This is a genomic window from Micromonospora reichwaldensis (assembly GCF_031845925.1).
Classification (GTDB): domain Bacteria; phylum Actinomycetota; class Actinomycetes; order Mycobacteriales; family Micromonosporaceae; genus Micromonospora; species Micromonospora reichwaldensis.
The window spans coordinates 57,380-141,281 of record NZ_JAVRFL010000018.1; the positions used below are offsets into that span (position 1 = coordinate 57,380).

Here is an 83,902-nt window from a genome sequence, read left to right on the forward strand (position 1 = left end):
GGCCAGCGGCGGGTGGTGGGTTCCTCGCCGATCAACGTGTCGATCAGTTCGTCGGCACGTTCGCGCCGATAATCGGCCGGATAGGCCCGCAGCAGCATGCGGTAGCGCTTCTCCAGAACATCAGAACTCATGCTGGTCTGATCCTCGCGATAGAAGGTTGATGGGTGCTTCCCTGCGGGAGGCCCTGGTGCGGCAGGCGATCCGTGACCACCCGGGCGGCCCGGGCGAGCCGGTCGGCTTCCTCGGCGAGTACGCGGTAGCCCTCGTCCGTGAGCCGGTAGTAGCGGCGGGCACGCCCGTTGACGATCTCTTCACCATCGGCGGTGATGAGTCCCTCGCCGAGCAGCCGGTCGATCACCGAGTACAGCGAGCCGGCAGCGAGGGTCACCCGTTCATCGGACAGCTCAGTCACCCGCTTGATCACGGCATACCCGTGGAGAGGGCCACCGAGTAGGGCAGCAAGGACGAAGTACGACGGTTCCCGCAACGCGGGACGCGAAGTCGATCGCATGAGGTGAATATACAAGTCACTTGAATATCTAGGCAAGATGACCGTACATCCTGGCCGACTCACCTGAACGTCCCCACTGGACGGCGCACGCCGGGGCGTCTGGGGCCGGCTCGGCAGCTGCCGCGAAAGCGCCCTGGGCGGACGACGATCGGCATCCCGCCGGCCGGCGCCTTGCCGCCCGTCGCGCCGATCGCATCACCGAGCATCAGCCCGAGCGCGCAGCCCCGAGCGGTTGCGAGCTGCTCTGCCGTCACCTTGGTCACCCGGGGAGGCATGGGAGCGGATGGCACGCGGGCGTTGCGGGGTCGGCGGGCTGACGACCGGGCGGAGGCCGGCGAGCTGGACGTAGATCTCGCGCTTGTCGGTCGCCTCGCCGCGCCGGTTTAGGATGTACCCGGTCAGCCAGATCCAGCCGGCGTACGTCGGTTGGTCGCAGACCGAGACGACGCGGAAGGTCAGGGCGCGGTCCCCGGCGAACTGCACCGAGGCACGGCCGTCGACGATCAGCAGGTCGCCGGGGGAGGGGCGCGCGGTCACCAGTGACCGGAGTTGCGGTGGTGCTCCTCCGGCGGCCGGCACTCCCGCGCGTGCAGGGTCTGCCAGTCGCGCAGTGCCCGCCTGATCCGGTCGTTCTCCTGGCTGAGCAGCCGTACCGTCTCGTTGAGCATTGTCAGCTCGTCGGCCACCCGGGCCTGGAACTCGCGTACCTCCACCTGGTCGACGCCGCGCCGGCGCGCGGCGAACTCGCGGGTCCGCACCTCGTGTGGCGTCAATCGGCCCGGGTAGCCGGCGGGATGGGGCTGAGCACCTCGAAACACCTGGGCCACGACGATCCTCTCCAGGGCAGGCGGGAGCGCGCAGGCTCCGCGCGGTGGGGTCTGGAAGGGCGGGTCGTCCGCGAGGGGGCCTCGGACGACCCGCCCGCTCGGCCGCCGCAGCCCGATTCGGCGGTACGACGGCAGAGCAGCCGGACGAGGCCGGAACGGGCACGGACGCCGGCCCCGACCAGGGGAACGCCTCTGCTCCTTGTTGCCACGCAAGGGGAGAGGCGGATTTCAACTTAGCTGTCCCAGTCACCTGAGTCAAACGATGAGTTGTTGCAAGGTGTCGTTGCGTGATCGAATTGGCGTGCCACGCAGGGGGAGTCATGCCAATCACCGCCGACTACATCCGTATCGCTGACGAGATCGTCGCCGACATCAGAGCGAAGAAGCTCACGCCGGGGGACAAGCTGCCGTCAATCACGCAGCTTGCTGCGACGTACAGGGTCAGCCCGTCCACCGTCAAGCAGGTCTACGTGCGGCTCGAAGCGCTGCGAGTGATCTGGCGGCACCAGGGCAAAGGCGTCTTCGTGAACGACCCGAAGCTCTGGATGCGGGAGCCGTAGGTAGCGGGTCGAAGAGTCGGCTTGCCGTCGGCTGGCACCCTCCAGCTATGGCAAGCATCGTCGCGCAGTTGCCCGCCCTCATCGGCGTGCTGGTCGGCACCGTCGGCACGATCGTCGCCACCTCCCTCGCCGACCGCGGCCGGTGGAAGCGGAACCAATCCGTTCGTTGGGACGACCGGAGGTTCGACGCGTATGTCGAGTTCGCGCGGGTGATCAAGGAGATCCACGCTGTCGCGGTGCGCATGCTCGTGGATGAGCGACCCCACTCGCGCGGGCACCGGATGGACCGGGAGGAAGGCCTCCCCCGACTGTCCGATGCGGATGTCCGGCACACGTTGGCCTGGGAGAGCGTCCTGCTACTCGGAGACGCCTCGACCGTGTCGGCGGCCCGTGAGTGGCGTGACGCCGTGTGGGAGATCGAGCGGGTGGCCCGTGGGCTCACTCGGGGGAACGACAACGACCTCGACGACCTGCTGCACCGGGCCAACGAGGCGCGGGACACCTTCTACCGGGTGGCCCGTGGCGGCCTCAGCGTCCGTGGCGGCTCGGTCGCCCAGGCCGAGGTGCTCGGAGCGAGGCTGGACGAGATCCGGGCGAGCAGGGCGTCACGGCAGACGCCGTAGACAGGTAGAAAGACAGATGGGCTGTGCCACCTGTGGAGGCGTCGGCTGTTCGGGGGGTAGCGCGGAGATCGACGTGACGGCACGCTTGTCAGCGTGAAGGCCTTCGTGGGGGTCACGGACGAGAAGTGGTACCGCTTCCTGGCCGCCCGTCCCGAGCTGAACGAGGTCAACTTCTGGCGGCCTTCGGGCGGCGGTTTCCGCGCGCTCACAGCAGGCGAGCCGTTCTTCTTCAAAGCACACCATCCTCTGAACCGCGTCATCGGTGGTGGCTTCTTCAGCGGCTTCACTCAGCTGCGAATCTCGGAGGCATGGGAGCTTTTCGGGGAGGCCAACGGCGCGGCGAGCATCGACGAGATGCGCCGCAGCGTCGGCCGCTACCGCAGGCAGCCGATCGCACCCGACGAGGATCCCGTCATCGGCTGCATCTTCGTGCGTGACGCCAACTTCTTCCCGGACGAGTCCACCGTCGGCCCACCGCCGGAGTTCAAGTCGAACGTGGTGCAGGGCAAGACGTACGACCTTGCGGACGCCGCCTGGGGCGACTACTTCGAACTGCTGATCCATCGCCTGATCGGCACGACTGTCGAACTCGACCTGAGTGAACCCTGGCATCGGCCCGGCCCGGTCTACGGAGATCCACGGCTGGTGCCACAGCGGCTGGGCCAGCAGTCGTTCAAGGCCGTGGTGCTCGGGGCGTACGGCCGACGCTGCGCGATCACCGGCAACAGGGTCCAGCCGGTGTTGCAGGCCGCGCACATCCGACCGTTGCCGAAGGGTGGTGAGCATCGCCTGGACAATGGCCTGCTCCTCAAGTCGGACGTGCACATCCTCTTCGACAAGGGCTACCTGGGCGTGGATCCCAAGTACCGACTCGTGGTCAGCCCTCGGCTTCGCAGCGAGTTCGGCAACGGTGACCAGTTCTATGCCAAGGCGGGCGAGCAGATAGCTGTTCCAGATCGCCGGCCTGACCGACCGAACGCGGAGTTCCTGGAATGGCACCTCGACACCGTCTACAAGGCGGCCTGACCCGTAGCCGGGGTTGAGCGTCAGTCGACGAGGCTGACGTTGTCAGTTCGGGTGGGGTGGTTCGTCGAGGATGGCGCTGAAGCGCTCCTCGGCGAGGTCGAGCTGGCCGAGGATGTGCTCCTTCACCGGCGCCGACAGGGGAGTGTCCGGCCGGGTGACGAGGTCCCGGTAGACCGGCACGAGCGGCCGGTACTTGCGGGCCGACGAGGTCACCTTCGGGCCGACGGTGTGGATGACGCCCACCCCGTTGTCCGTGAAGTCGGAGATCTTGATGACCCGCGCCCACGGCTCCCGGTCCAGGCTGGCCGCCACGTGCTCCCGGTACTGGACGTGCTTGTCGCGCCCCGGGTCGTACGCCGGATTGGTGACCGCGCCGACCAGGCGGGCCACCCGCGGCCCGAACCGCTCCGCGAGCACCGCCAGAGCGGCGGCGGTGGCGTCCTCGCCGTCGTGCGCCCCGGCACGTTCGCCGCCGGACGCGGCGGCCAGCTCGTCGGGGTGGTCCTCCACCGCGTCGTGCAGCAGGCCGGCGACGATCACGTCGACGTCGCGGACCTGGTAGTGGTGCATCATCCGGATCGCCACCCGCAACAGGTGGTTCAGGTAGGGCTCGCGTACCCGCCGGTCGTCGCGGTGCAGCTCGGCGGCCAGGTCCAGGGCCGCGGTGAGTCGTTCCCGGGCGGCCTCGTCGAACGCGCGCAGCTCCAGCCGGAACCGGGCCAGCAGGCCGGGCTCGCCGTGGATCTCGGTGATCGCGTGCATCGGCATGGTGGCCAGGTAGGCGGGAAACTCCATCCGCCACTTATAGCCGATCTTCACCCTTCCGGGGGTCCCTGCCGTCGGCCACCCGACGCCAGCACCCCGGCCGAACGCCACCGCGGCGTCCGGTCAGGGGCAGCCCGTCAGGTGCCCGAGACGCGCTTGACCAGGCGTACGGTGGTGCCGTCGGCGCTGCCGGCGACGGTGGCCTCGTCCATCAACCGGGTCATGATCAGCCTGCCACGGCCGCGCTCGCTGTCGTCGGGACTCGCGTCCCGCCACCCGCCGGTGTCGCTGACCACCATCTCCAGCCGGTCGGCGCGCAGCCGCCCCCGGACGGTGACGGACGCGTCCGGGGCGAAGCGGTAGCCGTGCTCGATGGCGTTGGCGCACGCCTCGCCGGCCGCGATCAGCACCGCGTCGACGTCGGCCTGGCCGATGCCGAGGCCGGTCAGCCACTCCCGCAGCGCCTCCCGCGTCGGCGCTAGCTGCTCCGCGTCGGCGGTCAGCGCCGCGGCGAAGACCGCCGGCTCCCGATGCCGGTAGACCAGCACCGCCACGTCGTCGTTGCGGGTGTCGGGCAGCAGGTCCCGGACCATCCGGTCGGCCAGTGCGCCCTCGGGCAGTTCGCGGCCCTGGGTGAGCGCGGCGACCGCCCGGGAGATGCCGGCGTCGATCAGTTCCCGGCGTCGCTCGATCAGCCCGTCGGTGTAGAGCAGCAGCGTCGAACCGGATCGCAGCCGCGCCCCGGCCTCCGGCCGGCGGGGCACCGCGACGCTGGCCAGCGGCACCGAACCGGCGTGGGTCAGCAGGTCGGCGGAGCCGTCCGGGTGCACCAGGATGCCCGGCGGATGGCCGGCGGAGGAGTAGCGGAGCACGCCCAGCGAGCGGTCGATGATGGCGCAGAAGACGGTGGTGCAGGCGCCGCCGGGCACCATCCGGGCGAAGTCGTCCAGTGCGGACAGCACCTCGGCGGGGCTCTTGGCCTGCAGGAGCAGGGCGCGCGACGCGCTGCGCAGCTGCCCCATCACGGTGGCGGCGGGCAGGCCCCGCCCCACCACGTCGCCCACCACGACGCCGACGAGGTCGCCGGGAAGCTGGACCACGTCGTACCAGTCGCCGCCCACCTCGAGCGGCGCCACCGCCGGCTGGTAGCGGGTCGCGAACCCGGCCGGCAGGTCGACCGGGCCGAGCATCGCCCGCTGCATGGCCAGGGCCACCGTCCGCTGCGTCTCGAAGGCCCGCGCGCGGACCAGCGCCTGGGCCAGCGCCGCGCAGAGCTGTCGTACGAGCGGGAGGTCCACCGTCTGCACCGACCGGGGCGGGTCCAGCTCCAGCCATACCCCGCCGGGTGCCCCGCCCGGCTCGACGCGTGCCCCGAGCGCGGTCACCCGGCCCGCGTCGTCGACGACCAGCTGCGGCTCGCCCTCGGTGGGCAGCCCGTCGAGCGCCCGCTGCACCTGCCCGGTCAGCGTCAGGCCCTGGCTCACCGCCAACGGCGTGCCGGCGGCGTCGGCGCAGACGGCCAGGCCGCGGGCGCCGTCCAGCAGGGTGCACAGCTCGGACAGGCCGGCGTCGAGCACCTCGGCCACGTCGGTGGCGCGGGCGAGCCGGCCGGAGAGCGCGGCCAGGGCGGACTGCCGGGCGGCGGCACGGACGTCGGCGGTCACGTCGCGCAGGGTGGCGACCCAGAGGCGGCGGCCGGTCCGCGGCTCCCGCAGCGAGTTGTAGACCGCCTCGGCCCAGATCCGGTGCCCGTCGGCGTGCCGCAGCGGCAGGGTGACCCGGCCCCGGCCGGAGCCCCGCGCGGTGCGCAGCACGTCGATCAGCAGGCGCCGGTCGGCGGGCGCGGCGTCGGCCTCCGGCCACCACGGGTGCGGCGGCGCGACCGGCGCCGCCAGCGGGGCGGTGCCGACCAGGCGGCAGAACGCCTCGTTCGCCTCGACCAGCGCGCCGTCGGCGTCGACCACGGCGAACGCGTCCTGCAACGACTCGATCAGGGCCGCCCGCCAGGTCGCCTCCTCGTTGCGCAACCGGGACAGCTCCAGGTGCGCGCCCACCCGGGCCAGCAGTTCCTCCGAGGAGAAGGGCTTGGCCAGGTAGTCGTCGGCTCCGGTCCGCAACCCCTCCACCGCGGCCTCCCCGCCGGCGCGCGCGGAGAGCACGATGATCGGCAGCCCGGCGGTACGCCGGTCGGCGCGCAGCGCCCGGACCAGCCCGAAGCCGTCCAGGCGGGGCATCATCACGTCGGTCAGCACCAGATCGGGCACCCGCTCGGCGATCCGGTCGAGCGCCTCCCGGCCGTCGGCCGCGACGACCACCCGGTGGTGGGGTGCGAGCAGGCTCGCGAGGAACGCGCGCAGGTCGGCGTTGTCGTCCACCACCAGCACCGTCGCGGCGTCCCGGGCCTCGTCGTCGGTCGCGTCCGCCTGGGCGGGCGCGGCCTCCGGCAGCCAGTGCAGGGCCTCGGCGACGTACGTCTCGTGGGCCCGCTCGCGGGGAGTGGCCGTGGCGGTGGGCCGGCCGTAGGGCAGGCGGACGGTGAACGTCGAGCCCTCGCCCTCGACCGAGCGCACGCTGACCTCGCCGCCGTGCAGGTGGACCATCTCCTGCACCAGCGCCAACCCGATGCCGGTGCCCTCGTGCGACCGGCCGCCGGCGCCGCGTACGCGGTGGAAGCGGTGGAACAGCAGCGGCTGCTGGTCGGCGGGGACGCCGACGCCGGTGTCGTCGACGGTCAGCGTGACGTGCGCGTCGTCGCCCCGCAGCCGCAGCCGCACCGCGCCGGCCAGGGTGTACTTCAGGGCGTTGGAGAGCAGGTTGACGACCACCTTCTCCCACATGTCGCGGTCCACGTACGCGGTGCGCGGCAGTGCCTCGACGTCGACGCGGTAGGTCAGCTCGGCCTGGCGCATCGCGTACGCGAACGACTCGGCGACCCCGGCGGTGAGCGCCGGCAGGTCGGTCTCCACCCGGTCGGGGTCCAGCCGGCCGCCCTCGAGGCGGGCGAAGTCGAGCATGTCGTCGACCAGCTTGCGCAGCCGGCCGGTGTTGCGGTGCACCAGCTCCAGGCGTTCGCGCTGGCCTGCGGGGAGCGGCTCGCGCCGGTCGGTGAGGCTCTCCCGGACCGGTCCGGCGATCAGCGTCAGCGGGGTGCGCAGCTCGTGGCTGACGTCGGTGAAGAACTCCGTCTTCGCCGCGTCCAGCTCGGCCAGCGCGGCGGCGCGACGCCGCTGTGCCTCGTACGCCAGCACGTCGCCCAGCGCCGTCGAGACCCGGTTGGCCACCAGGTCGAGGAAGCCCCGGTACGCCTCGTCCAGCTCGCGGAAGGGGCTGATGCCGACGACCAGCACGCCGGCCGGGTGGGTCTGTCCGGTGGCCAGCAGGGGCAGCACCACCACGTCGTCCACCGGCACGCCGACGACCGCCCCGGCCCCGGCGCGGGGGTCGCCGGGCAGGGCCACTCCCCGGACCCGCGCGGGGCGGCCGGTGCGCGCCACCTCGCCGATCTGCGGCAGCCACCCGGGACCCGCGGCGGCGTCGTCCTCGGTCACGCCGACCGAGGCGGCCAGGACCAGGTCGTCCGCGTCGGACCCTCGGCTGCCGTCCGGCCCGAAGCCGGTGAGGTAGCTGCCGTCGTCCGGCGTCACGCCCCCGGGACGTAGGTAGATCATCGCGGCGGGCAGGTCGGCCGGGCTGCCGGTGAGGACCCGGACCGCCGCCCGGACGGCGTCGCGGGTGGTGTCCGCCGCCGCGATCGAGATCGAGCCCAGCTCGCGCAGCGTCTCCAGCCGCCGGTCACCGAGCACCCGGGCCGTGACGTCCGTGGTGGCCACGAAGACGCCGGGGACCCGGCCGTGCCCGGCGCGTACGGGGCTGTAGGAGAAGGTCCAGTACGTCTCCTCGAGGTAGCCATGCCGGTTGAGCAGGAGCAGTTGGTTCTGCGCGTAGGTGGCGCCGCGGCCGGCGAGCACGTGGTCGGTGAGCGGGCCCAGTTCGTCCCAGACCTCCGCCCAGCACCGCGCGCCCGGCTGACCGATCGCGGCTGGGTACTTGTCGCCGAGCACCGGGGTGTACGCGTGGTTGAAGATCTGCACCAGCTCGGTGCCCCACCACAGCAGCATCGGGATCTTCGACGGCAACACCGTGCGCACCGCCGCGCACAGCTCCGGCGGCCAGGTCTCCACCGGGCCCAGGGCGGTGGCGGCCCAGTCGGTGGCCCGGTGCGCGGCGCTGGTCGGGTCGTCGCCGGCGAAGAGGTCGTCGACGGCCGCCTCGGCGCCCGCCGGTCCGACGCGCTGCTTCGAATCCACGTCCCGGCCCCCTGTCCCCGCGCTGGTCCCCGGGTCGCAAGCAGCCGCCGTGCCCTGCCCCTCATCGTCCCGCCGGGGTCACTTTCCCCAACCGGCCACGCCCGAACCGTCCATCGACGTGACCCGACCCGCACCCCGACCCGCACTCCGACCCGCACTCCGACCGGCGGCCCGCCGTGCGACTCCCCGCCCGATCCCCGGCCGTCCCCGCCACTCCCCGCCGTCGCCCCGCCACCCCCCGCCGTCGCCCCCGCCACCCCCCGACGTCGCCCCCGTCGCCCGACGTCGCCCCGCCCGCCTCATCGTCGATCATGCAGTCGTGGTGCCCCACGAATGCCGCACAGCACCCACATCGCCCACCAGAACTGCATGATCGACGGCAGCGGCAGCGGGGGCGGGGTCAGGTGGTCAGCCAGGTGGTGGCGCGGGTGCGGATGGGGGCAGGGATCTCGTGGGCGCCGGGGAACTCGTCGTAGGTGACGTCGTAGCCGAGCGAGCGCAGGCGGGGGACCAGGCGACGGCTGCACACGTCCACCGGCAGGACGGGGTCCCGCGTGCCGTGCGAGACGTAGACCCGGGGCCGGCCGTGGGTCACCAGCGGCGCGGCGAAGCCGGGGGAGAAGGCCAGCACCGCGTCGACCAGGTCGCCGTTGGTCAGGCCGAGGGAGAGGGCGTACGAGGCGCCGTCGGAGAACCCGCCGAACGCCACCCGGGCCACGGGGTAGCCGGCGAAGGTGGTGGCCAGCAGGTCGTCGATGCGCCGTACGTCCGTCCCGAAGCCCTCGCCGCCGATCAGGTCCCAACTGCTCGCCACCGCCTGCGGGGCGACCAGCAGCAGCCGGTGCGCGTCGGCGACCGGCAGCAGCAGGTCCAGCCCCTGCCGGGCCGAGCCGCCGGCCCCGTGCAGGAGCAGCACCAGCCGGTACGGCGGCCCGTCGACCGGCTCCGGGGCGTACACCATCGCCGGCGCGGCACCCCGCGGGTCGGTCAGCGACGCCAGCCCGGCGGCGGCCAGGGCGGTCGGCGGCGCCGGACGCGCGGCGAGTCGGCCGTGCCGGGCGTTCTCCGCCGGCTGCCGGTGCGGCGGCGCGGGCTCGGTCACCGGATCACCGCTCCTCGTCCTGGGCGGGCATGCGCCGGCGGTTACCCGCCAACCCGACCCGCAATCCCACCGACGCGATCCGCCACGCGCGTGATCAGCGAGGCCCCGCGGCCCGCCACCCGGCTCGCCACGGCGCGGTCGGCGAGCGGCGCGGCCTGCCACCGGGCGGTCGGCGAGGGGCGCGGTCGTCCACCGGCGGGTCCCGCCGGCGCGGCTGCGGCCGGGCCGGCTCATCCGCTCACGCGGCGGACCAGCCGGGACGGGAACATCGTCGCCGGCGGCACCGGTCGCCTGTCCAGCACGGCCGTCGCCGCCGCCGTGGCGATCTGCGTCACCGGATGCGTCGCCGTGGTCAGCGCGGGGGTGGTCATCGCGGCGAGCGGGATGTCGTCGAAGCCGGTGACCGCGACGTCCCCGGGCACCTGGACGCCGTCGCCGCGCAGCAGGTCGATCACCCCGAGCGCGGTCGCGTCGCTGCTGCCGACGATCGCGTCCGTGTCCGGCCAGCGCTCCAGCACCTCCCGGGCCGCCGCCCGGCCGCGGTCCGCGCTGAAATCGCCCGGCACCAGCCGCTCCGGCAGGGCGGCGTCGCGCACGATCCGCCGGTACGCGCCGACCGACCGGCCGGCGCAGGACAGCCAGCGAGGCCCGGTCACCATGGCGATGCGGCGGCGCCCGGTGGCGTACAGGTGCCGGACCACGGCCTCGGTGCCGCCGCCGTTGTCCACGTCGAAGGCGGGAACGAGGGCGGAGCCGATGCCGATCGAGGCCACCCGACCGCGCAGCCTCGCCGGGATCGCGTCCAGCACCCCCTCGGTGGTGTTGATCAGGACGACCCCGCCGACGCTGCGGTCCGCGGCCAGCCGGCGCACCTCGCCCGGCGACCGGGTGGGCAGCCAGTGCAGCGCCACCCCGAGCCCGTGTGGCGCGCAGACCCGGGCGCACGCGCCGAGCACCCGGTGGACGTACGGGTCGTCGAGGACCGTCGCGGCGGTGCCGGTCACCGCCACCACCAGCCGGAACCCGGTGCCCTGGACGAGCGCGCGGGCGGCCGGGTTCGGCGCGTAGCCGAGCCGGTCGGCGGCGACGTTCACCCGCTCGCGGGCGGCGGGGGAGGCGTAGCCGGTGCCGGCGAGCACCCGCGAGGCGGTGGCCCGGGAGACGCCCGCCGCCAGGGCGACGTCCTCCAGGGTCGGTGGTCGGTGTGTCGTCGCCATTCCGGTCCTCCCCGTCGTCGGCCGTCGCGGAGTGGACGGTCGACCGAATCATCCCCCTCCGGCGTGCTGACGGTAAGGGGTGGGACCGGGTTGTCCTGAGAGCGCTCTCAGGTGTGGGATCGGGCGGTAGACCACCCGAGGCGAGAGGACCGCCACCGTGAGCCGCACCGTCGCCCCGCCCGCCGCGCCGCGCCCGGTCGTGCCCCGGGCGGTGCTGGCCGCCCGTACCGGCGTGGCCGTGGTCTTCGCGCTCAACGGCCTGGCCGTGGCCACCTGGTTCTCCCGGGTGCCCGCCGCCCGGGACGCGCTCGGGCTCAGCGCGGGTCGGCTCGGGCTGCTGCTGCTGGCCATGTCCGTCGGCGCGCTGCTCGCGATGCCCACCGCCGGCCTGGTGGCCCAGCGGCTCGGGGCGGCCCGCACGGTCGCGCTCTCCACCCTGCTCCTCGCGGCCGGGCTGACGGTGACCGGGGTCGCCGCCGTGGCCGGCTCCCTGGCCGGGGTCGCGGTGGGGCTGTGCGCCGTCGGCTACGGCTCCGGCCTCTGCGACGTGGCGATGAACGTCGAGGGCGCGGCGGTCGAGCGGCGGCTGGGGCGCACGGTCATGCCCCGCTTCCACGCGGCGTGGAGCCTCGGGTCCGTGGCCGGGGCCGGGCTCGGCGCCGGGGCGGCCCGCCTTGGCGTGCCGGTCGCCGCGCACCTCGCCGCGCTGGCCGCGGTGGTGCTGCTCGGCACGCTGCTGGCCGTCCGGTCGTTCCTGCCGGTGGCCGAGAGCGGCACCGCCTCCGCGTCGGCCGCTCCGGCCGAGCGCCGCCGTGAACTGCTCGCCGCCTGGCGGGAGCCCCGCACCCTGCTCGTCGGCCTGCTGGTGCTGGTGTCGGCGTTCGCCGAGGGCAGCGCCAGCGACTGGCTGGCGGTCGCCTTCATCGACGGCCACGGCCTCAGTGAGGCGGCCGGGGCCGCGGTCTTCGGCGTCTTCGTCGTCGGCATGACCCTGGGCCGCACGGCAGGCACCGTCGCGCTGGACCGGTGGGGCCGGGTGCCCGTCCTGTCCACCACGATCCTGCTCGCCACGCTCGGCGCGGGCGTCGCGGTACTCGCCGACTCCGGGCCGGTGGCGATCGCCGGCGTCGCGCTCTGGGGGCTCGGCGCGTCGCTGGGCTTCCCGGTGGGGATGAGCGCGGCTGCCGACGACGAGCGGCGGGCGCCGGCCCGGGTCAGCGTGGTCGCCGTGATCGGCTACACGGCGTTCCTCGCCGGCCCCCCGCTGCTCGGCCTGCTCGGCGACCGGGTCGGCACCCTGCGGGCCCTGCTCGTGGTGCCACTGTTGCTGCTGCCCACCCTCGCCCTGGTGCCGGCCACCCGCCCGCCGGCCCGCTGAGCGGTCACCCGGCCCGTCGCCCCGCCGGGAGCGGGCCCGCGCGGCGACGACCGGCCGCGCGGCGACGACCGGCCGCGCGGCGACGACCGGCCGCGCGGCGACGACCGGCCGCGCGGCGACGACCGGCCGCGCGGCGACGAGCGGCGCGCGCAGGGGGCTCCCAGGCGCGGCGCAGGGGATTGCCAGGTGGCGGTGCTGCACTTGGGGAGACGCCGAGGAGAGGAGCCGGGCATGGGCTGGTTCAACCGGCGGCCGCGCGCCGCCGACGCGACCCCGACGAAGCTCGACCGCGAGGCGACCCGGGAGGACCTGGCCGCGCTGGAGGCGTTCGTGGCCAGCCGCCGGGGCGTGGAGTTCTATCTGGAACCGGAGACCACGGCGACCGACACCACCGTGGTCGCCATCGCCCACGACGGCGAGTGGATCCGCCGTCGCACCGGCTCGCCGCGCGCCGCCGGCTCCATCGCCCGCAAGCACGCGGTGCCGCTGTACGAGGCTGCCCGCACCGGCTACCCGGAGCGGATGCGGGCGTGGAACCGGGCCCACCCGGAGCGCCACGCCCGCTGAACCGCCCGCTGGACCGCCAGCGGAACCGCCCGTTCAGCCGGCGACGGCCCGGGCCAGGGCGAAGCCGACGGTGGCGGCGCCGAGGCCGGCGGCCACGCTGGACAGCACGTTGACCAGCGCGAGAAACCGCCGGCCCCGGCGCGCCAGCCGCAGCGTCTCGTACCCGAACGTGGAGTACGTGGTCAGCGCGCCGCAGAAGCCGGTGCCGAGCAGGGCGCCGGCGGTCGGGCCGACGGGCAGCCCGGCCAGGAGACCGAGCAGCAGCGACCCGGTCACGTTGACGGTCAGCGTGCCCCACGGGTAGGCGCTGCCGAGCCGGGCCTGCACCGCCCGGTCGGTCAGGTAGCGCAGGGGCGCGCCGACGGCCGCGCCGAGCGCGATCAGCAGGACGGTCACCGGCCGGCCCCGCGCTGCCGCCGGCCGTGGCGCGCGGCGTCGAGCAGCCGGCCGGCAACGGCGTCGCCGAGCCAGACCGCGGCCAGCGCCCCGAGCAGGGTGGCGGCCAGGTAGCCCAGGGCGACCTCCGGGGCGCCGGCGTCGAGCGCCAGGCGGACGTCCACGGCGTACGTGGCGAAGGTGGTGTAGCCGCCGAGGACGCCCACGCCGAGGAACGGGCGCAGCAGCGGTCGGCGGCCACCGGAGCGCTCCAGCGCCGCCATCAGGACGCCGATCAGCAGGCATCCGGTCAGGTTGACGGCGAAGGTCGCCCACGGGAAGCCCGTCGGGCCGTGCGGGACGGCGTGCTGGAGGCCGGCCCTGGCCAGGGCGCCGAGCGCGCCGCCGGCCGCGACGGACCCGAGCACCGCGCCGGGGCGGGTGGCCAGCTCGCCCCGGTCGGCGGGTACGCGCAGGTCGACGTCGGGGTCGACCCGCGGATCCGGCCCGGTCACCTCGCCCTCCCCGCCGGTGCCACGGGTGTGACCTCGGCGCGCCCGCCAGCCTAGCGTCCGGCGCGGCGGTCGTCGGGGCGTCGTCCCGGGCGCGTCAGCGCAGGACTGCGGCGGTCGGGGCCGCCCCGCCCGGTCCCACCACTGCGACCAGGACAGCGCGGCGCGACCCGGACCCGGAGGGCCCGTGCCGGGTGCGTTGGTCCCGGGCACGCGGGCCGGCGTACGGTACCGGGACCGGCGGTCGAGGGGGCCGCCCCGGGCGGGCGTGGAGCGGTCGATGGGCGGGACGGGGCGATCGTCGAGCGACGGCGGGACGGCTGAGGTGGCCGGGCGCGACGCCGCGTACGCCATGTTCGCCGCCGACGTCGCCAGCCGGGGGCTCGGCATCGAGTTGGTCGAGGCCGCCGGCGGCGCGGCGGTGGCCCGGATGCGGGTGACCGGCGCGATGGTCAACGGCCACGCCATCGCCCACGGCGGGTTCGTGTTCCTGCTCGCCGACACCGCCTTCGCGCTGGCCTGCAACAGCCACGGCCCGGCCACCGTCGCCGCCGGCGGCGAGATCAGCTTCGTGCGTCCCGCCCACGAGGGTGACCTGCTGACGGCGCACGCCACCGAGCGCACCCGGTACGGCCGCAGCGGCATCTACGACGTCACCGTCACCCGGGACGACGGCGCGGTGGTGGCCGAGTTCCGGGGCCGCAGTCGCACCCTGCCCCCGACCGCCGGCTGACCCCGCCGCCGTCCGGGCCGCTTCGTCCGGTGCCCCCACGACGGGCTCGGGCGCGGCTAGCATCGGCGCGGTGCGAGTACTGGTGGTCTCCGCGCCGTTGATCGGGCACGTCGCTCCGCTGCTGCCGCTGGCCGCCGCACTGCGCGACGCCGGGCACGAGGTGCTCGTCGCCACCGCCGCCGACGGGCTGCGGGCGGTGCGCCCCGGGCTGCCGGCGCGCGACGTCGCGCCCGCGTTCGACTTCGGCCGCATCGCCCGCCGCGTGCTGCTGCGCCACCCGCTGACCGCGCGGGCAGAACTGGCCGGCACCGCCGGCACCCGGGGCGCCGGGCTGCTCTTCGGCGCCGTCAACGACCAGCTCGCCGACGGGGTGGTCGCCCTCGCCGGGCAGTGGCGGCCCGACCTGGTGGTCCACGAGCCGTTCGCGGTGGCCGGCGCCCTCGCCGCCGCGACGCTCGGCGTGCCCGCCGTACGCCAGGAGAACGCCCTCTTCGACGGCCGCGAGCTGGCCCGGGCGACCCTGGCGCGGCTGGGGCCGGCGCTGCGCCGGCACGGCCTGACCGAGCTGCCGCCGCCGGCCGCCGCGATCGCCGTCGCCCCGCCCAGCGTGCTGCGTCAGGACGGCTGGCCGATGCGCTACGCCACCGAGGCGGGCGGCGAGTTGCCGGACTGGCTGCGCGAGCCGGGGGAGCGGCCACGGGTGCTGGTCAGCCGCAGCACCGTCGCCGGCCCCGGCAGCGCCGGACCGATGCCGGCCGTGGTCGCCGTCGCCGACCGGGTCGACGCCGAGTTCGTGCTGGTCCGCCCGGAGGCGCGGCTGGCCCGCCGGGCGCTGCCCGGCAACGTGCGTACGGTCGACTGGATCCCGGTCCCCGCGGCCCTGCCGGCGAGCGCGGCGCTGGTCCACCACGGCGGCGCGGGCAGCGTCCTGAGCGGGCTGATCGCCGGGGTGCCGCAGCTGGCCACCGTCGGGGCGGGCGACCGGCGGCACAACGCCGAGCTGGTGGCCGCGCGCGGGGCCGGCATCGCCGCCCGCACCCGCGACATCACCGCCGACACCCTGACCCGGCTCGTCACCGACACCGCGCTGCGCGACGCGGCGCGGCAGGTCAGCGCCGAGATCGCCGCGATGCCGGCGCCGGGCGAGCTGGTGCGGCGCCTGGAATCGCTGGGCTGACCCGGCGCCGGCGTCGGCGGCGGGTCAGCGCGGCGGCCCGGCCCTGTCGCATTCGTCAGACAGAATGTCCCGATGGGACACGTCGTGCTGTTTCATTCCGCCTACGGGCTGCGACCCGCCGTGTTGGTGGCCGCCGACCGGCTGCGCGCCGCCGGCCACCACGTCGTCACCCCCGACCTCTACGGCGCGCCGGCCGTCGACACGATCGAGGCGGGCTTCGCCCTGCTCGAGGAGGTGGGCGAGGTGGCCGTGATGGGCCGGGCCAGGGCGGCGCTGCACGAGGCGCCGCCCGACGCGGTGCTGGCGGGGTTCTCCATGGGGGCCGCGGTGGCCGGCGCGCTGCTGGCCGAGCGCCCCACCGCCGCCGCGCTGCTGCTGTTGCACGGCGCCGGCGGTGTGCCGGAGGCGGTCCGACCGGGCCTGCCGGTGCAGCTGCACATGGCCGACCCGGACGAATACCCCCCGGAGCCCGAGCTCGGCCGGTGGCAGCGGGCGATCACCGGCGCGGGCGCGGAGCTGAGCGTCCACCGCTATCCCGGCGTCGGCCACCTCTACACCGATCCCGACCTGCCCGACCACGACCCGGCGGCCGCCAGTCGGACGTGGGAGCGGGCGGTCGCCTTCCTCGACGGTCGCTGACGCGCCACCACGCCGCGCGGGCGGGGCGCCCGCGGTCAGCGGAGGCGGGCCAGGTCCTCGGGGGTGAGCCGGATCGCCCCGGCCGCCACGTTCTGCGCCAGGTGCGCCGGGTCGCCGTTCGACGGGGCGGCCGGCACCCTTGCCAGCCCGCTCACGCCGCGATCGGCGTGCCGCGCGGCAGGACCCATCTCGGCCGCTGCCCGCGCCCCTGCCGCCGCGCCGACCCGCCCGCCCCGAGGGCTGACGTCGGACCTTGGCCGGTCGAGCGGTCGAGGGCGGCCGTCGGATCGGGGTCGGCCGAGGGGACGCGACCGCGGGCGGCGGTCCATCCGCGCAGTTCCACCACCCGGCCGTCCCCGACACGTTCCGAGGGGACGGCGACCAGCGGACCGGGCACGGGACGCGCCCCCGGCACCACCGCGACCCGGGGCACGTCGGCGACTCGGGGCAGGGTCGCGACCTGGGGCGAGGTCACGACCTGAGGCGTGGTGGCGGGCCGGGGCGTGGCGGAGAAACGGGGCGCGGCGGCGGGCCGGCGCAGTGGTGCCGGGTGCGACCCGCGGGCGTTCCGGGCCGCCGGGCGGTCGGCGTCGACGCGCGCCGGCCGCACGTCGGCGGTGGGGGCGTGCACGACGACGGGCACCGACGGGGCGTCCGACTCCGCCGGCCGCCCGGCCCGGCGGGCGAACGCGGCCCGCGCCGCCCTCGGCAGCCGGGCGTACGCGACCTCGCGGACCACCGCGTCGGCGACGGCGTACCGGCCGTCGGGGCGGGTGACCAGCAGACCCGTCGCGGCCAGGGCGCGCAGCACCGGGGCGGCCCGCCCGGGGGCCCAGTCGAGCAGGCGCGCCACCGTCGCGGCGGTGATCCCCGCGCCGACGGTCGCGACGGCCATCAGCGCGGCCCGCCGCGCCCCGTCCAGGCGGTCCAGCCGGGCGTCGACCTCCCGGCGCACCGCCTCCGGCACGGACCGCGCCGCGTCCGGCGACGCCACGTACGCGACGGCCCGCCCCGGATTGCCGCCGACCAGCGGCAGCAGCCGAACGATCGCCGCCGTCGGCCGGTCCGCCCGGCCGAGCAGGTGGCGCAGCAGCCGTCCGGTCTCGACCGGGCGCAGCGGCGGCACCGCCAACCGGTGTTGCCGGTCCCGCGGGCAGGGCAGCACACCCGTCCCTTCCGGACGGTGCAGGGTCACCACCACCAGCGGCAGCGACCGCGCAGTGGCCGCCGCGAAGAGCCGGCGCAGGAAGCGGTGCAGCGGCGCGGTGCCCCGGTCGAGATCGTCCACCGCCACCATCACCGGCTGCCGGGCGGCGAGCCCCAGCAGCGCCTCCCGCGCCACCTCGGCGCCCCGCGCCGCGTCGCCGGAGCCGTCCGGCGTGCCCAGCAGCGCCTCCAGCGCGTACACCGCCTCGGACAGGCCGGCGGGCGGCACCAGGTCCGTGAGGGCGGCGGTGAGGCGTCGCCGTACCGTCGCGGGCGGCTCACCGGCGCGGAGGCCGGCGAGCCCGCGCACCAGGTCCGCGACGGGCGCCAGGGGCTCCGGGTACGGCGGGCAGTGCGCGACGCACCAGCGCACCGGCACCCCGTCCACGGTCCGTACCGCCCGGGTCAGCTCGTGCAGCAGTCGGCTGCGCCCGCTGCCGGCGGGACCGACCAGCGACAGCCAGCGCGGGTCGCGGCCCCGCACGGCCCGGACGATCAGGTCCCGGGCGGCGGCCAGTTCCCGTCGCCGCCCGACCAGTGGCCCCTCGTGCCGGGCCGGGGCCGGTCGGATGGTGCCGGTGGCGTGCCACACGTCGACCGGCAGCGCCTTGCCGGCCAGGGCCACCGGCGGTACGCGGCGTTGGTCGACCAGCCCCACGGTGGCGCGGTGGGTGGCCGCGCAGAGCGCCACCCCGCCCGGCGGGGCGTACTCCTGCAACCGCGCGGCGGTGGTGATCACCGCGCCGCTGGCCACGCCGTGCCCGCCGTCGCGCGCCGCGGCGAGGTCCACCAGCGCCTCACCGGTGGCCACCCCGGCGCGGACCCGGAGGTGCGGCGCGCCGGGCGGCGGTCGCCGGTCGAGGGCCCCCTGGATCTCCAGCGCCGCCCGCACCGCCCGGTACGCGTCGAACCCGTCGGACCGGCGGGCCCCGAACAGGGCCATCACCGCGTCGCCGACGTACTTCTCGACCACCCCGTGCCACCGGCGCAGCACCCCGCCCACGGTGTCGAAGTACGCCCGTTGCAGAATCCGCACGTCCTCGGGGTCGAGCCGGTCGACGAGCGCGGTCGACCCGACGATGTCGACGAACAGCACCGTGACGAGGCGTTTCTCCTCCGGTACCGGCCAGCCTGCCGAGGTGGACCGCTGCGAACCGGCGACGATGGTGGCCATGGGCATCGCACCCGCCTTCCCCACGGTGCTGACGACGCCTCGGACACTGTCACCGATGGGCCGACGGGGGATCTGCCGAACGACGTATGTCCACCCTGCGCAACCGTCGGTCGCGATCTCGACGCGAGGAGTACCGCAGGCGCGAAAGACCCGTAGAACGGTGCGGGGGCACTTGACTAGGCTGCGTGCCATGGCCAGCGACGTGGACACCGCACCACTCGTCGGCCGGGCCGACCTGGTGACGACCGTACGATCCGTGCTGCTCGACGACGTCACGCAGGGAAACACCGCCGCCGTCTTCCTCACCGGCGAGAGCGGCGTCGGCAAGACCCGGCTGCTGCGCGAGGTGGGCGCCCGGCTGCGCGACGCCGGGGCCCTGGTGCTCACCGGCTCCTGTCTGGACATCGGCGACGCGTCGCCCCTGCACCCGCTGCTCCAGGCGCTGCGCCGCCTCGACGCCGAACTGACCGGCGCCCAGGCCCGGACCTCCTCGGCGGTCCGTGACCTCCTGGGGGTGTTCGCCGAGGAGACCGCCGGCCCGGACGGCGCCGGGGCGCTGCTGGAGCGGGTCTCGCGGGGGCTGCACCTGATCGCCGAGGGGCGGCCGCTGGTGCTTGTCCTGGACGACCTCCAGTGGGTCGACCGCAGCACCCGCCAGCTGCTGCTCTACCTGCTGGCCGGGTTGGGCGACCTCCAGTTGTCGGTGCTCGCGGCGGTACGGGCGGAGTCGTTGCAGGGCGCGCACCCGCTGCGCCGGGTGCTCACCGAGCTGCGCCGGCTGCGTACGGTGCGGGTGCTCGACCTGGCCCCGCTGGACCGGGCCGGCACCGACCGGCTCGCCACCGCCGTGGTCGGCCGGGCGCTCACCCCGGAGGCGGCGGAGCTGGTGTGGCGGCGCAGCGGCGGCAACCCGTTCGTGGTGGAGGAGCTGGCCCGCGACCTGCGCGACGGCCGGGACGAGCTCTCCGACACGCTGCGCGAGATCTTCCTGGCCCGGGTGGACGCGCTGCCGCAGCACGCGCACGCCGTGGTGCACGCGGTGGCGGCCGGCGTCGAGCCGGTGGCGCACTGGCTGCTGGCCCGGGTGGTGCGGCTGCCCGAGGACGAGCTGATCGTGGCGGCCCGGGCGGCGGTCGCCCACCGGCTGCTGGTGAGCGCGGACGACGGCTACCGGCTGCGACACCGACTGGTCGCCGAGGTGCTGGAGCACGAGCTGCTGCCGGCCGAGCGGGCCGCCCTGCACCGCCGCTACGCCGAGGCGCTCACCGCGGCCCCGGCGGAGCTGCACCAGGCGCGCCTGGCGCACCACTGGCGGCTGGCCGGCGAGCCGGCGCGGGCGTTGCCGGCGGCGACGGCCGCGGCCCGGGAGGCCGAGCGGCTGCACGGCTGGGCCGAGGCGCACCGGCACTGGTCGGTCGCGTTGCAGCTGGCCGCCGCGCCGGGCGTCGCACCGCCGGACGTGGGCCGGGTCACGCTGCTCAGGCACGCCGCCGAGGCCGCCCACCACTGCGGCGAGCACGCCCGGGCGCTGACGCTGATCGAGGAACTGGCCGCCGCCGACCCCGACCCGTCGGCCTGCGCGCTGCGCATCCGCCGGGCCCGCTACCTGGCCGCCGCCGGCCGCTCGGCGCCGGCCGAGGCGGAGTACCGGCTGGCCCTGGAGGCCGCCGACTGCACGCCCCGGGAGCGGGCCACGGCCGCGGCACACCTGGCCGAGCTGCTGCTGCACCTCGGCCGGTACGCCGACGCGGGCCGGCGGGCCCGGGAGGCGCTGGAGCTGGCCGCCGAGGTGCCGGGCTCCACGTCGGAGGTGGTGCTGGCCAGCGCCGCGCTCGGCTTCTCGGAGGCGTACCTGGAGGACCCGGACGCCGGGCTGGCGGTGATGCGCCGCGCGCTGGAGACCGCCGAGCGCTCCGGCCGCCCGGAGGACGTGGCGTGCGCGTACCTGCACCTGGCGGAGCTGCTGACCGGCCCGCTCAACGTGCTGGAGGAGGGCGTCGTGGTGGCCCGCCGGGGCGCCGAGCGGATGGCCGAGCTCGGCCTGGGCCGCACGTACGAGACCCGGCTGCTGGCCATCGCCACCAACGGGCTGTTCCGCGTCGGGCAGTGGGCCGAGGCGGAGAAGGTCGTCGCGGCGGCGTTGCGGCACCGCCCCTCCGGCGCGGACGCGGTGGAGCTGCTGCTGGCGCGCTGCCGGCTGTCGGTGGGCTACGGCGACGTCGAGGCCGCCGACCGCGACCTGGACGCGGTGGCCACGATGCTCGCCGGCGGCGGGGCGCGGCACGTGATCCCGCTGCTCACCCTGCGGGCGGGGCTGGCCATGTGGCAGGGCCGGCACGACCTGGCCCGGCAGGCGGTGCAGCGCGGCCTGACCGAGAGCCGCTCCGACGACGTGGGCATCCTCGCCGCGCTGGTGTGGCACGGCCTGCGGGCCGAGGCCGAGGCGCACGCCGGCCGCGCCGTGGCCGTCGACCCGACGGCGGTGCGGCGGCTGCGGGAGGTGGCCGACCGGGTCGCCCGCAAGAGCGAGCACGCCGCCCGCCCGGTGCGCGACGTGGTGGACGGCTTCCTGGCGCTGTGCGCCGCCGAGGTGAGCCGCCTCGACAGCAGCGACCCGGAGCTGTGGGCCCGCTCGGTGGCGCAGTGGGACCGCCGTCACCACCCCTACCCGGCGGCCTACTCGCGGCTGCGGCAGGCCGAGGCGCTGCTGGCCCGGCGCAGCCGCAGCGCCACGGCGGCCAAGCTGCTGCGCCAGGCGTACGAGGTGGCACAGGGGCTCGGCGCGGTGCCGCTGACCTTGGAGATCCGTACCCTCGCCGGCCGGGCCCGGGTGTCGCTGGAGGAGCGTCCGGCCACCGGCGCTCCGGCCGCCGGGGTGGACGGCGACGAGCTGGCGGCGCTGACGGCCCGGGAGCGGGAGGTGCTCGCCGCCGTCGCCGAGGGGCTCACCAACCGGGAGATCGGCCAGCGGCTGTTCATCAGCGAGCGCACCATCGGCGTGCACGTCTCGCACATCTTCGACAAGCTCCAGGTCCGCACCCGGGTGCAGGCCAGCGCGATCTTCCTACGCAACCGGCCCGGCTGACGCGCGGCGCGGATACGTCGTTCTACTGATCCGGCCGGCCGTCGCCGACTGGCAGGCTGTGCTGCGTCGCCGACGGCACGGGGGTGCCGGGAACCACTGTGGAGGAGAGATGACGGAACCGGTGTGGGGGCCCGTGCATCGGGACATCGTCGATCTGCTCGCCGACCATCCGGCCGACGTGCCGGCGGTGGTCGACCACCTCACCAAGCTCCAGGACATGCTGGTCCGGCTGCCTCCGCTGGAGGCGAGCTGCCCGCTGGCCGACTTCAACCGGCTGTACCTGACGATCACCGAGAGCGTGCTGAACGGGCTCTACGACGACCGGTTCGCCGACCCGGTGTTCCTGTCCCGGCTCGACGTGGAGTTCGCGGCCCGCTACTTCGACGCGATGCGGCTGTGGACCGACTCCAGCCCGGGTACGCCGAAGGCCTGGGCCTGCCTGTTCCAGCGGATGCGCGGGCCGGACGCCCGCCCGCTGCCGTCGGCGGCCGCCGGGGTGAACGCGCACATCAACTTCGACCTGCCGTTCGCGCTGGTGACCACGTTCGACAGCCTGGAGTCGGAGCCGGTGGACGGCACCGACCAGCACCGCGACTACCTGGAGATCAACAACATCTTCGCGGACAAGATCCCCGGTCTGCGGCGCGGCTACCTGGAGCGGTGGCAGCTGCTCATCGACATGCTCAACGGCGACATCGACGACTGGTACCAGGGGGAACTGGTCGAGTACACCCGCGACGTCGCCTGGCGCAACGCGCAGAAGATCTGGCGGTGCCGGCACGACCCGGCCGCCCACGAGTGCGAGCGCGCGCGGCTGGACGACACCGCCGCGGCGCTCGGTCGGTTGCTGCTCTCGCCCCTCGGGGCGTTCCTGCAGTAGCCGTGACGGGGGGTCCCCGCGCTCCGCACCCGGCACCCGGCGGAGCGCGGGGACGCGTCCCCGCCGGACCAGGGCTCGTTCGTCGGGGGCGACGGGCCCGGGTCGGGGAACGGTCCGCGCGGCCCGGGGGGTCCGCGCGGCCCGGGACGGGACGAGGGGTTCGCGGGTCGGCCGGCCCGGGGGGTGTCGGCCGGCCCGCACCGGGTACGCCCGCGCCATGAGTCACCCGGCCCGTCGGCCCGCCGCCCGACCCCGTCCCCGGCCCGTCGCCCCGCCCCGTCCCGCCCGACCGGGCGACGCCCGACCCACCGCCCGGGGCGGCGCGCGATGACCGGCGAGGCGCACCGGTTCGCGTTCCGCTTCGACCCGGTCTTCCGGCCGGCGCTCGCGCTGGTGGGCGTCCGGCCGGCGACCGCCTGGGTCGGCGTCGACCGGGCCGAGCTGGTGGTCCGGTTCGGCCCGTGGCAGCTGCGCACCGCCCGGGACAACGTCGTCGGCGTCGCGCCCACCGGGCCGTACCGCTGGTGGCGGGGGATCGGCGTGCGCCTCTCGCTGGCCGACGCCGGCGTCACCTTCGCCAGCAGCACCGCCGCCGGGCTCTGCCTGCGCTTCGCCGAGCCGGTGCCCGCCCTGCTGCCCGGCGGGTGGCTGCGGCACCCCGGGGCGACGGTCACCGTGACCGATCCCGACGCCCTGGCCCGGGTGCTGACCGCCCGCGACGGCGACTGAGCCGTCCCGGCTTCACCGTTCGGGCGGGCGGCCGGCCGGCGACCGCCTACGGTCGGGTCAGGACGGCCGAGGGTGGGGAGGGGGCATGCGTGACGAGCACGGGCCGAGGTCGCGGCGCACGCGTGGTCGCCGGCCGCCGCCCGCCGGCCCGCCACGGGACCTGCGCGCCGCCCGGGACCCCACCCGGCCCGGCGACCGCGCCGGGCACCCGGTCGCCGTCCCCGAGGCGCAGGCCAGCCCCGCCCGGCCCGCCGCGCCGCTGAGCCCGCTGCGCCGGTGGCTGTTCGCGCACCAGGTGCAGCCGGTCGGCCCCGAGGCGGCGGAGGGGCAGGCCCGCTCGCGGCCGTGGTGGCAGGTCATGTGCCTCACCGGGGTGGACTACTTCTCCACCCTGTCGTACCTGCCCGGGATCGCGGCCGTGGCCGCCGGGGCGCTCTCCCCGCTGGCCACCCTGCTCATCGTCGCGCTGACGCTGTTCGGCATGCTGCCCATGTACCGCAGGGTGGCCCGGGAGAGCCCGCACGGGCAGGGCTCGGTGGCGATGCTGGAGCGGCTGCTGCCGTTCTGGCGCGGCAAGATCTTCGTGCTGGTCCTGCTCGGCTTCGTGGCCACCTCCTGGATCATCACGATCACCCTCTCCTCGGCCGACGCGACCGTGCACCTGCTGGAGAACCCGCACCTGCCCGAGAGCGTCGGCGGCACCGGCGTGGCCGTCGGCGTCACCGTCGTACTGCTGCTCGTCCTCGGCGGGGTGTTCCTGCTCGGCTTCCGGGAGGCGGTCGCGGTGGCCGTCCCGCTGGTCGCGGTCTTCCTGGTCCTGAACGCGCTGATCGTGGCGGACGGGCTGGCCGGGATCGCGGCGGACCCGCGACCGCTGTCGGACTGGACCGCCGCGCTGAGCGTCGGTGGTGGCCCCGGGGAGGTGGCGGTGACCGCCGTGCTGGCGTTCCCGCTGCTGGTGCTGGGGCTCTCCGGCTTCGAGACGGGGGTGAGCATGATGCCGCTGGTGGCGGGCGGGGGCGCGGACCGCGAGGCCCGGCTGGCGGCGCGGATCCGCAACACCCGCCGGCTGCTCACCACCGCCGCGCTGGTCATGTCGGTGTACCTGGTCTCCACCACCCTTGTGACCACCGTGCTGATCCCCGCCCGGGAGTTCGGGCCGGGCGGGGCCGCGAACGGCCGGGCGCTGGCGTACCTCGCCCACGAGCGCCTCGGGGAGGCGTTCGGCACCGTCTACGACGTCAGCAGCGTGCTGATCCTCTGGTTCGCCGGCGCCTCCGCGATGGCCGGCCTGATCAACATCGTGCCCCGCTACCTGCCCACCTACGGGATGGCGCCGGAGTGGGCCCGGGCCGTGCGGCCCGTCGTGATCGTCTACACCGTGGTCAGCGTCGCGATCACCCTGATCTTCCGGGCCGACGTCAACGACCAGGCCGGGGCGTACGCCACCGGCATCCTCGCGATGATGGTCTCCGCCGCCGTGGCGGTCACGATCTCCGCGGCCCGCCGCCGGGAACGCGTCGCGGCCGGCGGCTTCGCCGTGCTCACCCTGGTCCTGCTGTACGCCCTCGCCGAGAACGTCGTCGCGAAGCCGGACGGCATCGCCATCTCCGCGCTGTTCGTCTTCGGCATCGTGGTCGTCTCGCTGGTCTCGCGGGTGACCCGGACCACCGAGCTGCGTACGGACCGCATCGAGTTCGACGAGCCGGCCCGCCGGTTCATCGCCGAGTCGGTGGCGCACGACGGCCGGCTGCACCTCATCGCGCACAAGCGGGCGGGCGGCGCGGTCAAGGAGTACACGGTCAAGGAACGGGCGCAGCGGTCGATGAATCCCGTGCCCGGCGAGGGCGACATCCTCTTCCTGGAGATCGACGTGGTCGACCCGTCGGACTTCAGCCAGGTGCTGCGGGTGCGCGGCGTGGAGGTGGGTGGCTTCCGGGTGCTGCGGGCCGGCAGCCCGGCCGTCCCCAACGCCATCGCGGCGATCCTGCTGGCGCTGCGCGACGCCACCGGCGTACGCCCGCACGCCCACTTCGAGTGGTCGGAGGGGAACCCGCTCGCGCACCTGCTGCGCTACCTGATCCTCGGCCGCGGCGACACCCCGCCCGTCGTGCGGGAGATCATCCGCAAGTCCGAGCCGGACCCCGCCCGCCGGCCCGGTATCCACGTCGGCGGCTGACCGCGCGGCGCTCCTCGCCCCGGTCGAGGTGAATAGTTCGCTTATTCACGTTTGACGGACCTGCCCCGTTCTCGTCCGTATCGTGACCTCCGGTGGCTGTCGCGACGTCAGCCGCCCCGCGTCCCGTTCGACGCGGCCGTGTCACGCACGCACGAGAGGCAGGAAAGCCTGATGACGACGTATCAAGGGGGCCGGCGGGCGGCACCACTCAGGCGGCGGTCGAGGTGGTTCTTAGCCGGCGGCCTCGTGGCGGGCAGCCTGGTGGCGGGGGCGGCCGGGCTCACGGACGGCGCCGCCTTCGCCGCCGACCGGGACATGCCGACCGCCTCGCCGTCGCCGTCGCCGTCGCAATGGGCCGGCGACCACTCCGGTGGGCCCCGCGGCGACGCCGTCGAGGACCGTGACCAGGCGCGCGAGGAACGGCGCGGCGGGCAGCCGCACGACCGCCCCGGACGGCCGGGCCAGGGGAACCGCGCGGAGGTCGCGGTGCCGTGCGACTCGACGAAGCTGATCTCGGCGCTGGTCCGGGCCAACGCCGAGGGCGGCGCCGACCTGCGGCTGGCGTCGAAGTGCACGTACGAGCTGACCCACGCCTTCCAGCAGCCCGACGACTACGACGGCGGGATCCGCGACGCCCGGGAGGCCGCCGACAGCGCCGAGAACCCCGGCGACGCCGAGGCGCCCCCGCGCAACCCGCAGCACGACCGGGCCGGGCTGCCCGTCATCTACCACCCGATCTCCGTCCGGGGCGAGGGGGCCACCATCGTCCGGAACGGGCACGCCGAGGCGTTCCGGTTCTTCACCGTCCGCGACGGCGGGGAGCTGACGCTCTCCGACGTCGTGCTCCGCAACGGCCTCTCCGCCGCCGAGGGTGGCAGCATCCACGTCGTGCACGGCGCGTCCGCCGTGGTCGAGCGCACCACGATCGTCGACAGCACCTCCCTCTCGGCGGAGGGGGGCGGGGGCGGGATCTTCAACGACGGGCACCTGGTGGTCAGCGGGAGCACGTTCGTCGACAACCACGCCGCCGGCACCGCGGGCAAGGGCGGGGGCCTGCTCAACGGTGGCGTGCTGAGCCTGGAGAACTCGCAGTTCCGGGGCAACAGCGCCGTCGCGTACGGCGGCGGCTTCGCCAACTACCGGGGCGCGGCAGAGGTGCACTCGAGCACCTTCGCGCGCAACAACGCGGCGCAGGGCGGCGGCGTCGCCAGCTTCTCGGCCCGTACCCGGGTCGCCGACACGAAGGTGGTGGGCAACACCGCCCGGACCGGCGGCGGCATCGCCAACTCGGACGCGCTGATCTTCCTGCGCGGCCTGGAGGTGCGCGACAACACCGCCACGGGCAACGGCGGCGGCATCTCCACGTTCCAGGGCCTGGTCCCGCTCGACGACAGCGTCGTGTCGGGCAACACGGCGCGCGGCTCCGGCGGCGGCATCCACGCCCAGAAGTCGAACCTCCTGCTGCGCCGCAGCGAGATCGACCGCAACCACGCCGTCGGCGCGGCGTCGACGGGCGGCGGCGTCTTCGCGTCGCTGGGCCAGGTCTCCCTCTACGCCAGCCGGATCAGCGGCAACGTCGCCATCGTGAAGCCGGGCGGCCTCTTCGTCGACAAGGCCCGCGTCAAGGTCGACGACGAGACCGACATCATCGACAACGAGCCGACCAACTGCGAGGGCAGCCGGGTGCCGGTCGCGAACTGCTTCCGCTGACCCGTCGCGGGCCGTCCCGGCCGGGACGGCCCGCCCCACCCGGGGCGTGTCCGGCCCCGCCGGCGATCATCGCGATCGCGGCGGACGGCGCCGGACGCGCCCCGCGTGGCGGACGGCTCAGCCGAGGGCGCGCAGCCGGGCGGCGAGGTCGCCGGCGAAGAAGTCGAGGAAGCCGTCCGGGTCGGGGCCGGCGTTCTGCAGCACGACGTGGTCGTAGCCGGCCTCGACGTACGGGCGGACGGCCGCCACGTGCGCCTCCGGGTCCGGCCCGACGGAGAACAGCTCCCGGACGTGCCGCTCCTCGACGTACGCGCTGGCGGCGTCGAAGTTGACCGGGTTCGGCAGCTCGCTCATCACCTTCCAGCCGGTCACCATCCACCGGCTGGTCTCCAGTACCGCCCGTACGGCCTGCTGGTCGTCGGTGGCCCAGGCCATCGGCACCTCGGCGTAGCGGGGACCGTCGCCACCGGCCTGCCGGTAGTGCTCGACGATCGACGCCTTCGGCTCGGTGACGAACAGGCCGTCGCCGAGTTCCGCCGCCATCGTGGCCGAGGACCGGCCGCTCGCGGCGACCGCGATCACCGGTGGGGTCTCCGGCAGGTCGAAGATCCGGGCGTCCTCCAGGTGCAGGTGCTTGCCCTCGAATGAGTGGTAGCCGCCCTGCCAGAGCAGCCGGATGATCTCCAGCGCCTCGCGGAGCCGCTCGTGTCGGCCCCGTACGCTGGGAAAGCCCTGCCCCACGACGTGCTCGTTGAGCCGTTCCCCGGCCCCGACGCCGAGGGTGAACCGGCCGTCGGAGATCAGCGCCAGGGTCGCCGCGGCCTGCGCGATGATCGCCGGGTGGTACCGGACGGTCGGGCAGGTCACCCCGGTGGCGAGGCCGATCCGTTCGGTCTTCGCCGCGACCGCCCCGAGCACGCTCCAGGTGAACGACGAGTGCCCCTGCGTGTCGAGCCACGGGTGGAAGTGGTCGCTCATCTCGACGAAGTCGAAACCAGCCTCCTCGGCCCGGACGGCCTGGCGGATGATCTCCTGCGGTCCGTACCCCTCCGAGGCGAGCTTGTAGCCGATCCTCATGCCGGTGCTCCCGTCCCGTGCGGCGCTGGTGGCGCAAGGCCGGTTCCCATGGCGGGCGTCGACAAACGTCGGGCCGCACGGGCGCCGCCGGCACCGATGACCCAGCCTCCTAGGACGCCCTACGCGGTGTGGCCGGCGTCGGCAGGAGGGACGGAGCCGGGGAGCCGGCGTGGCGTACCCCGGACACGGCTCGGCCCGCGCCCCGGAGTGGGCGCGGGCCGGAGGAGTGCGTCCTACTTGGACGGCTGGGGCAGTTCGCAGTCGACCTTCGGGTTGGCCCCGATGTAGTTCAGCGGCCCGGCCACGATGGTCACCAGGATCGTGCCGGCCTCGGCGCAGTTCGTGTCGTCGCCGCTGTAGTAGCCGCGCTGCCCGGCGGCGACCGCGCCGATGATCAGCCAGATGACGACCAGGACTCCGAATATCGACGTGCCGCGCATCGCTGCCTCCGCAAAGGTGTGGTGGATCGAGGTGCTGGGCGTTGTACCCAATCGCGATGAACGGCTAACGGTGCCGCCGCCGAGGAACCTGCGCGGCGGACGGCCGACAGTGGGCGGACGGCCCCGAACGCCGACACCGCGGCGCCCCGTGGTCGGGGCGCCGCGATGTCGGCGACGGCGGATCAGTCGTGCGGCGGCACCCGATCCGTCCGGGTGCCGCCGTCCGGCACCGACGGGGGACGCGGCAGCCGGGGCGGGACCGGTCAGGCGTCCGCGCCGCCCACCGGGGTCGGCAGGGCGGCAGCCGCCTCCTGCGGGGCGCCGGCGAGCACCTTCGCCTGCTGCGGCCAGGTCGCCAGGCTCGGCGCGGCCCGCAGCCCGGCCGCCCGGATCGTCTCCCGCAGGGCGGCCTCGTCGAGCTCCGCCAACTGCCGGTACGTCCGGATGCCGGCCGCCTGCAACGCCGCGGCCATCTTCGGGCCCACGCCCTGGATCCGGCGGAAGTCGTCGGCGGCGTCGGAGTCGGTCGCGGCCGGGGCGTCCACCTCGCCGCGGGGCGCCGGCACGACCACCGGCACGGCCGGCGTCGACTCGGGCTCGTCGGGTGCGTCGGCGGCCGTGGCCGGCTCGACCGCGGTGGTGGCGGCCGTGGCGGGCTCGACCGGCGTGGGCTCGACCGTGTTGGCGGCGGCCGGGGCCGGCTCGACCGGCGCGGCGCGGGTCGGCTCCGGCTCAGCGGGTGCGTCGGCCGGCTCCGGCTCGACGGCGGAGGCGGCCACGGCAGCGGGCTCAGCAACGGGCTCGGCCGGGCCGGCTGCGGTGGGGACGGCTGCGGTTTCCGGCTCGGCCGGGGTCACGCTCGTCGGCGCCGAGGTGGCGGCGGCCGGGACGGGCTCCGCGTCGGCGGCGGGAAGGGCTTCCGTCGCGGCGGCCGGGACGGGCTCCGCGTCGGCGCTCGGGGCGGGCTCCTCCGCCGGGCGACGGTCGACGGGGCCGGTCACCTCGGCGGCCACCGGCAGCACGACCTCGTGCCCCGGCCGTACGTCGGTGGTGGTGCCGGACGGCACGGGGTCGGCGTCGGGCGCCGGCACCGGGTCGCCGGTCAGCGCCATGTCGGCCGGGTCGACGTCGTCGGCCCGGGACGCGTCGGCTGCGAGGACCGTGGCCCTCGGGGCGTCGGTGCTGCCCGGTTCGGCGTCGGTCGGGGCGTCGACTCCGGGCGTCGCGGGGACGCGGTCGGCGACCGCGTCCGGCGCGGGGTCCACGATCACCTCGGGGCGTGCTTCGTCCAGGGTGGCGACGGGCGGCGGGTCGACCACCACGGCGGTCATGCCGGCGACCGGGTCACCGTCCACCATGGGCGAGCCGTGGGTGGCGACCGCCGCGTCCCGCCGGCCGCGCCCGAACCAGCCGCCCGCCAGACCCACCAACAGAGCCACGATCAGTATCAGCCAGTGCCCGAAAGACCACGCCACGGCAAACCTCCCTATCGTTCACGTCCGGAAACCCGCGAGAAAAACTCGCCGCAGCTTCGCACACGCCCGACGGCGCCGACAGGCAGGACCGGGTGCCCGCCGTGGCGGCGGGACGGGTCGCGACGGGCGGTGTCCGCCGGGGCGACGGAGGGTCGCCGCGTCCGCGTCGGGGGCGGGCGGTGGGCGGTGGGCGGTGGGCGGGCAGGCGGGCAGGCGGGGACCCCGGCGCCCACTGGCGGCGCCGGGGTCCCGGTCGGACGGTCAGTCCTCCTCGCCCCGGTAGCTGTAGAAGTCGTCGACGAACCGGCGCGCCAGCCGGGGCACCCGGCTGGTGACGCCGAAGTAGCCCCGCGCGCCGAGCAGCGCGAGCCGGCCGACGACCGGCTTGTACATCCGGTCGTCCCCGCTGGTGCCGCTGCGGTTGAGCGAGTCGGCGACCCGGGCGAACCCGTACGGCACCATCGCGGCCTCGTAGTCGGCCACCGCCTGGAGCAGCGTCTTGTCTCCGGTGGCGGCCAGCCGCAGCTGGCGGCAGAGCAGGGCGGCGTCGCGCAGGGCCGTGTTGGCGCCCACCCCGCGTCCCGGCGTCATCGTGTGGATGGCGTCGCCGAGCAGGGTGACGGTGCTGCTCTTCCAGGGCGGCACCGGCTCGCTGGTGGACACCTTGATGGGCAGGGCGCTGCCCGGGTCGCTGCGGGCGAGCAGTTCGCGCAGGTGGGGGTGCCAGTTTCGGGTGAGTCGCAGGGCGAGCAGGACCAGGTCCTCGCCGCGCAGCTGCATGACGTCGGTCGGGAAGCGGCGGGCCGTGCTCCAGACCACCAGGTTGATGTTGTCGCGGGTGTTGTCGTGGCGTAGCCCCGGCCAGCCGCGCAGCAGCTCGGCGTCGGCGGGATCGACGCCGGGCTTGAGCGCGCCGTCGCGGTCCCACTTGAACTCCATCACGTGCAGCACGCCCATCATCCCGCCGGTGCCGAAGATCAGCGAGATGCCCTGTTCGATCCGCTCGGGCAGCAGCCCCCGGGTGTGCGGGGTCAGGGGGATGCGGGTGGCGATGTTGATGGTGCCGGCGTCGCGGGTGACCGCGTGCGGCAGGTACTGGCGGCGTACCGCCGAGTGCGTGCCGTCCGCGGCGACCAGCAGGTCGCCGGTGGCGGTGCTGCCGTCGGCGAAGTGCGCGGTCACGGTCCCGTCGTCGCGTTGGTCGTACCGGGTGAAGGCCTTGTCGAAGTGGACGACGTCCTCCATGCCCGTGAGCAGGACCTGGCGCAGGGTCATCCGGGCGACGGACCGTTCGGTGTTCACCGGGTCGCTGTCCGGCCGGAGCGTGAACGAGGCCGTGCGCCGCAGGCCCTGGGTGATGACGTTGAAGTAGCGGGGGGAACGGGCGCAGGTGGCGAGGTAGACGTCGAACAGGGCGGGCGGCAGGCACTCGCGCAGCGCGCGGCTGCCGGTCGGTCCGATGCCGACCCGGTAGCCGAGCAGCCCTTCGCCGCGGGTGCGGTACCGCTCGTAGACGGCGACGCTGATGCCGGCACGACGCAGGCCGTGCGCCAGGCACAGCCCGCCCGTGCCGGCCCCGATGATCAGAACGTGGGGTGGTCTGGACGACATGGCGACCGCCCCCGTTCAGCCGGCCGGGTGCGACGACGCCGCCGCGTCCGCGGCGTCCCACCGGTAGAAGCAGCCCGCGATCGCGTCGCGCGGCGAGCGCCAGGTCGGCAGGTACGGCGTGGTGTGCGCGGAGAGCCGTTCGTTGACCTGGCGGTAGAGCGGGTGGTTGCGGGCCTCGGCCAACGCGTCCGGGGCCACGTCGGCAGTCTCCATCAGGTGTACGCACAGGTCGTGCAGGCAGTACAGGGACCGGTGACGGACCCCGGTGAGGGCGGGTAGTTCGGTCGCGTCGGACTCGGCGAAGATCTGCGCCACCCGCCCCTCCGCGCCCGGGATGATCCTGCTGACGATCAGTAGACGGCTCATGGGACCCCTCTCGCCGGTGGCGCTCCGCGACCGTGTCGCAGACCACGGAATGTTGTGCGGCCACCGTGCCCCGGCGACTGTCACCTGTCCGTCACTCGCCCCGCCGCGCCGGTGACGCCGCCTCAGCGCGCGCGGGGCGCGATCCGGGTGGACGGCGGCCGGCGGGGCCCGGCCGGGGCGGTACGGGTGGCGTCGCGGATCGGCGCGAGGGTCTCGTCGAGCAGTGCGGTCATCGCCGCCGAGGGCTCCAGCCGGAGTTCCCGCAGCAGCAGGTCGCGGTAGACGTAGAAGGCGTGCACGGCCTCGAAGGCGTTGCCCTCGGCGAGGTGGATGCGGACCACCAGGCGGTGCGGCGTCTCGCGCAGGGGTTCGGCGGCCATCGCCTCCAACGCGGCTTCCAGCGCCGCGCCGTGGCGGCCCGCCGACAGGTGCTGACCGGCAAGTTCCTCCAGCATGTGCAGGCGCAGCTGGCGCAGCCGCTCCCGGTCGGCCAGCACCCAGTCGTCGTACCAGCCGGGGAGCAGGTCGTGGCGGCCGGCGGCGAGCGCGGCGGCGGCGCAGGGGTCGTCGCCGTCGCGTACCCGCGCGGCCGTGCCGACGAGCGCGTCGACGTCGACCCGGACGGCCGGGCCGAGGGCGACCGTGTCGCCGGAGGTGGTGATCGGGCAGCAGGGGTCCTGGCGCAGCCGCCACAGCGCGGTCCGCAGCGACGACAGCGCGCGGTCCTCGGGCGCGTCCGGCCAGAGCAGGCCGGCCAGGTTGCTGCGGGTGGCGCCGGGGCGCAACCCGATCAGCGCGATGACGCGTTGCAGGCCGCGCGGCACCACGACCGCGGCGTCGCCGTGCAGCAGCCGGAACCCGCCGAGCAGGTGCAGTGAGATCTCGGCGTCGGCACGGCAAACGGTGGTCGGCGTCGATCGATCAGCGGCCACGGCGGCACCCCCTGCGGAACGCTCGTCCCGACTCGTCTGCTGTCCCCGGCGCGGCTGCCCATGACCCCACTGTCGGATCGCTCCGCCGCGGCACGGCGTCGCACACCGCGGCCGCCGGGCTGACCGTGACGAAGATTATCAATAGTGGTCACTCTCGGTCAATGTCTTGTCCGGGATGGCGCTTGCCTGTCGGCGTCCACGAGAACCCTTCCGAACTGCGGAGAGTCCACACCGGATGATCGGTGCCGCACAGCGGGTACACAGCTGGCGTCAACGCAGCGTCACGGAAGCTGCGTCGCCGTCCGGCGGTCGCCGGTGACGCCGCCGTGACGCCCGGGGCCGGATCGTGTCGCCAGTCGTCCGGCTAGGCCGGTGCCGTCGTCACCGACGCCCGATGCCGTGGAGGGAGGCCCGTCCATGGACCGTTCGCTGATCGTCGCGAAGGTGGTGCCGAGCGCCGAGGCGCGCGTCGCCGAGATCTTCGCCGACTCCGACGCGACCGAACTGCCGCGCCTGGTCGGGGTCCGGCACCGGTCGCTCTACCGGCTCGGTGACCTGTACGTGCACCTGCTGGAGACGGAGTCGCCGGGCGGGGAGGCGGTCGAGGCGGCCCGGGGACACCCCGAGTTCGCCAGGGTGAGTGCCCGGCTGCAGCCGTACGTGTCGCCGTACCTGCCGACGTGGCGGGAGCCGCGCGACGCGATGGCCCGCTGCTTCTACCGCTTCGACGCCGCGCCCGTCGGGCGGTCGTCGTGACCGCCACCGCGCCCCGCGAGGGACAGCTCTGGTCCCGCTGCGGTGGCTGCGCCACCCTGCTCTACCGCAAGCGGCTGCGGCGCAACCTCGATGTCTGCCCCGAGTGCGGGGCGCACGCCCGGGTCGCCGCGCCCGAGCGGCTGCTCCAGATCGTCGACCCGGGGTCGTTCACCGCCCTGCCGGAGCGGCCGGCCGAGGTCGACCCGATCGGCTTCGTCGACCTGCTGCCGTACCCGCACCGGCTCACCGCGGCGCGGGCCGGCACCGGGCTGCCCGAGGCGGTCGTCTGCGGTACCGCCGCCGTCGGGCGGCAGCCGTGCGTGCTCGCCGTGATGGACTTCCGGTTCCTCGGGGGCAGCCTGGGTTGCGTCGTGGGGGAGCTGATCACCCTGGCGGCCGAGCGGGCCCTCGCCGACGAGGTCCCGCTGGTCCTCGTCACCGCCTCCGGTGGGGCGCGGATGCAGGAGGGCGCCCTGTCGCTGATGCAGATGGCCACGGTCAGCCAGGCGATCGCCGCGCTGCGGGAGGCCGGCCTGCTCACCGTCAGCGTGCTCACCGACCCGACGTACGGGGGCGTGGCCGCCTCGTTCGCCACCAACACCGACGTGGTGCTCGCCGAGAGCGGCGCACGGATGGGCTTCGCCGGCCCCCGGGTGATCCGGCAGGTCACCGGCCGGGACCTGCCGGAGGGCTTCCAGACCGCCGACTTCCTGCTGCGGCACGGCCAGGTCGACATGGTGGTGCCCCGGCACGCCCTGCGGGGCCGGCTGGTGGCGCTGCTCGCCGCCGCGCGGGCCGGGCGGCGGCCGGCGTCGCGTCCCGGCGTACCCCGGCAGGAGCCGTCGCCGCTGGTGGCGCGCCCGGCCGGCGGCGCCGCCGCGACGACGGCGCCGGGCCCGGGCGGCGACGCCTGGGAGACGGTACGGTTGGCCCGGCACCCGGGTCGTCCGACCACGCTGGACTACCTGGAGACGGCGTTCGACGGTTTCGTCGAGCTGCACGGCGACCGGCTCGGCGCGGACTGCCCGGCCGTGGTGGGCGGGCTGGCCCGGCTCGACGGGCGGCCTGTCATGGTCATCGGCCACCAGAAGGGGCACACCACCGCCGAGCTGGTCGGGCGCAACTTCGGCATGGCCAGTCCGGCGGGGCACCGCAAGGCGCTGCGGCTGATGCGTCTCGCCGCCCGCCTCGGCCTGCCGGTGGTCACCCTGGTCGACACCCCCGGGGCGGATCCCGGTGTGCGGGCCGAGGAACAGGGCCAGGCGGCGGCCATCGCGGAGAGCATCCTCGCCCTGACCGTGCTGCCCACCCCCGTCGTCGCCGTGATCACCGGCGAGGGCGGCAGCGGTGGTGCGCTGGCGCTCGCGGTGGCCGACCGGGTGCTCATGCTCCAGCACGCCGTCTACTCCGTGATCAGCCCCGAGGGCTGCGCGGCGATCCTCTGGCCGGACCGGGGCGCCGCGCCGCAGGCGGCCCGCGCGCTGCGGCTGACCGCCCCCGACCTGTGCCGGCTGGGGATCGTCGACGACCTCGTTCCCGAGCCGACCCCGGCCGCCCACCACGACCCGCAGGCCGCCGCGAGGGCGCTGCGCGAGGCGGTGCTGGCGCACCTGCTGCCGCTGCTCGACGTGCCGCCCGCGACGCTGGTCCGCCGCCGTCGGCAGCGCTTCCGGCGCTTCGGCGCCGCCCGCCTCGGCGCCCGGGCGGGTGCCCGGTGAGCGCCGGCGTGATCCGGGCCGCCGTGCCGCCGGCATCCGGCCCGGCGGCGGTCGTCGCGGTGCCGGCACCCGGCACCCGGACGGCCCCCGACGCCCACCCGACCCCGCAGGCGCACCCCGCGCCCGGCCCGCGTCCCACGCCCGACGCGGGCCGCTCGCCCGGCGCGGCGCGGTCGTCCGACGCGGCGCGGTCGCCCGACGTCGAGCGGGCCGTCGGCCCGGTGCCGGCACCTCCTTCGCAGCCGTCGACCGGCGTCGGGCGGGCGTCCGGCGTGGAGCCGGCGTCGGAGGTGGGGCCGCAGGTGGAGAGCGTGCTCGCCGGGCTGCGGCGGCACGCCCGGCACCTGGTGGCCGAGCTGCCCGGCCCGCTGCGGCGGATCAGGCTGCGCGGCGGCGACACGGTGCTGGAGGTGGAGTGGCACGCCGCCCCGGCCGGGACCGCCCCCGCCGCCACGGCGAGCCCGGCACCCCCGCCGACCGCCGCGCCGCCGCAGGGGTACGCCGTGCGGTCGCCCATCGTCGGCACGTTCTACCGCGCGCCGGAGCCGGGCGTCGCGCCCTTCGTCGCCGTCGGCGACCTGGTCCGTCCCGGGCAGGTCGTCGGCATCGTCGAGGCGATGAAGCTGATGAACGAGGTGACCGCCGACCGGGGTGGCCGGGTCGTCGAGGTCCTCGCCGCCGACGGCGACCCGGTCGAGTACGACCAGCCGCTGGTCGCGCTGGACCCGGCGTGAGAGGCAGGACGCGATGTTCGAGACGGTCCTGATCGCCAACCGGGGGGAGATCGCCCTGCGGGTGCTGCGCGCCTGCCGCGAGCTGGGCGTGCGTACGGCGGTGGTCTACTCCACCGCGGACGCCGACTCCGCCGCCGTGCGCCTGGCCGACGAGGCCGTGCGGATCGGGCCGGCCGCCAGCCGGCGCAGCTACCTCAACGCCGCCGCGATCGTGGAGGCGGCCCGGCAGGTGGGGGCGCAGGCGGTGCACCCCGGCTACGGGTTCCTCTCCGAGGACGCCGACTTCGCGGAGATCTGCGCCGACAACGGCCTGGTCTTCATCGGCCCGCCGCCGGAGGTGATGTCCGTGCTGGCCGACAAGTCCTCGGCGCGGGCGCTGATGCGCCGGGCCGGGCTGCCCCTGCCGCCGGGCAGCGTCGCGCCGGTGCCCACCGCCGCCGCGGCGGCGGAGGTGGCCGCCGAGGTCGGCTACCCGGTGATCGTCAAGGCGGCGGCCGGCGGCGGGGGCCGGGGCATGACGGTGGTCGCCACCCCGGCCGAACTGCCCCAGGCGTACGCGCGGACCCGGGCCGCCGCCCAGGCGGCCTTCGGCGACGACCGGGTGTACGTCGAGCGGTACCTGACCGGTGCCCGGCACGTCGAGGTGCAGCTGCTGTGCGACTCCCACGGCAACGGCGTGCACCTGGGCACCCGGGACTGTTCGGTGCAGCGCCGCCACCAGAAGCTGGTGGAGGAGGCGCCCGCCCCGGCGCTGTCGGCCGGCACCGGGGAGGCCATCGCGGAGTGCGCCCTGCGCGGCGCCCTGCACGCCGGCTTCACCGGCGCCGGCACCGTGGAGTTCCTCGTCGACCCCGACGAACGGTTCCACTTCCTGGAGATCAACTGCCGGATCCAGGTCGAGCACCCCGTTACCGAGATGATCACCGGGATCGACCTGGTACACGAGCAGCTGCACATCGCCTCGGGGGTGCCGCTGCGCTGGCGGCAGGAGGACGTCCGGTTCCACGGGGTCGCCATCGAGTGCCGGGTCAACGTGGAGGACCCGGACCGTGGCTTCGCGCCGACGCCCGGCCGGCTGGAGCGCTTCGTCCCGCCCGGCGGCCCGTTCACCCGGGTCGACACGCACGGCCACGCCGGCTACCTGTTCGGCCCGCACTACGACTCGCTGCTGGCCAAGGTGGCGGTCTGGGCGCCGGACCGGGAGCTCGCGCTCAACCGCCTGGAACGCGCGCTCGGCGAGTTCGACATCGCCGGCCCCGGGGTCCGCACCACCATCCCGTTCGTCCGGCGGGTGCTCGACGACGCCGGGTTCCGCAAGGGCCGCTACTCCACCGGCCTGGTCGAGCAGTTGCTCGCCGGCCCGCCCGACGCACACCACAGGAGGCTCCGATGACCGTCACCCATGGCCGTCCGCTGACCGCCGAGATCACCGACATCCTGGTGGCCAACTGCGGGCTGGACGCCGACGCCGCCGCCCGCGCCCCGGCCGCGTCCCTGGAGGAACTCGGCATGGACTCGCTGGCGCTGCTCGAACTCTCCGCCGTGGTCGCCGACCGGTGGCAGGTGCAGATCCCCGAACAGGCCGGGCAGCTCAGCATCGCGGGCGTCGCCGAGCTGGTCGCCCGCCACGCCGACCAGCCCGGGCACACCGAGAACAGCGTGCTCATCGCCGCGCCGCTGCCGCTGGTGTGGGACGTCACCAACGACGTCGCCAACTGGCCGCAGCTGTTCACCGAGTACGCCCGCGCGGACATCCTGCACCGCGACGGCGACACGGTGCGGTTCCGGCTCACCATGCACCCCGACGAGAACGGCACGGTGTGGAGCTGGGTCAGCGAACGTACCGCCGACCCGGTCACCCGGCAGGTCGACGCCCGGCGGGTGGAGACGGGGCCGTTCGAGTACATGCGCATCCACTGGCGCTACACCGAGGAGCCCGGCGGAACCCGGATGACCTGGGTGCAGGACTTCGCGATGAAGCCCACCGCGCCGGTGGACGACGCGGGCATGACCGACCGGATCAACGCCAACAGCGCGGTGCAGCTCGCCGTCATCAAGGAGAAGATCGAGCGGCTCGCCGGCGCCGACCGGGCGACGGGAGCCGGCGATGAGTGAGCGGACCCTGCGGCTGGTCGCCGCCGCCGACGTCGCGCCCGACGGCCGCCGCGGCGGCGAGTTGCGGGTGCTGCTCGGCCCCAAGACCGTCGGCAGCACCTCGGGTTTCATGGGGGTGGCGACGCTGCGCCCGGGGGAGCGGATCGCCGAGCACTACCACCCGTACAGCGAGGAGTTCCTCTACGTCGCCCGGGGCACGATCACCGTCGACCTGGACGACGAGCCGGTGCCGCTGGCCGCCGGAGAGGCGCTGTTCGTGCCGCGCAACGTCCGGCACCGGCTGCGCAACACCGGGGACGAGCCGGCCGAGGTGGTCTTCCACCTCGGGCCGCTGGCGCCCCGCCCCGAACTCGGTCACGTCGATACCGAGCTGGTCGAACAGCGAGGCGGATCGTGAGCGTGAGGAGTGAGCCGGGGTTGCGAGCCCCGCAGTCGCGAACCGAGGTGGCGCCGTGAGCGTGAGGAGTGAGCCGGGGTTGCGAGCCCCGCAGTCGCGAACCGAGGTGGCGCCGTGAGTGGGCGCCGCACGGTGGTGACCGGCGTCGGGGTGGTCGCCCCCGGCGGCGCCAGCCGGGACCGGTTCTGGAAGACCATCACCGAGGGGCGTACGGCGACCCGGCGGATCACCTTCTTCGACCCGTCGGCCTTCCGCTCCCAGATCGCCGCCGAGTGCGACTTCGACCCGGTCGCCGCCGGCCTCACCGGAGACGAGCTGCGGCGCGCCGACCGGTACGTGCAGTTCGCCCTCGCCTGCGCCGCCGAGGCCCTCGCCGACGCCGGCCTGGAGCTCACCGACGCCGAGCGGGACCGCACCGGCGTGGTGCTCGGCACCGCCGTCGGCGGCACCACCGCCCTGGAACAGGAGTACGTCACGGTCAGCGACACCGGCCGCCGGTGGCTGGTCGACGCCGGGCGCGGCGGCCCGTACCTCTATCAGGCGCTCGTGCCCAGCAGCCTCGCCGCGGACGTGGCGTGCCGGCACGGGCTGCACGGCCCGGCCCAGGTGGTCTCCACCGGCTGCACCTCCGGCATCGACGCGATCGGGTACGCCCACCAGCTCATCGCCGACGGCGAGGCCGACGTCGTGCTGGCCGGGGCCGCCGACTCGCCGATCTCCCCGGTCACCGTCGCCTCGTTCGACGCGATCAAGGCGACCAGCCCGGACAACGACGACCCGGCGCACGCCTCCCGCCCGTTCGACGCCGACCGGCACGGCTTCGTCCTCGCCGAGGGGGCGGCGGTGCTGGTGCTGGAGGAGGTCGGGCACGCCGCGCGCCGCGGCGCGCACGTCTACTGCGAGGTGGCCGGCTACGCCAGCCGCAGCAACGGCTACCACATGACGGGGCTGCGGCCCGACGGGCTGGAGATGGGGCTGGCCATCTCGGCCGCGCTGAAGCAGGGCCGCATCGCCCCCGAGCAGGTCTCCTACATCAGCGCCCACGGCTCGGGCACCCGGCAGAACGACCGGCACGAGACCGCCGCGTTCAAGCGGGCGCTGGGTCAGGCCGCGTACCGGGTGCCGATCAGCTCGATCAAGTCGATGGTCGGGCACTCGCTCGGCGCGATCGGCTCGATCGAGATGGCCGCGTGCGCGCTGGCCGTGGAGTACGGCGTGGTGCCGCCGACGGCCAACTGGAGCACCCGCGACCCGGAGTGCGACCTGGACTACGTCCCGAACGAGGCGCGGGAGCTGCCGGTCGACGTGGCGCTCTCGGTGGGCAGCGGGTTCGGCGGCTTCCAGTCGGCGATGGTGTTCCGCCGGCTGCCCGGGCGGGTGCTGCCGTGACCGCGCGGGCCGTGGTGACCGGCATCGGCGTCGTCGCGCCCAGCGGGATCGGCGTGGACGCGCACTGGCGTACCGTGCTCGCCGGCACCCGCCGCACCGGGCCGATCACCCTTTTCGATCCCGCCGGCTACCCCACCCGCCACGGCGGGGAGGTGCCCGGCTTCGACGCCGCCGCGTACGCCGACAACCGCCGGTTGGTGCAGACCGACCGGTGGACGCACCTCGGCTTCGCCGCCACCCGGCTGGCGCTGGCCGACGCCGGCCTGCCCGAGCGTGCCCCCGACCCGTACGGCTACGCCGTGACGCTGGCCAGCTCGTCGGGCGGGAACCTGTTCGGGCAGCGGGAGCTGCAACGGCTCTGGGGCGGGCCGTCGCGCACCGTCGGGGCGTACCAGTCGATCGCCTGGTTCTACGCGGCCAGCGTCGGGCAGCTCTCCATCCACCACCAGTTCAAGGGGCCGTGCGGGGTGCTGGTCGCCGAGACCGCCGGCGGACTCGACAGCCTGGCGCACGCCGCGCGGGCCGTACGCCGGGGCACGCCCGTGGTGATCGCCGGGGCGACCGAGTGCCCGCTGAGCCCGTACGCCCTGGCCTGCCAGCTCCGCTCCGGCCTGCTGAGCGACGTGGCCGACCCGGAGCGGGCCTACCGGCCGTTCGACGCCGCCGCCAGCGGCTACCTGCCCGCCGAGGGCGGCGCGGTGTTCGTGGTGGAGGAGCTGGGCCACGCGCTGTCCCGGGGCGCCCGCGTGTACGGCGAGGTGACCGGCTGGGGCGCCACCCACGACGCCGTCCACACCGGACCGGACACCGCCGGCGACCCGATCCAGTACGCCCGCGCCATGCGGCTGGCCCTGGACCGGGCCGGCGTCGGGGCGGAGACGCTCGACGTGGTGCTGCCCGACGCGCTCGGCGTGCCCCGCTACGACCGCAGCGAGGCCGTGGCGCTACGCGCCGTCTTCGGCGACCGGCCGCCCCCGGTCAGCACCCAGAAGCCGCTGACCGGCCGCGCCCACCAGGGCGGCGCGGCGCTGGACGTGGCCACCGCGCTGCTCGCGTTCGGCCACGACACACTGCCGGCCTCCGCCGGCCCCGACGAGGTGGCCGAGGGCTGTGAGCTGGATTTCCTACGCGAGCACCGGCGACCACGCAGCCGCCTCGCGCTGGTCTGCGCCCGCGGCTTCGACGGGTTCAACAGCGCGCTGGTCCTGCGTGGGGCCGCGCCGCAGAGGGGAGTGACGCCGTGAGCGAGCAGGTCACGGGTGCGACGCCCGTCGGGTCCCGGGTCGGGGCGCAGCGGGCAGCCGACGCGAACGGGCAGCGGGCTCGGGTGGTGTTTCTGGTACGGGTGCCGCAGGAGCGTACGGAGGCGTTCCTGGCCGCGTACGAGGCGGTCCGGCACCTGGTGGCCGGGGGCGTTGCGGGGCACCTCGTCGACCAGGTCTGCCGGTCGTCGGCCGACCCGGAGCAGTGGCTGATCACCAGCGAGTGGGCGAGCCTGGCCGACTTCGAGGCGTGGGAACGCAGCCCGGAGCACCGGGACCTGGTCCGGCCGATGCGGGAGTGCTTCACCGACGCCCGGTCGCTGCGCTTCCTCATCCACGCTCAGACCCCCGCCACGTCCCGGACCTGAGCCCCGTCTCCGGCGCGAGCCCCGCGCCACACCGCCTCGGCTGTCCTACCCTCCCGACTGTCCCCGCCGTCCGAGCTGGCCCGCCGTACTCGCCGTCCGAACTGCCCGGGTTGCCCTCGCGGTCCGGGCTGTCCGACCGTCCCGCTGTCCCGCTGTCCCGCTGTCCCGCTGTCCCGCTGTCCCGTCTCTCGGCTGCACTGCCCCCTTCACTGGCTGTCTCGCCCGCCAGTGAGGGGCAGCGACGCGGCGGGCTGTTCACCTGCTGGCCGCACGGGACGAGTGGAACACCAGGGGTGTCAACGACAGCCGGTGACACCCCTGGTGTTCCACTCGTGCGGTGGCACGCGGGCGTGTCGCCCCGGCACACGTCGCTTCTGGCGCGGCCCGTCGCGCAGCAGGCGCGGGGCCTGCCGCCATGGCGCCGCCCGCGGTGCACGCCAGGCCTGACGTGTCCGCCACCCGAGCGCTCGCCGACAGGCGTGCCTATCGCCGCCCGACGTGCCGGCCGGGCTCGGCGTCGCCCGCCGGGCCTGTCGGCGAGGACCGCGCAAGTGCCGAGAGGCGCTGTCGCCCCGTGGACGTGCGATCCGCCCACCGCCCGCGCAGCCGCACCGTCCGCCCCGGCCCGTCGGCCGTCGCGCACCGGCCCGTGCGGCCGTTCCGTGCCGGCCCGCTCGTGTGGCCGTACCGGCGCGCCTGAAGAGCACCATCGGCCGTCCGGTGGGCGTGTCACGCCGTACGCACGACGGGTCATCCGGCGGATACCCTCAGTCGACGTACACGCCCGATACTGCCCGCCGAACCGGTCGTGGGCAATCCGGCCGGCCGCCCTTTCTGATCTAGCCATTTGCATCTAGCTATGCATCCGGACGGCGTCGTAAGGTTCCCCGCAGCACCCCGACAGGCACACCTTATGGGCGGTTCCGCCCTAATTGAGGCTGGGCGGTGAACGGTAGTGACGACGGGAAATCCTGCGGCGACAGACCCGCTCTGGGTTGACGAAATTCTGCTCGAAGGCCGTTCGACCGACATTTGTCTCCGACTTCCCGAACCGGTCGACCGGGGCACCCTGCGGCGGCTGGTGACCGACGCGCAGGCCCGCCTCGCCGCCGCCGGACTGCGCCCCGGGGGCGCCGCCGCGCTGCGGCTGCCGCCCTCGCTCGCGTACGTGGTGAACCTGCTGGCCACCTGGCGCAGCGGGGCCCAGGCGATCCTGCTCGACCATCGGCTCACCGACCACGAGGTGGACCGGGCGCTCGCGCGGCTCACCCCGCAGGTGGTGGTGGCCCCGGTCCGCACCGGCGGCGCCGGACTGCGGATCTTCATCGACGTCACGGAGGGCGTCACCGCGTACGCCGACCGCCCGGCGGTCAGCGGGCACGCGGTGATCCAGCTCAGCTCCGGCTCCACCGGACCGTCCAAGGTGATCGGTCGTACCGCCGACGACCTGGTCGCCGAGGTACGCCGCTACACCCGCATCGACGGCGTGGCGCTGCCCGGCGAGCGGATCGTCCTGCTGCCCTCGATGGTGCACGTGCTCGGCCTCGTCGGTGGCCTGCTCTACGGCCTGCACGCCGGCGTCGAGCTGGTGCCGCCGGAGCGGCTCGCCGGCGACGCGGTGCTGGCCGCGATCGCGGCCGACGACTCGCCGGCCACGGTGCTCGGCGTGCCGTTCCACATCGGACTGCTCGCCTCCACCCGTGCCACCGGGCCGCTGCCGCAGTTCAAGCGGATGACCACCGGCGGCGAGCTGGTGCCGGCCGCCGTGGCCCGCGCCTTCACCGACCGGTACGGCGTGCCGCTGGGCAACATGTACGGGATGACCGAGGTCGGCGTCATCGGCACCGACCTGCACGGCCGGCACCGCCCGTCCATCGCCCCGGCGCCCGGCGTCGAGGTCCGCGAGGTCGACGGCGAGCTGTGGGTGAGCTGCCCCGCGTCGCCGTACGTCGGGCCGAGCGACCCCACCCGCTGGGCCGACGGCTGGCTGCGTACCCGCGACGCCGGCGTCGTGCACCCGGACACCGGCCTGGTCACCGTTCGCGGGCGGCTCGACTCGCAGGTCTCCGTCGGCGGTCTGAAGGTCGACCTGACGGAGGTGGAGGCGGCCGTCGCCGAGCTGGCCGGCGTCGCCGCCGCCGTGGTCGTCTTCGACGGCGGCATCACCGCCTACGTGCAGCCGGACGGGCCGCTGTCGGAGGAGGTGCTCGACAAGCTGATCGCCGAGCGGCTGGCCGGCTACAAGCGCCCCCGCACCCTGCGTCTGGTGGATCAGCTGCCCCGTACCACCACCGGCAAGCTGGTCCGCTCGACCGACGCGCTGCGGGCGGCCGCCACGTGAGCGCGGCACCGCGCGACTCCGACCGCCCCGTCCGATCCGACCCGCGCCGACCCGACCGGAACCGCCCGGACGAGCAGCGCCCCGACCGACACCACGTGGACCGGTACCGCCTCGTCGGCGACCACCGCGACCGCCAGGACCAGGCACCCGCCCACGCGGGGATGCCCGACGCGCAGGCGCCTGCCGCCGAGCGCCGACCGCAGCCCGGCGTCCAGGTCGTCGGGCACCGGCCGCCACGCGTCGTCGAAGGCGCCGGGCACCGGCCGCAGCGCCGCGTCGGGGTCGTCCGGCACCGGCATGAGCCGCCGCAGGCCGTCGCCGCGCAGCCCCGTCCCGAGCGCCTTGCCCACGGCCTCCTTCGCCGTCCACAGCCGCAGGAAGTCGCGGGCCCGCCCGTCGGCGTCGCGCTCCGCCAGCCACGCCGCCTCGGCCGGCGCGAACCATCGCCCGGCCAGCGCCAGCGCGGGCAGCGGACGGCACCACTCCACGTCGATCCCCACCGGGCCGGCCGCCCGGGCGGCGACCGCGACCACCCCGTCGGCCCGGCTGACGCTGACCGGAAGCTCCACCCGGGCCCCCGCGCCGGACACCGTGACCAGCGGGCGCCCGTCGCGGCCGTGCTCCACCACGATCTCCGCCTCCGCGCGGCCGAGCAGCGCGGCACCCGCCCGCCGCAACAGCCGCCCGGCCGGGACCGGCCGACCGCCGACGCCCCGGCCGATCCACACGTACGCGGTGTCCCGACCGGGCACCGGTAACTGGCTCACGGAAAGAGGTTAACCATGCGACCCGAGATCCGCGCCTTCGTCGTCGAGCAGCTCGAGGACATGAACTACGACGTCGAGGGCCTCGACGACGAGACGACCCTCGGCCCGTCCGGGGTGGACCTGGAGTCGTTGGCCCTCGCCGACCTCGCCGTGCGCGTCGAGGACCGCTACGGCCTGAAGTTCGCCGACGACGAGTCCGAGAAGCTGGCTCTGATGACGGTCGGCGAGTTCACCACGATGGTCGCCGACCGGGTCGCCGGGGCGACGAGCGACGACTCCTGATGGCCGGTCAGCCCGACCTGGAACGGGCCGACCTGGTGACCATGCTCGCCGACCTGGCCGGCAAGCCCGCCGCCGAGGTCGGCGACCGGATCGGCTCCATGGAGCTGGCCTGGCTGGTGCACCTCGTCGAGCAGCGCCTCGACCGGCGCTTCGACCTCACCGACGACCAGCTCGCCGGGATCCGGACCGTCGACGACGCCCTGGCGGTCTTCCGGGCGTGCCTGGCGGCTGCGACCCCGCCGCACACCTCGCCCGGCCCGATGATCGCCGCCGCCGATGGCTGAACCGGCGGCCGTCCAGCTCAGCGGCGTCCACGCGACCAGCGCGCTCGGCAGGGGAGCCGACGCGCAGCTCGCCGGCGTGCTGGCCGGCGTCCCGGCCTTCCGGCCGGTGGACCGCTTCGACACCGCGCCCCGCCGGGTGGACGCCGCCGCCGCCCTGCCCGACGCCGGTGACCTGGCCGACGAACTCGCCGAGGCGGTCGACGCGGCCTGCCGGGACGCCGGGCTCGACGCCGGTCGCCGGGCCGGCACGGCCCTGCTGCTGGCCGTGCACGGCGGCGCGCACGTGCCGGCGCTCACCACCGCGCTGGCCGACCGGACGGGGCTCACCGGCCCGGCCCGGGCGTACACCACCGCCTGTGTCTCGGCCAGCAGCGCGGTCGCCGACGCCGCCGCCCTGATCCGCCGGGGCGACGTCACCCGGGCGGTGGTGGCCGCCGGCTACCTGGTCGAGCCGGACCAGTACGCGCTCTTCGACGCCGGTCGCGCCCTCGCCACCGACGGCGCGGTGCGCCCGTTCAGCGCCGGCCGCACCGGGCTGCTGCTCGGCGACGGCGTCGCCGCGGTGGTGCTGGAGTCGGGGGCCGCCGCCCGGGGCGCGGTCGCCGGCCTGCTCGGCTGGGGCCGGGCCGGGGACGCGTTCCACCCCTGCCAGCCGGAGCCGGGCGGGCGGGGCCTGGCCCGGGCGGTCACCGCGGCGCTGCGCCGGGCCGGACTCCCGGCGGAGGCGATCGGGTACGTCAACGCCAACGCCACCGGCACCGGCCACAGCGACGCTTCCGAGGCGGCGGCCCTGCGCACCGCGCTCGGCGCGGCGGCGGCACGCGTCCCGGTCAGCTCCACCAAGGCGCTGCACGGGCACGCCCTGGAGGCCTCCGGCCTGCTGGAACTGGTGGTGACGGTGCTCGCCCTGCGGCACGGGAAGCTGCCCGTCAACGCCGGCTGGCTCGGTCCCGACCCGGCCTGCCCGCTGGACGTCGTCCGCGGCGCGCCCCGACCCGCCGCCACCGGGTACGCGCTGAGCCTCAACGCCGCCTTCGGTGGCGCCAACACGGCGCTGCTGGTGGGTGCGGCATGAGCGGCATCGCCGGGCATCCCGCCGGCCGACTGACCGTGCTGGCCGAGGCGGCCTGGCCCGAGCCGGGCGACGGGGCGCCGCCGCCGGTGCCCGGGTACGTGCACTCCAGCTTCCCGCCCCTCGTCGCGGCCGTCGCAGAGCGCTGCCTGACCCGGGCGTACGGCCGGCGGCCGGCACCCGGCGGCGAGCGGACCGCGGTCGTGCTGGTCAGCGCGGCCGGGGACCGCGCCAGCGCGGCGCACGTGCGCGCCACGGTCGCCGCCGGCGGCCGGCCCGGGCCGCTGTTCTTCTTCCAGTCGGTGCCCAACAGCGTGGCCGGGCACGTGGCCGCCCGGTGGGGCCTCGGCGGGCCGGTGCTCTGCCTCGCGCCGACCGGCGACCCGCGCGCCGAGGGCACCGCCGAGGCCGAGCTGCTGCTGCACGACGGCGACGCCGACCGGGCGTTGCTGGTCCTGATCGAACAGGCACCCGCCGACGGCGGTGCGCGGGACGCGGGCGGACAGCCCGGAGCCCGAGCCGTCGCGGTGCTGCTGGGGGGAGGAGACGCACCATGAGGAAGAGGGGACTGCGCGGGGCGCTGGCCGCCGACGAGCGGATCGGCGCCGGCAACGTGCTGGCCCGGGTGCTGGCGCACGGCGCCGACCCGGACGGGCCGGGCCTCACCTTCGACACCGCCGTGGACGGCCACCCGGCCGGGCGGGCGCTCACGCTGGGCCGGCTCGACGAGCGGGTCGCCGCCCGCGCCGCCTGGCTGCACGAGCGGGGGATCAAGCCCCGCGACCCGGTCGCCGTGTGGACCACCGCCGCCGCCGACATGGTGCTCAGCTACCTCGCGCTGACCCGGCTCGGCGCGATCCCGGCGCTGATGAACGGCGGGCTGCGCCCCGAGATCGCCGCCGAGTACGTGCGTCGGCTGCGCGGCGTCGGGGTGCTCGCCGACGACGCGCACCGCGCCCTGCTGGCCGGCCACGACCTGGGAGTGCCGGTGCTCGGCACCCCGGCCGAGGCGGGCACGGGCGATCCGGCCGCCGCGCCGCAGCACTACCGGCACCACGGCGACGACCCGGTCGTCATCACCCACACCTCGGGCACCACCGGGGTGCCCAAGGCGGTGCTGCACTCGCACGCCAGCCTCTTCGCCGCCACCCGGCACCTGCTCGCCATGCCGCAGGCGCAGGGCACCGGTCGCATCCTCAACGCGCTGCCCGCACCGCACACCGCCACCGTGCTCATGGTCAACCAGGCCCTCGGCAACCGCGCCGAGATGCTCCTGCTCTCCGACCAGGGCGGGGAGCGGGTGCTGGAGGCGATCCAGCGCTGGCGTCCCGACGGGGTGTTCGGCTTCTCCGTGACGTGGGCGGAGCTGGCCCGCTTCGACCTGTCCGCGTACGACCTGGACTCGGTGTCGCTGTGGTTCAACACCGGCGACTGCTCGCACGAGCCGCACGTGCGCCGGCTGGTCGCGGTCGGCTCCCGCGACGTGGTGACCCGCGAGGGGGTCACCCGGGTGCCCGGCTCGGTCTTCATCGACGGGCTCGGCTCCAGCGAGATGGGCCACTCGATGTTCCACATCACCCACCGCGCCGACACCGACCGGTACGGCCGCTGCGTCGGCCGGCCCTACCGGTTCGCGAAGGTCGCCGTGCTCGACGCCGGGGGCGACCCGGTGCCGGCCGGCGAGGTGGGCTGGCTCGGCGTCGACTCGCCGTCGCTGTTCCGGGGCTACTGGAACGACTCGGCCACCACGTACCGGTCCCGGCAGCGCGGCTGGTACCTCACCGGCGACCTGGTGTACGCCGACGACGAGGGCCGCTACCACCATTTGGACCGGGCCGTCGACGCGGTCGACGCGGGGGACGGGCGGTGGTTCTACACGGCGCTGTCCGAGGAGCGCGTCCTCGCCGCCTGCCCGGACGTCACCGACTGCACGGTGGTGATCACCTCGGGGGTCGGCGGGGTGGTCACCGACGTGCTGCTGGAACTCGCCGCCGGCGCCGACCCCGCCGAGGACCGCACCGGGCGGGTCCGGGCCGCGCTCGGCCCGGACGTCGGCGCGACCCTGCGCCGGGTCGTGCCGGTCCGCTCCGCCGACATCCCGGTCACCGTCACCGGCAAGGTGCGCAAGGTGGTCCTGCGGGAGCGCTACCTCACCGAGGCGCCGTCATGACGGCCGTCATCACCGGGATGGGGCTGTTCACCCCCGCCGGGCGGGGCGTCGACGCCACCTTCGACGCGCTCTGCTCCGGCCGCTCCGGGCTGACCCGGCCGCCGGCCGGGCACCCCGCCGCCGGGTCGCTGGAGGTCGCCGGCGTGCTGCCGGACGTCGACCCGCGTACGGTCGCCACCGGGCCGGAGACCAGGGTCCTGGACCGGGTCGTCGTGCTCGCCCTGCTCGCCGCCGCCGACGCGCTCGCCGACGCCGGCATCGAGGTGGGCCGGGACGTGGACCCGGGTCGGATCGGGGTGATCGTCGGCGGCGTCGGCGGGATGGCCACCCTGGAGGCGCAGGTGCTCTCCCGCGCCGCGCGCGGCCGGGCGGCGGTCAGCCCGTACCTGCTGACCGGGGTCCTGCCGAACATGCCGTCGGCGCGCATCGCCATCCGCCACGGCATCCGCGGCTACACCTCGTCGGTCGGCACCGCCTGCGCCTCGGGGGCCCAGTCGATCGCCGACGCGGTCCGGCTGATCCGCGCCGGGGAGGCCGACGTGGTGCTCTGCGGCGCCAGCGAGGCGCCCCTCTTCCCGACCTTCGCCGACACCTTCGGCAACGCCCGGGCGCTCGCCCGGGGCTGGGCTGACCCGACGGCGGCGAGCCGGCCGTTCGACGCCCGCCGCAACGGGTTCGTCCTCGCCGAGGGCGCGGCCCTGCTGGTGCTGGAACGCGCCGAGCACGCCGCCGCCCGGGGCGTCACCGGCTACGCCGAGGTCGCCGGGTACGGGGCGACCACCGACGCGTACCACCCGACCGCCCCGAGGCCCGACGGCGCGGGGGCGGCGGAGTGCATGCGGCGCGCGCTGGCCAGCGGCGGCGTGCCCGCCGCGCGGGTCGGCTACGTCAACGCCCACGGCACCGGCACGAAGCTCGGCGACATCGCCGAGACCACCGCGCTGGCCGACGTGTTCGGTGCCGGCGGGGTGCCGGTCAGCTCCACCAAGGCGCTCACCGGCCACCTGCTCGGCGCCTCCGGGGCGCTGGAGGCGGCGGCCACCGCGCTGGCGCTCGGCCGGGGCCTGCTGCCGCCCACGCACAACCTCGACGACCCGGACCCGGCCTGCCCGGCGGACCACATCCGCGCCGAGCCGCGCAGGACGGACACCGGATACGCGCTGACCAACTCCTTCGGCTTCGGCGGGCAGAACGTGAGCCTGCTGCTCGCGCGGGCCGCCCGGCCGAGGGACTGACCCCGCACCATCCCGGGCGGACCGCGCCCGGACGGCAACCACGGCGGAGACCGTGGAAAGGGCTGAGGACATTGGACATCCGAGCAATCGACCACATCGAACTCTTCGTGGGGGACGCCCGGCAGGCGGCCTTCTACTTCGACCGGGCGGTCGGCTTCCAGCTGCGCGGCCAGGGCGGTCCCGAGACCGGGCTGGCCGACCAGCGGTCGCTGCTGCTGAGCCAGGGCGACGTCCGGATGGTGCTCACCACCGGGCTCACCGCCGAGCACCCGGCGTCGCGGTACGTGCAGCGCCACGGCGACGGCGTGGCCGTGGTCGCGTTGGAGGTCGACGACGCCGCGGGCGCGTACGCCGAACTGGTGCGCCGGGGAGCGGTGGGAATGACGCCGCCGACCACCTTCACCGGCGCGGACGCCGAGGTGGTGACCGCCGAGGTGGGCGGCTTCGGCGACGTGCTGCACCGCCTCGTGTCCCGCCACGGCGACCGGGGCGAGTTCCTGCCCGGGGCGGTCGAGATGACGCCCCCCGACGACGGTGGCGGCAAGCTGCTCGTCGAGATCGACCACCTGGCGGTCTGCGTGCCGCCCGGGCAGCTCGACGAGACCGTCCGGCACTACCGGGACGTGTTCGGGTTCGCGGAGATCTTCGCCGAGCACGTGGAGGTCGCCGGGCAGGCGATGAACTCCACGGTGGTGCAGAGCCCGTCGGGCCGGGTGACGCTGGTGCTGCTGGAACCCGACCGTTCGCGCCGGCCCGGGCAGCTCGACGCCTTCCTCGACCAGCACGCCGGCGCCGGGGTGCAGCACCTGGGGCTGCGCACCGACGACATCGTCACCGCGGTCGCCACCCTCGCCGAGCGGGGCGTGCGCTTCGCCGGCACCCCGGCCAGCTACTACGACGCGCTGGAGGCGCGGGTCGGCCCGGTGGACGCGCCGCTGGACCGGCTGCGCGACCTCGGCGTGCTCGTCGACCGCGACCACGGCGGTCAGCTGTTGCAGATCTTCACCGAGTCCATGCACGTGCGCCGCACGCTCTTCCTGGAGCTGATCGAGCGGCGCGGGGCGCGGACCTTCGGCAGCGGCAACATCAAGGCGCTCTACGAGGCCAAGGAACGGGAACTGGCCGCGGCGGGCACCGCCGTCGCGGCCCCGACACCGCAGGAGGTGCGGGCGTGACCGCGACCGAGTTCGAGCCGGCACTGACCGCCGAGGAGGAGGCGCTGCTGCCCTCCGACGACGACGTGGCGTTCTACGCCGCGCACGGCTGGTACCTGTCGAAGAAGCTGCTCACCGACGACGAGGTGGACGCCCTCATGGCCGCCGCCGACCGCTACTACGCCGGCGAACGGGACCGCCGCCTGCCGGTGCGCCCGGCGCGGCTCGCCTACTGGGAACCGTCGAAGGGCCCGGTGCAGCGGCACAACGACTACGTCCACCACGAGCACGACGTGCTCGGGGCGATCCTGCGCAAGCCGCTGATCGGCGCGGTCGCCGCCCGCCTCGCGCGGGCCACCGAGATCCGCGTCTTCCAGTCCACGCTGATCCAGAAGCCACCGGTCTCGGGCGAGCCGTCGAACATCGTGCCCTGGCACTTCGACAAGCACTACTGGGCGTCCTCGTCGTCGGAGGACATGCTCACCGCGTTCATCCCGTTCCACGACTGCGGCGAGGAGATGGGCACCATCACGATGGTCGACGGCTCGCACCGCTGGGCGGAGATCGGCGCCGACGACACGGTGGTGCGCCACTTCGCCGACCGCGACCGCGGCCAGCTGGAGGAGATGCTCGCCGAGAACGCGGCCCACAACGGCGTGGAGATCCGCAAGGTGCCGATGGTGATCCCCAGGGGACACATGAGCTTCCACCACTGCCGCACCTACCACGGCAGTGGCGCCAACGTCAGCGGCCGCCCGCGCCGGGCGGTCTCGCTGCACCTGCAGGACGGCGGCAACGCCTGGCGGGAGTATCGGCTCTCCGACGGCACCCTCGCCGCGTACAACCACGACGTGCTGGTCCGCCGCACCGACGACGGGCGGCCGGACTACGCGGACCCCGAGTACTGCCCGGTCATCTGGCGCGACCGCGCCCCGCAGGGAGGCTGACATGTCACGGTACGACTGGGGTAGGACGCACCCGGGGATCGAACGGCTGGAGAAGGCGGTGGGCGAGCGCCGCGAGGCGGTCGTGCGGCACCCGCTCTACGCCGCTCTCGACACCCACGAGGCGCTGGTGACCTTCATGGAGCACCACGTCTTCGCCGTCTGGGACTTCATGTCCCTGCTGACCTCGTTGCAGCGGCAGCTCACCTGCGTCACCGTGCCGTGGATCCCCACCGGGCCGACCGGCAGCCGCCGCCTGATCAACGACATCGTGATGGTGGAGGAGAGCGACGAGCTGGGCGACGGCCACATCAGCCACTTCGAGCTGTACGTGCGGGGCATGCGCGAGGCCGGTGCCGACACCACGGCCGTGGACACGCTGATCGACCTGCTGCGGGCCGGCCGGCCGGTGGCCGAGGCGCTGGTGGAGGCCCGGGTGCCCGCGCCGTCGGCGGCGTTCGCCGCGACCACCTGGCGGATCATCGAGAGCACCCCGGTGCACTGCCAGGCCGCCGCCTTCGCCTTCGGCCGGGAGGATCTGATCCCCGACATGTTCACCCAGGTCGTCGCGGTCAACGAGCGCAGCCGGCGGCTGCACACGTTCGTCGACTACCTGGAGCGGCACATCGAGGTCGACGGCGAGCAGCACACCCCGATGGCCATGCAGATGCTCGCCGACCTGTGCGGCGACGACGACGCCAGATGGCAGGAGTGCGCGGACACCGTCAACACCGCGCTCGCCGCCCGGGCGAGGCTCTGGGACGACATCCTCGCCGCCGTCAAGCAGGGGCGCGAGCGGTGACCGACGCCGACCCGGTCCGGCTCTACCGGACCGTCCGGCTGATCCGCCGCTTCGAGGAACGGGCGATCGCGCTGGTCCGCTCCGGGCATGTCGTCGGCGGCATCCACCCGTACCTCGGGCAGGAGGGGATCGCCGCCGGGGTCTGCGCCGCGCTGCGGGCCGACGACGTGGTCGCCGGCACCCACCGGGGGCACGGGCACGTGCTCGCCAAGGGCGCCGACCCGGCCCGGATGATGGCCGAGCTGTGCGGCCGGGTCACCGGCCTCAACGCCGGCCGGGGCGGCTCGATGCACGCCGCCGACTTCGCGGTCGGCGTGCTCGGCGCCAACGCCATCGTCGGCGCGTCCGGCGCGATCGTCACCGGGGCGGTGTGGGCGCGCCGCCGCCGGGGCGACGACATCGTCGGGGTGAGCTTCTTCGGCGACGGCGCGGTCAACGAGGGGATGCTGCTGGAGGCGTTCAACCTGGCCGCGCTGTGGCGGGTGCCGGTGCTGTTCGTCTGCGAGAACAACGGCTACGCCACCACGATGCCCGTCGCGGGCGCGGTCGCCGGCAGCATCCCCGGCCGCGCCGCCGCGTTCGGCATCCCGGCCGCCGTCGTCGACGGCCAGGACCCCGAGGCGGTACGCGACGCCGCGAGCGCCGCCGTCGACCGGATGCGCGCCGGCGGGGGCCCCGAGCTGATCGAGGCCCGTACCTACCGCTTCGACGCCCACCACACCTTCGAACACGCGGTACGCCTCGACTACCGCCCGCCCGACGAGGTGGCCCGGGGCCGCTCCCGGGACCCGGTGGACATCCAGGGCGCGCGGCTGCCCGCCGCCGTACGGGCCGACGTGGACGCCGAGGTGGAGGAGGTGTTGACGCGGGCCGTCGAGTTCGCGCTCGCCAGCGCGGAACCGGACCCGGCCGACGCCCTCGCGCACCTGTACGCCAGCGGCCTGACCGCGCGCACCGGAGGTGGCTAGAGATGCCCAGGCTCTCCTACCGCAAAGCGCTCACCCGGGCGCTCGCCGACGAGCTGGCCCGCGACGAGTCGGTGTTCCTGCTCGGCGAGGACATCCGGGTGGCCGCCTCGAACGTCACCGCCGGGCTGCTCAAGCGGTTCGGGCCGGACCGGGTGCGCGACACGCCGCTGTCGGAGCAGGCGTTCACCAGCTTCGCCACCGGGGCGGCCCTGGCCGGGATGCGGCCGGTGGTGGAGTTCCAGATCCCGTCGCTGCTGTTCCTGGTCTTCGAGCAGATCGTCAACCACGCGCACAAGTTCCCGCTGATGACCGGCGGGCAGTGCGCGGTGCCGGTCACCTACCTGGTGCCGGGTTCCGGCTCCCGGACGGGCTGGGCGGGGCAGCACTCCGACCACCCGTACAGCCTCTTCGCCCACGTCGGGGTGACCACGGTCGTGCCGGCTACCCCGGCCGACGCGTACGGCCTGCTGGTGTCGGCGGTGCGGTGCGACGATCCGGTGGTGGTCTTCGCCCCGGCCGGCGCCCTGGACGTCCGCGACGACGTGGACCTCGCCGCGCTCGCGCCGGTGCCGCTCGGTCGGGGCCGGGTGCACCGATTCGGCGACGACGTGACCGTGGTCGCGGTCGGGCACCTGGTGCACGACGCCCTCGCGGTCGCCGACGAGCTGGCCGACCAGGTGTCGGTGGAGGTGTTCGACCCGCGCACGCTGTATCCGTTCGACTGGGACGCCCTCGCCGAGTCGGTGGGGCGCACCGGGCGGCTGGTGGTCGTGGACGACGCCAACCGCTCCTGCGGCATCGCCGGGGAGATCATCGCGACGATGGTCGAGCGGGTGCGGCTGGTGGCGCCGCCGCGCCGCGTCACCCGCCCCGACGGCGCGGTGCTGCCGTTCGCCCCGGCGCTGGACCGGGCCGTGCAGCCCAGCCGTGAGCAGCTCCGGGCCGCCATCGGACACGTCATGAAGGAGGGATGAATGGACGACGCCGACTACCGCTGGCCCTCCGCCGCGCGGGCGTGGCTCGACCTGCCCGCGCCGGTGCGCGCCGAGATGGTGGCCGCCGGGGCGGACTCCTGGCGGGAGGTCTTCGACGGCCGGGCCACGTACAACGAGCAGTGGCGGCTGGCCCGGCCGCCGGTGATGGACGAGACGTCGCTCGGCGTGCTCAACGCCGTCGCCGACCGGATCGCCCAGCTCATCTTCGAGGCGTGCCGGCGGCGGGCCGGCACGGCGGGGGAGCTGCGCCGGTTGCTGGACGTGCCCGACGGCGAGACCCGGCTGCTCGACGACGACGAGCCGCTGACCGAGGCGCTGCTCGACGCGTTCCGGCCGGACGTGCTGCTCAGCGACGGGGTGCCCCGGTTCGTCGAGTACAACATCGACAGCAGCCTCGGCGGCGCGTTGGACGCGGACACCACCGTGCGTCGCTTCGTCGAGGTCTACCGGCGGCGCGGCCTCACCGACCGGGCCCGGCTCGCGGCGGCCCCCTCGGCCGTCGACCAGCGGTTCGCCGCCATCCGCGCCGGCCTCGGCCTGCCCGGGGGCGCCCGCGTCGCCATGCTGATCGACTTCGACGCCGAGTACCCGGGACTCGACGACCCGCAGCGGTTCATCCGGCTGCTGTCGCCGGTCGTCGAGCGGGCCGCCGCGTGCGGCATGGACCTGGTCGTCGCGCCGGTCTCCCAGGTCACGCTGGACGACCGGAAACGGCTCGTCGCCGGCGGCGCCCCGGTCGACGGGGTGTTCCGGCTCTTCGTGCCCAACCGGGTCACCCCGAGCGCCGGGGTCGACGCCCTGGCGGCGGCGCTGGCCGCGGGCACCGTGCCGATGTGGGTGTCGGCGGCGGCGTGGCTGGTCGCCAACAAGCGGGCCTTCGCCTGGCTGTGGGAGGACGCCGACACGCTGCCGGCCACGGACCGGGACCTGGTGCACCGGTACGTGCCGCGTACCTGGTCGCTGACGGCGGACCTGCTCGACCGGGCGGTCGCCGACCGGGCCGGCCTGGTGGCGAAGCCGGCCGACGGCTCCGCCGGGGTGGACGTGCTGATCGGCCGGGAGACCGACGCCGACGCGTGGCGCGACGGGCTGACCCGCGCCGTCGACCGGGGCGGCTTCATCCTCCAGGAGTACGTGAAGGCCGACGACGTCGGGCTGGACTTCGTGCACATCGGGACCGGCGAGACGGTCGCCGCCGAGGTGCCGTACAGCATCGCCCCGTACCTGTTCGGCCGCCGGGCCGCCGGCGCCTGCATCCGTACCGGCTTCCCCGGCTGCGACGGCGTGCTCAACCTGGCCCGAGGCGTCCTCCTCTCCGGCCTCCTGGTGGTCGACTGACGCCGCGCGGCGCGGCGGCTCGCCCCGCCCCGGTGACCGGGATCCCGCACGCCGCGCCGCGCAGACGTTTGCAAGAGTCGAAGTGAGCGGTTTGACTGGGGCGTCGACGACGATCGCCGCCTGCCTGAAGGAGTCCGCCATGGGTCTTGGTCATCGATGGCTGTCGCGCCCGGCGGCGGTGACGCTGCTCGTCCTCGCCGGGCTGGCCGCCCCCGGCGGTCCCGTTGCGGCGGCGAACGCGGATCCGAAGTTCACGGTCGACGTGACCGGTACGACGGTCCCGTTGGGGGTCGGGAAGAAGCGGATCCACCTCAGACTCACCAATCTGACCGACAGGACGCCGAGAGAGGCGATCTTCTACGTCCGCCCGGGCGAGCAGGACTGGCCGGACGGGATCTCCCTGATGTGGCCGGAGGGCGGTGGCTCCGGCGAGTGCGACGGCGATGCCGCGGGTTGGTACTGCCGGATCGGTCCGGGCGCGCTTCCGGAGCTGCTGCCGGCAGCCGGCGAGACGGTGGATCTACCCTTCGACGTCCTCGTCCAGGGAAACCAGCAGCCCTACGAAGGAAGGTTCTCCGTCGAGGCCGGCATGGCCTGGGGCGACGAGCGGATGCAGACCGCTGCCCCCAAGTGGTTCACGCTCAGGTTGGTCGACGAACCCGAGGCCGATCTGTCGGTGGTGGCGCCGGACGTGAAGCAGTCGGTACGGCTCGGCGCGGGCGGCCGGCTCGAACCCACCGGGACGTTACAGCCGGGTGAGACCGGCGCGGTGCGGTACCGGATCGTCAACCAGGGCCGCAAGGCGGTCAGCGGCGTCAAGGTCACGCTGCGCCTGCCCGAGGCGGTGACGTTCACCCGACCGCCGAAGGAGTGCGTGGTCGCCGGCGACCGGCGGTCGGCCGTCTGCACCCACGACACGCTCGCGCTGATTCCGGCCGCCCAGGACACCGACCCGACCGACGACAGTCACTCCGCCGTCGAGTTGCACGACCTGGTGACGGTGGCGGCCGCCACGAAGGCGCCCGTCACGTTGGCGGGCGGGACGGTGCAGGTCGAGGGCCTGGCCGCGCGGACGGACGGCCGCTCCGGCCTGCCGCGTACCGGGCTGCCGGCGAACGCCGTCGCCGTGCCGGCGGCGGACGTGGACGACAGCGACAACCGGGACGGGTTCGCGGTCCTGGTCGCGGCGAAGGGCGGTGCCGGGGACGACGACGGCGACGATGGCGATGGCGACGGCGGCGGCGGGGGCGACCTGCCGATCACCGGGCCGCGGGCCGGACTGGTCGCGGGAACCGGTCTCGCCCTGGTGGCGGGTGGTGGAGTCGTGTTGCTCCTCGCCCGGCGCCGCCGCGTGGTCGCGGTGCGCGGCGGCGGCGGGACGCCTGCCGCCTGATTCCCCGCCGCGGCAGGATAGCCGGGTGGGTGGCGCGCGGGTGGGGCTGACGGTCGACGAGCTGCTGCCGGTGGCGCGGGCGGCGTTCGGGCGGAGCCGGACGCTGGCCTCGGTGCAGCGGCTGACCGGCGGCACGAAGAAGGGCGTCTACCGGCTCACCCTCGACGACGGCTCCACCGGCGTCGCCTACGTCTGGCACCCGGGGGAGGACTACTGGCCGGCGGCGGCACCGGCACCCGACGACCCGTTCGGGCACGCCACCGGGGCCGGCCTGTTCGCCGCGGCGCACCGGGAGCTCACCGCCGCCGGGGTGCGCGTGCCCCGGCTCCTGCTGCACCCCACCGCGACCCTGCTGCCGGGCGAGGTGGCCGTGGTGGAGGACGTCCGGGGCGGCACCCTGCACGACCTGCGCCGGCGCGACCCGCGCCGCGCCGGGGCGGTGCTGGCCCGGCTCGGCGACGCCGTCCGGGGCATGCACGCCCGGCGCCGCGACCGGTACGGCCGCCCGGGGTCCGACACTCCGACGGCGGGTCGGCCGGTGGAGCGGCTCGTCCTCGACCGGGCGCTGCGCGACCTGGCCGGGGCCGCCGCCCGGGTCGAGCGGATCTCGACCGTGCGGGACCGGCTCACCGACGCCCTGGCCGAGCGGTACGCCGCCGTGGCGCCCCGCTCCCGCCACGGACTGATCCACGGCGAACTGGGCCCGGACCACGTGCTGGTCGACGACCGGGACCGCCCGGTGCTCGTCGACATCGAGGGCACCATGTTCCTCGACGTGGAGTGGGAGCACGCCTTCCTCGAGCTGCGCTTCGGCGACGACTATCCGGCGCTGGCCGTGCCCGGTCTCGACGAGGAGCGGCTGCTCCTCTACCGGCTCGCGACCCACCTGTCGCTGGTGGCGGGCCCGCTGCGCCTGCTCGACGGCGACTTCCCCGACCGGGCCGGCATGCTCGGCATCGTCGAGCACCACATCACCCGGACGCTGGACCAGCTCACCTGAGCCGTCCTGTTCGGGCCACGCGCCGATGTCGAGTTCGTGCGTGGCCGAGACGAGTTCGCGGGCCACGGTCGATGCGCGCTCCACATGCCATCCCTTCGTGCCCGCGATCTGCGCGGCAGAGCAAGTGCGGGGCGTCCCGGTGCCATGCGAGCCCGGATTGTCGTAGCCGTTCGGAACTGTTCGGAACGGGCGAGGGTATGGCATGCGAACGAGCAGATTGATGTCCTGGTGGCAGGACAGCGAACGCCTACGTCTAGGAGGAACGATGCGTAAACGCGCACTGCTCGCCAGCCTCGCGATGGGTACCACGCTTGGGATCGCGGGTGTCGCCGCGCCCGGTCAGGCCGCGGCACCTGCCTTCTCCCCCTCGGCAACGCAGGATGGTTCCAGCACAATCGCCGCCTACCGTGCTGTCGGCTCACTCGCCACCTACACCTACTGCCCGACTGGTCAAGGCCCCTGGATCGACTACACCGATCGTGGGCGCGGTCATCTCGCCTGTACGGGCTATCTGGTCAAGGTCGGCGTTACCTGCTCCAACGGCGCTGTGCGATGGTCGGGATCGGACGGGGCGAATGCCGAATGGCGCCCGGACTACAACAAGGTCGACTGCCCCAGGGGCGTCAGTGTGAACAGTCGGGTAAGTATCCGTGCCCAGGGATGACACATGTCCAGCGAGTACGCGCTGTTGCGGTCACGGCGGAACGCCACCACGAGACACCGTCGGCTGACCCGCGACCGCACTGCCTGCCTCGGTGGCCGGCGAGTGTGAGTGGCGCGAGGTAGCGCAACGAGGCCCCCGGTCAGGTGATCGGGGGCCTCGCCTGGACGGGGGCGTGGGGCCGCCGGCGGCGCCTGTCACATCGGTGGGTTGGTGCCGAGGATGTGTCGGAGGCAGGACGACCCAGGGGAGTAGCCGCAGGGCGAACGTCCATCCGTACCGCGCGCCTTCGTCCGCCGGACTACATCCCGGCGGCGCGGACGGCCGACGCCTCGGCGCGGATCCGGGACGAGGCGACCGGGTCGCCCGCCGAGCGGTGCGCCTCGGCAAGGGTGTCGAGGGCGATGGCCAGCCAACTGCGCGAGCCCACCCGCCGCCAGAGGTCCACGGCGGCCTCCGCCCGTCGGCGGGCCTGTACCGGGCGGCCGGCGGCTAGCTGCGCCTCTGCCAGCGCGTACGCCGTCGCCGCCTCACCCCACAGGTTGCCGAACTCGCGGTAGGTCCACAGGCTGCGGGCCAGCAGCCGACGTCCCTTGCCGTGCTCGCCCTGACGGACGAGGACGTCGCCGAGCCAGCAGTTGGCGTGGGTCGCGGAGAGCCGGTCGCCGAGGTCCTCGCTGATCGCGGCGGCCTGTCGGAAACAATCGGCGGCGATCGGGTACGCGTGAAGGGCGCGGTGGCTCTGCCCCAGGCACCGCAACGCTTGGGCCTCACCGGGCCGGTACCCGGCGGCCCGGCTCACTCCCAGACATTCCTCGAACCGTTGCCGGGCGGCGTCGACCCGCCCCTGTTCCAGGTCGATGACGCCGATGCCGTTGGTGGCGTAGACGAGGCAGTTCACGTTGCCGGCGGTCCGAGCCAGGTCGACGGCCTCTTCGAAGTGACGCACCGCCGGGTCGTACTGGCCGAGCAGCCGGTGCACGTACGCCAGGCCGGCGGTGGCACTGGCCTGGAAGGCGGGATCCTGACCGTTGGCGAGCAGCAAGGCCTGTTCGAAGTGGCCCAGTGCCTCCGGGTAGCGGTCCAGGACGGTGGTGAGTTCGCCGAGGCAGCGGTGGAGCGTGGCGGCGCTGCGTTGGTCTGCAACGTGCAGAGCGGCCTTGAGCGCCCGACTCTGGAGCCTTTCCCACTCGTCGAAATGGCTGCGGACCTGGAAGAAGGTGGTCAGGCCGGCGGCCAGTCCCGCGGCTGGTCCGGTGGCTGGACCGGTCCCGGCGCCGTCGAGTGCCTGGTCGACAAGGGCGATGAGGAAGCGGCGCTCGTCGTCGAACCAGGCCACCGGATCGGCAACGAACTGGTCGGTGTCCGCCATTGGGAGCCGCCAGGACACCAGGTGGGTTTGTGGACCGCCCTGGAAGTCCGCCCTCAGGGCGTCCGCGGTCAGGTCGGTCAGATGCAGGCTGGCGCTGAGCAGCCGGGTGAGCGCCTCCGTCCGGCTCTGCCGTGGCACTTCCCGCTCCAGCAGTTCCCGGCCGAGCAGACGCACGAGGTCGTGCAAACGGTAGCGGAATCCGGTGGCACCGACCGCCCCGATCTCGACCAGGTGCACCTCCACCAGGTCGTCCAGGATGGCTTCCGCGTCGGAGAGGGCGGTGTCGAGCAGTGCGGCCAGCGCCCACGCGGCGAAGTCCGGCCCCGGCGACAGGCTGAGCATCAGCAGGGCTCGCTGCGCCGCCGGGGTCATTCCCCGGTAGGTGAGTTCGAGGCTGGCCCGTACGGCGACGTCACCGACGGCCAGTTCGTCGAGCCTGCGCTGCTCGTCGGCGAGCGCCTGGGCGACCCTGGCCAGCGGCCAGTGCGGTCGGGCGGCCAGCCGTGCCCCGGCTACCCACACCGCGAGGGGCAGACCACCGCAGGAGTCCACGATGAACCGGGCGGCGGCGGGCTCTGCGGCGGCCCTCTCGCGACCCAACATCTCACTCAGCAGCGCAAGTCCTGCGGCCTGGTCGAGGGTGCCCAGAGGCAGTCGACGGCTGCCCAGGTCCGCCAGCGTGGTGCGGCTGGTGACGATGGCGGCGCACCGCCCGCCGTTCGGCAGCAGGTCGGTGACCTGCCGGGTGGTCGCCGCGTTGTCCAAGATTATGAGCATCCGCCGCTGCGCCAGCAGGGTGCGGTAGAGGTGGACCCGGCTCATCAGATCCGAGGGCACCGTGCCACCGCGGACGCCGAGCGCGCGCAGAAAGGCGCCGAGGACCGCGGTCGGCTCCAGCGGCTCGTCGCCGAACCCTCCGAGGTCGATGTAGAGCTGACCGTCCGGGAACTGCGCGGCGAGCAGGTGTCCGAGGCGTACCGCGAAGGCGGTCTTGCCGACGCCGGCCGGCCCGCTGACCAGCATGGTCACCGGCCCGGAGGCGGCCAGGTCCAGCAACCGGCGCGTCTCGGTCAGCTCGTCCTTCCGACCGACGAACAGTGGCAGGTCCGGTGGCAGGAGACAGGGGGTCACCTGCCGTGCGGCCGGCCCGTCCGGACGGGGGCGGACCTGCTTGTTCGGCTCAGGCCCGGCAGGTGCCGGCGGCGATGCGGGCGCCGGCTCGGCGGACGGATCGGGAGCCTGTCGCGTTGTGCCCACGGCTGACAGAAAGGGGTCGGACAGGACCAACGCGCGGCGGGCTTCCACCCACTCCCGTACCGCTGGCGGATCGCCGCCGCAGGCCCGCACAAGGGCGGCGACCACCTCCTCCGACGGCAGCGAGACCCGATTGAGCGAGGTCGCGACGGTGCTCGCCGGCAACTGGTCCCCGGCCCTCCGCGCCCGCCGCTCAAGTGTCCGGTACGAAAGCCGGGACCAGGCCTTCACGCCGCGCAGGCGAGCGACGAATTCCGCTGGTGTCCTTGCCGTGCCGGGTTGGGGTAGCGGCGTCGTCACGGAACGCATTCTATCGACGCCTCTCATGCTGGGCCATCCGTCTCCGGCCCGGGAGAGCGGCGGTCAGGTCTCGTTGAGGTAGGCGAGGACGGCGAGGACGCGGCGGTTGTCGTCGGACGACGGGGGGAGGCGCAGCTTGCCGAAGATGCTCGCGGTGTGCTTGCCCACGGCGCTCTCGCTGAGGAACAGTCGCTGCGAGATGGCGGCGTTGGAACGTCCCTGGGCCATGAGTTCGAGAACGTCCCGCTCGCGCGGCGTGAGGCGGGCCAGGGGTGAGGCGGTGCCGCCGGCCGTCAGCAGCTTGGCGATCACCTCGGGGTCCATCGCGGTGCCGCCCGCCGCGACGCGCCGCACGGCGTCGATGAACTGGTCGGCGTTCAGGACGCGGTCCTTGAGCAGGTAGCCGACCGCGCCGGCCCCGTCGGCCAGCAGCTCCCGGGCGTAGAGCTGCTCGACGTGCTGGGACAGCACCAGCACCGGCAGGCCGGGGACGTCCCGTCGGGCGGCCAGCGCCGCCTGGAGTCCCTCGTCGGTGAAGGTCGGCGGCAGCCGTACGTCGACGATGGCCACGTCGGGCCGGTGCCGGGCCAGGGCGGTGCGTAGGGACGGCCCGTCGCCGACGGCCTCGGCGATGGTGAAGCCGTGGCTCTCGAGGAGCAGGACCAGCCCGTCCCTCAGGATGTGGAGGTCTTCGGCGAGGACGACGCGCACGGGATCTCCATGGTGACGACGGTGGGTCCGCCGGGCGGACTGTGCAGGGTCAGGGTGCCGTCGAATGTAGCGAGCCGACGGTGGACGCCGCGCAGCCCGGTTCCCCTGACCGGGTCGGCCCCGCCGGGACCGTCGTCGGCCACCACCATCCGGAGCACCCCGTCGCGGTGCGACAGCGAGACGGAGATGTGGGCCGCGCAGCGGGCCGCGTTGGTGAGGGCCTCGCAGGTGACGAAGTAGGCGGCCGACTCGACCGGCGCGTCGAGCCGGTGGGGCAGGTCGACGTCCACGTCCACCGGCAGCGGGGTGTCGAGCGCGATCGCCCGGACCGCGTCGCCGAGTCCGCGTTCGGCCAGCACCGGCGGATGGATGCCGCGTACCAGGTCGCGCAGCTCGGCCAGCGCGGCGGCGGACGTCTCCTGCGCCTGCGCCAGCACCAGCCGCGCCCGCGCCGGGTCGGTCTCCATGAGCCGCGCGACGGCGGCCAGGCCGAGCCCGACGGCGATGAGCCGGGCCTGGGCGCCGTCGTGCAGGTCGCGTTCGATGCGGCGCAGCTCGGCCGCCTGCACGTCGACGGCGTCGGCCCGGGTGGTGGCGAGGTGCGCGACCCGCGAGGCGAGCACGGTGGCCGCCGTGGGGGTGAGCAGGAGCCGGTCCCACGCCAGCCGCAGCCGCATCAGCGGGCCGGCCAGGCCGAGCCCGAGCAGCGCCACGGCCAGCCCGAGGGGCATGCTCGCCCAGTCCGGTAACCACGGCCCGACGAGGCCGACGTGCTCGATGCCGAACCACAGGTAGAACGGGGTGATCCAGTAGCCGGTGGACAGGCCGATCGGCACCGCCCAGCTCACCCAGGTCAGCGGCTGGCAGAACAGGCCGTAGAACCCGAAGCCGACCAGGACCGCCGGGACGAACGAGAGCGGGGCCAGGGCGAGCGAGCCCAGCGCCCACAGCTGGTCCCGCCAGGTGGCCGGGTCGCCGAACAGCCACCCCGGCCGTTGACCCTCAACGGCCGCCACGAGATCGGTGTAGAGGACCCGCCCGACCCGGTAGTTGCCGTCCTCGCCGGGGCTGGGCGGCGGCGGGTACGGCCGGTACGGCGCGGGCAGGTCGGCGCCCGTCCACCGGCGGACGTGGCGCCGGTAGAGCTCCACCACCGACCGCGTGGCCGGCAGGGTGTACGGCAGCAGCCCGCCCCACGACACGACGGCGGTGAGCAGGTTGAGCAGCAGGCCGCCGAACGCGGCGAGGGACAGCCCGGCCAGTCCGGCACCCCGCCACGTCGCGGCCGACGTCCGGGTCACCCACCGGCCGACCGCCGTCCGCGGCGGCTTCCCGGTGCCCAGCAGCATGCCGGTCCACCGCCCGTACGCCCCCAGCGCAGCCGGCGCGAGCAGGAACGCGGCCACGATCGCCGCGACGGCCACCGGCACCGACCACGCGAGCGGCCAGGGGGGCGACGCGAGCAGGAGCAGGCCGGCCGCGATCAGCGCGGGCGGCACCAGGAGCGGGACCGCACCGGTGACCGGGGTGAGCATCAGCCACGCCCATTCCCGGCCGAGTGTCGGGTCCTTCGCGTGGTGGTCCAGCCTGAGCAGGAACGCCGGCACCCGGGGTGACCTGAACAACGTCTCCCCGTGGACGTACCAGCCGTCCGCGCGCCGGTGCGGTGCGGGTGGCGGCGACCGGACGGGATCGGGGAGGTCCGCTCCGGCCCAGGCGCGGGCGAGCCGGCGGGCCAGCGCGGTCAGCCGGAACTGGCCGGAGAGGCCGAGCGGATAGGGGAGCACCAGGGTGGCGGCGACCACGAGGAGGTACCCGTAGGCGAACCCGGCCGCGACCAGGACGACCAGGGCGACGCAGCGTGGTACGGCGAGCGCGAAGCGGGTCACGGGTCGAGTCTTCGCCGCACCGACCGCCACCGCATCGGGGCAGGCTACCGACCAGGGGTGGGGCTGGGTACACCCCCACCGGGCGGCTGGACCCATTCTGCGCGCCCGCCGCGATTCCTAGCGTTGCCGGCATGTCAGTCATCGAGGTGCGCAACCTCCGCAAGCAGTACGGCGACCATCTGGCCGTCGCCGACGTGTCGTTCAGCGTGCAGGAGGGCGAGATCTTCGGGCTCGTCGGCCCGAACGGCGCCGGCAAGACCACCACCGTGGAGTGCGTCGAGGGGCTCCGGACCCCGGATTCGGGGACGGTACGGGTGCTGGGGCTGGATCCGCGCCGGGACCGCGCGGCGGTGCGGCGGAAGCTGGGCAGCCAACTCCAGGAGAGCCAACTGCCGGACCGGATCAAGGTGTGGGAGGCGCTCGACCTCTACAGCTCGTTCTATCCGCACCCGGCCGACTGGCGGGAGCTGATGGACGAGCTGGGCCTGGCCGCCAAACGGAACACGGTGTTCGCGAAGCTCTCCGGTGGACAGAAGCAGCGGCTGTCGATCGCGCTCGCCCTGGTCGGCAACCCGTCGGTGGCGATCCTGGACGAGTTGACCACCGGCCTGGACCCGCAGGCGCGGCGGGACACGTGGGAGCTGGTCCGGCAGGTCCGGGACCGTGGCGTCACGGTCGTGCTGGTGACCCATTTCATGGACGAGGCGGAGCGCCTCTGTGACCGGTTGGCGGTCGTCGCGGCCGGCCGGGTCGTCACCGTCGACACCCCCCGCAACCTGATCGCCGGTGCCCAGGTGCCCGGCGTCGAACGGCCCACCCTCGAGGACGCGGTCCTCTCCCTCACCGCCGCCAGGAGCAACCGATGACCGCCCTCTCCAAGATCATCCGTGTCGAGGCGAAGCTGTTCCTCCGGGATCCGGTCGGCACGTTCTTCGCCATCGCGTTCCCGGCCCTGCTGATCCTGGTGCTCGGCCTGGCCCTGCCGGGGACCCGCGACCCGTCGGAGGAGCTGGGCGGCCGGCGTCCCGTGGAGGTCTACCTGCCGATCACCATGACGCTGGCCATCGCGACGGTGACGATGGTGACGCTGGTGAGCGTGGTGGGCACCTACCGCGAGCGGGGCGTCCTGCGCCGGCTGTCGACCACCCCGGTCCCGCCGGCGGCGTTGCTCGTCGCGCAGGTGGCCGTGAACGTCGCCGCACTGCTGGTCGCCTGCGGCCTGGCCTGGCTGGTGGCGGCGACCGTCTTCGACGTCTCCCCGCCCGGCAACGCGGTCGGCTTCGTGCTGGCGTTCACGCTCGGGTCGAGCGCGATGTGCGCCGTCGCGCTGCTCGTGGCGGCGGTCACGCCGAGCGCCCGCGCCTCGATGGGGATCGGTCAGCTGATCTATTTCCCGATGATGTTCTTCGCCGGGGTGTGGACACCGGGGCCGCAGATGCCGGACCTGGTGCGGAAGATCGCCGACTTCACCCCGTTGGGGGCCGCGTCCCTGGCCGTGCAGGACGCCTGGGCGGGCTCGTGGCCCACGCTGCCGCACCTGGCCGTGATGGCGGCGTTCACCGTGGTGCTGGGCGGGTTCGCGGCCCGCTACTTCCGCTGGGAGTGATCCGCCGTCGCGAGCGGCTCGTCGTTCCGGTCTCCTCCCTGGTAAAACTGTACCGTCGGGACGGTTTAGTTTTAGGGAGATGCGGGATGAGTGCGGCATTGAGCCCCACGCGTCGCTGGGCGTCGCTGGCCGTGCTGGTGGGCGCCGTGTCGTTGTTGGCGATCGACGCGACGGTGCTCTACCTGGCGGTGCCGTCGCTGACCGCGGAGTTGTCGCCGACGGCGACGCAGGTGCTGTGGATCGGGGACATCTACTCCCTGGCCCTGGCGGGTCTGCTGGTGACGATGGGGAACCTGGCCGACCGGATCGGCCGGAAGCGGTTGTTGCTCGTCGGTGCGGGCGCGTTCGGACTCGCCTCGACGCTGGCGGCGTTCGCCCCCTCGGCGGAGGCGTTGATCGCGGCCCGTCTGCTGTTGGGCGTGGCGGGTGCGACGATCATGCCGTCGACGCTGTCGCTGATCCGGAACATCTTCACCGATCAGATCGAGCGGACGCGGGCGATCGCGATCTGGTCGGCCGCGGCGGCGAGTGGCATCGCGCTCGGCCCGCTGGTGGGTGGGGCGCTGCTGGAGCACTTCTGGTGGGGCTCGGTGTTCCTGATCAATCTCCCGGTGATGCTGCTCGTGCTGATCGTCGGCGGGTGGCTCCTGCCCGAGTCCCGCAACCCCGACCCCGGGCGGTTCGACCTGATCTCCAGCGGGTTGTCGATGCTGACGATCATCCCGTTCGTGTACACGATCAAGAAGCTCACCGGAGGCGCGTTCGGCGTCACCGCCGCCGTCGCGATCGTGGCGAGCGTGGTCGGTGGGGTGCTGTTCGTGCGTCGTCAGCGGCGGGTCGACTCGCCGATGATCGAGGTGGGCCTGTTCCGCAATCCCGCGTTCAGCGGGGCGGTGCTGGTGAACTTCATCTCGGTGTTCGCCCTCAGCGGCGTCCTGTTCTTCTTCTCCCAGTACCTCCAGCTCGCCCGCGAACTCAGTCCCCTGCGGGCGGGACTGGCGCAGCTGCCCGCGGCGGTGGCGGCGATGGCTGCGGTCGCGGCCGTCGGGTTCCTTCTCACCAGGCTCGGGCGGGGACGGGCCATCGCCGTCGCCCTGCTGACCGGGGCTGTCGGGCTGGCGATCCTGGCCGCGCTGGAAGGCAGTGAGCAACTGGGCTGGGTGCTGCTCGCCGTGGTCCCGCTGGGCCTGGGGATCGGCGTGGCCGAGACCCTCAGCATCGACGCCGTGGTGTCCGCGGTCCGCCCGGCCAAGGCGGGCGCGGCGGCGTCGGTGGCGGAGACCGCCTACGAGCTCGGCGTGGCCCTCGGCATCGCGATCCTGGGCTCCGTCATCACCGTGCTCTACCGCTTCCACCTGACCCTCCCCGCGGATGTCGCCGGCGGGGTTGCGACCCGGGCCGAGGACTCGTTGGCGGCGGCCAGCGCGGTCCTGGCGCCCGGCAGCGCGGCGCTGGAGGCCGCGCAGGAGGCGTTCGTGTCCGCCATGCAGGCAACTACCCTGATCGCGAGCGCGGTCATGGTGATCGCCGCGATCGTGGCCTTCACGCTCATCCCGAACCACAAGGACGCTGCGCCAGCGGAGCACTGACACCTCGGGCTCAACCGGAGGGGAAAGGACGTCGACATGGCACGGACCGCTGGGCGCAGCGCCGCCGAAACGAGACGGCTCATCCTCGACGCTGCCGCGCGTCTCATCAGCAGGCATGGCACCGCGGTGCCCGTCTCGGACATCGCCGAGGCAGCCGGCGTGTCCAAAGGCGGTCTGCTCTACCACTTCCCGAGCAAGGAAGAACTCCTCAACGGCCTGGCCAACCATCTGATGGGCCAGTTCCGGAGTGACGTCGAGCAGGCTGCGGCCGAGGAGGAGGAAGGAACGCCGGGCAGGCTCACGAGGGCGTACATCCGGGTGAGCTTCGCCCACGCCGGCGACCTCCCCGGGTTACGTGACTACATCGCCCTCGCCGCGCACCTCATGTTCGAACCCGGCCTGGAGGCGCTCGCGCAGCAGGACGCACAACAGTGGCGGGAGGCTCTCCTCGACGACGGCCTCGAACCCACGATCGTCCGCATGGTCATCGCCGCGGCCGACGGCAGCAACAGCGCACCCCTGTGGGGCGCCATCCTCGACGACGCCGACCGCGACCAACTGGAAGCGGACCTGATCGCCCTCACCCACCGCGACCGCGTCCAGGTCGGCTCGCGGAACGCCGACATCTGACGGCCGCCGACGGTTCCGCGGCGGTGCGGGCGGCGTCGGGCTGCCGATCGGCGGGCCGACTTATTGACGTGGTGCGCCCGACGGCCGTCCTGGTAGAAAGGCGTCCGTGCGTACCGTCGTGGAGCCGCTGCGGGCCCGGCCGCGGCCGGGTGACCAGATGGACCGGCTGTTCGCGGGCGGCTGGCCGGCGTTCATCACGGCCGACCGGCAGGTCGGCCGGTACCTCGACCGGGTGCGGGAGGTGTTCGCCGACCTGGAACTCGTGCTGCTCGACGGCGACGGTGACCTGGTCACCGCGGGCTGGGCGGTGCCGATCCGCTGGGACGGCGACCCGGCGCACCTGCCCGAGGGCTACACCGACTCCCTGCGCCGCGCGGTCACCGGCCACGACCGCGACGAGGCCCCCGACACCCTCGTGGTGATGGCCGCCCAGGTGCGCGCCGACCTGCGTGGCCAGGGCCTGGCCGGCGACCTGCTCACGGCGCTGCGGTCGCTGGCCGAGCAGCGCGGCTGGGCGCGGGTGATCGCCCCGGTGCGGCCCACCCTCAAGGCGCGTTACCCGCTGACCCCGATCGAGCGGTTCGCCGCCTGGACCCGGGAGGACGGCTCCCCGCTCGATCCCTGGCTGCGCACCCACTGGCGGCTCGGGGCCCGGGTGGTCGCCATGGCGCCCCGGTCGCAGACGATGACCGGCACCGTCGCCGAGTGGCGGCAGTGGACCGGCATGGTCTTCCCCGACAGCGGCGACTACGTCATCCCCGACGGCCTCAGCCTGCTGCGCGTGGACCTCGATCGCGACCAGGGCACCTACACCGAGCCGAACGTGTGGGTCCAGCACCGCTGAGCCGCAGCACCGGATGGTCAGGGCGCGAGGTGGGCGCCGAGGCGGCGGACGGTCTCGGCGGCGGCGACCGCGTCGCTGCGGGCGCTGCCGTGCCGGCCGTCGCTGCTGTACATCGTCGCCTCGGCGGTGAGCGGGTGGTCGGTGAGCCGCACGTGCAGGGTGCCGAGCCGCTCCGCGAGGGCCCCCGTGTGCGCCGAGAGCCGCCGCATCCGCTCGCCGAGGCCGGCGCGGTGCCGCTCGGGCACAGCGGGGCTGAGCGACACGTCGAACATGCCGACCGTGATCACGTCCGCCCCGGCGGCCTGAAGTGCCTCGATGATCGCGGTCAGCTCCGTGTCGACGGCGTCCGCGTCGTAGCCCCGCCCGAAGGCGTCGTTACCGCCGCAGACCACCAGCGCCAGGTCGGGGCGGAAGGCCAGCGCCGGGGCGAGCTGGGCGGCGCGCACCTCGTGGGCCCGCAGCCCCCGCAGGCCCAGATTGAGGTACGCCAGCTCCGGCCGGACGGTCCGCAGCTCGGCGGCGATCCGGTCCGCCCACTGCACGTCGGGATAGCCGTCGACGGGCTCGCAGAGCCCCTCGGCCACGCTGTCGCCCAGCACCGCGAAGCGCCGCCAGGGATGGTCGCGCAGCAGCGCCGCGCTCTCCCCGTCGCGCAGGCACCACGGATCCGTCGCCTCGGTCAACGTCGATGGCATGCCGGCACGCTAGCCGGCGTCCGGGGGCCGGAGAAGGTCCTTGTGGACTGACGCGACGCTACGGTCGGTCGGCTTTCCGGTGCCCGGCCGCTGCGGGCGACGCGCGGCCCGCGTGTCAATGTAGCGTTGACATGTGCCGCCCGAGCTGAGCGAGCTGTCCACCGTCGCGGCCGACCGCGCGCGGCTGGACGAGCGGGAGCTGGAGCTGCTCGACCGCGCGCGTCACCTGGGTGCGACGTGGGCTCAGATCGCCGCCGCGCTCGGCCTCGGCAGTCGGCAGGCCGCGGAGCAGCGCCGGCAGCGCCTGGCGGCGGCGCGGCGGTCGCGGCGGCAGGAACGGGATCTCGGATACTCGGCACGGATCGCGGCGATCCGGGGCGCGGTCTTCGACCTCCAGCGGTGGATCGACGCGGACCGGCGGTGGGATGCGCGGTTCCGGCGCGCGGCCCTCGTGAGGAGGACCGCCGAGGTGGCCCTGGACGCCGATCCGGGCCCGCTGTACGCGCTGGCGTCGCTCCTCGCCACCGACCTGGCCGACCTGGCCGACGTGGAGTGTGGACGGTTGCCCGCGCCGGTGCGGGCCGTCGCGTCGACGCTGGACGATCTGTTGTCAACGACACATTGACGAGTCGCGACAGTATTGCCTGAGTCTCACTCAAGGCTGAGGATTTGAGTCGACATGGCTCAACCTTGGAGGACTCGTGCGCCGCAACGCCGCGCTGTTCATCGCGATCTCGCTGCTGTCGGGCTTCGGCAGCAGCGCCATGTCACTGGTCGCCGGGATCTGGATCCTGGACCTCACAGGCTCCGCCAGCCTCGCCGCCCTCGCCGGGCTCTGCGTGTACGCCCCGGTCCTCGGTGGCCCCTGGCTGGGGGCTCTGCTCGACCGGGCGCCGAGGCGACCGCTGGTCATGGCCGTCAACCTCGCGTTGTCCGCCGTACTGCTCAGTCTCCTCACGGTGCGGGGAGCGGAGCAGACGTGGCTCATCTTCCTGGTGTCCTGCGCCTACGGCCTCAGCTACGTGCTGATCGACACGGGCGAGTCGGCGCTGCTGCCCTCCGCGCTGTCGCCCACGGAACTCGGCGACGTCAACGGCTGGCGTTCGAGCGCCCAGGAGGGCATGAAGCTCGTGGCGCCCCTGGTCGGTGCGGGCCTCTACGCGTGGCGCGGGGGCCACGCCGTCGTCCTGCTCAGCGCGGCGACGCCGGTCCTGGTCGCCGTCCTGTACGCGGCCGTACGGCTGAAGCAGCTGCCACCCGTCGGGCCGGCCGACCGGCCTCGCGGCGTGCGCGCCGGACTCGCCGTCCTCTTCGCGCATCGGGCGCTGCGCCTCACCGTCGTGCTCGCCGCCGTGTCGATCGCCATGTCCGGCTTCGCCACCGCTGCCAACTACGCGATCGTCACCGCCGGATTGGGCCTACCGGCGACGTTCCTCGGCGTGCTGCTCAGCGCGCAGGGGGCCGGGTCCGTCGTCGGCGGCCTCGTCGTCGGCCGGCTCATCGCGCGGTGGAGCCCGGTCACCGTGGGCGTCGCCGGCACGACGCTCTTCGCCGTGAGTTGCCTGGTGCGCTGCGTGCCCTGGTGGCCCGGCACGGTCGCCGCCTCCGTCGTCGCCGGCATCGGCCTGCCCTGGGCCCTCGTCGCCGCGGTGACCGCGGTGCAGACGCACACGCCGACAGCGATGCTCGGCCGGGTGTCCGGCACCGCCAACACCGCGATGTTCGGCCCCGTCGCGCTGGCGATCCCGCTCGGCTCCGCCATCGTCCACTTCGGCGAGCGCCTCACGCTCGTCGCCGCCGCCGCGATCTGCCTGGCCTGCGCAGCCGGCGCGGCCCAACGGCACCGGACGTGGCGACAGGCCGAGCGGGCCTCGGCGGTCAGGCGCCCCGCCGGTAGGCCGCCGCGAGCCGCTTCGGCGCCCGGTCCTGCCACGCCTCGATGACGAGTTCGGCCAGCTCCTCGGGGTCGATCCGGTCGAGCCGGACGAGGATCGCCGGATAGCCGTCGAGATGCGGGACGGTGAAGTAGACGGCCGGATCGTCGGCCAGCAGTGCCTCCTTAACCCCCAGGTCCGGCACCCGTACGCCGAGGACCGGACCGTCGGGTGCCGCCGCCCCCAGGGCGTCGAGGTCGGCACGGCGCAGCGGTCGATCCCAGACGAACGCCCGGTCGCGGACCTTCCACGCCGGCGCCCCCTGGTAGGACGGGTGCTCGCCCGTCTCCGGCAGACCCAGCGCGATCCGGCGTACGTCCTCCCACGTGGCCATGTCCCGACCCTACGCCCGGCCTACGACACCCGGTGCCCGCTCGGCCGGCGCCGCCGTCGACCGTGGCCGCAGGCCGGGCAGCAGCGGCAGCAGGGTGACCACGAGGGAGAACGCCGCCATGACCAGCAGGGCGGGGGCGAGGCCGAGCGCGGTGGCCGACCAGCCGCCCAGCAGCGCGCCCAGCGGCAGGCCCGCGAACGCCAGCGACCCGGCCAGCCCGATCACCCGGGTCTGCAGATCGGCCGGCACCCGCTCGTAGATCGCCACCCCGAGCAGCGGGTTCACCGCCGCGATGCCGATGCCGGAGGCGAACGTCACCGCCAGTACCACCGCCAACTCCTCGCTCAGCGCCAGGACCAGCAGGCGCGGGGCGCCGCCGAGCGCCGCGCCGACCACGAAGGTCAGGTACCGGGGCAGCCGGGGACCGTACGCCGTGAACAGCAGGTTGCCCAGCAGCGCGCCGGCCGAGAACGCCCCGAGCAGCAGGCCCAGCCCGGCAGGGCCGCGCAGCACGTCGGCCACCCAGAGCGGGATGTAGACCGCGACGCTCGCGTTGACCACCATGTTCAGCGCCGAGATCACCAGCAGCATGGTCAGCAGCATCCGGTCGCGGCCCAGGTGGCGGAACCCGCCCGCGAGCGCGCGCAGGTAGCCCTCCGGCGCCGCCGGTCCCGTCGCGGCGGCCGGCGCCCGGACCAGCAGGCCGACCAGCAGGGCGCAGGCGGCGAAGCTGGCGGCGTCGATGAGGAGCGCCTGCGTCACCCCGAACCACCAGACGAGCAGCCCGCCCAGCCCCGCGCCGAGCAGGGTGACCAGCCGGCCCAACCCGTCGTAGACGGAGGTCAGCCGGATCAGCCGGACCCCGGCGGCCTCGGCGGCCGGGCGGAACATCACGTGCTTGACCCGGTCGCCGACGCCCCGCAGCGCGCCCACCAGGGCGACCAGGGCGAGCAGCGCGCCGAACCCGAGCCACGGGGTGAGGGCCACCGCCACCATCAGCCCGGCGCTGCCCGCGTCGGCCAGGATGGCGGTGCGGCGCAGCCCGATCCGGTCCGCCCAGGGCGTGCCGAGGGCGCTGGAGAGCAGGTAGGGCAGCGTCTCGGCGGCGGCCACCGCGCCCATCTTCGCCGCGCTGCCGGTGGTCTCCAGCACCAGCCAGGGCAGGGCCACCACCGAGATCCGGCTGCCCAGGTTGGAGATCAGGTCGGCGGCGACCAGGACGGTCAGTTCCCGCCGGGGGGTCACGCCAGGCTGCCGATCGACGCCTCCGGGTGCTCGACCGACGACGGGTGGTCCGCGGCGTACCGGGCCCGCAGTGCGCGCTTGTCCACCTTGGCCGAGCGGTTGAGCGGCAGCCGGTCGACGAACTCCACCCCGCCCGGCGCCCAGGTGTCGCTGAGCTCGGCGGTCACCAGGTCGATCAGCTCCCCGGCGGTCACCGTCGCGCCGGGCGCCGGCACCACATAGGCGTACGGCAGCTCGCCGGCCGCCTCGTCGGGCACGCCGATCACCGCCGCCGCCCGCACCTGCGGGTGCCCCGCCAGGACGTCCTCGATCGGGCGGGAGTGGATCGGCCAGCTGCGCCGCCGGGTGAGGATCCGGTCCTGCAACCGGTCGACGAGGTAGAGGTAGCCGTCGGCGTCGAGGTGCCCGACGTCGCGCGTACGGACCCAGCCGTCGACAAGCGTCTCGGCGGTCAGCTCGGGCTGGCCGTGGTAGCCGGCGAAGCGCAGGCCGGTGTGCACCCACACCTCGCCGTTCTCACCGGGCGGCAGGACCGTGCCGTCCTCGGCGCGGATCTCGACGCGCACGTCGCCGTAGGGGCGTCCGCAGGAGCGCAGCCGCTGCGGGTGCGCCGGGTCGTCGGTCAGCCCCGGCAGGGCGGTGACGACGACGGCCTCGCTGAGGCCGTACACGATCCGCAGCACCGGGCCGAAGCGCGCGATCGCCTGGCGCAGCCGGGCGGGCGCGGCGGGCCCGGCGCCCACGTTGAACATGAACATGGCGGAGAAGTCCGCGCCGTCGAGGGCCGGGTGGTCGAGCACCTCGTAGAGCATCGGCGGCGTGACGAATGTCGAGTTGATCCGCTCCCGGTCGACGGTCCCGATGAACCGCGCCGGGTCCCAGCCGTCGCGCGGGAACAGCACCCCGCCGGTGAAGAGGTTGAACAGGGTGGTGATCTGGCCGCTGGCCAGCCACATCGGCGAGTGCGACAGGTGCCGCAGCGGCGGGTGCCCGGCGGCGCGGAAGTCGGCGGCCAGGGCGAGGATCTGGGTGTAGAAGCTCTCCCGGTGGTGCACCAGCTTCGGGGTGCCGGTGGTGCCGCTGGTCTGCAGGAACGACTCCGGCGCCGGCACGTCGGCCGGCAGCTCGACCGCCCCGGCGCGTTCCGCCGCGGCGAGGAGGTCCGGGCCCGCGCCGCCCGGGCCGAGGCAGAGCACGGGTACGCCCGACAGCCCGGCGGCCAGCTCCGGGCCCAGCCCGGCCGGGTCCCGGGCGTCGAAGACGAACGCGTCGGGGCGGGCCAGCCGGACGAACTCGTCGACCTCCCGGCGGGACGTCACCGGGGCGACCCACATCGTCCGGCAGCCCAGCAGGTGCAGGGCGAGCTGCACCAGCGGCCCCTCCACCGGGTTGCCGAGCGCGAGCAGCACCGCCTGCCCCGGCCGTACGCCGTGCCCGAGCAGCGTCGCGGCCAGCCCGCGTACCCGCGCGGCGGCCTCGGCGTAGCTGAGCCGGTGTCCGTTTCCGACCAGCGCCTCCCGGTCGCCGAAACCCGCGAAGAGCTCCAGCGCCCGGTGCACGTAGCCGGCCCGTCGTTCCGCTCGGTCGGTCATCCGACAGCCCCCTCGCCGCAGAAGTGTGGCCGTGTGCCGGGCGGCCCGGCACGGCGCGGCGGCCGGGCGGGCGCACCGCCGCCGTCCGTGAGCGTAGGGACCACCGACTGTCACCGGACAGAGCCTGAACGGCGCTCCGGACGGACCGGAGGACATTTGATCGCGTCGATCAGGTTGATTGACGGTCGTGAAACGGGACGGCTAGGTTTCTGGACCATCGTCCAGGCGGTGCCGTCAGCGGACGGCCCTGGGCTGCCAACGATGGAGGTTCAATGTCGACTCCGAAGAGATGGCATGTCATCACGGCCGCGGCCACCCTGCTCGTCGCCGGCGCCCCGGCGATGGTGGCCAGCGCCGGTCCGGCGGACACCGGGGCGTCCCACCAGCGCACGGTCTGGGCGGGCAGCTGGGCCGCCGCGGTCACCAGGGGAAACGCGACCGGCCTGACCAACACCGGCCTCAACGACCAGAGCGTACGGATGGTCGTGCACACCACCGTCGGCGGAGAGCGGTTCCGGGTCCGGCTCAGCAACTCCTACGGCGAGCAGGCCGTCCGGGTCGGCCGCGCCACCGTCGCGAAGCCGAACACCGCGACCCCCGACGACCTGTCCGACATCGACCCTTCGACCCTGCGGACGCTCACCTTCGGCGGCGCCACCTCGGCCACCATGAACCGGGGCGCCGAGCTGGTCAGCGACCCCGTCGCGCTGCCCGTCGGCGACCAGCAGGACCTGGTGCTGACGGTGCACTTCCCGACCCCCACCGGGCCGGTGACCTTCCACGGCCAGTCCCGGCAGACCAACTTCATCGGCGCCAGCGACCTGACCTCCGCCGCCGGTGGGGCCGGGTTCACGATCCGACCGAACTGCTGCTGGTTCTTCCTGTCGGGCATCGACGTGCAGCGCCGCCACAGCCCCGGCTCGGTGGTGGTGCTCGGCGACTCCATCGCCGACGGAAACGGCAGCACCGTCAACGCCAACAAGCGCTGGCCCGACCTGCTCGCCGACCGGCTCATCGACGCCCGCCCGGACGTCCGCACCCCGGGGGTGCTCAACCTCAGCCTCGCCGGCAACCGGCTCAACCACGAGGGCCCCGAGCCCGGGGCGGGCGGCTTCCCCGGCTACCACGAGCTCGGCCCCAACGCCCTGGCCCGGCTCGACGAGGACGTCTTCGCGCAGACCGACGTCCGGACCGTGATCACCGGACTCGGCATCAACGACATCTGGATGTCGGGCGACTCCGCCGAGCAGATCATCGCCTCGCTGCGGCAGGTCAACCAGCAGGTGAAGGCGCGCGGCCTGCGCAGCCTGGTGACGACGCTCAGCCCGTACGAGGGGCACGGGAACCCGGGGGTGTGGACGCCGGAGAAGGAGGCCACCCGGCAGGCGGTGAACGCGTGGCTGCGCGGCAGCGACGAGTTCGACGGGCTGCTCGACTTCGACCGGGTGCTGCGCGATCCGGCGCAGCCGAGCCGGCTGCTGCCCGCGTACGACTCGGGCGACCACATCCACCCGAACGACGCCGGCAACCAGGCGCTGGCGAACGCCGTACCGCTGCGACTGCTCGGCCTGTGACACCGGCGCGGGCGGCGGGCGACCCCCGCCGCCCGCGGCACCCTCGACGGGGGAGACCGAAGGACCGTGGACGTCACCCAGCTGCTGACCCGTCTCTACAGCGACGAGGGCCGGCAGGACCCGTACCCCTGCTACGCCGCCCTGCACGCGCTCGGGCCGGTCAGCCCGGTGCCGGCGCGCGCGGAACACCGCTCGGTCGCCGCAGTCGCCGTCGGCTACGACCTGGTCAGTCAGGTGCTGCGGGACCCGCGGTGGTACAAGCAGGCCCCGCCGGGCTGGCGGGAGCAGGAGGTGCTGCACACCCTCCAGACCTCGATGATGTTCGTCAACCCGCCGGAGCACACCCGGATGCGGGCGGCCTTCGCGAGGAGCTTCACCCCGCGCCGGCTCGCCGCGCTGGAGCCGATCGTGCACCGGGTCGTCGACGGGCTGCTCGACCGGCTGGCCGACGCCGGCGACACCGACCTCGACTTCGTCGCGGAGTTCGCGTACCCGCTGCCGGCCCTGGTGATGGCGGAGTTCATCGGCATCCCCGCCGGGGAACTGGACTTCTACCGGCAGCGGGTGGAACGGATCGACGAGTTCCTGGACGTGGCGGGCCAGACCCCGCAGCGCCTCGCCGCCGCCAACACCGCCGCCGCCGAGCTGCGCGACTTCTACGCCGGGCTGATCGCGCACCGGCGCCACCGGCCCGGCGACGACCTGATCAGCGCCCTGGTCGAGGCGGTCGACTTCGGGGACGTGGAGCTGACCGTCGACGAGCTGGTCAGCAACCTGATCGTGCTGTTCAACGCCGCCTTCGTCACCACCGTCTACCTGTTCTCCAACGGGCTGCCGCTGCTGCTGGCCCACCCCGAGGTGGCCGCCGCGTTGCCCGGCGACGACGCGCTGACCCGGGGCGCGGTCGACGAGATCCTGCGGCTGGAGGCCCCCGTGCACTTCCTGGCCCGGGCCGCGCCGGAGGACACCGAGGTCGGCGGGGTGCCGGTCGGGCGGGACCGCAACGTGCTGCTGATCCTCGGCGCCGCCAACCGCGACCCGGCGCGCTTCCCCGACCCGGACCGTTTCGACCCGCGCCGCAGCGGGCCACCGTCGTTGGCCTTCGGCGCCGGCCCGCACTTCTGTCTCGGCGCCGCGGTGTCCCGGCTGGAGGGTCGGCTCGCGCTGCCCAGGCTGCTGGCCCGCTTCCCCGGGCTCACCGTCGCCGAGCCGCCGACGTACAGCGGCAGCCTCTTCCTGCGCGGCGCCGACAAGCTGACCGTACACACCCGAGGAGGGCCCGCGTGAGCGTTCATCCGCAGGTGGCGGCGTACCGGGCCGCCCGCGCGGCGGCCGGTACCCCGCCGCTGTACACCCAGACCCTGGCCGAGGCCCGCGCCGCCGACCTCGCCGCGATCCGCGCGGGCGGCGGCGCGGTCGAGCCGGTGCACGAGGTACGCGACACGCGCGTGCCCGGCCCGGCCGGCGACCTGCCGGTGCGCATCCACCGGCCGGCGGGGGAGGGGCCGCTGCCCACTCTGGTCTACTTCTTCGGCGGCGGCTGGACGCTGGGCAGCGTCGACACCGCCGACGGCATCTGCCGGCGCCTCGCCAACGCGGTGCCCTGCCAGGTGGTCACCGTCGGCTACCGGCTGGCCCCGGAGCATCCCTTCCCGGCCGCCGTGCACGACTGCCACGCGGCCACCGCGTGGCTCGCCACGCACCCGGAGGAGTTCGGCGTCGACCCGGAGCGCGTGGCGGTCGGCGGGGACAGCGCCGGCGGGAATCTCGCCGCCGCCGTCACCCTGCTGGCCCGGGAGCGCGGCGGGCCCCGCCTCGCCGCGCAACTGCTGGTGTACCCGAACACCGACCAGAGCGCCGATCCCGACGGCGCCGGCGAGGATCCGCTGCTGTTCAACCGCCGCTCGGTCGCCTGGTACCGGAGCCACTACCTCACCGACCCGGCCGACGCGCGGCACCCGCTGGCGTCGCCGCTGCTCGCCGCGGACCTGACCGGTCTGCCGCCGGCGCTGGTGATCACCGCCGAGCACGACCCGCTGCGCGCCGAGGGGGAGCGGTACGCGCACCGGCTGCGCGACGCCGGGGTGCCCACCACCCTCACCCGGTACGCCGGCATGATCCACGGCTTCTTCGCCATGCCCGCCGCGTTCGACGACGGCCGCCGCGCCCAGGACCAGGCCGCCGCGTTCCTGCGCGGCCGGCTCGGCACGCCGGACGGTGACGTGGTGGGTGGTGGCGCGGCGGGTGCTGGATCGCCCGGCGTGACGACCGCCGGGGCGACGATCGGCGGCGTGGCTGCCGGCGCGGTGGGCGGTGCATCGGCCGGTAGTGCGGCGACCGTCGGTGGGGGCGGCGCCGGTGGGAAGGGAGACCGGTGATGGTGGAGGGCGTACTGCCGAAGCCGGACCTGCCGGTGGCGCAGCCGTTGCCGGCCAGCCTGGCCGACTTCGCGGGGCCGGCCCGGGCGGTGCTGCCGCCCGACGTGTGGGACTACGTCGACGGTGGCAGCGGCGCCGAGACGACGCTCGCCGCGAACCGCCGCGCGCTGGACCGGGTGGCCGTGCTGCCCCGGGTGCTGCGCGGCGTGCACACCCCCCGCACCGGGGCGCGGCTGCTCGGCGCGTCGTACGCCATGCCGGTGGCCGTGGCGCCCATGGCGTACCAGCGGCTCGTGCACCCCGACGGGGAGCTGGCGCTGGCCGCCGCCGCCCGCGCGGCCGACGTGCCGTACGTGGCCAGCACCCTGAGCAGCGTGTCGATCGAGCAGATCGCGCAGACCGGCGCGACGGTCTGGTTCCAGCTCTACTGGCTGCGCGACCGGGGCCTGGTCGCCGACCTGCTGGAGCGGGCGCACGCGGCGGGCTGCACGGCGCTGACGGTCACCGTGGACGTGCCGATCCTCGGCCCGCGCCGGCGCGACGTGCGCAACGCGTTCGCCATCCCGCCGCAGGTCGTGGCGGCCAACCTGCCGGCCGGCCGGGACGGCCTCGCGCACACCGCCACCCCGGGGGTCTCCGCCATCGCCGCGCACACCGGTGAGGTCTTCGCGCCCGCGCTGACCTGGGCCGACCTGGAGTGGTTGCGCGGGCGTACGGCCCTGCCGCTGGTGGTGAAGGGCGTGCTGGACGCGCGCGACGCGGAGCTGGCGGTGGCCGCCGGCGCGGACGCCGTGGTGGTCTCCAACCACGGCGGACGGCAGCTCGACGGGGCGCCGGCCACCGCGACCATCCTGCCCGAGGTGGTGGCGGCGGTGGCGGACCGGTGCGAGGTGCTGCTGGACAGCGGCGTGCGCGACGGCGTCGACGTGCTGCGCGCGCTCGCCCTCGGCGCGCGGGGGGTGCTCGTCGGCCGGCCCATGCTGTGGGCGCTCGCCGCCGGCGGCGAGGCCGGGGCGCGTACGGCGCTGGCGCTGCTGGCCGGCGAGTTCCGCGACGCCCTCGCGCTGGCCGGCTGCGCCGACCCGGAGGCGGCCCGCGAGCTGCGCGTGATCAGGGAGGGCTGACCGGTGACGGAGACGGTGGACCTGCGCGTCGCCGATTTGCACCCGGCGGTCGACGACCCGGCGCTGAACTCGATGAACTTCCTCAACGAGGTGGCCCAGCACTACCCCGACGCGGTGTCGCTCGCGGCCGGCCGGCCGTACGAGGAGTTCTTCGACGTCGCGGCGCTGCACCGGCACCTGGAGAGGTTCCGCCGGCACCTGGCCGACGACCTGGGGCAGAGCCCCGCGCAGGTGCACCGGACGCTGCTGCAGTACGGCCGCACCAAGGGCATCGTGCACCACCTCGTCGCCCGCAACCTCGCCGTCGACGAGCAGCTGACGGTCGACCCGGAGGCGATCGTGGTGACCGTCGGCTGCCAGGAGGCGATGTTCCTGGTGCTGCGGGCGCTGCGGGCGGACCCGCGCGACGTGCTGCTCGCCGTCGCCCCGACGTACGTCGGGCTGACCGGCGCCGCCCGGCTGCTGGACCTGCCGGTGCGGCCGGTGCGGGGCGGCCCCGCCGGGATCGACCTGGCCGACCTGCGTGAGCAGGTGCGCCTCGCCCGGGCGGCGGGGCTGCGCCCGCGCGCCTGCTACGTGATGCCGGACTTCGCCAACCCGTCCGGGACCAGCATCGGCCTGGCCGACCGGCGGCGGCTGCTCGACCTGGCCGCCGAGGAGGACCTGCTGCTGCTGGAGGACAACCCGTACGGTCTCTTCCCCGCCTCGGAGTCCGGTCGGCCGCCGACGCAGTCCGGTCGGCCGCCGACGCTCAAGGCGCTGGACACCGCGCGGCGGGTGGTCTACCTGGGCTCGTTCGCCAAGACGGTGCTGCCCGGCGCGCGCGTGGGCTACGTGGTCGCCGACCAGCGCGTCGCCGGCGCTGACGGCACGGTGGGGCTGCTCGCCGACCAGCTCGCCAAGATCAAGAGCATGGTCACGGTGAACACCTCGCCGATCGCCCAGGCGGTCGTCGGCGGGGCGCTGCTGGAGCACGGGTGCAGCCTCGTGGCGGCCACCGTCCGGGAACGGGCCGCGTACGGACGCAACCTGCGCCACCTGGTCGACGGCCTGGCCCGGCGCTTCCCGGCGGGCACCTCGCCGGTGCGGTGGAACGTCCCGGCCGGCGGGTTCTTCGTCGTGGTCACCGTGCCGTTCCGGGTCGACGACGCGCTGCTGCACCGTTCCGCCCGTGGGTACGGCCTGCTCTGGACGCCGATGGCGCACTTCTACGACGACGGCGCCCCGGTCGACGCGCTGCGGCTGTCGGTCAGCGCCGTGACCCCGGAGCAGATCGACCTCGGGCTGGACCGGCTGGCCGCGCTGGTCGCCGACGAGACGGCCCGCCGGGCGGCGAACGCCGAGGTGGGATGACACAACGCGTTCACCGCATGGCAAAGCGCGACTGCCCGTGTTTCGCCGTCCTGGGTGGACACTCATAATGGACGCCATGGTCGCCTGGGAGTACGCGTTGCTGGTCCGCCGTTATCAGGGGCAGGGCCGCGCCTTTCACGTCAGCTTCACCTGGTACGGCCCGGACGGGTCGCGCCGGGACATCACCGCGTACGGCGACACGGCGATCGCGCACCTCAACCGGGCCGGCCGGGAGGGCTGGGAACTGGTCTCCGCCGCCGAGGACGTGAACAACGTCCAGGGCAGCACCGAGGTGCACCGCTACCACCTCAAGCGGCCGGTGGCCTGACGCCCCGGCCCGCCCCTCCCTCCCCGCCGCCCCGGCTCCGGCCCGGGCGGGCCGCCGGCTGTCGGTCACGTGCCGCGGGCGCGGCGGTGTTGCTACCGTTTCCTCCCGCCGCCGCCGACCGGTCGCCCGCCCGGGTGCCGGCGCGCCGCGGCGGGAGGGAGCAGCCGTGGCGGCAGGAGAAGGCGCGGCGCGGCCGACGACCGGGCCGGCCCGGTTCGTCGTCGGCGTCGACTTCGGCACCCTCTCCGGCCGGGCGGTCGTGGTCGACGTCGCCGACGGCGCCGTGCGGGGCGAGGCCGTCCACCCGTACCGGCACGGGGTGATCAGCGAGCGGCTGCCCGATGGCACGCCGCTGCCACCGGACTGGGCGTTGCAGCACCCCGACGACCACCGCGAGGTGCTCCGCGTCGCGGTGCCCGCCGCGCTGCGCGCCGCCGGGATCCGGCCCGGGGACGTGTGCGGCATCGGCGTCGACGCCACCTCCTGCACGATGCTGCCCGCCCTCGCCGACGGCACCCCGCTGAGCGAGCTGCCCGACCTGGGCGGCCGGCCGCATGCGTACCCGAAGCTGTGGAAGCATCACGCGGCCCAGCGGCAGGCCGCCCGGATCAACGACGTCGCCGCCGCGCGCGGCGAGCGCTGGCTGCCCCGCTACGGCGGCCGGGTCTCCGCCGAGTGGCAGCTCGCCAAGGCGCTGGAGGTGCTGGAGGAGGACCCGGCGGTCTTCGACCGGGCGGAGCGCTTCATCGAGACCGCGGACTGGCTGGTCTGGCAGCTCTGCGGCCGGGAGACCCGCAACGTCTCCGCCGCCGGCTACAAGGGGCTGCGGCAGGACGGGCGGTACCCGTCGGCGGAGTTCCTGCGCGCCCTGCACCCCCGCCTCGACGGCCTGCTGCCGCGCGTCGACGGCCCGCTCGTGCCCGTGGGCGCCCGGGCCGGCGGGCTCACCGCCACGGCCGCCGCGTGGACCGGGCTGCCGGTCGGGACCGCCGTCGCGGCGGGCGCCATCGACGCGCACGTCACCGCCGCGGCGGCCCGCGCCGTCGAGCCCGGCCGGATGCTCGCGGTGCTCGGCACCTCCACCTGCCTGATCATGAACGCGGCGGCGTACCGCGAGGTGCCCGGCGTCTGCGGCGTGGTCGACGGGGGCGTCACCACCGGGGCCTGGGGCTACGAGGCGGGACAGAGCGGGGTCGGCGACATCTTCGCCTGGTACGCCCGCACCGCCCTGCCGGCCGGCTACGTTGACGAGGCGCGCCGCCGGGGGATCAGCCCGTACGAGCTGCTGGACGCCCTGGCCGCCGACCAGCCGGTGGGCGGGCACGGGCTGCTGGCCCTGGACTGGCACAGCGGCAACCGCTCGGTGTTGATGGACCACGAGTTGAGCGGCGTGCTGGTCGGGCTGACCCTCGCCACCCGCCCCGAGGAGATCTGGCGGGCGCTGCTGGAGGCCACCGCCTTCGGCGCGCGGACCGTCGTCGACGCGTTCACCGCCGCCGGGGTGGCCGTCGACGAGCTGACCGTGGCCGGCGGGCTGACCGGCAACCGGCTGCTGCTGCGGATCTACGCCGACGTGCTCAACCGGCCGCTGCACGTGCTGGACTCCGCGCACCCGGCGGCGCTGGGCGCGGCCATCCACGCGGCGGTCGCCGCCGGGGCGTACCCGGACGTGCCGGCCGCCTCGGCGGCGATGGGCGCCGGCCGGCGCGAGACCTGGCACCCCGACCCGGCCCGGGCGGCAGCCTACGACGCCTTGTACGCCGAATACCGCGCCCTGCACGACCACTTCGGCCGGGGCGGCACCAACGTCCTGCACCGCCTC

Annotated in this window: 76 protein-coding genes and 1 pseudogene (1 of these 77 only partly in view); 52 read left to right on the plus strand and 25 right to left on the minus strand. The window is 75.0% G+C overall.

What is annotated here, in order from left to right; translation table 11 throughout:
- The 4 genes from RM555_RS16780 to RM555_RS16795 form a co-directional block, all read right to left on the minus strand.
- Positions 1 to 131, minus strand: partial view of a hypothetical protein gene (locus RM555_RS16780; RefSeq protein WP_311412630.1) — the start only. It extends 766 nt beyond the left edge of the window; 131 of the gene's 897 nt are visible here — the first part of the coding sequence; its start codon is at positions 129 to 131; its stop codon lies off the left edge, out of view.
- Entirely contained in the window at positions 128 to 511 is a 384-nt protein-coding gene (locus RM555_RS16785) for a PadR family transcriptional regulator (RefSeq protein WP_311412631.1), read from the minus strand. The genes RM555_RS16780 and RM555_RS16785 overlap by 4 nt, the downstream gene beginning before the upstream one ends.
- A 195-nt stretch (positions 512 to 706) precedes the next feature.
- Positions 707 to 1,048, minus strand: coding sequence for a hypothetical protein (locus tag RM555_RS16790; protein ID WP_311412632.1), 342 nt, complete (start codon positions 1,046 to 1,048; stop codon positions 707 to 709).
- A complete protein-coding gene (locus tag RM555_RS16795; RefSeq protein WP_311412633.1) occupies positions 1,045 to 1,284 on the minus strand; it encodes a DivIVA domain-containing protein in 240 nt (79 codons plus the stop codon). The genes RM555_RS16790 and RM555_RS16795 overlap by 4 nt, the downstream gene beginning before the upstream one ends.
- Positions 1,285 to 1,658: 374 nt before the next feature.
- Here RM555_RS16795 and RM555_RS16800 point away from each other — a divergent pair, with 374 nt between their 5' ends.
- The 3 genes from RM555_RS16800 (at position 1,659) to RM555_RS16810 (ending at position 3,547) form a co-directional block, all read left to right on the plus strand.
- Positions 1,659 to 1,898, plus strand: a complete 240-nt coding sequence (locus tag RM555_RS16800) for a winged helix-turn-helix domain-containing protein (protein WP_311412699.1) — start codon at positions 1,659 to 1,661, stop codon at positions 1,896 to 1,898.
- A 47-nt stretch (positions 1,899 to 1,945) separates the two neighbouring features.
- A complete protein-coding gene (locus RM555_RS16805) occupies positions 1,946 to 2,521 on the plus strand; it encodes a hypothetical protein (protein ID WP_311412634.1) in 576 nt (191 codons plus the stop codon).
- 93 nt (positions 2,522 to 2,614) lie between these two features.
- The gene (locus RM555_RS16810; protein ID WP_311412635.1) at positions 2,615 to 3,547 is read left to right on the plus strand and encodes an HNH endonuclease; all 933 of its coding nucleotides are present in this window, start codon (positions 2,615 to 2,617) and stop codon (positions 3,545 to 3,547) included.
- A gap of 42 nt (positions 3,548 to 3,589) precedes the next feature.
- Here RM555_RS16810 and RM555_RS16815 read toward each other — a convergent pair whose 3' ends face one another.
- The 4 genes from RM555_RS16815 to RM555_RS16830 form a co-directional block, all read right to left on the minus strand.
- Positions 3,590 to 4,342, minus strand: a complete 753-nt coding sequence (locus tag RM555_RS16815) for an HD domain-containing protein (RefSeq protein WP_311412636.1) — start codon at positions 4,340 to 4,342, stop codon at positions 3,590 to 3,592.
- Positions 4,343 to 4,449: 107 nt separating this feature from the next.
- Complete coding sequence (locus RM555_RS16820) at positions 4,450 to 8,619, minus strand: SpoIIE family protein phosphatase (RefSeq protein ID WP_311412637.1); 4,170 nt, start codon at positions 8,617 to 8,619, stop codon at positions 4,450 to 4,452.
- A 400-nt stretch (positions 8,620 to 9,019) separates the two neighbouring features.
- Entirely contained in the window at positions 9,020 to 9,721 is a 702-nt protein-coding gene (locus tag RM555_RS16825; RefSeq protein WP_311412638.1) for an alpha/beta hydrolase, read from the minus strand.
- A 230-nt stretch (positions 9,722 to 9,951) separates the two neighbouring features.
- Positions 9,952 to 10,938 carry a LacI family DNA-binding transcriptional regulator gene (locus RM555_RS16830; RefSeq protein ID WP_311412639.1) on the minus strand — a complete coding sequence of 329 codons (987 nt, stop codon included), beginning with the start codon at positions 10,936 to 10,938 and terminating at the stop codon, positions 9,952 to 9,954.
- 157 nt (positions 10,939 to 11,095) lie between these two features.
- On the opposite strand from RM555_RS16830, the gene RM555_RS16835 reads away from it, so the two are divergent.
- The gene (locus RM555_RS16835; protein WP_311412640.1) at positions 11,096 to 12,316 is read left to right on the plus strand and encodes an MFS transporter; all 1,221 of its coding nucleotides are present in this window, start codon (positions 11,096 to 11,098) and stop codon (positions 12,314 to 12,316) included.
- A 231-nt stretch (positions 12,317 to 12,547) separates the two neighbouring features.
- Positions 12,548 to 12,883 (plus strand): hypothetical protein, encoded by a 336-nt coding sequence (locus RM555_RS16840; RefSeq protein WP_132234772.1) that lies wholly within the window; start codon positions 12,548 to 12,550, stop codon positions 12,881 to 12,883.
- 33 nt (positions 12,884 to 12,916) lie between these two features.
- On the opposite strand, the gene crcB is transcribed toward RM555_RS16840, so the two are convergent.
- On the minus strand, positions 12,917 to 13,279 hold the full coding sequence (crcB, locus tag RM555_RS16845; protein WP_132234770.1) for a fluoride efflux transporter CrcB: 363 nt from the start codon (positions 13,277 to 13,279) through the stop codon (positions 12,917 to 12,919).
- Positions 13,276 to 13,773, minus strand: a complete 498-nt coding sequence (locus tag RM555_RS16850) for a fluoride efflux transporter FluC (protein ID WP_311412641.1) — start codon at positions 13,771 to 13,773, stop codon at positions 13,276 to 13,278. The genes crcB and RM555_RS16850 overlap by 4 nt, the downstream gene beginning before the upstream one ends.
- A 277-nt stretch (positions 13,774 to 14,050) precedes the next feature.
- On the opposite strand from RM555_RS16850, the gene paaI reads away from it, so the two are divergent.
- The 3 genes from paaI to RM555_RS16865 all read left to right on the plus strand — a co-directional run bounded on the left by paaI (position 14,051) and on the right by RM555_RS16865 (position 16,319).
- Positions 14,051 to 14,503, plus strand: a complete 453-nt coding sequence (paaI, locus tag RM555_RS16855) for a hydroxyphenylacetyl-CoA thioesterase PaaI (RefSeq protein ID WP_311412642.1) — start codon at positions 14,051 to 14,053, stop codon at positions 14,501 to 14,503.
- Between the two features lie 70 nt (positions 14,504 to 14,573).
- Positions 14,574 to 15,680, plus strand: a complete 1,107-nt coding sequence (locus tag RM555_RS16860) for a nucleotide disphospho-sugar-binding domain-containing protein (RefSeq protein WP_311412643.1) — start codon at positions 14,574 to 14,576, stop codon at positions 15,678 to 15,680.
- Between the two features lie 72 nt (positions 15,681 to 15,752).
- Positions 15,753 to 16,319: a dienelactone hydrolase family protein gene (locus RM555_RS16865; RefSeq protein ID WP_311412644.1), complete on the plus strand. Its 567-nt coding sequence runs from the start codon at positions 15,753 to 15,755 to the stop codon at positions 16,317 to 16,319.
- 151 nt (positions 16,320 to 16,470) lie between these two features.
- On the opposite strand, the gene RM555_RS16870 is transcribed toward RM555_RS16865, so the two are convergent.
- Positions 16,471 to 18,705 carry an AAA family ATPase gene (locus RM555_RS16870; RefSeq protein WP_311412645.1) on the minus strand — a complete coding sequence of 745 codons (2,235 nt, stop codon included), beginning with the start codon at positions 18,703 to 18,705 and terminating at the stop codon, positions 16,471 to 16,473.
- A 184-nt stretch (positions 18,706 to 18,889) separates the two neighbouring features.
- On the opposite strand from RM555_RS16870, the gene RM555_RS16875 reads away from it, so the two are divergent.
- From RM555_RS16875 to RM555_RS16895, 5 genes are all read left to right on the plus strand, one after another.
- Positions 18,890 to 21,784, plus strand: coding sequence for a helix-turn-helix transcriptional regulator (locus RM555_RS16875; RefSeq protein WP_311412646.1), 2,895 nt, complete (start codon positions 18,890 to 18,892; stop codon positions 21,782 to 21,784).
- A gap of 109 nt (positions 21,785 to 21,893) precedes the next feature.
- On the plus strand, positions 21,894 to 22,664 hold the full coding sequence (locus RM555_RS16880) for a DUF5995 family protein (RefSeq protein WP_311412647.1): 771 nt from the start codon (positions 21,894 to 21,896) through the stop codon (positions 22,662 to 22,664).
- Positions 22,665 to 22,991: 327 nt separating this feature from the next.
- Entirely contained in the window at positions 22,992 to 23,393 is a 402-nt protein-coding gene (locus tag RM555_RS16885; RefSeq protein WP_311412648.1) for a hypothetical protein, read from the plus strand.
- Positions 23,394 to 23,478: 85 nt separating this feature from the next.
- Complete coding sequence (locus tag RM555_RS16890; RefSeq protein WP_311412649.1) at positions 23,479 to 25,572, plus strand: amino acid transporter; 2,094 nt, start codon at positions 23,479 to 23,481, stop codon at positions 25,570 to 25,572.
- A 171-nt stretch (positions 25,573 to 25,743) separates the two neighbouring features.
- Positions 25,744 to 27,282, plus strand: a complete 1,539-nt coding sequence (locus RM555_RS16895; protein ID WP_311412650.1) for a right-handed parallel beta-helix repeat-containing protein — start codon at positions 25,744 to 25,746, stop codon at positions 27,280 to 27,282.
- Between the two features lie 117 nt (positions 27,283 to 27,399).
- On the opposite strand, the gene RM555_RS16900 is transcribed toward RM555_RS16895, so the two are convergent.
- From RM555_RS16900 to RM555_RS16925, 6 genes are all read right to left on the minus strand, one after another.
- The gene (locus RM555_RS16900) at positions 27,400 to 28,359 is read right to left on the minus strand and encodes a TIGR03557 family F420-dependent LLM class oxidoreductase (protein ID WP_311412651.1); all 960 of its coding nucleotides are present in this window, start codon (positions 28,357 to 28,359) and stop codon (positions 27,400 to 27,402) included.
- A gap of 233 nt (positions 28,360 to 28,592) precedes the next feature.
- Entirely contained in the window at positions 28,593 to 28,799 is a 207-nt protein-coding gene (locus RM555_RS16905) for a hypothetical protein (protein ID WP_091630565.1), read from the minus strand.
- A 263-nt stretch (positions 28,800 to 29,062) separates the two neighbouring features.
- Positions 29,063 to 30,238, minus strand: coding sequence for a helix-hairpin-helix domain-containing protein (locus RM555_RS16910; protein ID WP_311412652.1), 1,176 nt, complete (start codon positions 30,236 to 30,238; stop codon positions 29,063 to 29,065).
- A gap of 297 nt (positions 30,239 to 30,535) precedes the next feature.
- The gene (locus tag RM555_RS16915) at positions 30,536 to 31,885 is read right to left on the minus strand and encodes an FAD-dependent oxidoreductase (protein ID WP_311412653.1); all 1,350 of its coding nucleotides are present in this window, start codon (positions 31,883 to 31,885) and stop codon (positions 30,536 to 30,538) included.
- Between the two features lie 15 nt (positions 31,886 to 31,900).
- On the minus strand, positions 31,901 to 32,251 hold the full coding sequence (locus RM555_RS16920) for a TcmI family type II polyketide cyclase (RefSeq protein WP_151456453.1): 351 nt from the start codon (positions 32,249 to 32,251) through the stop codon (positions 31,901 to 31,903).
- Between the two features lie 122 nt (positions 32,252 to 32,373).
- Positions 32,374 to 33,183 (minus strand): AfsR/SARP family transcriptional regulator, encoded by an 810-nt coding sequence (locus tag RM555_RS16925; RefSeq protein WP_311412654.1) that lies wholly within the window; start codon positions 33,181 to 33,183, stop codon positions 32,374 to 32,376.
- Positions 33,184 to 33,600: 417 nt separating this feature from the next.
- Between RM555_RS16925 and RM555_RS16930 the strand changes: the two genes are divergently transcribed.
- From RM555_RS16930 to RM555_RS16975, 10 genes are all read left to right on the plus strand, one after another.
- A complete protein-coding gene (locus RM555_RS16930; protein WP_311412655.1) occupies positions 33,601 to 33,939 on the plus strand; it encodes a TcmI family type II polyketide cyclase in 339 nt (112 codons plus the stop codon).
- A complete protein-coding gene (locus RM555_RS16935) occupies positions 33,936 to 35,657 on the plus strand; it encodes an acetyl-CoA carboxylase carboxyltransferase subunit alpha (RefSeq protein ID WP_311412656.1) in 1,722 nt (573 codons plus the stop codon). Before RM555_RS16930 ends, RM555_RS16935 begins: the two co-directional genes overlap by 4 nt.
- Before the next feature lie 221 nt (positions 35,658 to 35,878).
- The gene (locus RM555_RS16940; RefSeq protein ID WP_396888789.1) at positions 35,879 to 36,391 is read left to right on the plus strand and encodes an acetyl-CoA carboxylase biotin carboxyl carrier protein; all 513 of its coding nucleotides are present in this window, start codon (positions 35,879 to 35,881) and stop codon (positions 36,389 to 36,391) included.
- Positions 36,392 to 36,404: 13 nt separating this feature from the next.
- Positions 36,405 to 37,784, plus strand: a complete 1,380-nt coding sequence (locus RM555_RS16945) for an acetyl-CoA carboxylase biotin carboxylase subunit (protein ID WP_311412657.1) — start codon at positions 36,405 to 36,407, stop codon at positions 37,782 to 37,784.
- Positions 37,781 to 38,506, plus strand: coding sequence for an SRPBCC family protein (locus RM555_RS16950; protein ID WP_311412658.1), 726 nt, complete (start codon positions 37,781 to 37,783; stop codon positions 38,504 to 38,506). Before RM555_RS16945 ends, RM555_RS16950 begins: the two co-directional genes overlap by 4 nt.
- Entirely contained in the window at positions 38,499 to 38,903 is a 405-nt protein-coding gene (locus RM555_RS16955; protein WP_151456459.1) for a cupin domain-containing protein, read from the plus strand. The genes RM555_RS16950 and RM555_RS16955 overlap by 8 nt, the downstream gene beginning before the upstream one ends.
- A gap of 114 nt (positions 38,904 to 39,017) precedes the next feature.
- Positions 39,018 to 40,292, plus strand: coding sequence for a beta-ketoacyl-[acyl-carrier-protein] synthase family protein (locus RM555_RS16960; protein ID WP_311412659.1), 1,275 nt, complete (start codon positions 39,018 to 39,020; stop codon positions 40,290 to 40,292).
- Positions 40,289 to 41,536 (plus strand): beta-ketoacyl synthase N-terminal-like domain-containing protein, encoded by a 1,248-nt coding sequence (locus RM555_RS16965; protein ID WP_311412660.1) that lies wholly within the window; start codon positions 40,289 to 40,291, stop codon positions 41,534 to 41,536. The genes RM555_RS16960 and RM555_RS16965 overlap by 4 nt, the downstream gene beginning before the upstream one ends.
- A gap of 83 nt (positions 41,537 to 41,619) precedes the next feature.
- Complete coding sequence (locus tag RM555_RS16970; protein WP_311412701.1) at positions 41,620 to 41,922, plus strand: antibiotic biosynthesis monooxygenase family protein; 303 nt, start codon at positions 41,620 to 41,622, stop codon at positions 41,920 to 41,922.
- A gap of 955 nt (positions 41,923 to 42,877) precedes the next feature.
- The gene (locus tag RM555_RS16975) at positions 42,878 to 44,263 is read left to right on the plus strand and encodes a class I adenylate-forming enzyme family protein (RefSeq protein WP_311412661.1); all 1,386 of its coding nucleotides are present in this window, start codon (positions 42,878 to 42,880) and stop codon (positions 44,261 to 44,263) included.
- Here the strand turns inward: RM555_RS16975 and RM555_RS16980 are convergent.
- The gene (locus tag RM555_RS16980; protein WP_311412662.1) at positions 44,194 to 45,030 is read right to left on the minus strand and encodes a 4'-phosphopantetheinyl transferase family protein; all 837 of its coding nucleotides are present in this window, start codon (positions 45,028 to 45,030) and stop codon (positions 44,194 to 44,196) included. The two genes, RM555_RS16975 and RM555_RS16980, sit on opposite strands and share 70 nt — an antisense overlap.
- Positions 45,031 to 45,045: 15 nt before the next feature.
- On the opposite strand from RM555_RS16980, the gene RM555_RS16985 reads away from it, so the two are divergent.
- From RM555_RS16985 to RM555_RS17055, 15 genes are all read left to right on the plus strand, one after another.
- Entirely contained in the window at positions 45,046 to 45,312 is a 267-nt protein-coding gene (locus RM555_RS16985; RefSeq protein WP_311412663.1) for an acyl carrier protein, read from the plus strand.
- Entirely contained in the window at positions 45,312 to 45,596 is a 285-nt protein-coding gene (locus RM555_RS16990) for an acyl carrier protein (RefSeq protein WP_311412664.1), read from the plus strand. Before RM555_RS16985 ends, RM555_RS16990 begins: the two co-directional genes overlap by 1 nt.
- Complete coding sequence (locus RM555_RS16995; RefSeq protein ID WP_311412665.1) at positions 45,589 to 46,671, plus strand: beta-ketoacyl-[acyl-carrier-protein] synthase family protein; 1,083 nt, start codon at positions 45,589 to 45,591, stop codon at positions 46,669 to 46,671. Before RM555_RS16990 ends, RM555_RS16995 begins: the two co-directional genes overlap by 8 nt.
- On the plus strand, positions 46,668 to 47,225 hold the full coding sequence (locus RM555_RS17000; protein WP_311412666.1) for a beta-ketoacyl synthase chain length factor: 558 nt from the start codon (positions 46,668 to 46,670) through the stop codon (positions 47,223 to 47,225). Before RM555_RS16995 ends, RM555_RS17000 begins: the two co-directional genes overlap by 4 nt.
- Positions 47,222 to 48,838 (plus strand): class I adenylate-forming enzyme family protein, encoded by a 1,617-nt coding sequence (locus RM555_RS17005; RefSeq protein WP_311412667.1) that lies wholly within the window; start codon positions 47,222 to 47,224, stop codon positions 48,836 to 48,838. Before RM555_RS17000 ends, RM555_RS17005 begins: the two co-directional genes overlap by 4 nt.
- Positions 48,835 to 50,073, plus strand: a complete 1,239-nt coding sequence (locus tag RM555_RS17010) for a beta-ketoacyl-[acyl-carrier-protein] synthase family protein (protein ID WP_311412668.1) — start codon at positions 48,835 to 48,837, stop codon at positions 50,071 to 50,073. Before RM555_RS17005 ends, RM555_RS17010 begins: the two co-directional genes overlap by 4 nt.
- Positions 50,074 to 50,144: 71 nt before the next feature.
- Complete coding sequence (hppD, locus tag RM555_RS17015) at positions 50,145 to 51,248, plus strand: 4-hydroxyphenylpyruvate dioxygenase (RefSeq protein WP_311412669.1); 1,104 nt, start codon at positions 50,145 to 50,147, stop codon at positions 51,246 to 51,248.
- Positions 51,245 to 52,174, plus strand: coding sequence for a phytanoyl-CoA dioxygenase family protein (locus RM555_RS17020; protein ID WP_311412670.1), 930 nt, complete (start codon positions 51,245 to 51,247; stop codon positions 52,172 to 52,174). Before hppD ends, RM555_RS17020 begins: the two co-directional genes overlap by 4 nt.
- Position 52,175: 1 nt before the next feature.
- Positions 52,176 to 52,973, plus strand: a complete 798-nt coding sequence (locus tag RM555_RS17025) for a DUF3050 domain-containing protein (RefSeq protein WP_311412671.1) — start codon at positions 52,176 to 52,178, stop codon at positions 52,971 to 52,973.
- Positions 52,970 to 53,941 (plus strand): thiamine pyrophosphate-dependent dehydrogenase E1 component subunit alpha, encoded by a 972-nt coding sequence (locus RM555_RS17030; protein ID WP_311412672.1) that lies wholly within the window; start codon positions 52,970 to 52,972, stop codon positions 53,939 to 53,941. The genes RM555_RS17025 and RM555_RS17030 overlap by 4 nt, the downstream gene beginning before the upstream one ends.
- 2 nt (positions 53,942 to 53,943) lie before the next feature.
- Positions 53,944 to 54,915, plus strand: a complete 972-nt coding sequence (locus tag RM555_RS17035) for an alpha-ketoacid dehydrogenase subunit beta (RefSeq protein WP_311412673.1) — start codon at positions 53,944 to 53,946, stop codon at positions 54,913 to 54,915.
- Entirely contained in the window at positions 54,916 to 56,274 is a 1,359-nt protein-coding gene (locus RM555_RS17040) for an ATP-grasp domain-containing protein (RefSeq protein ID WP_311412674.1), read from the plus strand.
- 139 nt (positions 56,275 to 56,413) lie between these two features.
- Complete coding sequence (locus RM555_RS17045; protein WP_311412675.1) at positions 56,414 to 57,667, plus strand: COG1361 family protein; 1,254 nt, start codon at positions 56,414 to 56,416, stop codon at positions 57,665 to 57,667.
- Positions 57,668 to 57,692: 25 nt separating this feature from the next.
- Positions 57,693 to 58,667, plus strand: coding sequence for a phosphotransferase (locus tag RM555_RS17050; RefSeq protein WP_311412676.1), 975 nt, complete (start codon positions 57,693 to 57,695; stop codon positions 58,665 to 58,667).
- Positions 58,668 to 58,932: 265 nt separating this feature from the next.
- Positions 58,933 to 59,331, plus strand: a complete 399-nt coding sequence (locus tag RM555_RS17055; protein ID WP_311412677.1) for a hypothetical protein — start codon at positions 58,933 to 58,935, stop codon at positions 59,329 to 59,331.
- 298 nt (positions 59,332 to 59,629) lie between these two features.
- On the opposite strand, the gene RM555_RS17060 is transcribed toward RM555_RS17055, so the two are convergent.
- From RM555_RS17060 to RM555_RS17070, 3 genes are all read right to left on the minus strand, one after another.
- Positions 59,630 to 61,831: a tetratricopeptide repeat protein gene (locus tag RM555_RS17060; RefSeq protein WP_311412678.1), complete on the minus strand. Its 2,202-nt coding sequence runs from the start codon at positions 61,829 to 61,831 to the stop codon at positions 59,630 to 59,632.
- A 486-nt stretch (positions 61,832 to 62,317) separates the two neighbouring features.
- Positions 62,318 to 62,965 (minus strand): response regulator transcription factor, encoded by a 648-nt coding sequence (locus RM555_RS17065; protein WP_311412679.1) that lies wholly within the window; start codon positions 62,963 to 62,965, stop codon positions 62,318 to 62,320.
- Positions 62,929 to 64,854 carry a sensor histidine kinase gene (locus RM555_RS17070; RefSeq protein WP_311412680.1) on the minus strand — a complete coding sequence of 642 codons (1,926 nt, stop codon included), beginning with the start codon at positions 64,852 to 64,854 and terminating at the stop codon, positions 62,929 to 62,931. The genes RM555_RS17065 and RM555_RS17070 overlap by 37 nt, the downstream gene beginning before the upstream one ends.
- 131 nt (positions 64,855 to 64,985) lie before the next feature.
- Between RM555_RS17070 and RM555_RS17075 the strand changes: the two genes are divergently transcribed.
- From RM555_RS17075 to RM555_RS17095, 5 genes are all read left to right on the plus strand, one after another.
- On the plus strand, positions 64,986 to 65,720 hold the full coding sequence (locus RM555_RS17075; protein WP_449560145.1) for an ABC transporter ATP-binding protein: 735 nt from the start codon (positions 64,986 to 64,988) through the stop codon (positions 65,718 to 65,720).
- Positions 65,717 to 66,460 (plus strand): ABC transporter permease, encoded by a 744-nt coding sequence (locus RM555_RS17080; protein WP_311412681.1) that lies wholly within the window; start codon positions 65,717 to 65,719, stop codon positions 66,458 to 66,460. The genes RM555_RS17075 and RM555_RS17080 overlap by 4 nt, the downstream gene beginning before the upstream one ends.
- A gap of 86 nt (positions 66,461 to 66,546) precedes the next feature.
- Positions 66,547 to 68,049 (plus strand): MFS transporter, encoded by a 1,503-nt coding sequence (locus tag RM555_RS17085; RefSeq protein ID WP_311412682.1) that lies wholly within the window; start codon positions 66,547 to 66,549, stop codon positions 68,047 to 68,049.
- Positions 68,050 to 68,085: 36 nt separating this feature from the next.
- Positions 68,086 to 68,679: a TetR/AcrR family transcriptional regulator gene (locus tag RM555_RS17090; protein WP_311412683.1), complete on the plus strand. Its 594-nt coding sequence runs from the start codon at positions 68,086 to 68,088 to the stop codon at positions 68,677 to 68,679.
- A gap of 106 nt (positions 68,680 to 68,785) precedes the next feature.
- On the plus strand, positions 68,786 to 69,523 hold the full coding sequence (locus RM555_RS17095) for a hypothetical protein (protein ID WP_311412684.1): 738 nt from the start codon (positions 68,786 to 68,788) through the stop codon (positions 69,521 to 69,523).
- Between the two features lie 17 nt (positions 69,524 to 69,540).
- Here RM555_RS17095 and RM555_RS17100 read toward each other — a convergent pair whose 3' ends face one another.
- A complete protein-coding gene (locus tag RM555_RS17100) occupies positions 69,541 to 70,218 on the minus strand; it encodes an SGNH/GDSL hydrolase family protein (protein ID WP_311412685.1) in 678 nt (225 codons plus the stop codon).
- Positions 70,219 to 70,351: 133 nt separating this feature from the next.
- On the opposite strand from RM555_RS17100, the gene RM555_RS17105 reads away from it, so the two are divergent.
- Complete coding sequence (locus tag RM555_RS17105) at positions 70,352 to 70,843, plus strand: hypothetical protein (protein WP_311412686.1); 492 nt, start codon at positions 70,352 to 70,354, stop codon at positions 70,841 to 70,843.
- Positions 70,844 to 70,919: 76 nt separating this feature from the next.
- Positions 70,920 to 72,161, plus strand: a complete 1,242-nt coding sequence (locus tag RM555_RS17110; protein WP_311412687.1) for an MFS transporter — start codon at positions 70,920 to 70,922, stop codon at positions 72,159 to 72,161.
- Here RM555_RS17110 and RM555_RS17115 read toward each other — a convergent pair.
- From RM555_RS17115 to RM555_RS17125, 3 genes are read right to left on the minus strand one after another with little or no spacing between them, the layout of a single operon-like run.
- A complete protein-coding gene (locus tag RM555_RS17115; RefSeq protein ID WP_311412688.1) occupies positions 72,097 to 72,486 on the minus strand; it encodes an MmcQ/YjbR family DNA-binding protein in 390 nt (129 codons plus the stop codon). The two genes, RM555_RS17110 and RM555_RS17115, sit on opposite strands and share 65 nt — an antisense overlap.
- 9 nt (positions 72,487 to 72,495) lie before the next feature.
- Positions 72,496 to 73,731 carry an MFS transporter gene (locus tag RM555_RS17120; RefSeq protein ID WP_311412689.1) on the minus strand — a complete coding sequence of 412 codons (1,236 nt, stop codon included), beginning with the start codon at positions 73,729 to 73,731 and terminating at the stop codon, positions 72,496 to 72,498.
- Positions 73,728 to 75,323, minus strand: coding sequence for an AMP-binding protein (locus tag RM555_RS17125; protein ID WP_311412690.1), 1,596 nt, complete (start codon positions 75,321 to 75,323; stop codon positions 73,728 to 73,730). The genes RM555_RS17120 and RM555_RS17125 overlap by 4 nt, the downstream gene beginning before the upstream one ends.
- A gap of 299 nt (positions 75,324 to 75,622) precedes the next feature.
- Here RM555_RS17125 and RM555_RS17130 point away from each other — a divergent pair, with 299 nt between their 5' ends.
- From RM555_RS17130 to araB, 7 genes and pseudogenes are all read left to right on the plus strand, one after another.
- Positions 75,623 to 76,897 carry an SGNH/GDSL hydrolase family protein gene (locus RM555_RS17130; RefSeq protein ID WP_311412702.1) on the plus strand — a complete coding sequence of 425 codons (1,275 nt, stop codon included), beginning with the start codon at positions 75,623 to 75,625 and terminating at the stop codon, positions 76,895 to 76,897.
- 66 nt (positions 76,898 to 76,963) lie between these two features.
- On the plus strand, positions 76,964 to 78,184 hold the full coding sequence (locus tag RM555_RS17135) for a cytochrome P450 (RefSeq protein ID WP_311412691.1): 1,221 nt from the start codon (positions 76,964 to 76,966) through the stop codon (positions 78,182 to 78,184).
- A pseudogene (locus tag RM555_RS17140) lies at positions 78,181 to 79,119 on the plus strand (alpha/beta hydrolase); the annotation flags it as partial. The gene RM555_RS17135 and the pseudogene RM555_RS17140, both read left to right, overlap by 4 nt.
- Positions 79,120 to 79,274: 155 nt before the next feature.
- On the plus strand, positions 79,275 to 80,399 hold the full coding sequence (locus RM555_RS17145) for an alpha-hydroxy acid oxidase (protein ID WP_311412692.1): 1,125 nt from the start codon (positions 79,275 to 79,277) through the stop codon (positions 80,397 to 80,399).
- Between the two features lie 72 nt (positions 80,400 to 80,471).
- Positions 80,472 to 81,752 (plus strand): aminotransferase-like domain-containing protein, encoded by a 1,281-nt coding sequence (locus tag RM555_RS17150; protein ID WP_396888790.1) that lies wholly within the window; start codon positions 80,472 to 80,474, stop codon positions 81,750 to 81,752.
- Positions 81,753 to 81,819: 67 nt separating this feature from the next.
- Complete coding sequence (locus RM555_RS17155) at positions 81,820 to 82,080, plus strand: hypothetical protein (protein ID WP_132234668.1); 261 nt, start codon at positions 81,820 to 81,822, stop codon at positions 82,078 to 82,080.
- Between the two features lie 166 nt (positions 82,081 to 82,246).
- On the plus strand, positions 82,247 to 83,902 hold a 1,656-nt coding region (gene araB / locus RM555_RS17160), incomplete at its 3' end, for a ribulokinase (RefSeq protein ID WP_311412694.1).

What these genes read in the sequence shown, in the direction of transcription:
- RM555_RS16785 (WP_311412631.1), bottom strand. Translation starts at nt 511, where the DNA reads ATGCGATCGACTTCGCGTCCCGCGTTGCGGGAACCGTCGTACTTCGTC.
- RM555_RS16800 (WP_311412699.1), top strand. Translation starts at nt 1,659, where the DNA reads ATGCCAATCACCGCCGACTACATCCGTATCGCTGACGAGATCGTCGCC.
- RM555_RS16805 (WP_311412634.1), top strand. Translation starts at nt 1,946, where the DNA reads ATGGCAAGCATCGTCGCGCAGTTGCCCGCCCTCATCGGCGTGCTGGTC.
- RM555_RS16815 (WP_311412636.1), bottom strand. Translation starts at nt 4,342, where the DNA reads ATGGAGTTTCCCGCCTACCTGGCCACCATGCCGATGCACGCGATCACC.
- RM555_RS16830 (WP_311412639.1), bottom strand. Translation starts at nt 10,938, where the DNA reads ATGGCGACGACACACCGACCACCGACCCTGGAGGACGTCGCCCTGGCG.
- RM555_RS16840 (WP_132234772.1), top strand. Translation starts at nt 12,548, where the DNA reads ATGGGCTGGTTCAACCGGCGGCCGCGCGCCGCCGACGCGACCCCGACG.
- paaI (WP_311412642.1), top strand. Translation starts at nt 14,051, where the DNA reads ATGGGCGGGACGGGGCGATCGTCGAGCGACGGCGGGACGGCTGAGGTG.
- RM555_RS16865 (WP_311412644.1), top strand. Translation starts at nt 15,753, where the DNA reads ATGGGACACGTCGTGCTGTTTCATTCCGCCTACGGGCTGCGACCCGCC.
- RM555_RS16870 (WP_311412645.1), bottom strand. Translation starts at nt 18,705, where the DNA reads ATGCCCATGGCCACCATCGTCGCCGGTTCGCAGCGGTCCACCTCGGCA.
- RM555_RS16875 (WP_311412646.1), top strand. Translation starts at nt 18,890, where the DNA reads ATGGCCAGCGACGTGGACACCGCACCACTCGTCGGCCGGGCCGACCTG.
- RM555_RS16880 (WP_311412647.1), top strand. Translation starts at nt 21,894, where the DNA reads ATGACGGAACCGGTGTGGGGGCCCGTGCATCGGGACATCGTCGATCTG.
- RM555_RS16885 (WP_311412648.1), top strand. Translation starts at nt 22,992, where the DNA reads ATGACCGGCGAGGCGCACCGGTTCGCGTTCCGCTTCGACCCGGTCTTC.
- RM555_RS16890 (WP_311412649.1), top strand. Translation starts at nt 23,479, where the DNA reads ATGCGTGACGAGCACGGGCCGAGGTCGCGGCGCACGCGTGGTCGCCGG.
- RM555_RS16895 (WP_311412650.1), top strand. Translation starts at nt 25,744, where the DNA reads ATGACGACGTATCAAGGGGGCCGGCGGGCGGCACCACTCAGGCGGCGG.
- RM555_RS16900 (WP_311412651.1), bottom strand. Translation starts at nt 28,359, where the DNA reads ATGAGGATCGGCTACAAGCTCGCCTCGGAGGGGTACGGACCGCAGGAG.
- RM555_RS16905 (WP_091630565.1), bottom strand. Translation starts at nt 28,799, where the DNA reads ATGCGCGGCACGTCGATATTCGGAGTCCTGGTCGTCATCTGGCTGATC.
- RM555_RS16915 (WP_311412653.1), bottom strand. Translation starts at nt 31,885, where the DNA reads ATGTCGTCCAGACCACCCCACGTTCTGATCATCGGGGCCGGCACGGGC.
- RM555_RS16920 (WP_151456453.1), bottom strand. Translation starts at nt 32,251, where the DNA reads ATGAGCCGTCTACTGATCGTCAGCAGGATCATCCCGGGCGCGGAGGGG.
- RM555_RS16930 (WP_311412655.1), top strand. Translation starts at nt 33,601, where the DNA reads ATGGACCGTTCGCTGATCGTCGCGAAGGTGGTGCCGAGCGCCGAGGCG.
- RM555_RS16945 (WP_311412657.1), top strand. Translation starts at nt 36,405, where the DNA reads ATGTTCGAGACGGTCCTGATCGCCAACCGGGGGGAGATCGCCCTGCGG.
- RM555_RS16950 (WP_311412658.1), top strand. Translation starts at nt 37,781, where the DNA reads ATGACCGTCACCCATGGCCGTCCGCTGACCGCCGAGATCACCGACATC.
- RM555_RS16955 (WP_151456459.1), top strand. Translation starts at nt 38,499, where the DNA reads ATGAGTGAGCGGACCCTGCGGCTGGTCGCCGCCGCCGACGTCGCGCCC.
- RM555_RS16985 (WP_311412663.1), top strand. Translation starts at nt 45,046, where the DNA reads ATGCGACCCGAGATCCGCGCCTTCGTCGTCGAGCAGCTCGAGGACATG.
- RM555_RS16990 (WP_311412664.1), top strand. Translation starts at nt 45,312, where the DNA reads ATGGCCGGTCAGCCCGACCTGGAACGGGCCGACCTGGTGACCATGCTC.
- RM555_RS16995 (WP_311412665.1), top strand. Translation starts at nt 45,589, where the DNA reads ATGGCTGAACCGGCGGCCGTCCAGCTCAGCGGCGTCCACGCGACCAGC.
- RM555_RS17000 (WP_311412666.1), top strand. Translation starts at nt 46,668, where the DNA reads ATGAGCGGCATCGCCGGGCATCCCGCCGGCCGACTGACCGTGCTGGCC.
- RM555_RS17005 (WP_311412667.1), top strand. Translation starts at nt 47,222, where the DNA reads ATGAGGAAGAGGGGACTGCGCGGGGCGCTGGCCGCCGACGAGCGGATC.
- RM555_RS17010 (WP_311412668.1), top strand. Translation starts at nt 48,835, where the DNA reads ATGACGGCCGTCATCACCGGGATGGGGCTGTTCACCCCCGCCGGGCGG.
- RM555_RS17025 (WP_311412671.1), top strand. Translation starts at nt 52,176, where the DNA reads ATGTCACGGTACGACTGGGGTAGGACGCACCCGGGGATCGAACGGCTG.
- RM555_RS17035 (WP_311412673.1), top strand. Translation starts at nt 53,944, where the DNA reads ATGCCCAGGCTCTCCTACCGCAAAGCGCTCACCCGGGCGCTCGCCGAC.
- RM555_RS17040 (WP_311412674.1), top strand. Translation starts at nt 54,916, where the DNA reads ATGGACGACGCCGACTACCGCTGGCCCTCCGCCGCGCGGGCGTGGCTC.
- RM555_RS17045 (WP_311412675.1), top strand. Translation starts at nt 56,414, where the DNA reads ATGGGTCTTGGTCATCGATGGCTGTCGCGCCCGGCGGCGGTGACGCTG.
- RM555_RS17055 (WP_311412677.1), top strand. Translation starts at nt 58,933, where the DNA reads ATGCGTAAACGCGCACTGCTCGCCAGCCTCGCGATGGGTACCACGCTT.
- RM555_RS17075 (WP_449560145.1), top strand. Translation starts at nt 64,986, where the DNA reads ATGTCAGTCATCGAGGTGCGCAACCTCCGCAAGCAGTACGGCGACCAT.
- RM555_RS17080 (WP_311412681.1), top strand. Translation starts at nt 65,717, where the DNA reads ATGACCGCCCTCTCCAAGATCATCCGTGTCGAGGCGAAGCTGTTCCTC.
- RM555_RS17085 (WP_311412682.1), top strand. Translation starts at nt 66,547, where the DNA reads ATGAGTGCGGCATTGAGCCCCACGCGTCGCTGGGCGTCGCTGGCCGTG.
- RM555_RS17090 (WP_311412683.1), top strand. Translation starts at nt 68,086, where the DNA reads ATGGCACGGACCGCTGGGCGCAGCGCCGCCGAAACGAGACGGCTCATC.
- RM555_RS17100 (WP_311412685.1), bottom strand. Translation starts at nt 70,218, where the DNA reads ATGCCATCGACGTTGACCGAGGCGACGGATCCGTGGTGCCTGCGCGAC.
- RM555_RS17115 (WP_311412688.1), bottom strand. Translation starts at nt 72,486, where the DNA reads ATGGCCACGTGGGAGGACGTACGCCGGATCGCGCTGGGTCTGCCGGAG.
- RM555_RS17125 (WP_311412690.1), bottom strand. Translation starts at nt 75,323, where the DNA reads ATGACCGACCGAGCGGAACGACGGGCCGGCTACGTGCACCGGGCGCTG.
- RM555_RS17145 (WP_311412692.1), top strand. Translation starts at nt 79,275, where the DNA reads ATGGTGGAGGGCGTACTGCCGAAGCCGGACCTGCCGGTGGCGCAGCCG.
- RM555_RS17150 (WP_396888790.1), top strand. Translation starts at nt 80,472, where the DNA reads ATGAACTTCCTCAACGAGGTGGCCCAGCACTACCCCGACGCGGTGTCG.
- RM555_RS17155 (WP_132234668.1), top strand. Translation starts at nt 81,820, where the DNA reads ATGGACGCCATGGTCGCCTGGGAGTACGCGTTGCTGGTCCGCCGTTAT.